We start from the raw sequence: 113,423 nt of genomic DNA on the forward strand, positions 1-113,423 counted from the left end.
GTTGCCACAGGTCCCGCTTGTCACCGGGCCATGATCGCCTTGAACAGCGCCGACTCCAGCCAGCCCTGCAGCCAGGCACGCAGTTGCGGGTAGGGCGCCTCGGCGAACCATTGCGGTTCGACCCCGGCGAACTGGCGCATCAACGGCAGCAAGGCGGCGTCGGCCAGGCTCGGGTGATCGGCGAACAGGTAACGGTGCTGCGCCAGCAATATTTCCAGTTCCGCCAGCCAGGGTTCGGCCTGCTGGCGGTAGGTTTCCCGTGAATACTCCGGATAACGTTCGGCGTACTTGTACAGGTTGACCTGGGTCTTGAAGTCGCGATCATTGCGCGCGATCAGGGCATCGGCCGACTGCGCCGCCAGCGGGTCGGCACGCAGCCGCCAGTCTTGCGGATCATGTCGGTCCAGGGCCCAGCGCATGATGTCCAGGCTTTCGTCGAGTACGGTGTCGCCGGCACTCAGTACCGGCACCGTGCCCTTGGGCGAGAGCGCCAGCAGTTCGGCCGGCTTGGCCTTGAGGCTGACCTCCTGGATCTCGACGGGGCACTCGGCATAGCGCAGGGCCAGGCGCGCGCATGGCCCAGGGGCAGCGGCGGAACGAGTAGAGAATCATCCGCTGACCTCCACGCTGCTCAGGCCGTTGCCCTGACGACGTACCTGGATCTGTACCGGGATGCGTTCGTGCATTTCCTGCACATGGGAAATCACCGCCACCTTGCGGCCCTGGGCCTGCAGGCCGTCGAGGGCGTCCATGGCCAGTTGCAGCGACTCAGGATCCAGGCTGCCGAAGCCTTCGTCGATGAACAGCGACTCGATGCGCAGGGTGCTCGAGGCCATGGAGGCCAGGCCCAGGGCCAGGGCCAGGGATACCAGGAAAGTCTCGCCGCCGGACAGCGAATGTACCGAACGCAGCTCGTCGCCCATCTCGGTGTCCAGCACCAGCAGGCCGAGCAGGCTGCCGCCGCGCTTGAGGCGATAGCGGCGGGCCAGTTGGCGCAACTGGGCATTGGCGTGGTGCACCAGCAGGTCGAGGTTGTAGCCCTGGGCGATCTTGCGGAAGGTGTCGCCGGTGGCCGAGCCGATCAGCGCATTGAGGCGGGCCCAGCGCTGCCATTCGCCGTAGGCCTGGGCAATTCGCTCGGCCAGGGCCTGGTTGGCCTGCTGGCGGCGCTGGTCATCGGCTTGTTCGGCGCGCAGTTCGGCGCACTGTTGCTCGCTGCTGGCGAGTTGACCTTGTAGGGCCTCAAGCGCCTGCTCCAGCGTGTCGGCCGGCAGCTCAAGGGTGGCCAGGGCCTGGTGCTGGTCCAGGCGCTGCTGGCGTTCGTTGAGCAGGACCTGTGCTTGTTCCAGGGCTTTTTCGCTGTCCAGCAGGCGTTGGCGCAGCTGGGCGACGGCATCGTCGTCCAGCGCCAGCAACTGCTCAAGACCGCTGTCATCCAGCTCAGGGTGAGCCTGACGCCACTGTTCGATCTGCGCGCGCACTTCGCCGTGTTCCTGTTCAAGCGCGTTCAAGCGCTCGTCCTTGGCCTTGAGGTCGGTGGCCAGTTCGATCAGTTGCGCCTGGGTGTCCTGCAACTGCCGGGCCGCCTGGGCTTCGTCCTGGCGGGCCTGTTCCACGGCCTGCTCCAGGTGCTGCTGCCACTGCTCGGCGCCGGCGTGCTCGCCGATCAGGCCGGTGAGGCTGGCCTGGCTGTGCTGTTGCTGGCGCTCGAGGTCGGCGAATTGCTGCTGCAACTCATGCTGCTTTTGCACCCGTGCCTGTTGCTGTAGCTGGACCTTGTCCAGGGTCTGCTGGCGTTCGCTGTGTTCGAGCTGTTCGTCCTTGTGCCGTTGCAACAGGTCCGTGCGTTGGGTCAGTTGCTGGTCCAGGCCCATGAAGGTGGCGGCCGGTTCGCGTCGCAGGTCGTCGAGCAGGTCGGCCGGCAGCAGGCTGGCGAAGCTTGCCAGGTCTTGCTCCAGGCGTTCTTCATCGCTGGCCAGGGCTTGTTGTTGCTGGCCCAGGTGCTGGTTGGCCTGCTGGCTGGCGTCGATCGCGGCCTGCAGTTGCTGCTGCAGGCGCGCGGCGTCCTTTTGCAGGGTCAGCAGGGCCTGCTGGCGCTGTTCGTCACGGCTGATGTCGTCGCCGAGGCGCCGTGCCTGGAGGTCGAGCCAGCCGGCTTGCTGGCTGTTGTCCTGGCCGACCAGTGACGGATAGAGCGGATGCGCCTGCAGGCTCGGTGCAAGGCCCTGCAGTTGCTCGCCCAGTTGCTCCTGCTGATGCAGGTACTCCTTGATCTGGCCGTTGACGCCACCCAGTTGCGTGCGCAGTTCGTCGAGCTGTTTTTTCAGCGCATCGACCTGCTCCTGGGCATTGCGCTCTTCGTCCTGGTCATGACGTCCCAGGCTCTGCAGCAAGGCTTCGGGTTGATGATAGGGATGCTCCTGGCTGCCGCAGACCGGGCAGGGCTGGTCATCCTGCAGTTGCGCGCGCAGTTCTTCGACACTCTGGCTGCGGGCCAGACGCTGGCGTTCGAGCAGTTGGCGGGTGACCGTGAGGGTCTGCTCGGCGGCCGTCAGCTGGGTCTTGCCGTTCATCCCTTCGCTGATCAGTTGTTCGCGCTGCTTGAGCGCCGTCTGCTGGCGTTCGCGCAGGGCCGTGAGGCGTTGCTCCAGGTCCTGGTGCTGGTGCCAGAGGCGGCTGAGTTCTTCCACCTGGCGTTGTTGCTGGCGATTGTTCTGCAGCAGCTCGCCGAGCAGGCCGATCTGTTCGGCCAGGGCGTCGGGCTCGGCCTGGGCTTCGTGGTAGAGCAGGGCGATAGTGGCGCGTTGTTCGTCCAGGGCGGCGCTTGCCTGGCGGGCACGTTCCTGCATTACCGGCAGTTCGGCACGGCCCTGATTGAGGCGGTTGCCCAGCTGCATCAGTTTTTGCAGGTTGTCGCGATGAATGTTCCAGGCATCGCCCAGGCCAGCAAGCGCTGCACTCTGGGTGAGCTGCTCGCTGATCTGGCCCAGACGCTCGTGGGTCAGGCGCTGTTGTTCAGTGAGGTTCGCCAGTTGCTGCTGGCCTTCGTTGCAGGCGTCTTGCGCCTGTTGCTTGAGCGATGTGCAGCTGGCCAGCTCCTGAGTCAGGCGCGTCAGGTTGTTCTGCTCGGCGAAGGCCTGGCGCAGCAGGGGAACGCTTTCGCTCTGGCGACCGAGGGCCTCGGCCAGCGCTTGCTGGGCCTGCTGTTGTGCGCTCTGCAGCTGCTGTTGCTGCGCCTGCAGGGCTTCATGCTGCTGGCGCTGGGCCGCGATGCTGGCGGCCAGTGGCGTGAGCTGGCTGCTCAAGGCCTGCTGGCGGGCGAATTGATGCCGCTGCGGCGCCAGTTGTTCCAGACGCACCAGGTTCAGGCGCTCGCCCTGCAGGCTGTCGCTGTGCTGCCGGGCACTGTGCAGCTGTTCGCTGCTGGTGCGGACTTGCGCCTGCAGCTGTTGCAGCTCCGTCAGCCAGGCGCGTTGCAGTTCCAGCTGGCGCACTTGCGCCTGTTCAGCCTTGAGCTGCTCCAGGGCCTGGTTGTAGCGTTGGTCGAGTTCGGCGCGGGCCTCCGTGGACAGCGGCATGACGCCGGCGGCCTGGTCCTGCAGCGCCTTGTGCGCTTCCTCGGCTTCCTTGCTCTTGCTGTAGGCGCGGCGCCCCAGTTGGCTGTAGATTGCCGTGTTGGTGAGCTTTTCCAGCAGCTCGCTGCGGTCCTTGTCATCGGCCTTGAGGAAGGCGCTGAATTCGCTCTGGGCCAGCAGCACGGCGCGGGTGAACTGCTCGAAGTTCAAGCCCAGCCGGGATTCGATCAGTTGCTTGTATTCGCCCTTGCTCTGGTTGCTCAGCAGTTGATCGCTGTCCAGGTCATGCAGGCTCTGGCGGCTGCCTTGCAGTTTGCCGTTGGCCTTGTCGCGGGCGCGGTTGGTTTCCCAGCGTGCCCGGTAGCGGCGGCCATCGATGCCGACGAAGTCGACCTCGGCAAAGCCACTGCCGGTGCCACGGCGCAACAGGGTGCGCGGGTCGCTGGTGAGGATGTCGCTGTCGACTTCCGGCAGTTTGGTTTCCCGGCCGATGTTGTTCAGCCGCGGTACTGCACCGAACAACGCCAGGCACAGGGCATCGAGCAGGGTGCTCTTGCCCGCGCCGGTGGGGCCGGTGATGGCGAACAGGCCGGCGCTGGCCAGGGGCTCGGCGCTGAAGTCGATCTCGAACGGGCCGGCCAGGGATGCCAGGTTCTTCAGGCGGATGGCGAGAATCTTCATGGCTGTTCCTCTTCCTGCTGGACGTCCTGCAACAGCAGGGCGAAATCGGCCAGGGTCTGTTCATCCACGGCACTGCCATAGGCCTGGGTCCAGGCGCGGCTGAACAACTCTTGCGGGGTCATCTGGCCCAGTTCGACCAGGGCGTTGTCATCCAGCGCTTCATCGCTGCGACTGCCCGCATATTCGGCGCCGATGCGCACCAGGCGCACGGCCTTGCCGTGCAGGGCACTTTCCAGTTGCTGGCGCAGGTCCGGCTGCGGCTCGTCCAGGCGCACCCGCACTTCCAGCCAGGGTTGGCGCTGGGGGTCTTCGAGCAAGTCGACCACCGGCAGGTCGGCCAGTTGTTCGAGAATCTCGGCCAGCGGTGCCGGGCCCAGGCGCTGCAGGGCCACGGCGCGGGGCACCAGGCGCGATTCGACGCTGGCCAGCTTGGCGCCGTCCAGTTCGATTTCGAGGATCTGGTGCGGGTAGCCGATCTCCGAGAACGACAGCGGAATCGGCGAGCCGCTGTAGCGGATACGCTCTTCGCGATTGACCCGCTGGGGTTTGTGCAGGTGACCCAGGGCCACGTAGCTGATGTCCTTGCTGAACAGGCTGGCGGGCAGGGCCTCGGCGTTGCCGATGATCAGGCTGCGCTCGGAGTCTTCCGAGACCGAGCCACCGGCCATGTGCGCGTGGCTGACGGCGATCAGCGCCTGGCCCGGCTTGCGCCGTTCGCGCGCGGCGTCGATGAGGCGCTCGTGCACCTGGCCGATGCCGCGCAGGTAATCGTCGCCCAGGTGCGGCCCGGTCACTTCTGCAGGGCGCAGGAAGGGCAGGGCCAGGCACCAGGCGCTGACCTTGCCGCGGGCGTTGGTCAGCGGGATCAGCAGGCGCTCGCTGTCCAGCACGCCTTCGTCGAGCCATTGCACCCGGCCCAGGGCGTGGGTGCGCAGGCGCCGCATCAGCGGTGCCGGCAGCTCGATGCGCGAGCCGGAGTCATGATTGCCGGCGATCATCACGATGTTCAGCTTGGGTTGCTGTTCGTGGGCCTGGACGATGAAGTCGTAGAGGCGCTCCTGGGCTTTGACCGGCGGGTTGACCGTGTCGAAGATGTCGCCGGCGATCAGCAGCGCGTCGGGCTGGCGCAGCTTGAGCTGGCCGAGCAGCCAGTCGAGGAAGCAGGCGTGTTCGAAGTCGCGTTCCTGGCCATGCAGGGTTTGTCCCAGGTGCCAGTCGGAGGTATGAAACAGACGCATGAAGGGTTCCGCAGATTGCCGGCGCAACGCCCGTGGCGTCACGCCTGAAGGTTATTTGGGGTACAGCGGTGGCAGGCTGCCGTTTTCGCCGGTGCTCGGCTGCACCTGTTCGGCCGCCGGGATGGTGCCGATGGCACGCCAGAGTTCATCACCCTGCCAATATTGCCCGGATTCGCTGTAGAGGGCACCGTTGAGACCGTCCAGTGCGTCGGACAACGGCACGAAGCGGGCGGCCATGTCGGCCAGGGTTTCCGGTTGCTGGCGGGCCCAGGCGTCCAGGGCCTGGCGGGTGGCCTGTGGATCGTTGGCCTGGCAGGCGCGCTTGAGGTCGTCCAGCAGGGTGCGCGGGCTCGGGCCGGCCTGAGCGGCACGCAACACGGCCGGCTGCGAACGGGCGCGCCACCACAGGGCGAAGCCCAGCACGGTGGTCAGGGCCAGCACCAGGGTGCTCAGTTGCCAGGGCCAGAGCGCACGGGTGTCGACATTCTGTGCATCGCTGCTGACCGGCTTGTCGGCGCTCAGGGCCGGGTTGTCCTGGATCTGCAGGCTGCGCGCCGGCAGGCTGCTGTGCTCCAGGTGGTCTTCGCGGGTGTTCCACCAGAAGACTTCCTGGGCGGGCAGTTCGAGGCGGCCACTGTGGGTCGGGACCAGGGCTTCACGTTCCTCGCGGATACCGAGCAGGCCTCGGTCGTTGACTTGGTTGCGCAGTTGCGGCTGGTCCGGATAGCGACGCAGGCCGTTGACTTCGGTGGCCGGCAACGGCGGCAACTGGGCGCTGGACAGCCCCTCGGCCTGGAGCACCACGGTGCGGGTCAGGGAATCGCCGATCTGCACTTGTTGCTGGGCGGGATCGGGGCTCCAGTGTTCTTCCAGGCTCAGGTTGCTGGTCGGCAGCCACGGCGCGTTGGCCGGGTAGTCGGCCGGGATGGGGTTGACTGTCAGCACCAGCGCAGTGGAGCTGACCCGTACCTGTTTGCCCACCCGCGGGGCATTGAGCTCCTGCTCGGCGTCGTTCTGGGCGGCGGTGGCGCTGAAGGTCAGGGCCGGGATGGTCAGGTCGCCACTGTTCTGCGGGTAGATCGCATAGCGCATTTCGATCACGCCATGGCGCACGCCATCGATCACTTTCTCGAAGGTCCGCGATTCGCCCAGCGGTTCGACCCTGGCGTTGCCGATCTGCAGCGGGCTCAGGCTGCTGTCGTCGTACAGCGGTACCGAATGGTAGATGCTCAGGGTCAGCACTGCCTGGGCCTGCACATAGACCTCGGGCTGGTCGAGGCTGGCGTCGATGAATACCGGGCCATGGTTCTCGCTGGCGGCTTGCTCGGCGAGGATCTGCAGGCTGATCGGCTCGCTGCGCGATTCGCCCAGTTGCAGCGGCGGAATCTCCACCGTGCCGCTCTGGCGCGGCAGCAGGGTAATGATCCAGCGGGTGCCGGCGACCGACGGGTCGCCCAGGGTGTTCAGGCTGTTGACCTGACGCGTTCCTTGCACTTCGAAGCTGGCCTCAAGCGGGCTCAGGTCCGGTTTGCCGAACTGGGTCACGTCCTCGGTCTGCAGGGTCAGCTCCAGGGTTTCACCGGCATTCAGGCGGGTGCGGTCGACACTGGCGAGCAGCGCGGCGGCCTGTACCTGCAGGCAAAGAAGGAGGCTGAAGACGAAGACGCAGAAGCGACTCATTGACGGGTTTCCTGATGTTGTTGCTGTTCATACCAGAATTTGCGCCGCAGCAGTTCCGACGGGTTGTCCGGGATCTGCCGCAGCCATTGTTCCAGCGCCTGGCGCTGTTCGGCATCCAGGGTGCTTTCAACCGGGCGTTGGGGCGGGTGGGTGATCGATTCGTCATCGTCATTGCCCGCCAGTTGCTGGGCCTGTTCACTGGCGTTGTTGTCGTCCTTGTCGCTATCGCTGGCGGGCTGCGCGGGCTTCTCGCTGGCCTGTTGCTGGGCCTGCTCGGCGCTGCTGGTGCTGTCGGTCTGGGTCTCGGGGTTGTTCTGCGGGTTGTCCTGGGCCGCCTGCTCGGCTTGCTCGGCCTGGCGTTGTTGCAGCAGTTGTTCGACCAGCGCTTTGTTGGCGAGTGCCGGTTGCAGCTCCGGCTGGCGCTCCAGGGCTTGTTCGTAGGCATCCAGCGCCGCTTCCAGCTCACCGCTGCGGGCCAGGGCATTGCCGCGATTGTAGTGGTCGGCAGCGCTGTTGCCCTGGGCGAACAGGCGTGCGGCGCCATTGTAGTCACCGGCCTGGTACAGGGCGATGGCTTTCCACTGGCGGTCCTGGAAGCGCTGTGCGGCTTCGGCGGGCAGCTGCCGTTCGAGCAGGCGCTGGCCCTGTTGATCGGGACGCAGCCACAAGTCATCGAGTTCGAAGGCCTGGCCCGGTTGCGGCAATACCAATAACAGCGGCAGGCAGAACAGCCAGCCACGCCGGCCGGCGCAGGCGGCCAGCAGCAACAGCGGCAGCAGCAACCAGTAACCCTCGTCGGCCCAGCTGTCCAGTTGCACCGCCTGGCCATCCTCGCGCAGGCTCCTGGGCAAGTCGAACAGGCGCAGGCCGCGCAGGTCCAGGTCGTCGATGCGGGCAGTGCGGTAGCGGCCACCGGTGCTGCCGATGAAGCTCCTGAGGCTGGCGCTGTCCAGGCGCGGCAGGAGAATGCCGCCCTGGTCATCCTTGAGGAATTCGCCATTGGCCTGCTTGACCGGTGCGCCCTCGGCACTGCCGATGCCCAGCATCAGCAGGCTCGGCCCCTGGCGTCCCAGGGCCTGCTTGATGCCCTCGCGCTCCTCGTTGCTCAGGGACGAACCGACCAGCAACAAGCGGCCCTGGCCGAGCCCGGCCTGGGCCAGCAGTGCCAGGCCCTTGCGCACGGCCAGGTCGGCGCGTTGGCCGGGCTGCGGCATGATCGACGGGGCCAGGGCTTCCAGCAGGTTGCGGCTGGTGGCCAGGTCGTCCGACAGTGGCACCAGGGTGTGGGCGCTGCCGGCATAGACGATGATCGCGGTCTGGCTGTCGCGGCGATGTTCGAGCAGGTCGAGGATCTTGCGCCGGGCCTGCTCCAGACGGTTGGGCGCGGTGTCCTCGGCGAGCATCTGCGGGGTGAGTTCGAGCAGGATCACCAGCGGGTCGGCCGGACGTTGACGAGTGTCTTCCAGGCGCTGCCAGCTGGGCCCGAGCAGGGCCAGCACGGTGAGCAGCCAGGCCAGGCCCAGGGCGATCCACGGCAGTTTGCTGTTGCGGCCACTGCCGCCGCCCAGCAGCACGGCGTGAAAGCTCGGTGGCAGGATCATCTGCCAGCGCCCGGCGCGTTTCTGCCGGTGCCAGAGTTTCCACAACAGCCAGGCCAGCGGCGGCAGGACGATCAGCCAGACCGGGCGCAGCCATTGCGGCCAGAGGTCGATCATCGACGTCTCCTCAGGCGCAGGCGCTTGAGCCGCTCGCGCCAGTCCGGATGGGGGGTGAGAAAGCTCGGCCGGCGCAGCAGGCGGCGCAACGGGTTGTCCGGCCACTGTTCCTGGATCACCAGCAGCACGCTCAACAGCAGCGCCAGGGCCAGGGGCCAGCTGTACAGGGCCTGGGCGGTGCGCGCCTGGGTCGGTTGCTGGGCCACCGGCTCCAGGCGGTCGAGGGCCTGATCGATAGCGCGCAGTTCCTCGCCGTCACGGGCACGGAAATAGGCGCCGCCGGTCTGTTCGGCGATCTCCTTGAGCGAGGCTTCGTCCAGGTCCAGGCTCGGGTTGAGCCCCAGCAGGCCGGCGGTGCCGGTTTGTTCCGGGTCGGCACCAATGCCGATGGTGTAGATCCGTACATTTTCCTGGGCGGCCAGGCGTGCAGCGGTCAGCGGGTGGATCTGCCCGCCGTTGTTGGCGCCGTCGGTCACCAGCACCAGCACCCGGCTCTGGGCCGGACGCTGGCGCAGGCGCTTGAGCGCCAGGCCAATGGCGTCGCCGATGGCGGTGTTCTTGCCGGCGATGCCGATCTGCGCTTCATCGAGGTAGGTGCGCACGGTGCGCCGGTCAAAGGTCAGCGGCGCCTGCAGGTAGGCCTGGCTGCCGAACAGGATCAGGCCGACACGGTCGCCCTGGCGAGCCTCGAGGAAATCGCCGAGCAGGGCCTTGACCAGGCTCAGGCGGCTGACTTCTTCGTCCTGCCACTGCATGTCGGGGAAGTCCATGGAGCCGGAGACATCCACGGCCACCAGCAGGTCACGGCCGCTGGCGGCCACCGGCAGCGGTTCGCCCAGCCATTGCGGGCGGGCGGTAGCGAACAGCAGCAACAGCCAGACCAGCGCGAACGGCGCCTGCTGGCGCCAGGTCGGCAGGTTCAGGCGCGCCCGGCGCCCGGCCAGGCCTTCGAGTTCGTCGAGGAAGCTGACCTTGAGCACCGGCTCGCCACTGTCGGCGGCCGGCAGCAGCAGGCGCGCCAGCCAGGGTAGCGGCAACAGGACGAACACCCAGGGCCAGGCCAGTTCAAACATGTTTGCGAATCCAGGTTTCGACCGCCTGGTTGAGCCCGGCGATGGCCTTGTCGTCGAGCTTGCACTCGGGCTTGTAGGCACCTTCTACCAGCACCATCCAGCGGGTCAGGCCGGCGGCCGGGCAGCGGTTGTCGAGAAAGGCCAGCCACTGGCGACCGTTGAGGGTATGGCTGTGGCTGCCGGGGTAATGGTTGCGGCACAGGCGCTTGAGCAGGGCGTTGATCTGCTGCAGCCAGGCGCCGGCCGGCTCGCCGTCGTAGGGCTTGTGCAGGCGTGCAAGTTCGGCCAGGGCCTCGAGGCGCACCGGGTCCAGGGGCAGTTCGGCGCGCACGATCGATTTCTTGCCTGGGCGCCAGTGCCGCATTCGCCACAGACCCCAGCCGAGCACCGGCAACAGGGCCAGCAGCACCCACCAGCCGGGTGCCAGCGGCCACCAGCCGATCGGTGGCGGGGTGATCAAGGGCTGCAATTGCTCCAGCGAGTTCACTGGATTTTCCCCGGTCGTTGCGTGTTCAGGTACTCGCGCAGTTGTTCGATCATTTCGCTCTGGGTGCTCAAGGGCATCAACACCACCCGCAGTTTTTGCGCCAGCAGTTCCCAGCGCTCGATGCGTGCATCGCTCTGTTGACGGTAGCTCTGGCGCAGGGTCGGGTCGAGGGTGTCGAGCTCCAGTTGCGCGCCGCGCTGGGCAAAGCGCAGCAGGCCGGCAGCGGGCAGGGCGTGGTCGAGCGGGTCGGACAGCGGCAGCAGGAGCAGGTCGCAATGGCGCGACAGCAGGCTCAGTTGCTGCTCCACGGCCGGGCTCAGGGCGCGCTCGTCGCAGATGATGATGGCCAGGCTGCCCGGACGCAGCACTTCACGGGCCCGGCGCAGGGCCAGGCCGAGGCTGTCGGCCTGGGGCTGGGCCTCGGTATGCAGCGACTGGTTGACCCGGGCCAGGCGGTTGAGCAGTTGCAGCAGGCTCTGCTTGCTGCGTCGCGGCTTGATTTCGTAGTGCTCGTTGTCACCGAATACCAGGCCGCCGATACGGTCGTTGTGGCCCAGGGCCGCCCAGCCGATCAGGGCGGCGGCCTGGGCGGCGAGCACCGATTTGAACATCAGCCCCGAGCCGAAGAACAGCCGTTGGCTCTGCTCGACGAGGATGAAGATCGGCCGCTCGCGCTCCTCATGGAAGAGCTTGGTATGAGGCTCCTGGGTACGGGCGGTCACCCGCCAGTCGATGTTGCGCACATCGTCGCCGGCCTGGTACACCCGCACCTGGTCGAAGTCCACGCCACGGCCGCGCAATTTCGAATGGTGCAGGCCGACCAGCGGGCTGCGCTGGCCGGGCCGGGAAAACAGCTGCACTTCGCGCACGCGGTGACGCATCTCGATCAGCTCGGCGAGGCTGATACGGATTCCGGGCGCGGTCAGCAAACGTTCAGGCATGGCGTCAGGCGACGGCGACGACGTCGAGGATGCGCTGGATCACCCGGTCCTGGTCGATCCCGGCGGCCTCGGCTTCGAAGGACAGGATGATGCGGTGGCGCAATACATCGAAGAGTACTGCCTGGATGTCTTCAGGGCTGACGAAGTCGCGCCCGGCCAGCCAGGCATGGGCCCGGGCGCAACGGTCCAGGGCAATGGAGCCGCGGGGGCTGGCGCCGTAGGCAATCCAGTCGGCCAGTTCCGGGTCGAATTTGGCCGCGGTGCGTGTGGCCATGACCAACTGCACCAGGTATTCCTCCACGGCGTCGGCCATGTACAGGCCGAGGATTTCCTTGCGCGCGGCGAAGATCGCCTGCTGGCTGACCCGACGCTCGGGCTTGGCCTCGCCATGCAGCGCCTCGCCACGAGCCTGCTGGAGAATGCGCCGCTCCACCGAGGCATCCGGGAAGCCGATCTTCACGTGCATGAGGAAGCGGTCGAGCTGGGCTTCGGGCAATGGGTAGGTGCCTTCCTGCTCGATCGGGTTCTGCGTGGCCATCACCAGGAACAGCGGCGACAGCTCGTAGGTGCTGCGCCCGACGCTGACCTGGCGTTCGGCCATGGCTTCGAGCAGGGCCGACTGGACCTTGGCCGGCGCTCGGTTGATTTCGTCGGCCAGCACCAGGTTGTGGAAGATCGGCCCCTGCTGGAACACGAAGCTACCGGTTTCCGGGCGATAGATCTCGGTGCCGGTGATGTCGGCCGGGAGCAGGTCGGGGGTGAACTGGATACGATGGAACTGCGCCTCGATCCCTTCGGCCAGTTCCTTGATGGCCTTGGTCTTGGCCAGCCCCGGCGCGCCTTCGACCAGCATGTGGCCGTCGGCCAGCAGCACGATGAGCAGGCGCTCGACGAGTTTTTCCTGGCCAAGGATCTGGGTTGAAAGAAAAGTGCGCAGCGCGATCAGCGCCTCACGGTGTTCCATCGTCGACTGTTCCTGGAAGAAAGCCCGGGCGATCTCCGTGAGGGGCCCGGGCAGGGGCTGTTACTTTAATGCATCCGGGCCTCTGGCTACTAATGGCGGCAGGTAATTTTGTGCAATTGGACAGCGCATCGCGGGGCAAGCCCGCTCCTACAGGTTGTAGGAGCGGGCTTGCCCCGCGAGCGATCTCAGGTCCACCAGTAACGCACCAGGTGAAAGAAGATCGGCGCGGCGAAACACACCGAGTCGAGCCGGTCGAGCATGCCGCCATGCCCTTCGATCATGTGCCCCCAGTCCTTCACCCCACGGTCACGCTTGATCGCCGACATCACGATGCCACCGGCAAAGCCCAGCAGGTTGATCAACAGGGCGATCAGAAACGACTGCCAGAGGTTGAACGGGGTGATCCACCACAGCGCGGCACCGATCAGCGAGGCCAGGAACAGGCCGCCGACGAAGCCTTCGATGGTTTTCGACGGCGACAGGTTGGGCGCAATCTTGTGCTTGCCGAACAGCTTGCCGCAAACGTACTGCAACACATCGGACAGCTGCACGACGATCACCAGGTAGGCGATCAGCAGCAGGTTGCGGTTTTCGAAGCCGGCGATGTCGAGGGTCAGCAGCGCTGGCACGAACGACACGCAGTACACCGCGATCATCAGCCCCCACTGGACCTTCGAGGCGCGTTCGAGAAAGTGCGCGCTGTCGCCGCCCAGGGAAGCGAGGATGGGCAGCAGCAAGAAGACATAGACCGGAATGAAGATCGAGAACAGGCCGTACCAGTCGGCGTAGATCAGCAGGTATTGCAGGGGCAGGGCCAGGTAGAACGCCGCTGCCAGTGCCGGATAGTCGCTGCGCCGGGTCGGAATCAGGCTGAGGAACTCCCGCAGGGCGTAGAACGAGACGGCATAGAACAGCAGGATCACCGCGCCGTTGCCCAGCCAGAAGGCAATGCCGATGACCAGCACCATCACCCACCAGGCGTTGATGCGGGCGTTGAGGTTGTCGATGACGGCATTCGGCGCGCCGCCACAGCGCCGTTTCAGCACGAAGCCGATCAGCGAGGCCAGCACCAGGATCGCGCCGATCCCGGCGAACAGCATCAGGGTCTGCTTGTCCATGTCAGCTGTGCTCCGGGGCCAGGGCCAGCAGCGCGGCGCGACTGCGTTCGAGAAACTGCGCCTTGCTTTCATCTTCCTGCAGGGCAAGGGCTGCGCCGAAACTGGTGGTGCACAGCAGCGGCAGCGGTAGCACCCGGCCCTTGGGCATCACCCGGTTGAGGTTGGCGATCCACACCGGGATCAGTTGCACCTGGGGGTGGGCCTTCGCCAGGTGGTAGAGCCCGCTTTTGAACGGTTGCACGCCGTCTTCCTGGTTGCGCGTGCCTTCGGGGAAGAGAATCAGCGAGTCGCCAGCCTCCAGGGCCTCGAGCATCGGCTGCAAGGGGTTGGCCTGTGGATCGTGGTGCTCGCGATCGATCAGCACACCATTGAATACCTGGTTGATGACGTAGCGGCGCAGCGCCCCGGTCTGCCAGTAGTCGGCACCGGCCACCGGGCGTGTGGTCTTGCGCAGCGGCGGTGGCAACGAGGCCCAGAGCAGCACGAAATCACCGTGGCTGGTGTGATTGGCGAAGTAGATTCGCTGCACCGGCTCCGGGCCGCAGCCAAGCCATAAACTGCGGGCGCCGGTGAGGGTGCGTGCTGCCGAGGTGATGAGGTGTGCGACCAGGGGTTCGAGCATGTGCGTCCTTATCCGGTTATGGCCCACCAAGGGCTCGTCAGCAGGCATCCCAGGATCAAGAGTAGTTGCGCCGCCAGCAGCAGGGCCTGACGGCGCAGCAGATTCAGGGCGCCACGGCTGCGATCACGCCAGGGGCGTTGCGTGCCGGTGGCGGGCTGCAGGCCAAGGGCGGCGAGGGCGTTGTCCAGCGCTCGGGTGTTTTCGTTCAGGGCTGATGGGCTGTCCGCTAGCCGCTGGAACAGGTCGGCATCGAAAGCCACCCGCAGCGCCCAGTATTTTTCTGCAAGGCCAAGCAGGAGCAGTGCGCAGGCCACGGTCAGTGCCCAGGGGTTGAATGCCCCTAGCCAGCAGGGGACCAGGCCCAGCACTACCCCGAGCAGGGTCAGCCCTGTGGACAACTGGTCCAGGCTGCGCCCGCGGCGCAACAGGCTGGCGACGCAATGCAGCTCCATGTCAGTGCTCATGGGCCGTCCCCGGATTGCCCGCCAATGGCTCGAGGGCCAGGCGGTGCGCGGCATGCAGGACAATCCCCGGGCGCGCCCGGCGGATGATCGCGACGGCGGCATCGACGCTTTTGGCGCGACCGCTGTACAGCAACCAGGCGGCCACTGCCGTGGCACTGCGCGAATAGCCCAGGGCGCAGCAGACCAGCAAGGGGCCCTGGTGACGCAGGTTTTCCAGCGCCTGGGCCAGCGCCAGGCATTGGCGGGTGGTCGGGGCGATCAGGTCGAGCACGGGCACACTGCGGTAGGCAATCCGGCAGGTGTGAAGTGGCAGCTCGGCGCACAGGTCGAGGACGGCGGTGAAGTGGGCGTGCGCCAGCTCCGTGGCGCCTGGGATACGTCCCAGCCAGACGTTATCCACAACCTCATCAGGTTGCGGGCGCTGGCGGGTCCACAGGCGTGAGTTGATCCAGGCGGACAGCAGATAGGGCGCCAATAGCCAGAGGGCAGCGCTGCTCAACCGGCCATCGGCGCCTTTCTGGAACCCTGCGGCATCGAACAGCGCATAGTTCAAGGCCACCAGCAGCAAGGCTACCGCCGGCCAGATCAGCCACAGCCAGCCACCCTTGAGGGTGAAGGCTGCAAGGGTGAACAGGGTGGCGCCGAGTGCGTAGCAGCACGCCAGGCGCCAGCGTTTGCGATCCCTTGCCGGGCGCAGCTGTTGCAGCATGGCGGGGCCTTCCAGCGGCCACAGCCAGACGCATAGCCAGCCCGCCAGGGCGCCCGTGGGCACGTCGATGAAGTGATGCTGGTAAGTGGTCAGCACGGAAATACCGATCACGCTGAACCAGCCATGCACCAGCCAGCGCCAAGGCCCCCGGCTGTGCTGGGCATAGCACACCCACAGGATCACCAGCAGGGCAATGTGCAGCGAGGGCGCCTGGTTGAAGGGTTTGTCGAAACCGGCCAGCACGGCGAACAGCCAGCCGAACAGGCCATCGATTTCCGGCCGCTCGAAGGTGAAGCGCAGTGGCCAGAGCAGGAAGCAACTGACGGCGATCACCTGCGCGCTGAGCAGGCGCAGGGCATGGCGCTTGAGGGCTTCGCGGCTGCGTGGCAGCAGCAGGGAGAGGCCATACAGCAGGTCTATGGACCAGTAGGGCACGATGGTCCAGGGCCAGAACGGCATGTGCGCTTCCCAGCCGAAGACCACGGCGCCGACATCAGCCCGTTGCGCGGTGACCCAGGTGGCGAAGCCATAGGTGCCGAAGAACACCGGCGCCAGCAGCAACAGCCAGAGCACCGCGGGTTTCAGCAGCCCGGGTTCGCGGGTGGCGGCAAGGGTCGTGCTGTTCATCATTGCACCCGTTGTGCAACCGACACGCTGAAGATCCCCCACTCATCCACCCGCTGGGTGATTTTTCCAAAGCCCGCCGCCTGTACCAGTTGATCCATCTCGGCCTGGCTGCGCCGGCGCATGACCCAGGCCTGGCCGTCACGGTGACTGGTGAGGGCGCGGGCGATCAGCTCCAGCTGCGGGTGCCAGGGTTGTCCGGTGTAGATCAGGAAACCGCCCGGTTCCACGGCGTCGGCCAGCCCGGCCAGGGAATCGGCGACCATTCGATTGTCGGCGAACAGCTCATACAGGCCGGACACCACCGCCAGGGTCGGCCTGGGCGTCAAGGTTGCCAGGCTCTGGCGATCGAAGGCGTTGCCTTTGACGAAGCGGGCGATGCCGGCCAGCCCCTTGTCGTTGATCAACGCATTGCCATCGCGGACGTTGATGTCGCTGTAGTCGCGCAGCAGGATCGATTCCGGCAGCGGGGTCACGCCCTGCATGGCTTCGAGGATGTAGCGGCCATGGCCGGCAGCGATATCGACGATACGCACTTCGCGTTGTTGCTCGCGCAGCCAGCCCATGGCCAGGCGCAGCAGCTCTTCGAGGTGCAGCTTGCGCTGGCGGATGCCACGCCAGCCGATGGAGTCGAGGTAGTTGCGGTCGATCATCCGGCCGATCGGCGACAGCCCGGTCGCCTGGTTGCGGTACACGTAATCCAGGGTGCTGCCCGAGTCGAAACCGCTGGCAAAGCCCAGCTTGACGCCCGCTGACAGCCTGCTGCCCAGGCCCAGGCTCGCCCGGGTCAGGCGCCAGTACAGGTCGCGCAGGGAATTGCGCGGTAGCGGCCTGGCCAGGGATTCGGCCTCGGCGCAGGTGGCGCCCAGGCGATCGGCATCGAGCAGGGAGGGGCGGTCCAGGGGCCGGGCAAAGTTGTGCAGGATGAAGCGGCGCATGCTGGCAACCGCCGGTGCCCGGTGCTGTTCCCCCAGGGTGTCGTGGAAGAAGCCCGGCAGGATGTGCTTTTCCTTGTGCACGCTGCCCAGGCGTTCGAAGAATTGCTCCTGGGGCTTGCGGTGCACCACGAAGTCGGCGCCGGAGATCAGCAACTGGGTCGGCACCTGGATGGCCTGGGCATCGGCGACCACGCGTTCGGCGGCTTCATAGAGCCCCAGCAGCACCGTCACCGAAATGCTTTTGGTGATCAACGGGTCCTGGTCATAGGACGCCACCCGCTGCGGGTCATGGCTGAGGAAACGCGCCTTGACGTAGCTGTTGACGAAAAAGTTGCCGCGCACCTTGCGCATCAGGGCAAGGCCCGGTCGGGCGAAGGGCACGTAGAGCTTGACCTTGAAGGCCGGGGAGGCGAGCACCAGCGAGCGGATGCGCGGGGCGTAGTCGTGGACCCAGGTGGCGACGATCACCGCGCCCACGCTTTGTGCCACCACGGCGATATTCTCTTCGTCGATGCCGTGGCTGGCCGCCAGGTGCTCGCAGAAGGTCTGCACGTCGCGGGCGCTGGTGGCGAAGCTCGGGCTGTCGCCGCGCGCACCCGGTGACTGGCCGTGGCCACGGGCGTCCCAGGCGAAGAAGTCGACCCCGGCCAGGTCCAGCTCATCCACCAGGTGGGCAATGCGCCCGGAGTGCTCGTGGCCGCGATGAAACAGCAGCACGGCCTTGCGTGGCTCACCGGGTGTGGCGTCGGTCGCGGGCCAGTGGCGGTAGAACAGGTCTACGCCGTCGTGGGTGGTGAAGGTCTGATCCTGGGCTTGGCGCATTGCAACTTCCCTATGCTGATGGAGCGTTTTCCGTGGCTTCTCTCAACCCCTGGCGCACCCGGTTGACCAGGGTGTACACCAGCAGTACGGCCATCGCCGCAAACACGCCGTTGATCCAGGCGGGGCCGAGCCAGCCCGGGGCGATGACCAGGGCCAGGGCGCCGAGCACGAAGGCACGATCGCTCTTGCCCATCGGTCCGTCGTAGCGCCGCGAGGCACCGATCATTGGCCCCAGCACGCCGGTGTACTCGCTGAACACCGCGAGCAGCGCGACCAGCACCACGGCGAACGGGCTGACGCCGGGAATCAGGGCGAACGGCAGGATCAGGGCGCTGTCGGCCACGATGTCGCAGAGTTCGTTGAGGTAGGCGCCCAGGTGCGATTGCTGGCCGAATTCCCGGGCGAGCATGCCGTCGATGGCGTTGAGCGCCATGCGCAGGATCATCCACAGGGGAATCAGGCCGAACAGCCACGCATGCTCGGCGAACAAGGCAATGACACCGCCCAGCAGCACGGAGCAGGCACCGGCCAGCAGGGTGACCTGGTTGGCCGTGATGCCACGCGCGTGCAGGTGCCTGACCAAGGGGCGCAGGAGATTCTGGAAGGCTGGCTTGAGTTGATAGATGGACACCATCGGCGCAGGTCTCGGTTCAGGTGAAGCCGGAAATGCGTCGATACGCCAGCCACACGTTGCTGTGTTGTTCACAGCAACTGTAGTGGAAATATGCCCGGTTACGCAGGCTGGAAAGTTCGGTAATCCGCGTAGGCTGAAGCTACGCGGATGGAGGGAGATGTCTCAGTTCTTGAAGCTGGAGTGCTTGCGACCCTGGTCGCACAGGGCAAAGACCACCACCAGCACCGCCGAGACCGCAAGAATGATCGCCACGCCGTCGGTGGAGTGGGTCGCCGAGCTGGCCACCAGGGCCAGGCCACCCAGCGGCGCCAGGCCGCCGGCCACCGCGGTGCCGATCTCGCGACCGGTGCCGAAGCCCGAGGAACGGGTCTGGGTCGGGAACTGGCGGCTGAGGAACGAGCCCTGGGGCGCGAACATCATCGGCGCCAGGATGCCGGTGCCGATACCGATGGCCAGGTAGATCATCATCGGCTCGCCGGTGTTGAGCAGGGTCAGGAACGGGAAGGCGAACAGCACCGAGAACAGGCCGCCGAGCATCAGCACGGTCTTGCTGCTCCACTTGTCGCACAGCCAGCCGAAGAACGGCACGGTGAAGATCGCCACCAGGCTGGCAATGGTCACCGACAGCGAGGTGACGTGGGCTTCGACGCCTTTGTACTGGGTCAGGTAGGCCAGGGAGAAGGTCTTGAAGATGTAGCTCAGGGCGTTGTAGCCGATGGCCACGAAGAACACCACGGCCAGGCCCTTGAGGTCGTTCTTGAACAGCAGCTTGAGCGGCGAGACCTGGGCCTTGGCCGGGGTCTTGTCGAGCTCCTTGAAGTCCGGGGTCTCGGGAATGCTCTTGCGCACCCACAGGCCGACGCCGACCAGCACGATGCTGCAGATGAACGGGATGCGCCAGCCGCCGGCCAGGAGGAACTCGTTGCCGTTCATGGTCAGCAGGTAAACGGTCAGCGACGACAGTAGCAGGCCCAGGTTCAGGCCCAGCGCCGGCCAGGCGCCCTGGCTGCCACGCTTGCCTTCGCTGGCGTGCTCGTAGGAGGTGACCGCCGCACCGGACAGCTCGGCACCCGCACCCAGGCCCTGGATGATGCGCACCAGCACCAGGATGATCGGCGCCCAGATGCCGATCGAGGCATAGCTCGGGATCAGGCCGATCAGGGTGGTGCACACGCCCATCATGCAGAAGGTGATGACCAGCACCTGCTTGCGCCCGAAGCGGTCGCCCAGGTAGCCGAACAGCACGCCGCCGAACGGCCGGGCAATGAAGCCGATGGCGAAGGTCGAGAAGGCGAGCAGCGAGGCCACGGCCGGGTTGCTGGCATCGAAGAAGATCTTCGAGAAGACGATCGCCGCCATGGTGGCGTACAGGTAGAAGTCATACCACTCCAGCATCGAGCCGAAGATGGTGGCCGCCGCGACCTTGCGCAGGCGCTTTTTTTTCTGTTCCGGGGTTTCTGTCGCGGCCGCGGCCGCCTCATGTACCGACATCGGAGGTTTCCTTGTTGTCTTTGTAGTTATGGGGGTGCAGCAGGGGTCAGCGGGTCTTGAGGATCCTGTCGGCGATCATCTGGCCGATCGGAATGGCCGAGGTGGCGGCCGGCGACGGTGCATTGCAGACATGCACCATGCGCGGCGTCTCGGCGAACAGGAAGTCGTGCACCAGGGTGCCGTCGCGCATCACCGCCTGGGCGCGAATACCGGCCTCGTAGGGCAGCAGGTCCTCGACGTTCAGCGACGGGCAGTACTTGCGGCATTGCTCCAGGTAGCCGCGCTTGAACAGCGAGTTCTTCATTTCGGTGGTGCCGGAACCGAGGTTGTTCCAGATGGTTTTCCAGAAACCGGGGAAGCGTGCGTATTCGGCGACATCGCGCCAGTTGATCGAGAACTTCCTGTAGTTCTCCCGGCCCAGACCCAGCACGGCGTTCGGGCCGACGGTGACGCTGCCGTCGATCATCCGCGTCAGGTGCACGCCGAGGAACGGCAGTTCGGGATCGGGGATCGGGTAGATCAGGTGGTTGACGATGTCGTTCTTGCTCGCCGGCAAGCGGAAGTACTCGCCGCGGAACGGGATGATCTGGTGGTCGATCTTGACCCCGGCCAGGGCCGCCAGGCGATCGGACTGCAGGCCGGCGCAGGCCACCAGCTGGCGGGCGTTCCAGACCTTGTCGTCGCTGCTGATGGTGACCTTGTCGCCGCTCTCGACGATGGCGCGCACCGTGGTCGACAGTTGCACCTCGCCGCCGGCGCGCTGGATGACCCGGGCCATCGCCTCGCAGACCTGCTTGTAGTCGACGATGCCGGTGGCATCGAGGAACAGCCCGCCCAGGCCGACGATGTTCGGCTCGCGACGTTGCAGTTCCCGGGCATCGAGCTGTTCGACCTTCAGGCCGTTCTGCTGCGAGCGCTCGTACAGGGCGTGCATGCGTTGGACTTCCAGCGGGGTGGAAGCCACCAGCAGCTTGCCGCAGACATCGAACTTGATCTTGTGCTCACTGCAGAAGTCCTTGGTGGCCTGGGCGCCGCGCTTGCACAGGTCGGCCTTGAGGCTGCCGGGGGCGTAGTAGATGCCGGCGTGGATCACGCCACTGTTATGACCGGTCTGGTGCCTGGCCAGGCTGCCTTCCTTTTCCAGGATCAGCAGCGAGGCGCCCGGTTGGCGTTCCAGCAGCGCCATGGCGGTGGCGAGGCCGACGATGCCGCCGCCGATGATGCAGTAGTCGTAGATCATGCAGGTGTCACCTTGGCTTGTTCTTATCAGAGAGTCTGCTTATCAGGTTGTCAGACTAAGTAGGTCAAACAAAAGGCGCTGACCGGCAGCGCCCGCTTATGTACGGTGGATCAAGGGTCAATCGATGCTGGGCAAGTCCAGTTTCAAGCGCTTGGCCGAGGCACGCAGGTGGGCTTCGGCGCAGGCGGCAGCGGCATGCCGATCGCCCTCGGCAATGGCCTGGTACAGGGCCTGGTGTTCACGGTTGGCATCGGCCGAGCCGCCCACCGAATGCGCTGCCGAGTTCTCCCAGGCGGTCTTGCGTGCGGCGGCCAGTTGGCCACGGAGAAAGTCGTGGAAGGCCACGAAGTAATCGTTCTTGCTGGCTTCGGCGATGGCGCGGTGGAACTCGACGTCGGCGGCCGCCGCGGCGGCGAAGTCGCTGCGTTTGTCGAGCATGTCCTGCAGGGCCTTGCCCATGCGCGCAAGGTCCGCTTCATCGCGGCGCTGGGCAGCGACGGAGGCGGCCTGGGTCTCGATCCACAGGCGCACTTCGAACATCTGCACCAGGTCCGGGCTGCGGCCCTGGCTTGACGGAAAGCGGAACACGGTGCCGGTGGGAGTCTGCGAAATGTACGAACCCAGGCCACGGCGGGCGATCAATACCCCATCGGCCTTGAGCTGGGCCACCGCCTCGCGCACCACCGAGCGGCTGACGTTCAGCTGTTCGGCCAGTTGCTGTTCGGTGGGCAGGCGCGATTCGGCCGCCAGGCGCCCGGAATCGATCTCTGCACGGATGGCGCCGACAACGCGTTCGACCAGCGTATCGGGGCGCTGAAGCTCAAGCATGGGGTATTGCTCATTGATCAGGTTGTCAGACAATGCCTTTTCCGACGGCTCCTTGTCAAGGAACCGAAGGGTGTTACAGCTCGCTGACGTAGGTGCCCGTGCCTTTGAGGATGTTCTGCAGGGTTTCTTCGATCTCGGCCAGGTCACTGGCATCGGCGGTGTGCAGGATCTCCAGGTGGTCTGCGCCACGCAGTGCGTCGGTATCCAGTGCAGACACCTCAACCAGCAGGCGATTGGCGCCGAGGGTTACCTTCAGGCCTTCAACCTGCGAGTACTCCTCTTCATTGCCCAGGGTGATGTCCACCCGGTCCTCGTCCGGGTACCGGCTCATGAGGAACAACTCGCCCTTGTCGCTGTGGCAGACCAGCGTCGCCAGGTTCTCTTCTTCGTCGTCACATGGTGTAGCCATGAGCAGCGCCGCGGTCAGTTGCATGGAAGTCTCGATATCAGATGTGAAACGTCAGTGTGCCAGTCTTCTTGCGTGGGATAAATCGCCGCCTGCCCCTCAATGACCGAATATGTCGCAGCCTTGCAAGCAGCGATGACCGGCCAGTCGTTAAGCTGCGTTGTCGAGGGATACCCGTAAAGACGCAGCCAGCCGGCAGTGGTCTTTGCAGCTGGCCCTCGGTTTTCCAGCCGTTCTGCCACGGGTTGGCTATCGTTGATCCGGGCACGGCGTACACGCGTGACGCTTCACTCAACAACAAAGCCAAGCGGAGTACCACAGATGGCGTTCTTCACCGCAGCCAGCAAAGCCGACTTCCAGCATCAACTGCAAGCGGCCCTGGCGCAGCACATCAGCGAACAGTCACTGCCACAAGTGGCGATGTTCGCCGAACAGTTCTTCGGAATCATCTCTCTGGACGAACTCACCCAGCGCCGCCTGTCGGACCTGGCCGGTTGCACCCTCTCTGCCTGGCGCATCATCGAGCGCTTCGACCCTGCCCAGCCGCAGGTTCGCGTCTACAACCCCGATTACGAGCGTCATGGCTGGCAGTCGACTCACACCGCTGTCGAAGTCCTGCACCATGACCTGCCGTTCCTGGTCGACTCGGTCCGTACCGAACTGAACCGCCGTGGCTACAGCATCCACACCCTGCAGACCACTGTGCTCAGCGTGCGCCGTGGCGACAAGGGCGAACTGCTGGAAATCCTGCCCAAGGGCACCCAGGGCGAAGGCGTGCGACAAGAGTCGCTGATGTACCTGGAAATCGACCGTTGTGCCAACACCGCCGAACTCAACCTGCTGACCCGCGAACTGGAGCAGGTACTGGCTGAAGTGCGTGTCGCCGTCGCCGACTTCGAACCGATGAAGGCCAAGCTGCGCCAGATCGTCGAACTGGTCGAGCAGACCCCTTACCCTGCCGTCCAGGGCGAGAAGTCCGAGGTCAAGGCCTTCCTGGAATGGCTGGTGGGCAACCACTTCACCTTCCTGGGCTATGAAGAGTTCGTCGTCCACGGTGACGCCCAGGGCGGCCAGCTGGTCTATGACGAGCAGTCCTTCCTCGGCCTGACCCGCCTGCTGCGCACCGGCCTGACCTCCGACGAGCTGCGCATCGAAGACTACGCCGTCAGCTACCTGCACGAGCCGCTGCTGCTGTCGTTCGCCAAGGCCGCACACCCGAGCCGCGTGCACCGTCCGGCGTACCCTGACTACGTGTCGATCCGCCAGCTGGACGCCGACGGCAAGGTCATCAAGGAATGCCGCTTCATGGGCCTGTACACCTCTTCGGTGTATGGCGAGAGCGTGCGGGCGATTCCGTACATTCGCGACAAGGTGGCCGAAGTCGAGCGCCGCTCGCATTTCGATCCCAAGGCGCACCTGGGCAAGGAACTGGCGCAGGTGCTGGAAGTGCTGCCGCGCGACGACCTGTTCCAGACCCCGGTCGACGAGCTGTTCAGCACCGTGATGTCGATCGTGCAGATCCAGGAGCGCAACAAGATCCGCGTGTTCCTGCGCAAGGACCCCTACGGCCGCTTCTGCTACTGCCTGGCCTATGTGCCGCGTGACATCTACTCCACCGAAGTGCGGCAGAAGATCCAGCAGGTGCTGATGGAGCGCCTGAAGGCCAGCGACTGCGAGTTCTGGACCTTCTTCTCCGAGTCGGTACTGGCCCGCGTGCAACTGATCCTGCGCGTCGATCCGAAGAACCGCATCGACATCGACCCGCAGCAGCTGGAAAACGAAGTGATCCAGGCCTGCCGTTCGTGGCAGGACGACTACTCGGCGCTGGTGGTGGAGAACTTCGGCGAAGCCCAGGGCACCAACATCCTGGCCGACTTCCCGAAAGGCTTCCCGGCCGGCTACCGCGAGCGCTTCGCCGCGCACTCGGCGGTGGTCGACATGCAGCACGTGCTGACCCTGTCCGAGCGCAAGCCGCTGGTCATGAGCTTCTACCAGCCGCTGACCCAGGCCGGCAAACAGCAGCTGCACTGCAAGCTGTACCACGCCGACACCCCGCTGGCGCTGTCGGATGTCTTGCCGATCCTGGAAAACCTCGGCCTGCGCGTGCTCGGCGAGTTCCCGTACCGCCTGCGCCATGCCAGCGGCCGTGAGTTCTGGATCCATGACTTCGCCTTCACCTACAGCGAAGGCCTGAACCTGGACATCCAGCAACTCAACGACACCCTGCAGGATGCCTTCGTCCACATCGTCAAGGGCGATGCGGAAAACGACGCCTTCAACCGCCTGGTGCTGACCGCCGGCCTGCCGTGGCGCGACGTGGCGCTGCTGCGTGCCTACGCCCGCTACCTCAAGCAGATCCGCCTGGGCTTCGACCTGGGCTACATCGCCAGCACCCTGAACAACCACACCGACATCGCTCGCGAGCTGACCCGGTTGTTCAAGACCCGCTTCTACCTGGCGCGCAAGCTCACCGTTGAAGACCTGGGTGACAAGCAGCAACGCCTGGAGCAGGCGATCCTCACCGCCCTGGACGAGGTCCAGGTGCTCAACGAAGACCGCATCCTGCGTCGCTACCTGGACCTGATCAAGGCCACCCTGCGTACCAACTACTACCAGACCGACGCCCAGGGCCAGAACAAGTCGTACTTCAGCTTCAAGTTCAACCCCAAGTTGATCCCCGAGCTGCCCAAGCCGGTGCCGAAGTTCGAGATCTTCGTCTATTCGCCGCGGGTCGAAGGCGTGCACCTGCGTTTTGGCAACGTCGCCCGTGGCGGCCTGCGCTGGTCGGATCGCGAGGAAGACTTCCGCACCGAAGTGCTGGGCCTGGTCAAAGCCCAGCAGGTGAAGAACTCGGTAATCGTGCCGGTCGGTGCCAAGGGTGGCTTCCTGCCGCGTCGCCTGCCCCTGGGCGGCAGCCGCGACGATATCCAGGCCGAAGGCATCGCCTGCTACCGGATCTTCATTTCCGGCCTGCTGGATATCACCGACAACCTCAAGGACGGCGCCCTGGTGCCGCCGGCCAACGTCGTGCGTCACGACGATGACGACCCCTACCTGGTGGTGGCGGCCGACAAGGGCACCGCGACCTTCTCCGACATCGCCAACGGCATTGCCATCGACTACGGCTTCTGGCTGGGCGATGCCTTCGCCTCCGGCGGTTCGGCCGGTTACGACCACAAGAAGATGGGCATCACCGCCCGTGGCGCCTGGGTCGGCGTGCAGCGCCACTTCCGCGAGCGCGGCATCAACGTCCAGGAAGACCCGATCACCGTGGTCGGTGTCGGCGACATGGCTGGCGACGTGTTCGGCAACGGCTTGCTGATGTCCGACAAGCTGCAACTGGTGGCGGCATTCAACCACCTGCACATCTTCATCGACCCGAACCCGGAGCCGGCCAGCAGCTTCGCCGAGCGCAAGCGCCTGTTCGACCTGCCGCGTTCGGCCTGGAGCGACTACGACACCAGCATCATGTCCGAAGGCGGCGGGATCTTCCCGCGCAGCGCCAAGAGCATCACCATCACCGAACAGATGAAAGCGCGCTTCGCCATCGAAGCCGACAAGCTGACCCCGACCGAGCTGCTCAACGCGCTGCTCAAGGCGCCGGTGGACCTGCTCTGGAACGGTGGTATCGGCACCTACGTCAAGTCCAGTGAAGAAAGCCATGCCGACGTCGGCGACAAGGCCAACGACGCCCTGCGGGTCGATGGCAACGAGCTGCGCTGCAAGGTGGTGGGCGAGGGCGGCAACCTGGGCATGACCCAGCTGGGCCGGGTCGAGTTCGGCCTCAATGGCGGCGCCACCAACACCGACTTCATCGACAACGCCGGTGGCGTGGACTGCTCCGACCACGAGGTCAACATCAAGATCCTGCTCAACGAAGTGGTGCAGGCCGGCGACATGACCGAGAAGCAGCGCAACCAGCTGCTGGGCAGCATGACCGACGAAGTGGCCGGCCTGGTGCTGGGCAACAACTACAAGCAGACCCAGGCGCTGTCCCTGGCTGCGCGTCGGGCCAAGGAACGCATCGCCGAGTACAAGCGGCTGATGGCCGACCTGGAAGCCCGTGGCAAGCTGGACCGGGCCATCGAGTTCCTGCCTACCGAAGAACAGCTGGCCGAGCGCCTGGCTGCCGGCCAGGGCCTGACTCGCGCCGAGCTGTCGGTGTTGATCTCCTACAGCAAGATCGACCTCAAGGAGCAACTGCTCAAGTCGCTGGTGCCGGACGACGACTACCTGACCCGCGACATGGACACTGCCTTCCCGCCGTCGCTGGTGAGCAAGTTCACCGAGGCCATGCGTCGCCATCGCCTCAAGCGTGAAATCGTCAGCACCCAGATCGCCAACGATCTGGTCAACAACATGGGCATTACCTTCGTCCAGCGCCTGAAGGAATCCACCGGCATGAGCCCGGCGAACGTCGCCGGCGCCTACGTGATCGTGCGTGACATCTTCCACCTGCCGCACTGGTTCCGTCAGATCGAGGCCCTGGACTACCAGGTGCCGGCTGAAATCCAGCTGACCCTGATGGACGAGCTGATGCGCCTGGGCCGTCGGGCGACCCGCTGGTTCCTGCGCAGCCGTCGCAACGAGCAGGATGCCGGGCGTGATGTGGCACACTTTGGGCCGAAAATCGCACAACTGGGGCTGAAACTCGACGAACTGCTGGAAGGGCCGACCCGCGAGCGCTGGATGACCCGCTACCAGGGCTTCGTCGAGGCCGGTGTACCGGAACTGCTGGCGCGCATGGTGGCCGGCACCACGCACCTGTACACCCTGTTGCCGATCATCGAGGCGTCCGACGTCACCGGCCAGGATCCGGCCGAAGTGGCCAAGGCCTTCTTCGCCGTCGGCAGTGCCCTGGACCTGACCTGGTACCTGCAGGAAATCAGCAATCTGAGCGTGGAAAACAACTGGCAGGCCCTGGCCCGCGAGTCGTTCCGCGACGACATCGACCTGCAGCAGCGGGCGATCACCATCTCCGTGCTGCAGATGGCCGACGCCCCTGAAGACATGGATGCGCGGGTGGCCCTGTGGCTGGAACAGCACCGCGTGATGGTCGAGCGCTGGCGCGCCATGCTCGACGAACTGCGGGCCGCGACCGGCACCGATTACGCCATGTACGCGGTGGCCAACCGCGAGCTGGTGGATCTGGCCATGAGCGGACAGGCGGCGGTGGTGCCGTCCTGAGTGTGAGCTGAAATGAAAAGCCCCGGCAATTGCCGGGGCTTTTTTTTGAGGGCGCGGTGAAGAGGTGCCGTGGCCTCTCGGTGGGAGCGGGCTTGCCCCGCGAATGCGATCCGTCGGTCATATCGCATCGCGGGGCAAGCCCGCTCCCACCGGGGGGTTACTTGAAGCGCCGTTCCACGCCTTTTTCCACGAGGATCTTCGCCGAAATCTCTTCCACCGAGAAATGCGTGGAGTTGATGTGCGGGATGTTCTCGCGGCGGAACAGGTTCTCCACCTCGCGCACCTCGAACTCGCACTGGGCAAAGCTGGCATAGCGGCTGTTGGGTTTGCGCTCGTGACGAATGGCAGTCAGGCGGTCCGGGTCGATGGTCAGGCCGAACAGCTTGTTCTGGTGTCTTTTCAAGGCCTGGGGCAGCTGCAGGCGCTCCATATCGTCTTCGGTCAGCGGGTAGTTGGCCGCGCGGATGCCGAATTGCATGGCCATGTACAGGCAGGTCGGGGTCTTGCCGCAACGCGACACGCCTACCAGGATCAAGTCGGCCTTGTCGTAGTAGTGGGTGCGAGCGCCATCGTCGTTGTCCAGGGCGAAGTTGACCGCTTCGATGCGCTCCATGTAGTTGGAGTTGCCACCGATGGAGTGGGATTTGCCCACCGAATAGGACGAATGGGCGGTCAGTTCCTGTTCCAGCGGGGCCAGGAAGGTCGAAAAGATGTCGATCATGAAGCCGTTGGAGGTGGCCAGCACCTCGCGGATATCCTGGTTGACGATGGTGTCGAAGATGATCGGGCGCATGCCATCGCGTTCAGCTGCGGCATTGATCTGTTGTACCATGGCCCGCGCCTTGTCCAGGCTGTCGATGTACGGACGGGTGAATTTATTGAACGGAATGCTATCGAATTGGGCCAGAAGGCTCTGTCCCAGCGTCTCGGCCGTGATGCCTGTGCCGTCGGAGATAAAGAAAGCAGTTCGTTTCATTTGCACCTTGGGCCTTAAGCTGGTGAGCATTCTTGGATATGATAGGTTCGGTTTGCCGAACATGATGTCCGGCATTCTCACTTATTTTCCAGGTCCAGGCCACAAGCGCCCGGCCAAGTCTCAGAGCAGGCAGGCGGGCGACCTGAGCTTTTCCAACACAGTTAGTGGAGAGATCACCTTGGTAGAGTACGTAGTTTCCCTCGATAAGCTCGGCGTCCATGATGTGGAGCATGTGGGGGGCAAGAACGCATCCCTGGGCGAGATGATCAGTAACCTCGCGGGTGCCGGTGTATCGGTTCCCGGCGGCTTTGCCACTACGGCTCAGGCGTACCGTGATTTTCTCGAGCAGAGTGGCCTGAACGCGCAGATCCATGACGCGCTGGACGCTCTGGATGTCGATGATGTCAACGCCCTGGCCCGTACCGGTGCACAGATCCGCCAGTGGATCATGGAAGCCGAGTTCCCCGAGCGTCTGAACAACGAAATCCGCACTGCCTTCGAGCAGATGTCCCAGGGCAACCCGAACATGGCCGTTGCCGTGCGTTCCTCGGCCACCGCCGAAGACCTGCCGGACGCCTCGTTCGCCGGCCAGCAGGAAACCTTCCTGAACATCCGCGGCGTCGACAACGTCATCCGCGCCGCCAAGGAAGTGTTCGCGTCCCTGTTCAACGATCGCGCCATCTCCTACCGCGTGCACCAGGGCTTCGACCACAAGCTGGTCGCCCTGTCGGCCGGCGTGCAGCGCATGGTGCGTTCGGAAACCGGCACCGCCGGCGTGATGTTCACCCTCGACACCGAGTCGGGCTTCCGTGACGTGGTGTTCATCACCGGCGCCTACGGCCTGGGTGAAACCGTCGTGCAAGGTGCGGTCAACCCCGACGAATTCTACGTCCACAAGGGCACCCTGCAAGCCGGTCGTCCGGCCATCCTGCGCCGCAACCTGGGCAGCAAGGCGATCAAGATGGTCTATGGCGAAGAAGCCAAGGCCGGTCGTTCGGTCAAGACCGTCGATGTCGACAAGGCCGACCGCACCCGTTTCTGCCTGAGCGACGCCGAAGTCAGCGAGCTGGCCAAGCAGGCGATGATCATCGAGAAGCACTACAAGTGCCCGATGGACATCGAGTGGGCCAAGGACGGTGACGACGGCAAGCTGTACATCGTCCAGGCTCGTCCTGAAACCGTGAAGAGCCGCGCCCAGGCCAACGTCATGGAGCGTTACCTGCTCAAGGAAACCGGCACCGTGCTGGTCGAAGGGCGTGCCATCGGCCAGCGCATCGGCGCCGGCAAGGTGCGGATCATCAAGGACGTGTCGGAAATGGACAAGGTCCAGGCCGGCGACGTGCTGGTCTCCGACATGACCGACCCGGACTGGGAACCGGTGATGAAGCGCGCCAGCGCCATCGTCACCAACCGCGGCGGCCGTACCTGCCACGCGGCGATCATCGCCCGTGAGCTGGGTATTCCGGCCGTGGTCGGTTGCGGCAACGCCACCCAGCTGCTCAAGGATGGCCAGGGCGTGACCGTTTCCTGCGCCGAAGGCGACACCGGTTTCATCTTCGAAGGCGAACTGGGCTTCGACGTCAAGCAGAACTCGGTGGACGCCATGCCTGAGCTGCCGTTCAAGATCATGATGAACGTCGGCAACCCGGACCGCGCGTTCGACTTCGCCCAGCTGCCCAACGCCGGTGTCGGCCTGGCGCGCCTGGAGTTCATCATCAACCGCATGATCGGCGTGCACCCCAAGGCGCTGCTCAACTACGCGGGCCTGCCGCCTGAGCTGAAGGAAAGCGTCGACAAGCGTGTCGCCGGTTACAACGATCCGGTGGGCTTCTACGTCGAGAAGCTGGTCGAAGGCATCAGCACCCTGGCCGCTGCGTTCTGGCCGAAGAAGGTCATCGTGCGCCTGTCGGACTTCAAGTCCAACGAATACGCCAACCTGATCGGCGGCAAGCTCTACGAACCGGAAGAAGAAAATCCGATGCTGGGCTTCCGCGGTGCTTCGCGTTATATCAGCGAATCCTTCCGCGACTGCTTCGAGCTGGAGTGCCGTGCACTCAAGCGCGTGCGCAACGAAATGGGCCTGACCAACGTCGAGATCATGGTGCCGTTCGTGCGCACCCTGGGCGAGGCCAGCCAGGTCGTCGACCTGCTCGCTGAAAACGGCCTTGCCCGCGGCGACAACGGCCTGCGCGTGATCATGATGTGCGAACTGCCGTCCAACGCCATCCTCGCCGAAGAGTTCCTCGAGTACTTCGATGGTTTCTCCATCGGTTCCAACGACCTGACCCAGCTGACCCTGGGCCTGGACCGCGACTCGGGGATCATCGCTCACCTGTTCGACGAGCGTAACCCTGCGGTCAAGAAGCTGCTGGCCAATGCCATCCAGGCCTGCAACAAGGCTGGCAAGTACATCGGCATCTGCGGCCAGGGACCATCGGACCACCCGGACCTGGCCAAGTGGCTGATGGAGCAAGGCATCGAAAGCGTTTCGCTGAACCCGGATTCGGTGCTCGAGACCTGGTTCTTCCTCGCCGAAGGCCAGGGCGCGATCTGATCCGCCAAACTGAAACCCCTGTCCGCCAAGCCTGGCGGGCAGGGGGTTCGTTGATATTCCGGGGCGTGTTCCAGCGATGGATCCCGCCCTTTTTTGTGCAAGTAGCCTATGCAAAGCAGCAGTAACCTTTTTCCCGTGGCCCTGCAGAGTGCCGAGCGCCGGGGTGATCTGTGCGAGGATGTCTACCGGATCAAGGCCGGTAACAGCCCGGATCGCACCGTCGAGCTGGCGATTACCCGCTTGGGGCTGGCCGACCAGTCCGACGTGCGTGGCACGCCGGTGATTCTGCTGCACGGCAGTTTTTCCAATCGGCGCTTCTGGTATTCGCCCCGGGGCATTGGCCTGGGCGCCTACCTGGCACGCGCCGGTTTCGATGTCTGGATGCCGGAGATGCGTGGCCACGGCCTGTCGCCGCGCAACCAGGATTACCGGCAAAACCGGGTGGCCGACTATGCCCGTTACGACCTGCCGGTGATCGGTGCCTTTGTCCGCGAACAGAGCGGCCGCGCCGCGCACTGGCTCGGTCATTCCCTGGGCGGCACCACCCTGGCCGCCGCCCTTGGCGGGCAGTACCTGGACGCCGAGCTTGTGGCCAGCGCCGCGTTCTTCGGCACCCAGGTCAGCCGCACCTATTGGCCCTTGAAGTTGCCGCCGGTGGAGTGGGGCGGGCGTCTGCTGCTCAAGCGCTTCGCGCAGATTTCCGGTTCGCGGCTCAAGCGTGGCCCGGAGGACGAGCCCATTGGCCTGGCCCTGGAAAGCATGCGCTGGTTCGGCCTGTTCGGTCGTTTCGGCGACCAGGACCGCGATTGGTGGGCCGGCCTTGCCGAGGTCGATGTGCCGCTGCTGGCGGTGGCTGCCGCCGGTGATCACCAGGACCCGGTATGGGCCTGCCGCAAGCTGTTCGAGCAAGTGGGCAGCGCGAACAAGCAGTTCGTGCGCCTGGGGCGCGAAGAGGGCTTCGACAACTTCGGCCACGTCGACATGCTGGTCAGCAAGCCGGCCCAGGTCCAGGTCTGGCCGCTGGTTGAACAATGGCTGCACAATCCCTTGAGTACGCTACCCACAGCCAGCACTTCGCTGGATTCGACCGTTCCCGGGTATGGCTAGCCTGTGACCTTTTGTGGTGTGATGGTCAGAGTGCGACATCCAATGCCTTGGCAATCGACAGGAGTTTCCCATGCATTACCTTACGCCCGATCTGTGTGACGCCTACCCTGAGCTGGTACAGGTGCTGGAGCCGATGTTCAGCAACTTCGGGGGGCGCGACTCCTTCGGAGGGCAGATCGTCACCATCAAGTGCTTCGAAGACAACTCGCTGGTCAAGGAACAGGTCGACCTGGACGGCAAGGGCAAGGTGCTGGTGGTCGATGGTGGTGGCTCGCTGCGCCGGGCGTTGCTGGGCGACATGCTCGCCGAAAAAGCCGCCAAGAATGGCTGGGAAGGCCTGGTGATCTACGGTTGTGTGCGCGATGTCGATGTCCTGGCGCAAACCGATGTGGGTGTCCAGGCCCTGGCCAGCCACCCGATGAAAACCGACAAGCGTGGCATTGGCGATCTCAACGTGGCAGTGACCTTCGCCGGGGTGACCTTCCGCCCGGGCGAGTACGTGTATGCCGACAATAATGGCGTGATCGTCTCGCCAAGTCCGCTGAAAATGCCGGAATAAGCCGTTAAACCGCTGATTGGAGCAGGAATGTTCGAGGAAGAAAACGCGCAATGGGGCCTGGTTCACGCCCTGGTGCTCGATGGTAAAGGCGGTGCGCGTACGATTGCCCGGACCGAGCTGGACGACCTTGAGCTTGCGCCGGAGCAAAGCCTCTGGCTGCACTGGGATCGCAGCCACCCGCAGACCCGGACCTGGCTGCGCCACGACAGTGGCCTGAACGAGTTCGCCTGCGACCTGCTCCTTGAAGAAAACACCCGTCCACGGCTGTTGCCCCTGCCTGACGAGCAGATGCTGCTGTTTCTGCGCGGGGTCAACCTCAATCCAGGTGCCGAGCCCGAAGACATGGTCTCGGTACGTATCTTCGCCCAGGCGCAGCGGGTGATTTCGCTGCGCCTGCGCCCCTTGCGCGCCAGTGACGAGTTGCTGCAGCAACTGGCCGAGGGGCGTGGTCCGAAAACCGCCTCCGAACTGTTGCTGAGCATGGCGCAACTGTTGACCGAGAAGGTTCAGGCGCTGGTCAGTGACCTGTCGGAAGTGGTCGATCTGGAAGAAGAGAAGCTCGAAGCCGACCAACGGTATGCGCCGGAGCAGGGCAGCCTGCAGCAGATCCGCCGCCGCGCCGCCGGGTTGCGCCGTTTTCTTGCACCGCAGCGGGAAATCTATGCGCAGCTGGCACGCAACAAGTGGAGCTGGTTCGCCGCAGACGACGCCGACTACTGGAACGAGCTGAACAACAGCCTGATCCGCTACCTCGAGGAGCTGGAGCTGACCCGCGAGCGGGCCGCCCTGGTGCTGGAAAGCGAGGACCGCCGGCGCGCCGAACGGATGAACCGGACCATGTACCGCTTCGGCATCATCACCTGTATCTTTCTGCCCATGAGCTTCGTCACCGGGCTTTTGGGGATCAACGTCGGCGGCATTCCCGGCGCCGACAGCCCCTACGGTTTTCTCTTCGCCAGCCTGCTGGTGCTGGGCCTGGCGCTGGGGCAGTGGTGGCTGTTCCGCCGCTTGCGCTGGGTGTGAACCGGTGCACAGCCTGAACATTCAGTCACAAACTGTCTGCCCGGTCCATGTGACCCATGTGCAGGCGACCTCGTCTTTGACAGATATTGCGCGAGGTGCCTATGCACGATCCGTTTGAAGAATCCCTGCGGGACCTGCTCAAGGCTTCGCCGTCCGGCCAGGACCGTGACGACGATGCCTGCCTTGGGCGCGTCCTGAAAACCGCCAACCGCCAGGTCGGCGCGGGCGATCTGTTCAGCCTGCTGGGCCGCTGGAGCCAGGCGCTGATGATCGCCGTGAACAATGGCTCGGCGCATGTCGCGCCGGTCCGTCGTAACGCTACCGCTCGTAAAGCTGATAAGGCCGATTGACTATGGAACTTGATCTCTGGACCCAGAGCCTGGTCACCGCGATGACCGCGCTGTGGACCAAAGTGGCGAACTTCATCCCCAATCTGTTCGGCGCACTGGTCGTGGTGCTGCTGGGCTTCGTCGTTGCCAAGCTGCTGGACACCCTGTTGTCCAAACTGCTGGCCAAACTGGGCCTGGACCGCCTGATGGCCGGCACCGGCCTGACCAAGATGCTCAGCCGGGTCGGCATCCAGGTGCCGATCTCGACCCTGATCGGCAAGATCGTCTACTGGTTCGTGCTGCTGATCTTCCTTGTCTCGGCCGCTGAATCCCTCGGTCTTGAGCGGGTTTCCGCCACCCTGGACATGCTTGCCCTGTACCTGCCCAAGGTCTTCGGTGCGGCCCTGGTGCTGCTGGCGGGCGTGCTGCTGGCGCAACTGGTCAATGGCCTGGTTCGCGGTGCCGCCGAAGGCATCGGCCTGGAATATGCCGCCGGTGTCGGTCGCATCGCCCAGGGCCTGGTCATTATCATCAGTATCTCGGTGGCAATTAGCCAGCTCGAGGTCAAAACCGACTTGCTCAACCATGTAATCGTCATTGGATTGATTACCGTTGGTCTGGCCGTTGCCTTGGCAATGGGGCTGGGAAGTCGCGAAATTGCCGGACAGATCCTGGCCGGAATCTACGTGCGCGAACTTTATCAAGTCGGCCAGCAGGTGCGAGTTGGAGAGGTTGAAGGGCAGATCGAAGAGATCGGTACGGTCAAGACGACACTGCTCACGGATGATGGCGAATTAGTGTCATTGTCCAACCGAATTCTGCTCGAGCAGCGAGTCAATAGCCGCTAACCGGCCAAATCCTGCTAATGTATGCCGCCGCAAAATTGCCCCGGGTAGGGGCAAGCGGCGACATTGACCTGACTGTCGGCCAGATTCGATTTGAATAAAGTTCACTCGCTGCCCATGCGTTACGACCCCCGCGAGCTCACCGATGAGGAGTTGGTGGCGCGTTCGCATGAGGAGCTGTTTCATGTTACTCGCGCGTATGAAGAGCTCATGCGCCGCTACCAGCGGACTCTTTTTAACGTTTGTGCGCGTTATCTGGGGAACGATCGGGACGCTGATGATGTCTGTCAGGAGGTCATGCTCAAGGTGCTCTATGGCCTGAAGAACTTCGAGGGTAAATCCAAGTTCAAGACGTGGCTCTACAGCATCACCTACAACGAATGCATCACCCAGTACCGCAAGGAGCGGCGCAAGCGTCGACTGATGGATGCCTTGAGTCTAGATCCACTCGAGGAAGCCTCGGAAGAGAAGGCGCCGAAACCGGAAGAGAAAGGCGGGCTGGATAAATGGCTAGTGCATGTGAATCCGATTGACCGTGAAATTCTGGTGCTACGATTTGTCGCAGAACTGGAATTTCAGGAGATCGCCGATATCATGCATATGGGCCTGAGCGCAACGAAAATGCGGTACAAACGTGCGCTAGACAAGCTACGTGAGAAATTTGCGGGCCTGGCTGAAACTTAGCCGTGCGCAAATATCTCTAACGTGTCGGCAAGTTCTGCTAGACTTGTCGTCGAGTTGTCCCCCGGATGTTGGTGGGACTGCTTAACTATCACCAGATGGGGATTTAACGGATGAAATTGAAAAACACCTTGGGCTTGGCCATTGGTTCTCTTGTAGCCGCAACTTCGCTCGGCGCTCTGGCACAAGGCCAAGGCGCGGTCGAGATTGAAGGCAACGTCACCAAGCAGTACTACGATAGCGAGCGCAACTTCAAGAACGACGGCACCAACCCTGGTGTTCGCCTCGGTTACTTCCTGACCGACGACCTGTCCCTGGATCTGGGCTACAACGAAACTCATAACGTTCGTGGCGATGTCTTCAACAAGGACATCAAAGGTTCCAAGGCCAAGCTGGACGCTACCTACCACTTCGGTACCGTCGGCGACGCGCTGCGTCCGTACGTTTCGGCCGGCTTCGCTCACGAGAGCCTGGGCCAGTCCTTCAACAACGGTCGTGACCACTCCACCTTCGCCAACCTGGGCGCTGGCGCCAAGTGGTACATCACCGACATGTTCTTCGCCCGTGCCGGCGTTGAAGCCATGTACAACATCGACAACGGCAACACCGAGTGGGGTCCGACCGTTGGTCTGGGTCTGAACTTCGGTGGCAGCGGTGGCAAGGTTGCTCCTGCTCCAGCTCCAGTTGCTGAAGTCTGCTCCGACAGCGACAACGACGGCGTTTGCGACAACGTCGACAAGTGCCCTGACACCCCAGCCAACGTTACCGTTGACGCTGATGGCTGCCCGGCTGTTGCCGAAGTCGTTCGCGTTGAGCTGGACGTCAAGTTCGACTTCGACAAGTCGGTCGTCAAGCCAAACAGCTACGGCGACATCAAGAACCTGGCTGACTTCATGAAGCAGTACCCACAGACCACCACCACTGTTGAAGGTCACACTGACTCCGTCGGTCCTGACGCTTACAACCAGAAACTGTCCGAGCGTCGTGCTAACGCCGTCAAGCAGGTTCTGACCAACCAGTACGGTGTTGAGTCGAGCCGCGTTGAGTCGGTTGGCTACGGTGAAACCCGTCCGGTTGCTGACAACGCCACCGACGCTGGTCGCGCTGTTAACCGTCGCGTAGAAGCTCAAGTAGAAGCCCAAGCCAAGTAATTGGTCTGAAGCCCTACTGAAAAGCCCGGCCTAGGCCGGGCTTTTCTTTGCCTGTGATTCAGGCCGTCAGTTGCACCAGCGCTGCACTTTCCTCTGCCACCACCTCACCGATCACCAAAATCGCCGGGCTGCACAGCTTGAAGCGGGCGGCTGCTTCGCACATTTGCGCCAGGCTGCTGCGCTGCTCGCGTTGCTGGGGCAGGGAGGCGTTCTCGATCATGGCCACCGGTGTGTCGGCTGCCAGTCCACCTTCCAGCAGGCCCTGTTGGACTTCATCCAGTTTGCTCACGCCCATATACACCACCAGGGTAGTGCCGCCTTGGGCAAGCGCCTGCCAGTTCAGCGGGCTGTCATCCTGGGTATGGGCGGTGACCAGGGTCACGCCACGGCTGACGCCGCGCAAGGTCAGGGAAATGCCGCACTGGGTGGCGCCGGCAAGACCGGCGGTGATGCCGTTGACCAGTTCGGCCTCGATACCATGGGCCTGTAGCCAGGCAGCTTCTTCACCGCCACGACCGAAGATGCACGGATCGCCACCCTTGAGCCGCGCCACGCAACGCCCCTGGCGGGCGTAGCGCAGCATCAGGCGCTGGATGAAGGCTTGCGGCGTGGAGCGGCAGCCGCCGCGCTTGCCGACGTGAATCACCCGTGCGCCGGGGCAGTGCGCAAGCACCAACGGGTTGACCAGATCGTCGATCAGGACCACTTCGGCCTCGCCCAGGGCGCGCACGGCCTTGAGGGTCAGCAGTTCCGGATCGCCAGGGCCTGCACCAATCAGCCAGACTTTTGCATTCATCGGGTGTTCCTCATCGGTTATCGAGTGCCGTCAGCCTTTGAGCAGGCAGATCAGCAGGATCAGGTTGAGCAGCAGGGACAGCAGCGCCAGGCCGCGCCAGACTTTCAGCGGTTCACGTTCGAGCAAGGGGCGCGGGCGTACGCTCAGGTGCTGGCGTTCGCCCTGTTCGAGCAGCAACAGCCATTGCTCGGCGGTTTCAAAGCGTTGTTGCGGGTCGCTGACCAGCGCCAGGCCCAGGTTGTGCTCCAGCCACTCGGGCAAGTCCGGGCGATAGCGCGCGGCACTGGCGGCCTGGTTGAAGCGGGGGCGTTGGAAGGCTTCGATTTCGCCGTAGGGGTAGTGTCCGGTCAGCAGGTAGAACAGCGTCACACCGACGCTGTAGAGGTCTTGCTGGGGGCTGGGCGGCGTACCCTCGAAGGCTTCCGGGGCGATGAACGACGGGGTGCCCGGCAGTTCGTGGGCGCGGTCTTCGGACAGGCCGGGGCAGAAGGCCAGGCCGAAATCCAGCAGGCGCAACTGGCCATCATCGCCCAGGTGCAGGTTCTCGGGCTTGATATCGCGGTGCAGGATATTGCGCCGGTGCAACAGGCCCACCGCCTGCAGCAGTTGCTGGGCGAGCGATTGCCACTGTGCGAGCGGCAAGGGCCCGCTTTCGGCAAACACTTGCGCCAGGGTTTTGCCGGGGTATTCGCGCATCACGTAGTACAGGTGCTGGCGCTGGCTGACCGGGTGTACTTCGGGGAAGTAGCGCCCGGCCACCCGGCGCAAGAACCATTCTTCGAGCAGCAAACCCTGCAAGGCGCCGGGTTCGTCCTTGCGTTCAACGGGCAGGGTTTTCAACAGCCAGGCCTGTTGCTGGTTGTCGCGCACGCGATACAGCAGCGATTGCCGGCTGTGGCCCAGCTGTTGCTCCAGCGTCCAGCCATCGAGCAGTTGGCCGCTGCGCAAGGGTGGGGGCAGCGGCCATTGCTGCAGTTGCGCCAGGGAGTCGCCAAGGTTGCTGGCGCCCAGCCGGTCGACCCTGACCAGCAGGGCGCTGGCGTTGTCCTGGCTGCCGCTGTGATGGGCGGAGCTGACCAGGGTCTGGGCGGCGTCCTGCAGGTCGATCTGTTCACGCAGCACGGCCCTGATCTGCGTCTCGCTGAGGCTGGCCCAGACGCCATCGCTGAGCAGGACGAAACATTCGCCTGCGTGCAGCTCGCCCTCCAGGTAGTCGACCTGCAGATGTTGATCCAGGCCCAGGGCGCGCTTGAGCACGTGCTGCATGCCCGGTTGGTCCCAGACATGGTCCTCGCTGATGCGTTGCAGCTGACCGGCAGCCCAGCGATAGATCCGGCAGTCGCCGACATGTGCCAGGGTGAAGCGGCGGCCACGCAGCACCAGGGCGCTGAGGGTGGTCAGCAGCGGCTGGCCGCCGCCGTTGGCGCGCAGCCAGCGGTTTTGTGCCAGCAGCAGCCGGTCCAGGGCCTGGGCCACGCCCCAGGTCGCGGGGGTGGCGTAGTAGTCCAGGGCCAGGGCCTGCAGGCTGGCCCGCGCCGCCAGCCCGCCATCGGCGCAGTGGCTGACGCCGTCGGCGAGGGCGAACAGATAGCCTTTGCTGGCGGCCAGCTCGGCATTGGGCGTGACCAGGCGCAGGGCGTCCTGGTTCTCGTCCCGGGGGCCGGTGGCGCTGGCCTGGGCGAAGCTCAGTTGCAGGCTCATGGCGATGCCTCAGACGCGCGCCGCGGTCACGGCGGCCGAGCCCCAGGTGGTGCGCCAGCGTTGCTTGACGCCATGCAGGCCGAACCAGGCCAGTACCCCCAGGCTGGCGAACAGCCAGAGGCCCAACTGGTAGTCGCCACTGTGCTGCTTGATCGCCCCCAGGCCTGCGGCCAGGAGGAAGCCGCCGATACCACCGGCCATGCCGATCAGGCCGGTCATTACCCCGATTTCCTGGCGAAAGCGCTGTGGCACCAACTGGAACACCGCGCCGTTGCCAGCCCCAAGGCCGAGCATGGCGCTGACGAACAGGGCCAGTGCCGCCATCGAACTGGGCAGGTTGAAGCCGACTGCGGCAATGCACACCGCCGCGACGGTGTACATCGCCAGCAAGGTGCGGATGCCGCCGAAGCGATCCGCCAGGGCGCCGCCCAGGGGGCGCATCAGGCTGCCGGCGAAGACGCAGGCGGCGGTGTAGTAGCCGGCGGTCACCGGGCTCAGGCCGTACTGGTCGTTGAAGTAGCCGGGCAGGGCGCTGGCCAGGCCGATGAAGCCGCCAAAGGTGACACTGTAGAAGAACATGAACCACCAGCTGTCGCGGTCACCCAGGGCCTTGAGGTAATCGGCCATGGCCTTGGGCTTGGGCCGCTGGGGGGCGTTGCGCGCGAGCAGGGCGAACAGGGCCAGGGTCAGCAGCAGCGGAATCACGGCAAGGCCGAACACGTTGTTCCAGCCGAAGCTGGCCGCGAGCACCGGCGCCAGCAAGGCGGCGAACACCGTGCCGGAGTTGCCGGCGCCGGCGATGCCCATGGCCTTGCCCTGGTGCTGGGCCGGGTACCACTGCGAGGCCAGCGGCAGGGACACGGCAAAGGAAGCACCGGCGACGCCGAGGAACACGCCCAGCAACAGGGCCTGCTCATAGCTGTGCACGCCCAGGTGCCAGGCACACGACAGCGCGACGATGACGATCACCTGGCCGATCAGCCCGGCGGCTTTCGGCGACAGGCGATCGACCAGCACGCCCATGACAAAGCGCAGGATGGCCCCGGCCAGGATCGGCGTAGCCACCATCAGGCCGCGTTGCTGGGTGGTCAGTTGCAGGTCGGTGGCGATCTGCACCGCCAGCGGGCCGAGCAGGTACCAGACCATGAAGCTCAGGTCGAAATACAGAAAGGCGGCGAACAGCGTGGGGACATGCCCGGACTTCCAGAAACTCGTATTCATCGAACACCTCGTTGAACAGGGGCTGAAACGAAAAAGACGTCGCCACCCGACCCGCGTGTGCGAGTGGGGGTGCGACGTCTTTGTCGTGAAGGGGCAACCGCCGTTGGCTACCGGTAGAAAAGATTTAGCAAGAGCCGGGCCAGAGTCGTCTCAGCCCAGCAAGTCACTCATGGCGATGATCTGTTCGGCCACCTGGATGAGCTTCTGTTGCTTGCTCATGGCCTGGCGGCGCATCAGGGTGTAGGCCTGCTCTTCGTTGCAGTCCTTCATTTTCATCAGCAGGCCCTTGGCCAGTTCGATGCGCTTGCGCTCGGCCAGTTGCTGGTCGCGGGCCTGTAGCTGGGCCTTGAGCGCCTGATCGCTTTCGAAGCGGGCCATGGCCACATCGAGGATCGGCTGCAGCCTGGCGGCATGGATGCCTTCGACGATATAGGCGCTGACCCCGGCCTGGATCGCCTGGCGCATCACCCCGGGATCGTGTTCGTCGGTGAACATGACGATGGGGCGTGGCCGGTCGCGGCTGACCAGCACCACTTGTTCCATGACATCACGGCCCGGTGACTCGGTATCGATCAGTACTACGTCCGGACGCACCGTTTCGACGCGTGCCGGCAGGTCGATGGTCAGCCCGGACTCTTCGATGACCTCGAAACCGGCCTCGACCAGTGCGGCCTTCAGGCGCCCGACTTTCTTCGCGGTGTCATCGATCAGCAGGATTCGCAGCATTGTGGCGTCTCCTTGTCAGCGGCGGGCGAGGGCGGCGGGCGTTTCGGCCAGCGCGTGCAGGGCAAAGCTGCGGGCATAGGCGACCGGATCGCTGCCGTCCCACCAAGTGCCGTCGATCAGCTGGCTGCGGCGCAGGTTGGCGTCGTCGCACGCTATACCGAGCGCGCTGGCGGCATCCCGGTACAGCGCCAGTTGCTGGACCTGGCGGGCTACCGCGAGGTAGTCGGGGTCTTCGCGCAGCAGGCCCCAGCGGCGGAACTGGGTCATGAACCACATGCCATCGGACAGGTAAGGCAGGTTGGCACGGCCCTGGTCATGCAGGCGCAAGGCGTGGGGGTCGTGCCAGTGATTGCCGAGACCGTCATGGTAGTCGCCGAGCAAGCGTGGCTCGATGCTGCTCAGCGGCGCGTCCAGATAGGCTTTGCCACTGAGTAGTTGCGCGGTGCTGCGGCGGTTCTCCGGGCTTTGCTCGATGAACCGGCTGGCCGCCAGGATTGCCTTGACCAGGGCCCGGGCGGTGTTGGGGTACTGCTCGACAAAGGCGCGGGTGCAGCCCAGGACCTTCTCTGGGTGGTCCGGCCAGATCGACTGGCTGGTGGCCAGGGTGAAACCCTGGCCCTGGTCGACGGCGCTCGCCGACCAGGGTTCGCCGACACAGAAGCCATCGATGCGCCCGGCCTGCAGGTGGGCAAGCATCTGCGCGGGCGGCACCACCACGCTGTTGACGTCATGCAGGGGGTGGATGCCCTGGCTGGCCAGCCAGTAATACAGCCACATGGCGTGGGTGCCTGTGGGAAAGGTCTGAGCAAAGGTCAGTTTTGACCTGCTTTGGTGCACGAAACGCTCCAGCGCCTCGGGACTGGTCACGCCCTGGTACTGCAATGCCGCCGACAGGTTAAGGCCCTGGCCGTTCTGGTTCAGGCCCATCAGCACTGCCATGTCAGTAGCGCCAGCGCCGCCGATGCCCAGTTGCAGCGCGTAGATCAGGCCATACAGGCTGTGGGCGGCGTCCAGTTCGCCACTCAACAGTTTGTCGCGCAGGCCGGCCCAGGAACTCTGGCGCTGCAGGTTCAGGCTCAGGCCGTAGGGTTGGGCAAAACCCTGGGTGGCGGCGACCACCAGTGGTGCGCAATCGGTAAGGGCCATGAAGCCCAGCGTGAGCAGCGGCTTTTCCGGTGCGTCGCTGCCATGGACCCAAGCCAGCGGATCGGCGCTCGGCATCTGTGAGGTTCTCCTGCGGGTGTGTGCGGGTACTGGAGCAAGGCTTGTGCCAGCGCTCATCAGTTTTCCATCAGGATTGCCGGGCAGGGTTGCTGCACGCTGGCCGCCTTTCCATTAGCCGACGCCCCAAGGAGGCCCTGGTGTCTCACCAGCTCCCCGACACTACACCGACCGAGTACCTTGCCGACGGGGTCTGGCATGTGACGGTTGGCAGTCGCCCGGCGCACGGGCGGCAGCTTGCAGCCTGGCTGAGCCTGCCGGCAGGTTGGCAAGGATTGCTGGCGATCACCGACCATCGTCAATTGAGGCGAATGCCGACGAATCTTCGTGCCGTTCGTTGCCCGTCACTGGTCAGGTTGCAGGTGTTCATTGACCAGGGCTGCGATGTGCCCAGGGAGCAGGGTGCCTGTCTCCCGGCGGCCTGCCTGGCGGTGCCGTTCGCCATGGCCTGTGATACGCAACTGCTGGAGCCCTGGTACATCCACCAGGCGCTGGGCGCCAGTGCCGACTACGAGCGGTTTGCCGTTGCCTTGCGCAGCAGCGAGGAATACTGGCTGGTCCATTACCTGCTCGAACAGGGTGGCCGGCAGGACAGCCTGCAAATGCTGGCGCGACGCTATGGGGTGTCGGTTTCGCATTTTCGCAGGCTCTGCCGTCAGGCGCTGGGCGGCGCGACCAAGCCGGCCCTGCGCGACTGGCGGGTGGCGCGGGCGCTACTGGAGGCCATCGGTGAAGGGCACTCCTTGACCGAGGTCGCACAAAACCAGGGTTATTGTTCTTCCTCGCACTTCTCGCGGGATGTGCGCGAACTCTTGGGTGTGGCGCCAAGCCAGCTGGGCAATATTGTCGGAGTCATGGGCTCATGATCGGCCTGGGGAAGCCCTTTGATCTGCGCAGGCTGATCTGCTGGTGCACCGTGTTGCTCTGCCTGTCGTATAGCGCCACGTCTGTGGCCGACAGCTACCGGGCGAGGGAAGAGAGCCTGCGCAGCTTTTTCGTGGCGCTGTCCGAGCCCCTGGGCAAGCCGATCATCGTCAGCAAGATGGCCGCCGGCAAGCGTATTTCCGGTGACTTTGCCATGACCTCGGCGCAGCAGGTGTTCGATCGGGTGGTACGGCAAATGGGCCTGATCTGGTACAGCGACGGCCAGGCGATCTATCTCTACGACAGTGCCGAACTCAAGAGCGCCGTGGTCTCGCTGCAGAACACCAGCGTCGACGGCCTGCGGGCGGTGCTGCGGCGCTCCGGCCTGCTTGACGCACGCTACCCGTTACGGGGCGATGGCCGGCGCACCTTCTATGTGTCCGGGCCGCCGATGTATGTCGATCTGGTGCAGCGCCTGGCCGCCATGGTCGATCAGGAACCGTCGCAGATCATGCTGGGCCGCCAGAAGGTCGGGGTCATTCGTCTGCTCAATACCTTCGTTGGAGACCGACGCTATGACCTGCGCGATCAGACCGTCAACATCCCAGGTATCGCCAGCGTTATCGAGGCGCTGCTGCAAGGCGAAAAAGCCCGGGTCGATCTGCGTAGCGAGCCGGGCCCGGACGATGCGGCGTCGGGAATACGGGTTTCGACCCTGGGCGACCACCTGATCGAAGACGCCTGGGAGGGCACACACCTGGCGCCGGAGCAGATGGCGGCGGCCAACATTCGAGTGATCGCCTATCCGGACACCAACAGCCTGCTGGTCAAGGGCCTGCCCGAGCAAGTGCGCTTTATCGAGAACCTGGTCGAGGCGCTGGATACGCCCAAGCGTCATGTCGAGCTGTCGCTGTGGATCGTCGACCTGCAGAAAGAGGCGCTGGAGCACCTGGGCATCGACTGGCAGGGCCAGGTCAACATTGGCAGCCAGTTTTCCATTGCGCTCAATGGTGGCTCGGCCACCACCCTCGATGGCTTGTCGTTCATCGCCCGGGTGTCGGCACTGTCTCGCAGCGACCTGGCCAATGTGGTGGCGCGGCCCGTGATCCTCACCCAGGAAAACGTTCCGGCGATTTTCGACAATAACCGCACCTTCTATGCGCCTTTGGTTGGCGAACGCAGCGTCGATCTGCAGCACGTCACCTATGGCACCCTGGTCAGCGTCTTGCCACGTTTTGCCCTGGGCGATGAAATCGAGATGTCGCTCAACATCGAAGACGGCAACGAGGTTGAGCCACGCAGCAGCGAGCATCCCTCGATATTGCCGACGGTCGGTCGCACCCGCATCAGCACGGTTGCCCGGGTCCCGCAGGGCAAGAGCCTGCTGGTCGGTGGCTTCAGCCGTGATGAGAGCGCCGAGCAGATCCGCAGGATCCCGGGGCTCGGTGCCTTGCCCTGGATCGGCCGCTTGTTCAGCTACCGGCAGGAGCGCTCGTCCAATACGGTGCGGGTGTTTCTCATCCAGCCGCGGGAAATCGGCGAACCCCTGGCCTTCGATCCGCAGAGCCTGAAGCAGGAACGCTTTGACGCCGAACAGCACGAACGCCTGCGCAAGGCCTTCATGCGTGCGGTGTCGCTGTGATTCCCGGGGGCGTCAGCCTGGGTGGGCGCGCCGCACAGGCACGCCTGAGCCGCGAACTGGCGGCTGAAAGCCAGGCGCCGGCGATTGACAACCCGGAAGACAGCCAGGACCCGGGCAGCAACCTGTTGCAGCATGCCGTACAGAGCAGCGACGATATGGCCCAGGTCATGGCGCAGTTTCGCCGTCGCCAGTTCGAGCTCAAGAGCGAGTCGGCCAGCGATCTGTTCGAGCGCGTCCTCGAAGACGACGCCCCGCCCAAGGCCCGTCAGCTCCTGGCCCTGGCAGCGGACCGACGATTGCCGCTGATGATGCTGTTGCAAGAGGCGTCGCAGTTGTTTGCCGATGACAGCGATCTGGCATTGATCCTCAGCCTGTTGTTGCGTCAACGCGACCTGCACAGTGAAACCCGCAAGCGCCTGCTGCAGCTTGAGCAGTCACTGCGCGAACGTGCCTGTCCCAAACGCCTGCACGCCGGCATCAACACCGCGCTCAAGGCCAGGCTGTATGGTCAGCGCATGGCCGTGCGCGCCAGCGCGTTGCGCGAGCACTACCGCGACTTCCTCGAATCCGAGGTCGACGCTGTCGAGCACTACGAACAGTGGATCGCGCTGTATGGTCCCGAGCACCGTCACAGCGTGCTGAGTTTTCTCGAAGAGAGCCTGCTCACCGACATCCAGGGCCAGGATCCCAGTTGCAGCCTGCATGAATTCGGTCCGTTGCTGATCCTGCTTGGGCAACTGAAACGGTTGCGTTCGGCCGACCGCTCGTTCGTTGGCCCTCTGGTCGGGCGATTCGATGTCAGTGAACTGGAGGGGCTGGTGCTGATGCTTGGGGTACTGCGTCATCCCCACGCACTGGACGAGCTCTTGCAGCAGGCGGTCGGCCCGATCCTGCTGCAGGTCGATGCCCGGGGGCGTGCCAGCCTGCTGCAGCGCTTGCGCCAGGCCTGCCTGGCGCTGCCGGAACAGCTGTTCGCCGAGGATCATGCGCTGCTGTACCTGGCAGAGCGTTTCAACCAGTTGGCCGACAGCAGTTTCGCCGCGGAGGTGCTGTTGCAGCGTCGCCAGAGCGGCCTGCACCAGGCGCAACGAGGATGATGCCATGCCCCTGCTGAATCTCTGGCTGGCCAGGTTCGCCGCGCGCCCGGAACTGGTGATCCTGGCATTGATGGTGATGATTATCGCCATGCTGGTCATTCCCTTGCCGACGGTGCTGGTGGATTTCCTGATCGGCCTGAACATCGTCCTGTCGTTGTTGATCTTCATGGGCTCGTTCTACATCGAGCGAATCCTCAGCTACTCGACGTTTCCGGCGTTGTTGCTGTTGACCACGCTGTTTCGTCTGGCGCTGTCGATCAGTACCAGCCGGCTGATCCTGACCCAGGCCGATGCCGGCGAGATCATTGCCTCGTTCGGTGAGTTTGTGATCGGCGAGAACCTGGTGGTGGGCTTCGTGATTTTCTCGATCGTCACCATTGTCCAGTTCATTGTCATTACCAAGGGCTCGGAGCGGGTGGCGGAAGTCGCCGCGCGGTTTTCCCTGGACGGCATGCCCGGCAAGCAGATGAGCATCGATGGCGACCTCAAGGCCGGGGCCATCGATGCCGCCCAGGCACGGGCCAAGCGCAGTGAGCTGGAGCGTGAGAGCCAACTCTATGGTTCATTCGATGGCGCCATGAAGTTCATCAAGGGCGATGCCATCGCCGGCATTGTGATCATCTTCGTCAACTTCGTGGGTGGCATGGCCGTTGGCGTCGGCCAGTTGGGCATGGATCTGTCCACGGCACTGTCGACCTTTACCCTGTTGACCATCGGCGACGGCCTGGTCGCGCAGATTCCCGCGCTGTTGATTGCCATTGGCGCAGGCTTCATCGTCACCCGGGTCAATGGCGACGAGCAGAACCTGGGACGCAACATGCTTAGCCAGGTCCTGGGCAACCCATTCGTGCTCGGGGTCAGCGCATTGCTGGCGCTGGGTGTGGGCTTGCTGCCGGGCTTTCCGTTGCTGGTGTTCGTGTTCATCGCCAGCGCCCTGGTTGCGCTGCTCTGGCGCCGACGGCGGCCGGTGCAGGCCGAGCGGGGAGAGGGCGCAAGTCTTCAGCCGGAGCATGAACAAGGGCCGTCGGAAAACCTGGTCGATATCGACAGCCTGAGCACCGAAACCTTGCCCCTGTTGCTGCTGGTACCCCCGAACCGGCTCGGCGAACTGCAGCAGGCACGCTTTGCCGAACGCCTGCGCAGTCAGTTCTTCATCGATTATGGCTTGCGCATTGCCCAGCCACACCTGCGTGCGGCCCAGACCTTGCCCGAGCACCAGGTCACGATCCTGATCAACGAGGTGCGTGCCGACCAGTTCGACCTGTTCTTCGAGCACCACCGGCTGCTCGATTTCGGCGAGCAGTTGCAGGACTCGGGAGTCGAGATCAGGCGCGGGCGCGACAGCAACAAGGTCGAGAGCCTGTGGGTCAGCGACAGTCAGAGCCAGGCCATCGCCGCGCTCGGCTATCCGCTGCGGGCGGCCCAGCAGGAGCTCTACCACAGCCTGGCGGTGGTGCTGGCGCGCAATATCCAGGAATTCTTCGGCGTGCAGGAAACCAAGACCCTGCTCGATGAGCTGGAACGGCAGTACCCCGACCTGCTCAAGGAAGTCTATCGCTATGTCACCGTGCAGAAGATCAGTGAAGTGCTGCAACGGCTGATAAGTGAACGCATCTCGGTGCGCAACATGAAACTGGTGATGGAAACCCTGGCGCACTGGGCGTCCCGGGAGAAGGACACGCTGGCCCTGGTCGAGCATGTGCGCGGTGCGCTCGCGCGCTACATCAGCAACAAGTTCGCCCGCCAGGACACGCTCAACGTGCTGTTGCTCGGTGCCGAGTTCGAGGAGGTGGTGCGTTCGGCCGTGCGCCAGACCTCGGCAGGCAACTTCGTCAACCTCGAAGCGGCCCGGGTCGAAGAGCTGCTCGATCACGTCGGCGCAGGCCTTGGCGACCTGTACATCCCGCACAAGGACCTGGTGCTGCTGTGTTCGGTGGATGTCCGGCGCTACATCAAGAAGTTGATCGATGGCCGCTTCAGGGAGCTGGACGTGATGTCCTTCGCCGAGGTCGCCGAGAACATTTCGGTCAACGTGATCAAGACCCTCTAGGAGCTTTGATGAACCTGATGCAGCTGACTCGCCAGGGGGCGCACCCGCGCCGTTCGCTCGGTCCGTTACTGGAGGTGCCGCTGGCTGGCGTGGCCATCGGTGAGCTGTGCGAGGTCTTCCAGCACTGGCGCGATCCCCGTCCGCAAGCCTGGGCGCAGGTCATTGGTTTTAACGCCGACGTGGCGCTGCTGAGCCTGTTGGGTGAGCCGCAGGGCTTGTCCCGGCAGTCGCTGGTGATGGCAACCGGTGCACCCCTGCGGCTGCACTGCAGCGATGACCTGCTCGGTGCGGTGCTCGATGCCCGTGGTCAGGTGGTCGAGCGTCTGGCGCCGGCCCATGGCCAGGCGAGCGTTGCCTACGGGCTGGACAACCCGCCGCCACACTACCGCCAGCGCCGGCCGGTCAGCCAGCGGCTCGACACCGCCATCCGTGCGGTCGACATCTTGCTGACCTGCGGCGTTGGCCAGCGGCTCGGTATTTTTGCCGCTGCCGGCACCGGTAAGACCTCGTTGCTCGACATGCTGGTGGAGCACGCCGAGGCGGATGTGTTCGTGATCGGCCTGATCGGTGAGCGGGGCCGCGAGGTGGCCGAGTTCATCGAGCGTCTGCGCGGTTCGCCGCGTAGTGCCCGCAGTGTGGTGGTGCAGGCCAGTTCCGACAGTCCGGCGGTGGATCGTTGCAACGCGGCGTTGGTCGCCACCAGCGTGGCCGAGTACTTTCGCGATCGAGGCCAGCGCGTGGTGTTGCTGATCGACTCCTTGAGCCGTTATGCCCGTGCGCGACGGGACCTGGCCCTGGCGGCGGGCGAAGCGCCGGCACGACGCGGTTACCCCGCTTCGGTGTTCGAGGCCTTGCCGCGCCTGCTGGAGCGTCCGGGGGCAACGGCCAGCGGCAGTATCACGGCGTTTTACACGGTGCTGCTGGAAACTGACGACGAACCTGACCCTTTGGCCGAAGAGATCCGCTCGATCCTCGATGGGCATATCTACCTGAGCCGCGATCTGGCTGGCAAAGGCCATTTCCCTGCCATCGATGTGTTGCGCAGTACCAGCCGAGTCGCCCACCAGGTGTGCAGCACGGCGAGCATTGCCCTGGCCACCCAGGCCCGTGAGCGTCTGGCCAGGCTTGAGGGCATGCGCCTGCTGCTGGAGCTGGGCGAATACCAGAGCGGTATCGATCCGCTCAACGATCAGGCCCTGGCGTGTCGCGATGCTTTGCACCAATGGCTGCGCCAGGGCACCGGGCAGGCCGTCACCGCCGAAGATGCCGAGCAGGCGCTGCATGCGTTGCTCGCCTGAGTGGCAGGCCTGGCTGCAGCTGGGCGAAGGGCGCCTGCAGGCGTTGCAGCAGCGCCTGGCGCACACCACCCGGCAGGTGCTGGCACTCAAGGAACGAGCGGGCGAGCTGCAGGAACAACAGGCAGCGCTGCACCGGTTACGGCAAGAGGAGGATGGGCAGCGACTCACCCACGGTCAACTGCTCGACCTGTTGCGTCGCCAGGCGATGCTTCGCCGCCAGGCCCAGGTGTGGAGCCTGGAACTGGAGCAGATCAGCCTCCAGCAGCAACAACTACAGCAGAACCAAGCGAGCCAACGGCAACAAATGAGCGCCTTGCAGCGCCGTCACGACAAGCATCAACGGCATCTGCAGCTGATGCGCCGGCAATGGCAGCTGCAGTGCCAACACCGTGAAGACAACGAACTGGACGAGCCGAGATTCAAGGGCAGGTTATGGAACGAATGACATTGTTGGTCGGGCAAGTCAGCGCTGTATCCCTGGATCAGCAGACACCGTCGCTGGATGAGCTATTGCCGCCACTTGAGGCCATGGAGTTGCCCCACGGCGTTTTACAGGCACTGGCGCCATTGATCCCGCAGCCGCAACTGAGCATTGGAAGGGGGCCGGCAGCACCTGCTGTCGACCTGTCGCAAGCACCTGCCGCAGCCCCGCATGCGGTCCAGGAGAGGGTCGCTGGCGATCAGCCACACGCATTGTCAGGCCTGCCTGAAATGGGTAGGAAGATACAGCTGCCAACGCTACCAGCTCTACCAGCTCTGCAAGCTCTACAAGCCCTGCCAGTCTTGCCGGGCCTGCGCGATGCGGTGGTATCGATACCGGCACCCAGTGCCGAGGGCCAGCTACCTGGGCCCTCGTTTCAACGGGCCGCTGGCGTGACCGGGTCCGACAGTGAGCACACTCCGGCAGAGGCCAGTCCCGTCATGCTGCGTGGGGAGTCCTCTCGGCCGGCACTGGCTGCTGCCGAGCTGGCGCCGATGCACAAGCCGGCCTTGCCTGCCAGCCTGCCGATGCCGATTGATTCAGCGCCAGCCAGCCAGCCCGGCGAGGGCTTGCGGGTGCCATTCGATAACGGACGGGTCCGCGGTACCTTGCTGGTCACTGGCAGTGAAAGTACCCAGGGTATGCTGGTGACTCCCGATAAAAGCGTGCTGCTTGAGCAACTGCGCGAGCCGTTCTCGCGCCTGGATCAACCCGCCTGGCGCCTGTCCGAGCGTGCCGACGATCGCGACCAGGGGCGTTGGCAAGCGCATGCCGACGAGCCTGAGGATGAGCAGGAGCCGCCGCATTGAGCCCGCTCACCCTGCGCCAGATACACCCGCAAGCAGCGTTGCAGCGACGCTTGCTGCGTCATGACGGGCAACTGCAGATGAGCATGCTGTCAGCGGATGTCGACTACCTGGCGTTTCGTGCCCGTTCCCCCTGGGGGCCATGGTCGGGCCTGGTTGCTGCCCATGGCTGGCTGGGCCATCGCCTGCCGCAGCTGTCCAGCCTGTTGCTGCGGCCACCTTGCGCAGAACATATCCGGCAATTGTTTGAGGTAATGCCGCAGCCAGTACCTGCCCCCTTGCCGGAGCTGGCGTACGAACAGCTGGAAGCGGTCGAGTGGGTGGCGGGCAGGGCGATTCCACCTTGGCCATTGCTCATGACCGACACCCGCGCCGGGCCCCTCTGGCTGACCGAACTGCCCGCTGCGCTGCCATTGCCCGAGCCGAAACCCGGGCGATGTTCAGCACTGTCGGCCGGCCTTGAGCTGCTGCTCGGCCTTAGTCAGTGGCGGCCACGGCTGCCGCCTGCTACGGGCGATCTGCTACGCATCCTCGACTTCACCCCGCATTGGCGTTTGAACGGTCGTTTTGCGGGTGCCTTCAGTTTCATCGAACAAGGGATACATATGACCACTGCCCCCTCCGTTAGCCCTGATCAGGCACTCGAACCCCCGATGCTGGCGGCATTGCCTGTGACCCTGGAGTTCTCTCTGCCCGCCGTCGACCTGAGCTTTGCCGAGCTTGCCGCCAGCCTGGAAGCCGGTCTGCTGACCCTCGATGCGCAGGCAATGCACCAGGTCCAGGTGCGCGCCAACGGACAGTGGCTGGGCTGTGGCGAGCTGGTGCGCATGGGGGAGCAACTGGCGCTTGAGCTGCATCAGGTCAGGGACATGCCCGGCGATGAATGATGTCTCGCTGATCGCCCTGCTGGCCTTTGCTTCGCTGTTGCCGTTCCTGGTGGCTGCCGGCACCTGTTACCTGAAGTTCTCCATCGTCTTCGTCATCGTGCGCAACGCGCTGGGCTTGCAGCAGGTGCCATCGAACATGAGCCTCAATGCGATCGCGCTGATGCTGGCGATCTTTGTCATGACCCCGGTGGCGCAGCAGGGTTACCTCTATTACAAGGAGCACCAGGTCGCGTTCGACGACATCGAGGCGGTGGTGGATTTTGCCGAGAATGGCCTGGGCAGCTACAAGCGTTATCTGCGCCAGTACACCGATCCTGAGCTTGCGCAGTTTTTCGAGCGAGCCCAGTACAGGGGGCAGGACGGTGCGCACGAATGGCACGACGAGGACGCAGAACCGTCGCTGTTCGCCCTGCTGCCAGCCTATGCCCTGAGCGAAATCAAGAGCGCATTCAAGATCGGCTTTTACCTGTACCTGCCGTTTGTGATCGTCGACCTGGTGATCTCCAGCCTGTTGCTGGCCTTGGGCATGATGATGATGAGCCCGGTGATCATCTCGGTGCCGATCAAGCTGGTGCTGTTCGTCGCCCTCGATGGCTGGGCCCTGCTGTCCACCGGGCTGGTCGAGCAGTACCTGGCCGTGGGCCGGCAGGTCGAGCATGGGTGAGCTGGTGTATGCGGGCAACAAGGCCCTGTACCTGATCCTGTTGCTGGTGGCCTGGCCGGTGGTGGTGGCCACGGTCGTGGGGTTGCTGGTGGGCCTGTTCCAGACCGTCACCCAACTGCAGGAGCAGACCTTGCCGTTTGGTTTCAAGTTGCTGGCGGTTGCGATCTGCCTGTTCCTGCTGTCCGGCTGGTACGGTGAGGTGTTGCTGAGCTTCAGTCGCGAAGTCATGCAACTGGCGTTACGTTGATGGGCGCCGGGCTGTTCTTTGAACTCCATGGCCTGATGGCGACGGCACTACTGGGCGTGGCACGGCTGGCGCCGCTGTTCTTCATGTTGCCCTTTCTCAACAGCGGCGTGCTGACCGGGGCACCGCGCCAGGCGGTGATGTTGCTGCTGGCCCTGGCGTTGTCGCCGCTGATCGGTGAGCAGTTGCCTGCGCTCGACAGCCTGGCGTTGCTCGGCCTGCTGCTACGCGAAGCGGGCATCGGTACGCTGCTGGGCTGCCTGTTGTGCTGGCCGTTCTGGGTCCTGCACGCCATGGGCAACCTGATCGACAACCAGCGCGGGGCCATGCTCAGCAATGTCATCGATCCGGCCAACGGCGTCGACAACTCGGAGCTGGCGACCTTCCTGCAGCTGTTTGCCGCGGTCATCTACCTGGAAGGTGGCGGGCTGTTGCTGATGCTCGACGCCATCGCCCTGAGTTACCAGCTCTGTGATCCGGGCAGGGCCTGCGGGTTTTCATTGTCGGCGATTGCCGCGCTGCTGGATGCCATCGTCGCCAAGACCCTGGCGCTCAGTGCGCCGGTGGTCGCAGCCTTGCTGCTCAGCGAGGCCCTGCTCGGGCTGTTGTCGCGCTATGCCCAGCAGATGAATGCGTTCTCGGTCTCGCTGACCATCAAGAGCCTGGTGGCCCTGGTGGTGCTGCTGTTGTACTTCGGCACGCACTTGCCCGAGGAAATCATGGGCATGACAGGCGCACCCCGGCACCTGCCGCAGTACCTGTCGGAACAGGCGCTGCACTGATGTCGTCCAGTGCTTCGAAAACCGAGAAACCCACCGCCAAGCGCCTGCGCGATGCCGCACGCAAAGGCCAGACCTTCAAGGCTCGTGACCTGCTGACCAGCTGCATGATGTTGCTGGGCCTGGCCTTCATGCTCAATGACGCCAGGCTGCTGGAAATCATGGAGGTGTACCGGCGTATCCTGGCCGGGGGGCTTGAGGATGATCTGGCGCGCTATTCGGCCAGCCTACTGCGCCTGGCCCTGGAACTGATCGTGCCCATGGTCGTGATCTGCATCCTCGGCAGCGCCGTGCCGGCCCTGCTGCAAAGCGGCTTTCGCCTGGCCAGCGAAGCCCTGAAGCTCAACCTCGGCGCCTTGAACCCGATCAACGGCTTCAAGAAACTGTTCAGTCTGCGAACCGTCAAGGACACGCTCAAAGCGGTGCTGTACCTGGGTTGCTTTGCCCTGGCCCTGTGCTTCGTCTGGTGGCAATACCGGCCTTTGCTGTTCGCCCAGTTGCATGCCTCGCCGCTGGCGTTGCTGGCGATCTGGGGTGAACTGCTGTTCGCCCTGTTCATGATCATTTTGGCCTGTGCCTTGCTGATCGTAGTGCTCGATGCCCTGGTCGAGTACTGGCTGTTCATGCGCGAGATGAAAATGGACCTGCATTCAGTCAAGCGCGAGCACAAGGAACAGGACGGCGATCCTCATATCAAGGGCAAGCGTCGCCAACTGCACCAGGAGCTGCTCAGTGAGCAGGTTCGTTCCGACATCCGCAACTCGCGGATGATCCTCGCCAATCCGACCCATATCGCCATCGGCATCTACTTTCGCCCGGAGGTCAGCCTGCTGCCGTTCATTTCGCTGATCGAGACCAACCAGCGGGCCCTGGCGGTGCGCACTTACGCCGAAGAAGTCGGGGTGCCGGTGATTACCGACATCAACCTGGCCCGGCGCATTTTCAAGACCCATCGGCGCTACAGCTTCCTGCAGGTGCAGGAGGTCGAGCAGGTGCTGCGCCTGCTGGTCTGGCTCGAACAGGTGGAGCAGGCCTGAGGCGGTGAAATGAGCGTTATCTGGCAGCGACCCTTGCTGCGTTCTGGCCCAATGCAAGGGTCAGGTTCGAGGAGGTTTCGATGAAAGGCGATAACACACTGGATGAGGCCACAGCTGTCGGTGTGGTGGAGGCGGTGATGGCTGGTGCCAGTCTCAAGGACCTGCATGGACTGGACGATGCGCAGATGGACAACCTCTACGCCTTTGCCTACCAGTTCTACGAGCAGGGGCGCCTTGACGATGCGCAGAGGTTCTTTCATTTCCTGTGCATCTACGACTTCTACAACCCGCAGTACTGGATGGGCCTGGCGGCGGTACACCAGCTCAAGCGCCATTACGACAAGGCCATCGATCTGTATGCCGTGGCCTTTGCCCAAGGCCGCAAGGACTACCGCCCGTTGTTTCACAGCGGCCAGTGCCAACTGGCCCTGGGCAAGCCGGGCAAGGCCCGGTTGTGTTTCGAGTATGTGCTCAAGGACAGCGACGACCCTCAATTGAAAATACAGGCGCAAGCCGGGCTCGAAGCGCTGGATGCCCTGCGTGCCACTGAAAAGGAGTAATACCGGTGAGCATAAATCCCTTGGCCCGCAGCGCACCGCAGCCTGCCGCCGATACCTCATCCGCCTATGCCACGGCTGCCAGTGCGGCGGCGCGTACGCTGGAATATGCCCATATTGCCGCCAAGGCCCTGGCTTCGGTCAGCCATGCCGGTAGCGGACAATCGATCGCCGGGCGTCCGCAGTTGACGCCACCGGCAGCGCAGCAATCGGGCAGCCAGGCGAACTTCATCGAACTGATGGCGGCGGTCAGCGAGTTGCTTGGCGAGGTCGAGAATCACAAGCTCAAGCAACGGTTGGAGCTACAGCTGAGCAAGTACAGTGCCGTTGCCCAAGGGCATAGCCAACTGTCCGCCGACTATGCGGCGGCTGTTGATGCGCTGCAAGCGGCTGAAGCCGATGTGCAGGTCAGCCAGCAACAGCTGGCCCAGGCCCATGAGCGCGTCGAGCACACCCGGCAGCAGCTGCAGGCCAGCGAGCAGCGACTGGCCGGGCTAGAACCGGGAACCCCTGAGCATGAGGCCGAGCTGGCACTGATGCAGTCGCTTCAGGGGCAGTTGCACGCGGAGCAGGGACGTTTGCAGAGCACCCTTGCGCAGCACCGCCAGTTGGTGGCGGTCGCGGACCAGGCGGCCCTCAGGGCCCAGGAGAAAACCGCCCAGGTGCAGCAGGCCGGCATCACGGGGGGGGCTGTCAAAGCCGCTGCCCAGCGCCTGCTCGACACGTCTGGCCAGGCATTGCTCATGCGTTTGCAGATCATCGAGCTGCTGGGTGAGGCCGCCGAGGAAATGGAGCGGTTCAGCCATGAGCTGTTCCAGCAGTTGCAGAAGCAGATCCAGGAGCACATGAAGCTTGAATCTGAAAAATACCTCGACGAGCTGCGCAAGGCCGAGGCCGCGGAAAAGACCGGCAGTTGCCTGAGCAAGTTGCTCGGCCCGCTGATCGCCGTCGTGGCCACCGTCGTCGGTGCGGTGGTGACCGCCGTTTCAGCCGGTGCCCTGGCCGGTGCCGCCGTCGCGCTGGTAGGCGTGGCCCTGATGGCCACCGACAAGCTGGTCGAGCACACCACCGGGGTATCGATCATGGGCGAGGTGAGCAAACCGCTGATGAAGGTCGTGCAAGAGGCGATCAAGCTGTTTACCCAGCTCTACGCCGAAGCGCTCAAAGGCTTGGGGGTGTTCAGCGAAAAGACGGCGCAGCGCATTGCCGAGATCGGCGGGATGATTGCCGGCATCGTCGCCACCATCGGTGCCGTGGCCCTGGCGGCGATGGGCGCTGGCGCGGTGCTGGGGCCGGTCATCTCCAAGGTCGCGGCGAAGATCGGCGAGATGATCAGCAAGATGCTGCCGACCCTGGTGCAGGCCCTGCAACAGACGGCCAGCGCTGCCAGCAGCAGCCTGACCCAGGCCATGGGCAAGTTGAGCCATGCGCTGGGCCTGAACCTGGACAAAGCCACGGTTTCGCTCTACGCCACGCGCGCCGAAATGCTGCTCGGCGCTGCGGAAGTCGGCAGTGTGGCTACGCAGTCGAGCTTGCAGATCAAGGGGGCGGTGCACCAGGAAAAGGCCGCCGACCGCCTGGCCGATGTCGAAGTATCCCGCAGTCTCAATGAGGCGATGGCCCAGTACATGGGCGAGATCATCGAGCGCTACGGCAAGGCCATGCAGGAACGTGCGCGGGCAGTGGAGCAGTTGTTCCAGGACCTGCAGCATCGCACCTCGATCAGTCAACAAATGGCCAGGAATATCTGAAGGAGCTTGCATGACCACTATCAACGTAGCGACACCTTCGCTCATCGTGTCGGCCGACGCATTCAAACCGGTCGCTAACCCGGCCGTCATCACCCAAGCCCCGGACCCGGCCAGGGTGGGGCAGGACCAGGTCCTGACCGCGCCAACCTTGCCCCTGGCCCTACCTGCTCTCGGGCAGATGCAGTCATTGATAAGTACCGAGGACTGGACCTCGCGCGAGAAGGAACTGACCGTCGAGGTGTTCAAACGCACCCTGGAAGAGCCAGAACGCGACAGACTGAGCTTTGACCCGGGGGCCTGGGAAAGCCATGTGGGCATTCTGCTCGCGGCGATCATTGCGATGAACGTAGCGCGCCTGGCCAATGCCCAGCTGCGTGGTCACTACACCATTGTCAGTGCCGAAGCGGCCAGGGCCCAGGGTCAAGCCATACGCGAGGCAGGTACCGCGCAACTCAATAGCGCCATCAGCGGTGCGGTGCTGGCCGGGGTGATGGCTGTCGGTGGCACCGCCCTCAACTTCAAAGGGTTGGCGGGCAAGCATGCGGATATCAGCATGCACAAGCGCACTGCCATGGATGCCGGCAATGTTGCCGGCGAGTTGCAGGGGCAGCGTGCACGCAGTGATTTCGAGCCAGGCGTGCCGACCCCGGTGCGGACCCTGGACGATGCCGGCAAGCCGGGCACCACCGACTTCACCCCCAAAGGACGTAGCGCCAGCCCGGAGGAACAGGCCTGGTTCGACAGCGAGATCCTCAAGGCGCAAAAGCAGGCCCGGCAATCGGAATGGCAGAGTCAGATGAACGAGAAGGGCTACCTCAAGCCACAGCTCTACGGACAGTTGCTCAGCTCATTGGCGATGACCGTCAGCAATGCCGTGTCGAGCATGGTCCGTCTTGGTGAATACGCTGCCCGTGAACGCGAGCTCTTGCAGCAGAGTGCCCAGATGGTGACCAAGGGCCTTGCCGAGGAAGTCGGGCAGAAGGATGCCGCCGATGCCAACCTGCTGAACAAGTTGATGGATATGGTCTTGCAGATCATGCAATCGCGCGCTGCGGCATCGGCTATTCGTTGAGTGGGAGGTCTTATGAGTATTTCGGTTGTCACAACATTACCCCCGACAATGTCGCTGTCATCGGCGGGAGTGATCGATCCACGACCTTCAAGCGCAACTACCATGGCAACGCTTGCGGCATTGGTCCAGGAACAATTTGAACGGACCAGCCAATCCCGCCCTGAGCGGATGGCGCCCGGCCCCGCCGAGCGCAGCCTGCCGGGTGTGCAGGCCGCCGACGAGTTCTTTGAAAAACTGATCGACCTGATCGGTTTGATCAAGGATGAGTACCTCAGTCCCTACACTCATATCCTCGACAGTTATCAGAAGTTCTTTGCAGCCTTCACCAGCAAGATCACCAGTGACATGCAGTGGTGGATCGGCAGCGCCGAGGAAGGCAAGAAAGTCACTATTGACGGTGCGGTGTTTCATCAGAAATTCGATGAGTTGATACGTGAGTTCACCTTGCCTAACTCCGCTGCCGTGCTGTTCCCCGAACCGGGCAGGCCTGCGGCGAGCCAGCAGGAAGCCGAGAAGTGGCAGGCTGCCCTGGGGCTGCCGGCCAGCTCGGTGAAGCGCCTGTCAACGGGTGGCTATGGTGTGGTCATGGACCTGTCACCGATCGACGTACTCAAGGCGGGTACACCGAACTTCCATGACACCTGGGACACTGCCAGGTTCCAGGCCTGGCAGTCCGGCTTCAACGCTCAGGAGGAGCGCATGAAGAACCAATTGCAGTCCTTCACCCAGAAGTTTTCCAACGCCAACAGCTACCACGACAACTTCAACAAGACCCTGTCGTCACACTTGAGCCAGTTCGCCGACATGCTCAAACACATGACCACCTTATGAGTACCGGCGTCGAGCAGCAGGTGATTACCGTGCTGGCCACCTGTCTGGGAACGGGCGGGCAGCACATCGCGCCCGGCGCCGACCTGGTGCATGACCTGGGCTGTGATTCGCTGAACATCGTCGAGCTGGCCGAGGCGCTCAATGAACGCTTCAACCTGCAGTTGGACCCGGAGGTGGTCAGGCACTGGCGCTGTGTCAGTGATGTGGTAAGAACGGTCGAGCAGGCACTGATGAGTTGTTCGCTCGAATAGTCCTACGTAGTCCTGCGGGCTTTTGTGGTTGGTCCGTAGGCTAACGCCTACATTTTCACCGGGAAGGAATGCTTACTGTTATCGGCCTGCAAGCCGTCCAAGGTGCGCTTGCACCGAATGCGACGAGCGATGACAGGCCCCAGCCCGATGACGGCATTTTCCAATCCCCCAGACACACTCACCTATGCCTTCGAGGGTTGGCGTCTGTGCCCTGATGGTGTGCTGTGGCACGCCGGTCGCGGCCAGCACCTGCCGCCCAAGGAGCGGCAGGTACTGCGTCTGCTGCTGGCCAATGCCGGTCGGCTGGTGTCCAAGGGCAGCTTGCTGGATGCGGTCTGGCCGGGCATGGATACCGCCGAAGAATCGCTGACCCGCTGCATCTGCGTGTTGCGCAAGCTGTTCAAGGGCCGGCGTCATCTGATCGTCACAGTCTACGGCAGGGGCTATCGCTTCAATGGCCAGGTGCAGCGCCTGGCCGGCCTGCTCGACAGCCCCCCGGGTTTGCCTACCTTGGCCATCCTGCCGTTGCGCGGGCAGTTACCGGTCGACATGCTGGTGCTCAACGAAACCATCAAGTGCGTAGTGCGCAAGGCCTTGAGGCAACGGGTCGAACTGTTGTCATTCTCGGTGGCCAGCCTGTGTGCCACGCCACTGGAGGCCATCGACCTGATCGAATGCCTGGCGCCCGACCATTACTTGAGTGGTTACTGCGTCGATACCGAAGGGTATTACCAATTGGCGGTCGAACTGGTCAGGGGACACGATCATCGAATCGTGGATTGCCGCCTGCTCGCCGGTTGCCGGCAACAGGTACTGGACCAGTTGCTCGGTTTTCTCGAAGCCTGCTTTCCCTTGCCGCCAGCGGCTGCCAGACAACCATCAGATTCTCATCAGGATCGCCAACGCCGGCTGCCCTAGGCTCTGCGCAGTTCGTGCTCGTTCACGCCTTCCAAGGGGGCCGGTATGCAAGAAACCTCGACAGATTCCTGTGTCATGCGTGTGTTCAATGGCCCAATGGCAGGATGCGAGTTTGTCCTGGCGGCGGGCTCGACCCAGGTCATGGTCGGACCGGCTGGCGAAATGGCGTCAGTCACCTTGCAGGGCGTGGCGCAGCAACAGGTGTTGTTCATTGCGCTGGATCAGGATGCGTGCAGTTTCGAAGTCATGGTCGACGCCCCGGGCGGGCAATCGATACGAGGCCGGTTGTTGCAAGCCTCGCCTGCGCCATGGCAGCACTGGCCCTTGCAGCAACAGCAGGTCATCGGTGGACTGCAGGTTGCCTTTCGCCTGAGCGCTCAAGCCTGGAACCTGCAGCCGGCACCAGCGCCATCGGTCCGCAGGGGCAGGTGGTACGGCTCGTTGCACAGGGGCGCTGGCGTGCTTGCGCTGTGCCTGTTGTTGACTTCGCTCGGTGTCTGGTCGCTACCTGATCGCACGGTCTCTGAACAACAGCGCAGCGTATCGGCATTGGTCAGCACTCATGCGCAGGTGCTGCAAGGGCGTGATCAGTTGATCTATGTGCTGGTCGATTCGCAGCGCGAGGCCAGCTGGATCCGTCAGGTACTGATGCGTCATCAGTTGCAGGGGGTTGCGCTGATTGTCACGGCCCAGGAGCAGCAACGGCTGGAACAGCAATTGCTGACGCTCGAGCCCGGGCTGGCGCTTCGGCTGCTTGATCTGAGCGAGCCGCAGCGCCCCTTGCTGGTGCTTGCCGGCGAGCCGCTGGAGCAAGGGCTCAAGGAGCGTCTCGAGCAGCAGTTGCTGCGGCTTGCGCCCTACGCCGAACATCTGGAATTCCGCCTGCAGGACGACCGGGCCAGTGTCGAACAGGCCATTGCTGGCCTGCGCCAGATTGGCGTGCCGTTCCGGCGCGAAGACCCGCCGGGCAGTGTTGCCCTGCGCATCGAAGGCAACCTGCAGGACAGCCAGCTGGAGGCCGTCCGGCGCTTCATCAGGCGCTTCGAACAGCAGTGGGGCACGGGTTTCGTGCACTTTTCCATCGTACTTCAGGACGACCGGCTCAAGGGCCTTTCGTATCAGGTTGGTGAGCAGGGCTACATCAAACCCTCGTCGACTTCCTGGCAATTTCAATCCACCCACACAGGTACTTGAGCCATGCGTAGCGTCGCAGATCCAGTTCAGTTTCATGATGATTTTCTCGGCCGTCAGGCGGATGCCTTCGAACAGGGGGCGCAGGGTTTGAAACAGGCCCTGGACAAAGCCCTGCAAGACTTGCAGGCCGATGCCTCGGATCCGACCTTGCTGGCGGCGTATCAGGCGGCGTTCTCCTCCTACACCGTGTTCCGCAATGCGCAGACCAACACGGTCAAGGGTTTCAAGGACATCGACATGGCCATCATCCAGGCGGCTCGCTGATTGTCCCGGTGAGTTGTCCCTTACTCAGGAGCGTTACATCCATGGCGATCGATTCCATTGCCGGCTTTGCCGCATCAGGCCCGGTCCGGGGGCTTCACGAAGGTGTCCACAGTGCACCGGTGTCCTTGCAGGACCGGCTGGTTCACGCCTTCGCCGAGTCGGCCCAGGCCAGCGAGCTGCGTGTCTCCGGCATCGAGCAACTGTTGCAGCGTGCGGACCTTACCAGCCCGCAGGTACTGGCGCAGTTGCAGGAGCAGACCGGGCAGTACAATGTCGATATCAACCTGCTCAACACCCTGGTACGCAAGGTCGTCGGCACCGCCGAAACCTTGTTGCGCCAGTCATGAGGGGGTGGATCGGGTTATTGCTTTGCCTGTGCCTGCTCGGCTGTCGCCAGCCCTTGCTGCTGCAGGGGCTGGACCAGCAGCAGGCCAATGAGGTGGTGGCCTTGCTGCAACGCAACAACATTGCGGTGCAGAAAGTCGACACCGGCAAGAGCGGCTACAACGTGCTGGTCGCACAGATGGATTTTCCGGCTGCCGTGGATCTGCTGACCCAGTACGGCCTGCCTTCAAGAGCCAGAATGCAGGTGGCCGAAATGTTTCCCGCCGATGCCCTGGTGGCCTCGCCCCGTGCGGAGAAGGCACGCTTGTACTCGGCCATCGAGCAACGCCTGGAGCAATCGGTAACGGCCATGCACGGTGTGGTCTCGGCACGGGTGCATGTCAGCTACGACCTGGCCGCCGGCGAGGGTGGACGCAGCAGCGCGCCGGTGCACCTGTCGGCACTGGTGGTGCATGAGCCCGACAGTGACGCGGACATCCTGATCGACGATCTCAAGCGCTTTCTCAAGAACAGCTTCAGTGATGTGGATTATGAGCGCATCTCTGTCGTCCTGACCCCGCGTGCAGCTATCCAGCACCATGCCCCCCAGGACATGCACGTCAGTGCCTTGCGTGGGCCTTTGCCATGGATGGTGCTGTTGCTCGTTGCCGGTCTTGCCGCTGGTGCGGGGTGGTTGTGGTACCAGCGACGGGAGGCGCGCAATGTCGTCGCAAGCTGAGTGGGTCGAACGGATTGCCCGCTACCCGTCGCGCTACCTCAGCGCCGAGCGTCTCGACCTGCCTGGCGACTGTCGCGACCCTGCCGTGTTGCGGGTGCTGGACGAGATGTTGCTGCAGGGGCTGGACTTGCCGCCCATGCCGCAGTGCTGGCCGGATGACCAGATGACCTTGCTGTGGCTCCAGCATTGGCTGTTGTTGCCCGAGGTAGCGCGTTTGCTCGGTGCCTATCGGCTGTGGCCGGCATTGGTTCGGGACGCCACAACCCGTGACCTGGCACCGGCACTGCGCGCCTTTGCCAGTTGTGCGCTGGGGCCTCGGCACGGGTTCGATGCGTTGCCGACCCTGGCGCTCAAACCGCGCCTCGAAGCCGTCGGGCTCAACGCCTTGCTGGCCTGGCAGGCACAGGTGCCTGGCGCCTTGCTGGCGCGTCTGGAGCTTCAGTTTTCCATCGAGGTGGTTGCCGGCCAGGCCCAGTTGCCGGCAGCGCAACCGGACAAGGATCTACTGCTGATGGCCATGCAACATGCTCGATTCATTGCGGCGTGAAGCCGAACTGCCGGGCCTTGACCCGGTGCATGTCCGCGCTGCCGAGCGCAGCGTGGCACGACGTTGCCAGGCCCTTGAGCATCAGGCCAGGCGGGTGGCGAAACAACAGGTCGCCGAGGCACGACTGCAGGCGCAGGCGATCCGTGAGCAGGCCAGGTGCCAGGGCTATGCCGAGGGCGTGTTGAATGCTGTGCAGGACCTTGCCGATGCCTTGTTGCACAGTCAGCGCCTGGCCGGGCAAGTGCGCCAGGCGCTGATCGAGACGGCGCGTGACACCCTGGGCGAGGTCCTCGGGCAGGTGCAGTGGATCGAGGCGCTGGTCGAGCAGTGGCCGGCAGCCAGCAACGACGCCCGTGTCCCCCTGCAGTTGCTCGCGCCGCTACGACACAAGGGAGAGCACGCTCGACTGGTGGCTGCGCTGCGCCGTCAGTGGCCGGGTGAGATCCAGGTCGAGTACCAGGCGCAGAGTCACTATCGCCTGCACCTGGGCGAGCTGGCCCTGGAGTTTCATCCACCGACGGTCCAGGCACAGTTGGCCGAGCAGGTCTTGAGGGGCAGCGATGGCCTGGCGCGGATTGACGCAGAGCTGGACCAGGCCGCGCGGGCGACCCTGGCTGACTGTCTCGAACGCTGGCTGGCAGCACCCGGGCAAGGCGAGGAGGCGAGTGAAGATGCGGATTGAAGGTAGTGCGCAGGGGGCACTGCCGGCAGCGGAGGCAGTGCAGTCCCTGGCGTCGCGAATGGGGCCGGTGACCCAGTCGTTCGACGACTTGTACCGGCAGTTGCGCAGCATGAGCGGGCAGGGCGCAGCGGCCTTGTACCAGTGCATCCGCGACTGGCCGGACGGGCAGGGCGGCGGGCCTGCCTACCGTACCGTGGCCGCACAGCTGGCGGTGGTCTTGCAGGTCGTGCAACAGCTCAAGGCCGACGGGCTTGAAGAGGATCCGCTTTATCGGGAGATGCGCGCTGTTCACACCCGGGTGTTCGGGCTCGAGTTGCAGATGAAGGCGTATGTGCAACAGGCGATGAACCCGCAGTGGGATGAGGACAGTCGCGAAGAGGTTGAGTGGTAAGCGGGTATCCCCTAAAAAGAGAGAGGTAATGTCAGTGCTCAATTCAATCAGCAATACTAGTCTCCACCGCGATGTGCCTGTCGAGACTCCCGAGCGGTCGATGGCATCACCGCATGTTGTCATTGATATGCCGGTGGATTTTGACCCACCCGAGTTGTTGGCCTCGCAAGCGCCCCTGAGTCCTGTAAGTCAAAATGTCTGCATCGATATCATCGAGACTCTTCAATCCTTCGAGCAGCAAATCAACTTCTCCCAGGAAGATGCCCGGGCAGTGCGATCCTTCGTAGAGGACGGCGTTGTTTCTCAAGGTGGCGTATTGACTGGACTGTTCGCCGGCCTGCAGGGGCTGTCTTTGGACACCGTTGCGCAACGCATCGGTGTCGTCGTGCAATATTTGCACGCCCAACTGCGCGAGACGCTGGACAACCTGCCGCGACCGGTCAACAACCTGCTGCTCTCCAGCGCATTCAACCTGCCATCGGTCTGTGCTCTGACCATGGCCCGTAGTGCTCTCAGCGCCGCCGTGGCAGGCAGCGTTTCCGGCTCTGCAGCGGTCATCACCGGCGCTGCCTGCTCGGCGCTACCCCTGCTGCTGACCCTCGCCGCTGCCGGGCATCACCTTTACAACGGCACTGCGACACCTGCATACCTGGTCTCACAAGGGGCGTTTCTTGCCGTCTCGGCATTGATCCTCGGCGCCGCCTTGGCGAGCGGGCCGGCGACGGTTTTCGCCGGGCTGGCCGGTTCGGCACCGGCGGTTGCCTTGTATTGCCTCAGTCGTGACCTTTTGCAGCCGTTTCACGGGCTTGGCAGCGATACGGGCCTGAGCCTGCCCGTCAACCTGGTGGATGGTGCCATTTATGGCACCTTGCAGTTCGCAGCAGGGGCTGCGGCACTGTGGACCGATTCGGGGCTGGTGGGGGCCTTGATCAATGGTTTGATCGAATCTGTGGAGCCGGCGATCAATGAAGAGCTTTGCGCCTGGTGGCGCGGGCGTGATGAGACGGGCATTGAAGAGTCTTTCCGGTTGAACTACGCAGTGCAGGTGCCAGGCTGGGAACAGATCGTCTCCCGCCTGGAAAACACAGGTATCCCGCGGATGATGGCCTTTACCATAATCTCCACTGGGGTGGCCACGGCCCAGCATATTGGTGCGATGGGCTTGAATGACAGCCACAACTACTGGCTGGCCAATGGGGTAGGTGCGCTACTGGCCGCCTATATCCTTGTTCCGTTCTACCAAAGCCATGCCCTGCAATCTGCCGAACTCGCCCAAGTGGTGGTCGATTAGCTATAATCGCCGCCCCATCGCTGCCACCCGAGTTCACGCCGCCCATGTATACCCTGGCCCGCCAGCTGCTGTTCAAGCTCTCTCCGGAGACTTCCCATGACCTGTCCCTGGACCTGATCGGCGCCGGTGGCCGCCTGGGCCTGAACGGGCTGCTGACCAAGGCCCCGGCGTCGCTGCCGGTGACGGTCATGGGCCTGGAGTTCGCCAACCCGGTGGGGCTGGCGGCAGGGCTGGACAAGAACGGCGCGGCCATCGACGGCTTCGCCCAGCTGGGTTTCGGTTTTGTCGAGATCGGCACCGTCACCCCGCGTCCGCAACCGGGCAACCCCAAGCCGCGCCTGTTCCGCCTGCCGGAAGCCCAGGCGATCATCAACCGCATGGGCTTCAACAACCTGGGCGTCGACAACCTGCTCAACCGGGTGCGTGCGGCCAAATACCGCGGCGTGCTGGGCATCAACATCGGCAAGAACTTCGACACCCCGGTCGAGCGCGCGGTGGATGACTACCTGATCTGCCTGGAGAAGGTCTACGACCAGGCCAGCTATATCACTGTCAACGTCAGCTCGCCGAATACCCCGGGCCTGCGCAGCCTGCAGTTCGGCGATTCGCTCAAGCAACTGCTCGATGCCCTGGCCGAGCGCCGTGGGCAATTGGCCGCCCAGCACGGCAAGCATGTGCCGCTGGCGATCAAGATCGCCCCGGACATGAGCGACGAGGAAACTGCGCTGGTGGCTTCAGCGCTGATCGAGTCAGGCATGGACGCAGTGATCGCCACCAACACCACCTTGGGCCGCGAAGGGGTCGAAGGCCTGCAGCATGGTGATGAGGCCGGTGGCCTGTCCGGTGCACCGGTGCTGGAAAAGAGCACCCACATCGTCAAGGTGCTGTCTGCCGAGCTGGGCGGCAAGCTGCCGATCATCGCAGCCGGCGGGATCACCGAGGGCAAGCACGCGGCGCAGAAGATCGCTGCCGGTGCCAGCCTGGTACAGATTTACTCGGGGTTCATCTACAAGGGGCCTGCGCTGATTCGCGAGGCCGTGGACGCCATCGCTGCCATGCCGCGCTGAGGCGCAGGCATAAAAAAGGGCCCCTTGAAGGGGCCCCTGGGCCTTAGCCCGCCGCCCGGATGGGGCGCGCATGGTAAATGAATTCAGTTCCTCGCTCAGCCAACGGCGTGAAGTTCGTTGAGTCTATGAATACCCGCAGTGCCGGTCATACCGTCCCAGTTGTCGCCGCGTCCTTCGCGCCAGCCATTGATCCATGCCTGGCGTACAGACGGTAGAGTAAAGGGGCAAAGCTCGCGGGATTTGCCGGTGACCCCATATTGGTAGCCACGTGAAAATGCTCGTTCCAACGGATCACGCTTAAGTCTTCTCATAGGGTGTTGCCCTCACTTGTTGACTGTAATGTCCCGTCGGCCTCCAGGAGGCCGGGCAGAATCGTTCTGCCGGTTTGCGCTCGCTGCCGGCGTCGCGAGCGAAAGTGTTGCCCCGTTGCGGTGACAACCTGAGATGAGTTCTAACCAATGCACGACACAGTGTGAATGATCGTTTTGTCATAAGGGCGTAACCTTTCTGAGGGTCACAGGATAAGTAAATAAATGCGTCTGAAGGGGATGTGACGCAAAGCCCGCTATGATCAGGGTTTGATCGGAGAAGAAGTCACTTGGCCATGGCCAGGTAAAAAGTTGTAACAAGGCAGTCAATACGACGAAGGGTCGTTTTTCACCCTGATAATCGTGAATTTTTCATTCTGCCCGGTGATCAAAGGTTTTCTGCCCCAGGCAAAAGGCCGGATTACCGGGTGGCCCGGCACTCACCGCAGTGCCATTCGAGCGCTCGCTGGAAAGGCGTTCGATTAAACATCGGCAGGGCAATGCGTTTGCCCTCCACTTATTGCTCAAGGCACTGGATACCTCATGTCGGACCGTTTCGAACTCTACCTCACCTGCCCCAAAGGCCTTGAAGGCCTGCTTGCCGAAGAAGCCCGCGGCCTTGGCCTTGAAGAGGTGCGTGAACACACCTCGGCCATCCGCGGCTCGGCCGACATGGAAACCGCCTACCGCCTGTGCCTCTGGTCGCGCCTGGGCAACCGCGTGCTGCTGGTGCTCAAGCGCTTTGCCATGAAGAATGCCGACGAACTGTACGACGGCGTCCACGAGGTCGAGTGGCAGGACCACCTGGAACCTGCCGGCACGCTGGCGGTGGAGTTCAGTGGCCATGGCTCGGGCATCGACAACACCCACTTCGGTGCCCTGAAGGTCAAGGATGCCATTGTCGACAAACTGCGCACCCGCGACGGCGAGCGCCCGTCGGTGGACAAGCTCAATCCGGACCTGCGCGTGCACCTGCGCCTGGAGCGCGGCGAAGCGATCCTGTCCCTGGACCTGTCCGGACACAGCCTGCACCAGCGTGGTTATCGCCTGCAGCAGGGTGCCGCCCCGCTCAAGGAAAACCTGGCCGCTGCGGTGTTGATCCGTGCCGGCTGGCCGCGCATTGCCGCCGAGGGCGGCGCCCTGGCCGACCCGATGTGTGGCGTGGGTACCTTCCTGGTCGAGGCGGCGATGATCGCCGCCGACATCGCACCCAACCTCAAGCGCGAGCGCTGGGGGTTCAGTGCCTGGCTCGGTCATGTGCCGGCACTGTGGCGCAAGCTGCATGACGAGGCCCTGGCCCGTGCCCAGGCCGGCCTTGCCCGTCCACCCCTGTGGATCCGTGGCTACGAGGCCGATCCGCGCCTTATCCAGCCGGGGCGCAACAACGTCGAGCGCGCGGGCCTGAGCGACTGGGTGAAGATCTACCAGGGCGAGGTGGGCACCTTCGAACCGCGTCCGGACCAGAACCAGAAAGGCCTGGTGATCTGCAACCCACCCTACGGCGAGCGCCTGGGTGACGAAGCCAGCCTGCTGTACCTCTACCAGAACCTTGGCGAGCGCCTGCGCCAGGCCTGCCTGAACTGGGAGGCGGCGGTGTTCACCGGTGCGCCGGACCTGGGCAAGCGCATGGGTATCCGCAGTCACAAGCAGTACGCGTTCTGGAACGGCGCGCTGCCGTGCAAGCTGCTGTTGATCAAGGTTCAACCCGACCAGTTCGTCACCGGCGAGCGTCGCCAGCCCGAACGTGACAGCAACGGCAACGATGGCCAGCGCTCGCCTGTGGCCGTGGCCAGCGAACCGGCACGCCTGAGTGAAGGCGGGCAGATGTTCGCCAACCGCCTGCAGAAGAACCTCAAGCAACTAAGCAAATGGGCCAAGCGCGAGCAGGTCGGTTGCTATCGCCTGTATGACGCCGACATGCCCGAGTATGCCCTGGCCATCGACCTGTACCAGGACTGGGTGCACGTGCAGGAATACGCCGCGCCGCGCTCGGTTGACCCGGAAAAGGCCCAGGCTCGCCTGTTCGATGCCCTGGCCGCCATTCCCCAGGCCCTGGGCATCGACCAGAGCCGTGTGGTGGTCAAGCGTCGCGAGCGCCAGAGCGGCACGCGCCAGTACGAGCGGCAGAACACCCAGGGGCAGTTCATGGAAGTCCGTGAAGGCGGGGTGAAGCTGCTGGTCAACCTGACCGACTACCTGGATACCGGGCTGTTCCTCGACCACCGCCCGATGCGCATGCGTATCCAGCGCGAGGCGGCCGGCAAGCGCTTCCTCAACCTGTTCTGCTACACCGCTACGGCCAGTGTGCATGCGGCCAAGGGCGGTGCACGCAGCACCACCAGCGTCGACCTGTCGCGCACTTACCTGGACTGGGCACGGCGCAACCTGTCGCTCAACGGTTTCTCGGAAAAGAACCGCCTGGAGCAGGGTGATGTCATGGCCTGGCTGCAGGCGTGCCGCGACGAATTCGACCTGATCTTCATCGATCCGCCGACCTTCTCCAACTCCAAGCGCATGGAAGGCGTGTTCGACGTCCAGCGCGACCACGTCGAACTGCTCGACCTGGCCGTGGCGCGTCTGGCGCCGGGCGGCGTGCTGTATTTCTCCAACAACTTCCGCAAGTTCCAGCTCGACGAGCGTCTGGCCGAGCGTTACGCGGTGGAGGAGATCAGTGCCCAGACCCTGGACCCGGACTTCGCCCGCAACAGCAAGATCCACCGGGCCTGGCGCATTCAGGCGCGCTGAGCAATTTCTCCGGGCCTGTAATTGCTTCATTAGTGGCTAATGGCTATAACTGAAGCAGGGCCCGGGAAACGCTGCATGCTGGCGTTATGAGTGTTATCTATGTCGAAGCATGGCGTTCGTCCAAAGATGCTCGGCTTTGTCAGCGAAGAAGTGTCCGCCTGGCTGGTGGCCCTTGTGGCCCTGGTGGCGGGCGGACTGTTGACTGCGATACTGGCGCTGGCAACTCACGAGTTGTACCAGCAGCAGTTGCGCCAACGCTTCGAGTTGCTGGCCAGTGAGCGCTACAGTCGTATCGAAGAACGCTTCGAGGATCAGGTGCAGCGGCTGGATGGCTTGCGCCGCTTCTTCGTCTTCGCCACCGAAATCACCCTTGATGAATTCAATGGTTATGCGCGGCCGTTGTTGCAGCGCACCCAGGCCTATTCCTGGGCGCCGCGGGTGCCGGGATCGGCGCGTAGTGATTTCGAACAGCGCGCCAGCCAGACGCTGCAGTTCGCCTATCGGATTCGTCAGCTGACCGATAGCGGCACCCTGGAACCGGCGCCCGAGCGTCAGTTGTACTACCCGGTACTGTTCACCCAGGCGTTGAGCCTCAAGGACCAGCCGTACGGCCTGGACCTGCTGTCCCAGGCGTTGCGCCAGGACACCCTGGAGCGCGCCTCGAAGCCCGGCAGCATGGCGGTTTCGGCGCCCCTGAACCTCACCGATGTCGACCCCCTGTACGCCCGCGGGGTGCTGATGGCGGCGCCGGTGTTCTCGCCGCGCAATGTCGAAGCCCATCCCAAGGGTTATGTCATGGCGGTGATCAGCATGCGCCAGCTGATGGCCGAGGGCTTGCCCAGCACCGAGCAGGACAATCTGGTCGTGCGTATCCGCGACCTGTCCGGCCAGGACAACCAGCACGAGTTGCTGTTCCAGTCGGACAATCAGGGCACCACCTCGTCGTTGGCGGCCAGCCACCTGCTGCACCTGGCCGATCATGACTACCAGCTGGATATCCGCCCGAGCCTGGCCTTCATGCGCGCCAACCGCTCTTCGGCTGTGAATGCCGTGGTGTTGCTGGGCGGGCTGCTGAGCCTGATGCTCAGCGCCTTGTTGTTCAGCCTGTTCAGCCAGCGTCAGCGTGCCCTGACCCTGGTCGAGCAACGCACCGGCGAGTTGCGCGTCAGCGAGCAGTCCTTGCGCGACACGCACAACCAGCTGCGCAGCGTGCTGGATGCTGCGACCCAGGTGGCGATCATCGCCACCAACCTGCGCGGGGTGATCAGTACCTTCAATGCCGGCGCCGAACGCATGCTCGGCTACAGCAGCGCCGAAGCAGTGGGCAGCCTGACCCTCGAAGCGCTGGTCTCGCCCGAGGAACTGCACCAGCGGGCGCGGGCCCTGAGCCTGCGTTACGGTCGCGAGGTGAGCATGGCCCAGGCGATGTTCGCCGAAACCATCCAGGAGGGCGGCAGCGTGCCTGGCGAGTGGACGTTGCAGCGCAAGGATGGCAGCCACCTGCTGGCCAACATGCTGGTGACCGCAGTGCTCGATGAGCATGGGTTGTGGGTCGGGCACCTGGCCATCTGCATCGATGTCACTGAACGCAAGCGCATCCATGAGGCGCTGGCAGCCCGCGACCGTCTGCTGGACAAGCTCAGCGCCGAGGTACCCGGCGGTATCTATCAGTTTTGCCTGCGCCCGGACGGCACCTCCTGCTTCAGCTATGCCAGTGAGGGACTGCGCGAGATCTACGAGATCGACCCGGAGCTGTTGCGCCAGGATGCCACGGCGGTGTTCGAGCGTATTCACCCCGATGACCTGGGCCGGGTGCGCACCTCGATTCGCTATTCGGCCGAGCACCTGACGGCCTGGCGTGAAGAGTACCGGGTGCTGCTGCCGCAGGCCGGCCTGCGCTGGGTGAGGGGCGAGGCCACGCCGGAGCCGATGGACGATGGCGGCACGCTCTGGCATGGCTACTTGACCGATATCTCCGACCTCAAACGGGTCGAGGAAGAGCTGCGCGCCCTGTCGGTGACCGATGCGCTGACCGGCATCCACAACCGGCGCTATTTCCAGGAGCGCCTGAAAGCCGAGCTGGAGCGTGTGCAACGCGAGCAGCAGGACCTGGCGGTGATCATGCTGGACATCGACCATTTCAAGAAGATCAACGATCAGTACGGTCACGCCATGGGCGACCATGTGCTGCGCAGCATCTGCCAGCGCATCAATAACCGTCTGCGGCGCACGGATGTGTTTTGTCGCCTGGGGGGCGAGGAGTTCATGGTGCTGTGTCCGGGCAGCAACGCCGATCAGGCGTATTTGCTGGCCATGGAGCTATGGCAGGGGGTGCGCAGCATACCGGTCGAAGGTGTCGGTCAGGTCACCGCCAGTTTTGGTGTGGCGGGCTGGCGCCCGGGGGAGGGCGCCGATGCCTTGCTGTTGCGTGCCGACTCGGGGGTCTATGCGGCCAAGCAGGCCGGCCGCGACCGGGTCGAGGCCGAGCTGCCCTGAAGCCTCAGGGTTGTACCGCGGCGGTGCTGTTGACCAGTTTCGGCTGGCGGTAGAGGTCCAGCAGCACCTGGTCGAGGATCGCCGAGGCGCCCCAGGGTTTCGGGTCGTTGAGGATCGCCGCGACCGCCCAGGTGTTGCCGTTGCTGTCACGGCTGTAGCCGGCGATGGCTCGCACGGTGTTCAGGGTGCCGGTCTTGATATGGGCCTCACCGGACATGGCGGTGCGCTTGAGGCGCTTGCGCATGGTGCCGTCCATGCCGACCAGCGGCATGGAACTGATGAATTCGGCGGCATAAGGGCTCTTCCAGGCGGCTTGCAGCATGGCGGCCATTTCCCGGGTGCTGACCCGTTCGGCGCGGGACAGCCCGGAGCCGTTCTCCATGATCAGGTGCGGCGCGGTGATGCCTTTCTTCGCCAGCCACTGGCGCACCACGCGTTGTGCGGCGCGGGCGTCGTCGCCATCGGCATCGGTGCGGAACTGCGCGCCCAGGCTCAGGAACAGCTGCTGGGCCATGGTGTTGTTACTGTATTTGTTGATGTCGCGAATGATCTCGACCAGGTCCGGGGAGAAGGCGCGTGCCAGCAGGCGGGCGCTTTTCGGTACGCTGTCGATGCGGTCACGGCCCTGGATGGTACCGCCCAGTTCGCTCCAGATCGCCCGCACCGCGCCGGCGGCGTAGGTCGGGTGGTCGAGCAGCGACAGGTAGGTCTGCGAGTTGCAGCCATCGCCCAGCTGGCCGGTGACCGTCACGCTGACACCGTCAGCCTGGGGAACCGGGTTGTAGCGCACATCGCCGGTGCACTGCTTGCTGTTCACCGCCTTGACCTGGTTGTCGATGCGGATGTTGGCAATCGGCGGCTCGACCGATACCAGCACCTTGCCGCCGTCGTTGCGGGCGACGAAGCGCAGGGCCTTGAGGTTGATCAGCAAGGAGTCGGGCTTGACCAGGAAGGGCTTGTTCTCGTCGCCGCCGTCATCGTTGAACTGCGGCAGCACGGGCTGGACGAAGTGGCTGCGATCGAGCACCAGGTCACCGCTGATGGTCTGCACGCCGTTGGCGCGCAGGTCGCGCATCAGCAGCCAGAGCTTTTCCATGTTCAGCTTCGGGTCGCCGCCACCCTTGAGGTAGAGGTTGCCCTGCAAGGTGCCGTTGCGCAGCGGGCCGTCGGTGTAGAACTCGGTTTTCCACTGGTGGGTCGGGCCGAGCAGCTCCAGGGCTGCATAGGTGGTGACCAGCTTCATGGTCGAGGCCGGGTTGACCGAGACGTCGGCATTGTAGACGGTCGGCGTGCCCGGGCCATTGAGCGGCAGCATCACCAGCGACAGGGCCGATTCCTGCAGTTTGCTGGCCTTGAGCGCCTGCTGGACCTTGGGCGACAGGGTGGTGTTGACGGCTGCGGCCTGGGCGGTGAGTGCTGCGGGCAGGAGCAGGCCGGCAAGCAGGAGAGGGCGGAAAGATTTGATCATGTGCAATAAAACCCTGCGAGCGAGGGGTGAAAAAAACGGAGCGAGAAAAGGTGAAGGCCCCGGCAAGAAAAATTTAATGTGCATTATGCCCCAAGGCGCAGGCCGATGGGGGAGTGTGAAAGGTCGCCTTATCGGCTTTTATTCCGGCAACCTTGTGGCGAAACTGGTAAAGTGCCGCGCGTTATTACTCAAGAGGATTGTTTCATGGCCACTAACCGTTCCCGCCGTCTGCGCAAAAAGCTCTGCGTGGATGAATTCCAGGAGCTGGGTTTTGAGCTGAACCTGGAGTTCAAGGAAGACCTGTCCGACGAAGCCATTGACGCCTTCCTCGATGCGTTCCTCGACGAAGCCATGGATGCCAATGGCCTGGACTATGTTGGCGGCGACGACTTCGGTCTGGTTTGCTCGGCCAAGCGTGGCTCGGTCAGCGAAGAGCAACGTGCCACCGTTGAAGGCTGGCTCAAGGCCCGCAGCGAACTGACCAAGATCGAAGTCAGCCCGTTGCTGGACGCCTGGTATCCGGAAAAGCCGATCAATCCGGCTTCCTGATGCGTTAAGAAACGGCGGCCCCAGTGGCCGCCGTTTTGTTTTCAGCCTGTGTAGGCCGTGGCGCCCGCTGCGTCCGAATGCTGCAGGTGCGCTTCAAGTGCCCGCTCCACGGCAGTCATGGCTGCCATCAGCTGATGTTGCTGGCGTTCGAGCGTGGACGCTGATGCCTGCCTGATGCAACCGGCTTCCAGTTGTTCACAGGCATCGATCAGCGCGCGGGCCTGAATGATTCGTGCCGCCCCCAGGATGCGATGGGCTTCGTCCTTCAATTGCTCGGGTTGATGGGCCGGATCGAGCGCCTCGAGGGACAGCCGGTCCCTGGCCAGGCTCTGTTGCAGCTGTTCGAGCAGTTTGTGCCAGTCGGCCCCGTCATTGCCCACCACCGGCTCCAGGCCCTGCAGGTCGAAGAGCGCCGAGGCTGCCGCCGTGGCGCGCGGGGGCAAGGGTCTTATTTCCGCCAGGCGTTTGCCCAGGGTCTTGAGGCTGATGGGCTTGAGCAGGCAGTCATCCATGCCGGCCTGACGGCAGCGCTCACGAACCTCCGGCTGGGCGTTGGCGGTGTAGCCCAGGATGGTGCTGGGCGGCCGTTGCTCCTTGGCTTCCCGGGCGCGCACGGCCTGGGTGAACTGGTAGCCATTCATCCGCGGCATGTTGCAATCGACGATCAGTACGTCGAACGCCTCGCTTCGGCACAGGTCCAGGCCCGCCGGGCCATTGTCGACACTACGATGATGCACCCCCAGGTAGGTCAGTTGCTGGGTCATCAGCAGCAGGTTGGCCGGATGGTCATCGACCACCAGCACCTTCAGCGCGCCGACGACCGCGCAAGGCTCCGAGCTGGGGGCAGGCGCTGCGGGAAGGCTGGCCAGGACCTGCAGGGGCATGCTGATATGTACCCGGGTGCCTTGGCCGAGCTCGCTGTGCAAGGTCAGGCTGCCGCCCATGAGCTGGCACAGGTCGCGACTGATCGCCAGGCCCAGGCCGGTGCCGCTGCGCGCCAGCGGGCTGTCGGGGTTGGCCTGGGCGAAGGGCAGGAAAATCCGCTGCTGGTCTTCCTGGCGAATTCCAATACCGCTGTCCTGGACGCTCAATTGGAGGTTGGCCAGGCCCGGCTCGGCTGCGGGCGCCAGGCTCAGGTCGAGGATGACGTGACCCTGTTCTGTGAACTTCAGCGCATTGCTGACCAGGTTCGACAGGATCTGTTTGAAACGCAGCGGGTCGAGCATGACATCGCAGTGTGCGGCCGGCGCGATCCGCACCAGCAGGCGCAGGTTCTTCTGCCGGGCCAGGCCATCGAACACCCGTCCGACCGACTCCACCAGCGCCGCCAGGCTGACCCGTTCCGGCGCCAGGCTCAGGTGCCCGGACTCGATCCGGGCGATGTCGAGGATGTCGCCGATCAGGGCCAGCAGGTCCTTGGCCGAGTTGTAGGCGACTTCCACCGCCGGACGATCCAGTTGCCCCTGGTGGGCTTTTTCCAGGGTCAGTTCGAGCATGCCGAGGATGGCGTTCATCGGTGTGCGGATTTCGTGGCTGATGGTGGCCAGAAAAGTGCTTTTGGCCCGGTTGGCGTCGTCGGCCTGCTGTTTGGCCAGGCTCAGGTCCTGGATCAGCTGACGCCGTTCGCTGATATCGATCCAGCCGCCGATGATGCCCTGGACCTCGCCCAGCGAGTCACGGTAGGGCAGGATCCAGTGGTAGATGGTCATCGCCTTGTCGTTGAGCAGCAGCGGGCGGTCGACGATCAGTGGCAGGCCCTCGCGCATCACCTGCTGGTAGTCGGCCTGGATCTGGCTGGCATGGCAGCTGTCCCCCAGGGCGCAGTGCTGGATACCCTTGCCGAGGACTTCATCGAGCGTCAGTTGCAGCGCCTCCAGGTAGCTGTCGTTGCAGCTCTGCAAGAGCCCCTGGCGGTCACGGACGTACATTGGATGAGGTGTGCCGTTGAGCAGTGCGCGCATGAACTCGAGCTGGTCGCCCAGGGCACGCTCGGCAGCCTCGCGTTGTTTGATCTGGTGGCGCATCCAGGCGTTCCAGGCCAGTGACAACAGCAGCAGCAAACTGGTACCCAGGATGATCTGCAGGATCAGGTGCTGGTACTTTCGCCAGTAGGCATCGGTTTCGGTGCTGTAGCCACGCCAGCGGCTGTTGATGATGCCCAGTTCCTCGGGCGCGATGCTCAGCAGTGCCTTGTCCAGGATCGAGGCCAGCTCCTGTGCGCCCCGTGCGGTCGCCATCGAGAAGGTTGCAGGCTCCGCACCCACCGAAGTACGGATGGTCAGGTCGCTCTGCGAGGCCAGGCTGAAATTGGCGTTGATCAGTGCGGTGATGGCCGCATCGACATGACCGCTGGCGAGCAGTGAGGTAGAGAAGTAGGTGCTTTCGGTTTCTACCAGCTGGATACCGGGCACGCGCTTGCGCAGGTCGTCGACCAGGGGGCTGTCGCGGGTCAGGGCCACCCGGCGTCCCTGCAACTGCTCCAGGGACATGGGCTGATCCGCACCCTGACGGGTCAGCAGTACATAGGAGTTCTCCAGGTACGGGCGGCTGATCGCCAGGGTGCTTGCCCGCCGCAGGCTGGGGGAAATGGCAGCAATCACATCGGCCTGGCCGTGGTTCAGGCGAGCGATCATGTCGCTGATGCCGCTGGCGCGTTGCACTTGAAAGCGCAGGCCGGTGCGCAGGCGAATCAGCTCGAGCAGGTCGGCGGCAATCCCGCGAAAGTTACCGGCACTGTCAAAGAACGTCAGCGGTGCGGCGGTTTCGTTGACCACTACCCGTACCACCGGGTGCTCTGCCAGCCAGCGCTCCTCGCGCTGGGAGAGCTGTAGCTTGCGGTCGGTCAGCAACACATCGCTGCCAGCGCTCCAGCGCTTGAAAATGTCTTCGCGCACGCTGCTGGGAATGTTGTCGAGGGTGTTGTTGATCAGCTGCAACAAGACCCGATTGCTCTGCTGCACGGCAAAGCTGAAACCCACCGGCTCGTGCTTGCCGAAATTGGCCATCTTGACGTTCTGCAAGTGGCCCTGGTTGATCAGGTAGTGGGTGGAAATGGTATCGCCGAGAAAGACATCGGCCTGATCGAAAGCCACGGCATTGAGGGCATTCTGGTAGGAGGGGTAGGACTGGATGGTGGCCTTGGGGTAACTGCTGCGAACCTCTTCCAGGGGCAGGTAGTGATAGACCATGCTCAGGCGCAGGCCAGCCATCCCGGTGTCCAGGGGGCGGCTTTCGTTCTCGCGGGTGACCAGCACCGGTTGATCCACCGCGTAAGGCCTGGAAAGCACCACCCCCGGGGTGGCGGCCTCGAAGCCATTGGCACTGCCGAGCAGGTCGATCCGTCCCTGGGTCAGCGCCTTGACCGCCTCCTGGCGGCTGGCAAAGCGCCGCACCTGGATCTGCATGCCCAACGCGCGTCCCAGGATGCCGGCAAAGTCTGCTGTCATGCCTTCGTAGTCACGGCCACTGGCCGTCATGTCGAATGGCGGGTAGTCCGGTGCCGAGGTACCGAGCACCAATTGCCCTTTGCGTTCGATCCAGTGCCGTTGCGATGCGCTCAGGGGCAGGGTCACACTTGTCGCTCCTGAGCGGCTGAGCAACTGGTACTGGCCTGCCGGGGCCTCTTCGGCCTGTGCCGGCAATCCCGAAAACAGCCCGGCAACGACACTGAGCAGGCACAGCAACACCAGGTTGCGGCTAGGCATTGGCTGCCTCAAACCAGTGCATTGCGTTTGGCCACTTCAATCAGTTCGACAAGGGAGCCGGCCTTGAGCTTTTGCATCAGGCGCTTCTTGTAGGTACTGACGGTCTTGTTGCTGAGAAACATGCCCTGGGCTATTTCCTTGTTGCTTCGACCCTGGGCAAATAATTGTAATACCATGAGTTCCCGGTCGTTGACCTGCTTGAACAGTTCCAGTTCGCCGGGCGATTCATCAGGAAGATGTGGGTGGGTGATTGCCTGGCTTGGGAAGTAGTTGTAACCGGACAATACCGCTTTTATTGCACTGAGCAATTCGCTCAGGTCTTCCTGCTTGCACACATAGCCGGCGGCACCGGAATGCATGCAACGTATGGCGAACAATGCCGGTGACTGCGCGGTCAATACCAGGATTTTCAGAGGGATGGCCATGCTATGGAAACGCGACAGCACCTCAAGGCCGTCGAGCCGGGGAATGCTGATGTCGAGGATGATCAGGTCCGGCATGCATTCACGAACCATCTGCATGGCATCCACGCCGTTGTCCGACTCTCCGATCACGCGATAGCCTTCATTCTCCAGAAGCATGCGCACTGCCAGGCGAATGACCGGGTGATCGTCGATAATGAATACAGAATGCATGGTGAACTTTCCAGGTAAGGTGCAAAGATGAATCAGCACCTTAGCGCAGATAGAACGGGTCGGACATTGAGGTGGGGGTGGGTAAGTGTTATATGGGAAAATTCCTACTTTAAATAAAGGGAATATTTACAAGTGATAGTGTGATTTAAAGTTGTCAATAGTGTTATTGGTAACGGGGGGTTTCCAAATATTCAGCATGTTTAACCTGTTAAGCGTGTTGTAGTCATAGTTCATTGGCAGGCGCATGCAAGAAATGGCCAGGTCGACACCTGTTGCTGGCAGGTGGCCCCGGCCTTTCATCGGTTACACCGGACTCGAACGGCCGGTCATCTCGCGGGCCATTTCGCTGGCATAGCTATCGGTCATCCCGGCAATGAAATCGATCATGCGCAGGAACGACGTGTGCAAAGAGGCCGAAGGGCTGGGGGCATTGTTGCCGAGCAGGTCGAGAATTCGCCGGCTCTTGAACGAAGGCGTACGCCCTCCATATTGTTCCAGCGCCGCGCCGCAGAAGGAGTTGAGCAGGATCTCGAGGGTGGTGTAGGCGCCGATCTCGTGCAGGGTCTTGCGCTTGTCCTGGAAGATTTTCTTGCGCGCAATGTCCTTGGCCTGCAGGACGCAACGCTTGGCCGGGCCGTGCATATGCTCGACCAGGTCGCCCTGCAGTTGCCCTGCCAGCAAGGCATCCTGTTGCTCGACAAAGGCGCGGGCGGCGGCGTTGGTCAGGTGCTCGATGGCCTTGCCGCGCAGGATCGCCAGCTTGCGCCGACGCGAATCGCCAGGGCCCAGCTGGCGATAGGTTTCCGGCAGGTCGTCACCGACCAGGCTGAGCAGCAGCGACTCCACTTCCGGGTAGTCGAGCAGGTCCATTTCCAGGCCATCCTCGAGGTCGATCAGAGCGTAGCAGATGTCGTCGGCGGCCTCCATCAGGTACACCAGCGGATGGCGCGCCCAGCGGTTTTCTTCCAATTGCGGCAGGTCCAGTTTGCGGGCGATCTGTTCGAGCAGCGGCAGCTCGCTCTGGTAGCAGCCGAACTTGTGCTTCTTGTAGCCGAGGGCGTCGGCGTGGCGGGCTGTCCAGGGGTACTTGAGGTAGGTGCCAAGGGTTGCGTAGGTCAGGCGCATGCCGCCATCGAACTGGTGGTACTCCAGTTGGGTAAGGACGCGAAAGCCCTGGGCGTTGCCTTCGAAATTGAGAAAGTCGGCGCGTTCGGCCTCGCTCATGGCGTCCAGCCAGCCGCGTCCTGCGGCCTGCTGGAACCAGTGGCGAATGGCATCTTCGCCGGAGTGGCCGAAGGGTGGGTTGCCGATGTCGTGCGCCAGGCAAGCCGATTGCACGACCATGCCCAGGTCGCTCGGCTCGCACCACTGGGGCAGTTGCTCGCGCAGGGTTTCACCCACGCGCATGCCCAGTGAGCGGCCGACGCAGCTGACTTCCAGGGAGTGGGTCAGGCGGGTGTGGATGTGGTCGTTGCTCGATACCGGGTGTACCTGGGTCTTGCGGCCCAGGCGGCGGAAGGCGCCGGAGAAGATGATCCGGTCGTGGTCCTTGTGGAAGGGGCTGCGGCCCAGTTCTTCAGGGCTGTGCAGGGGCTTGCCGAGTCGCTCGCGGGTGAGCAGGGTGTGCCAGTCCAAGGCCAGTTCTCCGATACAGGGGCAGGGGGATAGCTTCCCGTGTCGGCGGCATGGCTGCAAGTCGCTTTTTGGTGCTGGGGTTGTGCACCGGCGCTCCCATCGATCGTAGCCTGGCAGCAGCGGCCACACCTTCAGGCAATCAAGACAGTTGCTCCCACAAAGGTTCCCGGCATGCCTCGGACTCTGTGGGAGCTGCCGCCAGGCTGCGATCGGGCGCGAAGCGGCCGTACACCAGACCGCCTCAGTACATCTGCCCCAATGAGGTGGCCGGATTGCGACTGCTTTGCAGTCGATCGCAGGCTTCGCCTGCTCCCACAAGGGCTGTGCAGACCGGTCCGGCGGTTACTTGGTTTCGCTCTTCATGAACAGCTTGATCAGCGGAACAAGGCTGCTGCCCAGGCGAATAATCCGGCTCAGGCTGCCATTCTTCGCACCTCTGCCGGTCAGAAACCCCAACACCACCACCGCACCGATCCCCCACAAGGGCGCATGCTTGATCCCCAATCCACCCTGCAAGCTGTCACCCATTGCCCGCAAGCGCGTCAGCGGATTGAGCAGTTGCCCGGACTCATGACGGATCTCCTGCCGATGCATCTCCAGGCGCAGGCGCACCAGCGCCTTGCGCAGTTCGCGCCGGTCATTGGTTTTCGCAAGTTCAGGCAGGCTCATGGCAACAGGCGCTCCCGGTCCTTGGCCAGTTCTTCCAGGGTCGAACTGAACGGCGACGATTCATCGTGCACGGCAGCCTTCAGGCGCAAGGCGCAGAACAGTGCCGCTACACCATAGAAGACGCACAGTCCGATTACCCCGGCCAGGCGATAGCTGTCCCACAACAGCACCAGCACCAGCGCCGACAGGGCGATCAGCAACAGCAGGGCGAACACCAGGGCAAGGCCGGCGAACAGCAACAGGCTCAGGGTTCGTGCTTTCTGCTCCTGCAACTCGATGCCGAACAGCTCGACATGACCATGCAACAGCCCGAGCACCGCAGCGCCCAGGCGTTTGCTCGACGCACCGCTGGCGCCGATCGATTCACTTTCCATCGCCAGGACCTCAGCGCCGATTGGCCAGCAGGCCGATCAGAAAACCGACCCCGGCGGCGATCCCGATCGATTGCCAGGGGTTGCTCTGTACGTAGTCTTCGGTAGCGGTCAAGGCCGCCTGGCCACGCTCACGCATCGAGTCCTGGGTCAGTTGCAGGGTTTCCCGGGCACGCAGCAAGCTGTCGTGGATCTGGCTGCGCATTTCGTCAGCCTGGTCACCTGCCAGGGTGGCGGTGTGCTCGAGCAGCTTTTCGGTATCGCGTACCAGGGTCTGGAAGTCAGCCATCAAAATTTCTTGAGCAGTCTTTGCCGATTTGCTGGCCATGGGGCTCTCCCTACGGGTGTGTGGTTAATTCGAGTTGCAGGCGCTGGCGAAGGTTCAGTGCAAATCGCTGGTACAGCTTTTGCTTTTCCCTGGTGCGCCGGGGTCGGTGCCTGCGCCGAATATGGGCGCGCGCGTTTGCTGGCCCTGTAAACCTTAACCCAATCCACGACAAACCCAAGGAAAAACTCCAGATATCAGCAGGATCGGCCAGGGAGGTGGCATGACGATGATCCAGGCTGGTGCAAAAAGGAGTACCTGTGCGCTGTCCTGGTGCTATTTCGAAAGGCCTGCCGACTCCATGGATAATCTGCAAAGTGCGGTGGACACTCTGGTCCACGGCTCCAATACGCTGTTCATTCTGCTGGGCGCGGTCATGGTCCTGGCCATGCATGCCGGCTTCGCGTTCCTCGAAGTCGGTACCGTGCGCCACAAGAACCAGGTCAATGCCCTGTGCAAGATCCTCAGTGACTTTGCCGTCTCGACCCTGGCCTACTTCTTCGTCGGCTACTGGATCTCCTACGGCGTGAGTTTCCTGCAGCCGGCAGCGGTGCTGGGCAGCGACCATGGCTACAGCCTGGTGAAGTTCTTTTTCCTGCTGACCTTCGCTGCCGCGATTCCGGCGATCATTTCCGGCGGGATCGCCGAACGGGCACGCTTTGCCCCGCAACTGTGCGCCACGGTACTGATCGTGGCGTTTGTCTATCCCTTCTTCGAAGGCATTGTCTGGAACGGCAACCTGGGGCTCCAAGCCTGGCTGCAGGCGCGGTTCGGTGCCAGCTTCCATGACTTTGCCGGCTCTGTGGTGGTGCACGCCATGGGCGGCTGGCTGGCCCTGGCGGCGGTGCTGTTGCTCGGTCCGCGCAATGGCCGCTACCGCGACGGCAAGCTGGTGGCGTTCGCCCCGTCCAACATCCCGTTCCTGGCCCTGGGGTCGTGGATCCTGATCGTCGGCTGGTTCGGCTTCAACGTCATGAGTGCCCAGACCCTGCAAGGGGTCAGCGGCCTGGTGGCAGTCAACTCGCTGATGGCCATGGTCGGCGGCACGGTAGCGGCCTTGCTGGTCGGTCGCAACGACCCGGGCTTTGTCCATAACGGCCCGCTGGCCGGGCTGGTGGCGGTGTGTGCAGGTTCCGACCTGATGCACCCGGTCGGCGCCCTGGCCACCGGGGCCATCGCCGGCGCCTTGTTCGTCTGGTGTTTTACCGCGGCGCAAAACGCCTGGAAGATCGATGACGTGCTGGGTGTCTGGCCCTTGCATGGCTTGTGTGGCGTATGGGGTGGCATTGCCTGCGGGATCTTCGGCCAGACCGCGTTGGGCGGGCTGGGCGGTGTCAGCCTGATCGTACAGCTGATCGGCAGCCTGGCGGGGGTGACGGTGGCATTGATCGGCGGCTTTGCCGTGTACGGCACGATCAAGGCGCTGCATGGCCTGCGCCTGAGCCAGGAGCAGGAGTATTACGGCGCCGACCTGTCGATTCACAAGATCGGCGCCACCAGCCAGGACTGACAGCCGTGCTCAGCGTCCGCCGACCAGGCGTGCTTCACAGGCGCTCAGGGCTGACACCGGACCGCTGAGCAACACCGCGTCGCCGGCATGCAGGCAGGTGTCGGCGCTGACGTCCAGCTCGGCACCGTCGCGTTGCACAGCCTGCAGTTCGACCCCCAGTGCTTCCAGGTCCAGGTCGGCCAGGGAGCGTCCGCAGGCGAAGGCTCCGGCGCCGAGGTTGACGGCATGCATCATCGCCTTGGGCTGGCCTTCGCTGTCTACCGGGCTGGTCTCGGCGCCCTGGTAGAAGGCGTGCAGCATGCGGTAGCGGGTCTGGCGCACCTCGTCGATGCGTTGCTGCACCAGGTTCATGGGCAGGCCCAGCATCACCAGGGCATGGGAGGCGAGCATCAGGCTCGATTCCAGCAGCTCCGGTACCACGGCGGTGGCACCGGCTGCGCGCAGCCCTTCGCGCTGGCTGTCGTCGCGGGTGCGGACCAGGATCTGAATCTGGGCATGGCGCTCGCGCGCGGCCTTGAGCACCTCCAGGGCGATGTCGGTGCCGTCCACGGCAATCACCAGCAGGCGCGCACGCTCAAGGCCGACGGCGCTGAGCAACTCGCCCCGGCGCGAGTCGCCGTAATGCACGCAGCTTTCGCCGGCGGCGGCTTCCTGGACACGCACGGGGTCATCGTCCAGGGCAACGAACGGAATTTCCTCGCGGCGCAGGAAACGCCCGATCGACTGGCCCACCCGGCCATAGCCACAGATCACCACGTGACCATCGAGCGAGGCGCTCTGGGCTTCGATGGCTTGCAACTGGACTTCCTGGTTGGGCTTGCGGTGCAGGCGCAGGGCGATGCCGGGGGCGGCACGCAGCAGCAGCGGGGTGACCAGCATCGAGCAGAAGGTGGCGGCCAGCAAGAGGTTGCCGATGGCCTCGGGCAACAACTGGGTCTGTTGCATCTGGGCCATCAGGGCAAAACAGAACTCGCCCCCCTGGGCCAGGGCCAGGCCGCTGCGCCAGGCCGTCTCGGCGTCGCTGCCACGTACCCGGACCAGGGCCGCGACAACACAACCCTTGACCACCAGCAGGCCCAGGGTGAGGGCAAGGATTTCCAGGCCATGGCTGGCGAACAGTTGCAGGTCGATGAGCATGCCGATACTGACAAAGAACAGGCCCAGCAGGATGTCGCGAAACGGACGGATATCCGCCTCGATCTGGTGACGGTAATTGCTTTCACCCAGCAGCATGCCGGCCAGGAACGCCCCCAGTGCCGGCGACAGGCCCAGCAGGTGGGTCAACCAGGCGGTCAGCAGGACGATCACCAGCGCCAGCAACACGAACAGCTCCGCCGAGTGGGAACTGGCCACCTCGTGGAACAGGCGTGGCAGCAGCCAGCGGCTGGCCAGCAGCAGGCCGACGAAGAGGATCACGGTCTTGCCCAGGGTCAGCGGCAGGGCCCAGTACCAGGCCTGGCCGCTTTCGCCGGCAAACACCGGGACCAGGGTCAGCAACAGGACGGCGACCACGTCCTGGAACAGCAATACGCCAATGGCGTTCTGGCCATGGCTGCTGAAGATCTCACCCAGGCTGGTCAGTTCCTTGCTGACGATCGCCGTGGACGACAGCGCCAGCCCCGCGCCGAGCAGCAGGGCAGCGTTGGCCGGCATGCCCAGCAGGGCCAACAGCCCGGCCAGCAGGATCGCCGAACAGATCACCTGCAGGCTGCCCAGGCCGAACACCACATTGCGCAGGGCGAGCATCTTCGACAGGGAGAATTCCAGTCCCAGGGAAAACAGCAAGAAGACCACACCCATTTCCGCAAGGTCCGGTAGCTCTTCGCTTTCATTGACCCAGTTGAGGGCCGTCGGCCCGACAAACAGACCGACACACAGATAGCCCAGTACCGGCGGCAACTTCAGGCGCCGGAAAAAGGCGATGACGACCAGCGACGAGGCCAGGATGATCAGCAAGTTGGCAAACACAAGGGACTCCCTGTTGGAAAACTGCAAAAAACCAGCAAGTTTGAACGATAGCTACTGTGCGCGTGCTGACCAGGGTCAGTAGTCGTGCAACAGTGGATAACTTTCCCGCCCGCGCTCGACGGCCCCCGGCGGCAGACCTAGAATAATGATCCCCTGTGACTGTTGCCGGAACCCGTCAATGCTTCCTGAATGCCAATTGTTCGGCACCCTGGGTTGCCACCTGTGTGAAGTGGCCGAAGCCCTGTTGATGCCCTTTGTCGAGCATGGCCTGCTGGTCGAGCTGGTCGATATCGCCGATAGCGAGGAACACTTCCAGCGCTATGGTTTGCTGATTCCCGTACTGCGTCGCTGTGACACCGGCGCAGAATTGAACTGGCCGTTCGATGCCGAGCAGGTGGTGATGTTCCTGCGCTGAGTGGCCAGGCTTGCGGATGATTTCCTGATGTCTGCGGCAGCCCCTGGGCGTGGACAATCCCTGGTTTCTGTATTCATGCCAAGGATGAACCATGTACCTCACCGAACACTTCACCCTGCCCGAAATGACCATGTCGGAGAGCGCCGCACGCCTGGGCATCGACAACACGCCGGATGCCGCCGCCCTGGTCAACCTTCACCGCCTGTGCACCTTTCTCGAAACGGTGCGTCAGTTGGTCGACAAACCGGTACTGGTCAGCAGTGGCTATCGCAGCCGCGCCTTGAACAGCGCCATCGGCGGTTCGCCCAACAGTGCCCATATCCAGGGCCTGGCGGCGGACATCAACGTGCCGGGATTGACCGCCGCCGCCCTGGCGCAGCGTGTGGCCGACAGCCCGCTGATGTTCGACCAGTTGATTCTCGAATATGACCAATGGGTGCACCTGGGCCTGTCCTTGAGCGGGGAGCGGCGGCAATTGCTGACCATCCGCAAGGGCACGGGCTACCTTCCCGGGCTGGTCTGATTGCGCTGTCCGATTGACGTGTCCGACCAGTCTGAATATGCTGTATATAAATACAGTATTGGGGGCAGGGTTTGCCTCAAGGGTGCGGAACATGGTCAACGTCGAACAACTGAAGTACAGCGTCAATCGAATGTCCACCGACAGGGTGAGCGAGGCGGTGCTCGAGTTGCGTCTCGATGGCCTGGTGCTGGAGGGCAAGACGCCGTTCAGCAAGCTGCACTTCAACACCTGTTTTGCCGAGATCGAAGCCTTGTTCCAGCGCGCCGGTTATCACCGGCCGCTGGATGTGGTGGGTTATCAGGGGCTGATCTATGCCCTGTACGATCCCGGTCGCTGGGAGGCTGTGGACGTATTGCGCTGGCTCAAGGAGTTCAGCGAAGCCGCCGCAAGCCAGGCTGGCTGAGGCACGGGGCTTGGGGGATAATGCCGGGTTTATTCCTCAGAGTGTTCCCATGGCCAATGCCCCTTTCAACCCGGCCCAGCATCAAGCCAGTACCGTTTGCCTGCCGCACGGCGACTGGGCGACCGTGCTCGACTGTTTGAGCGAGCATTTCAAGGCCATCGGGCGTGAGCAGTGGCTTGACCGGATCATCCGCGGGCGGGTGCTGGATGCCCAGGGCCAGCCGATCAGTGCGACGCTGGCCTACAAGCCGGGGTTGCGCATCCACTATTTTCGAGAAGTCCCCAACGAGAAGCCGATTCCGTTCCAGGAGCAGGTCCTGCATGTCGACGAGCACCTGGTGGTGGCCGACAAGCCGCACTTCTTGCCGGTCACCCCAACGGGGGAGTATGTCGAGCACACCTTGCTGCGCCGGCTGATTCGCCGCCTCGACAACCCGCATCTGGTCCCCCTGCATCGCATCGATCGGCACACCGCCGGGCTGGTGCTGTTTTCCGCCAACCCCAAGAGCCGCTCGGCCTATCAGTCGCTGTTTCCCAACCGACAGATCGACAAGCGTTACCAGGCCATTGCCCGGGCTTTACCGCAGCTCGAGTTTCCATTGGTGCACAAGAGCCGCATGGTCCATGGCGAGCCGTTCTTTCGCATGCATGAAGTGGAAGGGGCGAGCAACAGCGAAACCCTGGCCGAGGTGCTGGAGAGAAACGGCGAGTTCTGGCGCTATGGTCTGTCGCCGGTCACCGGTAAGACCCACCAGTTGCGGGTGCACATGACCGCGTTGGGCGCGAGCATTTGCAACGATCCCTTCTACCCGCAGGTGGTCGAGGACGCGGATGACTACAGCAAACCCTTGAAACTGCTGGCGCAGAGCTTGCGCTTCAAGGATCCGTTCACTGGTGAAGAGCGCTACTTCGAAAGCGGCTTGACCCTCGACTGGTAGCCGGCGGGCGCGACTGTCTCGGGTGGGAACAACTGCCTTTGTAGGAGCGGGCTTGCCCCGCGATTGCGGTGTGTCAGTCACATCGCTTCGCGGGGCAAGCCCGCTCCTACAAAGGACAGTTGCTTGCGCATGTTTCAGCGGTTGAAGCGCTCAACCAGCGAGTACTGGCTGGTCGCGGTGCGGGTCAGTTCTTCACTGAGCAGCGCCGAGTGCTGGGCCTGTTCGGAGGTCTGGTCGGCCAGCTGGGCAATGGTGCTGATGTTGCGGCTGATCTCGTCGGCCACTGCAGTCTGCTCCTCGGTCGCCGCCGCGATCTGGGTCGCCATGTCGGTGATGTTGGCCACCGCTTCGCTGATGCCGACCAGTGCCTGGTCCGCTTCCATTACCCGTGCCACACCCTCTTCAGCCTGGCGGTGACCGGCCTCCATGGTCTGCACGGCATTGCTGGCGGTCTGCTGCAGCTTGGCGATCAGGCCATGGATCTGCCCGGTCGATTCGCTGGTGCGCTGGGCCAGCTGGCGAACTTCGTCGGCCACCACGGCAAAACCTCGGCCCATTTCGCCGGCACGCGCCGCTTCAATGGCGGCGTTGAGGGCCAACAGGTTGGTCTGGTCGGCGATGCCTTTGATCACATCGACCACGCCGCCGATTTCATCGCTGTCGCGGGCCAGTTGGGTGACGGTCAGCCCGGTTTCGCCCACGGCTGCCGACAGGCGCTGGATGGCCTCGCGGGTCTCGCCGGCGATATCGCGGCCACGGCCGGTCAGGCGGTTGGCTTCCTGGGTGGCGTCGGCGGTGCGCTGGACGTGATTGGCTACTTCCTGGGTGGTGGCGGCCATCTGGTTGACCGCGGCGGCGACCTGTTCGGTCTCGACACGCTGGCGCTCCAGCCCCGAGGAGCTGTTGTGGGCCAGGGTGTCGGACTGCCGGGCCTGCTCGTTGAGGTGTTCGGCAGTGTCCTGCAGGCGGGTCAGGCAGGTCTTCATCCGTGCGTCCTGGCTGAGCATGGCCATTTCCAGGCGCGCCTGGACACCACGGCTGTCGGTGTACATCTGCGCGATCAGCGGATCGGAGGTGCTTTGCTCGGCCAGGCGCAGCAGGCGCTTGAGGCCGCGTTGTTGCCAGCTCAGGCCGAGCAGCCCCAGTGGCACCGACAGGCCCGCCGCCAGGGCGAAGCCCCAGGAGTGACCGAGCCAGTTGCCGATCAAAAAGCCGATCTGGCTGACCAGGATGAACGGCAGCCAGTCCTGCACCACCGGCAGCCACTTGTCGCGCCGCGGAATGGCCGACTTGCCCTGGTTGATGCGCTGGTACAGCGCTTCGGCCCTGCGGATCTGCTCGGCGGTCGGCTTGACCCGCACCGATTCGAAGCCCACCACCTGGTTGTTCTCGAACACCGGCGTGACATAGGCGTTGACCCAGTAATGATCACCGCTCTTGCAACGGTTCTTGACGATCCCCATCCATGGCAGGCCCTGCTTGAGCGTGGCCCACATGTGCGCAAACACCGCGGGTGGTACATCCGGGTGGCGCACCAGGTTGTGCGGGGCGCGCATCAGCTCCTCGCGGGAAAAGCCGCTGATTTCGACGAAGGCATCATTGCAATAGGTGATGACACCCTTGGTATCGGTGGTCGAGATCAAACGTTGTTGGGCAGGAAAAGTCCGTTCGCGCTGGGTAATCGGCTGGTTATTACGCATGAGCTGTTCAATCCGCAAGGCTTTGAAGGGTTATCGGCAGCATGGGGTTTTTGTTGAACGAATATTTAACGACTGATTACCCCGGGACGAGCATGGGGTAGGTAAATCCAGTGAAGTGGGCCAGGTTCAGGGCAAAATGACACAACACGGCAGCGAACAAGCCGCCAAAACGATAGGCCAGCCCGTAACCGAGACCGGCCAGGGTCGCCAGTGCGAACCACTGCCATCCCGCTCCCAGGTGCGCAAGGCCGAACAGGGCGGCCGCCAGCAGCAGGGCCAGGTGGCGGTTATGGGTCAGACGTTCGAGCCCACCCTGGATATAACCGCGAAACAGCAACTCTTCGGTGAGGCTGACCAGCAGCAGGTTGTTCAGCGCCCAGAGCCAGGCCTGCTCCGGCCACTTGGGGGCCCAGGTGATCATCCCCATCAGCCAGGCGCCGCCCAGGCAGGCGGCAATGACGCCTGGCAAGGTCAAGGCCAGGCTTGCAACCAGGCGTTTGCCACTCAGCGCCAGCACCCAGGGGCAGGCCAGCAGTAGCCAGAAGCCGATCAAGGGCTTGTCCAGGTTCAGGTACAGGGAAAAGGGCAGGGCGCCGGCGCTGAGGACGGCCTTGTCGATCACCCGGGTGCTATGGAAGCCTGGCAGCCAGTGCAGCGCCAGGGCCAGGGCCAGCAGCACGAACAGCCCGTGGCCGCAGCCTTGCTGCCAGCGGCCGGGGCGATTGACCAACAGCCCTGCGCAGAGCAGGGCAATCAGGCTGGGCAGCACCAGCAGGCCAAGGCTGCCATGGACGAGCGCAACGCTGTAGCCAAGGCCCAGCAGGGCCAGTCCAATCCGTTGGGACACCAACATGGAACATCCTTCAGCAGTGAAAACCTGAAGCCTACGACAGTCCAGGCGGTGTCCGGGACACGCGGATGGCTCAGGCTGCGATCATTTGCCGCAACACATAATGCAGGATGCCTCCCGACTTGAAGTACTCCACTTCATTGAGGGTGTCGATCCGGCACAGCACTTCGATCTGTTCCTGGCTGCCATCCTGGCGGCTGATCCTGAGCGTCAATGGCATGTGCGGGGTGATCCGCACCTGGCTCAGGCCAAGGATGTCGATGCGCTCGCTGCCGTCCAGGGCCAGGGTCTTGCGGGTCTGCCCGCCGGTGAACTGCAACGGCAGCACGCCCATGCCCACCAGGTTGGAACGGTGGATTCGTTCGAAACTCTCCGCCAGCACCGCCTTGATGCCCAGCAGGTTGGTGCCCTTGGCCGCCCAGTCGCGGCTGGAGCCGGTGCCGTATTCCTGGCCGGCGATCACCACCAGTGGCGTGCTGTCGGCCTGGTAGCGCATGGCCGCATCGTAGATCGCCATCTTTTCGCCGGTGGGTACATACAAGGTGTTGCCGCCTTCCTCGCCACCGAGCATTTCGTTGCGGATGCGGATGTTGGCGAAGGTGCCGCGCATCATCACCTCATGGTTGCCCCGCCGCGAGCCGTAGGAGTTGAAGTCTCGCGGTTCCACGCCCTTGTCGCGCAAGTAACGGCCGGCCGGGCTGTCGGCCTTGATGTTGCCGGCCGGGGAGATGTGGTCGGTGGTCACCGAGTCACCGAGCAGGGCCAGCACCCGGGCACCCTGGATGTCGTCGATGACCGGCAGCGGGCCGGTGATGTCGTCGAAGAAGGGCGGGTGCTGGATGTAGGTGGAATCGTCCTGCCAGACATACGTGGCCGCCTGAGGCACTTCGATCGCCTGCCACTGGGCGTCACCGGCGAAAACCTCGGCGTACTCCTTGTGGAACATCGCGGTGTCGACGCTGGCCACGGCCGCGGCGATTTCCTGCTGGCTCGGCCAGATGTCGCGCAGGTACACCGGCTGGCCGTCGTTGCCGGTGCCCAGTGGCTCGCTGGCCAGGTCCAGGCGCACGCTGCCGGCCAGGGCATAGGCCACCACCAGCGGCGGCGAAGCCAGCCAGTTGGTTTTCACCAGCGGGTGCACCCGGCCTTCGAAGTTACGGTTGCCCGACAATACCGAGGCGACCGTCAGGTCGGCACCGGTAATGGCTTTCTCGATGGCGTCGTCCAGCGGCCCGGAGTTGCCGATGCAGGTGGTGCAGCCGTAGCCGACCAGGTCGAAGCCCAAGTCGTTCAGGTAAGGGGTCAGGCCCGCTGCCTTGTAGTAATCGGTCACCACCTTGGAGCCGGGCGCCAGCGAGCTCTTGACCCAGGGTTTGCGCTTGAGGCCCTTTTCCACGGCCTTTTTCGCTACCAGGCCGGCGGCCATCATCACGCTGGGGTTGGAGGTGTTGGTGCAGGAGGTGATGGCGGCAATCACCACGGCGCCGTCGCGCAGCAGGTGCTGCTGGCCCTCATGCTCGTAGCTGACCTCGCCGGCCTGATCGGGATTGCCCACCGCGACCCCGCCACCGCCCTCGCTCTCCAGGCGACCGACTTCCTTGCTTGAAGCGCGCAGTTGCAGGCCGAGGAAGGTATCGAAGGCCTGGCTGACCTGGGACAGGGCGACCCGGTCCTGCGGGCGCTTGGGGCCGGCCAGGCTGGCTTCGACTTCATGCATGTCCAGCGCCAGGGTGTCGGTGAAGATCGGCTCCTGGCCGGGCAGGCGCCACAGTCCCTGTGCCTTGCAATAGGCTTCGACCAGTTGGACGGTCGCTTCCGGTCGGCCCGACAGGCGCAGGTAGTCCAGGGTCACCTGGTCGACCGGGAAGAAGCCGCAAGTGGCGCCGTATTCCGGGGCCATGTTGGCGATGGTCGCGCGGTCGGCCAGGGGCAAGTCGGCCAGGCCGTCGCCGTAGAACTCGACAAACTTGCCCACCACGCCTTTCTTGCGCAGCATCTGGGTGACCGTCAGCACCAGGTCGGTGGCGGTGATGCCTTCGCGCAGCTTGCCGGTCAGCTTGAAGCCGATGACTTCCGGTATCAGCATCGACACCGGCTGGCCGAGCATGGCCGCTTCCGCCTCGATGCCGCCAACGCCCCAGCCGAGCACGCCCAGGCCGTTGATCATGGTGGTGTGCGAGTCGGTGCCCACCAGGGTGTCGGGGAAGGCATAGGTGCGGCCGTCTTCGTCGCGGGTCCAGACCGTGCGACCGAGGTATTCCAGGTTGACCTGGTGGCAGATGCCGGTGCCCGGCGGCACCACGCTGAAATTGTCGAAGGCGCTCTGGCCCCAGCGCAGGAAGGCGTAGCGCTCGCCGTTACGCTGCATCTCGATGTCGACGTTCTGGGCGAACGCCTGCGGGTTGGCATAGCGGTCGACCATCACCGAGTGGTCGATCACCAGGTCCACCGGCGACAGGGGGTTGATCCGCTGCGGATCGCCGCCAGCCCTGGCCATGGCCGCGCGCATGGCGGCCAGGTCGACCACCGCCGGCACGCCGGTGAAGTCCTGCATCAGCACCCGCGCCGGGCGGTACTGGATCTCGCGCTCGGAGCTGCGCGTCTTCAGCCAGTCGGCCAGGGCGGCGAGGTCGGCGCGGGTGACGGTCTTGTCGTCCTCCCAGCGCAGCAGGTTTTCCAGCAGCACCTTCAGCGACATCGGCAGGCGCTGCAGATCGCCAAGGCTCTGGGCGGCTTCGCCGAGGCTGAAGTAGTGATAGGAACGGTCGGCGACCGTCAGAGTCTTGAGGGTGTTCAGGCTGTCGAGCGAGGGCATACCAACTCCTTCTGCGCCGGTGAACGGCAATCTTCCTTGCTGTCGCCGGTTCACCGCCTCTGTGACGGTCCGCACGGCACGGACCCTGGCTGAATGGTCAGGTTAGTCCCGATTGGCGCACCTGACCAAGAACTGGACCGGCGGGGCATGTCACCGGTTCCGAACTTCCTTTATCATTCGCCGATTTACCGGCGCAGTGCATTGCGCCCGGTCAGGGTCGGCGTGATTGGCCGCCCACCCTCCTGGAGTGAAGATGAATACCCTGTTTATGCATTGCCGGCCCGGTTTCGAGAGCGAAGTCTGTGCCGAAATCGCCGAGCATGCCGCCCGCCTGAATGTCCCCGGCTACGCCAAGGCCAAGCCGCAGAGCGCTTGCGCCGAGTTCATCTGCAACGATGCCGAAGGCGCCGAGCGGCTGATGCGCGAACTGCGCTTTGCCCAGTTGATATTCCCGCGCCAGTGGGCGCGCGGCAGTTTCATCGAGTTGCCGGAAACCGACCGCATCAGCGTGCTGCTTGAGCACCTGGCCGATTACCCGGTGTGTGGCAGCCTGTGGCTGGAAGTGATGGACACCAACGAGGGCAAGGAGCTTTCGACCTTCTGCCGCAAGTTCGAGGTCCCGTTGCGCAAGGCGCTGGGCAAGGCCGGGCGGCTGGTCGAGGATGCCGGCAAGCCGCGTCTGCTGCTGACCTTCGTCAGCGGCCGGCGGGTGTTTGCAGGCCTGGCCGATGCCGACAACTCGGCGATGTGGCCCATGGGCATCCCGCGCCTGAAGTTCCCCCGCGAAGCGCCAAGCCGCTCGACCCTGAAGCTGGAAGAGGCCTGGCACCATTTCATTCCCCGCGACCAGTGGGATGCGCGGCTGTCCGACGACATGACCGGCGTCGACCTGGGTGCTGCGCCCGGGGGCTGGACTTACCAGTTGGTCAAGCGCGGGATGCTGGTCACCGCCATCGACAATGGCCCCATGGCCGAGAGCCTGATGGACACCGGGCTGGTCCAGCACCTGATGGCCGACGGTTTTACCTACAAACCCCGGCAGACGGTGGACTGGATGGTCTGCGATATCGTCGAGAAGCCGGCGCGCAGTGCCGCCTTGCTGGAAACCTGGCTGGGCGAGGGGCTGTGCCGCGAGGCGGTGGTCAACCTCAAGCTGCCGATGAAGCAGCGCTATGCCGAGGTGCGGCGCTTGCTCGATCGTATCGAAGAGGGGTTCAAGGCACGCAAGGTCAAGGTGTCGATCGGCTGCAAGCAGCTGTATCACGATCGTGAAGAGGTGACCTGCCACCTGCGGCGCCTGGACCTGAAACCGCGTTGAATTGATCGCCGGCTCTGCCGGCTCCCACAGGGACAGAAATTCCCACAGGGATGGGGCTGACACTTGTGGGAGCTGGCGTAGCCGGCGATGAGGTCCTCAAGGATGACGCGAAGGCCCCCTTGCGCGACAATAGCTGATTGTTTCCGGAGTTCTACATGACCGATTTCACCCCAGACGCCATCCTCGACGCCACCGGCCTGAACTGCCCGGAGCCGGTGATGATGCTGCACCAGCACGTGCGCGACCTGGCCGCCGGCGGCCTGCTCAAGGTGATTGCCACCGACCCGTCGACGCGTCGCGATATCCCCAAGTTCTGCGTGTTCCTCGGCCATGAGCTGGTCCAGCAACAGGAAGATGCCGGCACCTACCTGTACTGGATCCGCAAGAAAGTCGACTAGGCGCGCCCAGCCCGGCGAATGTGCCGGGCGCTGCTGCGTGCCAGGCGGATCGACAGCATCAGCGCCGCGCAGGTCAGGCCGGCAATCAGGCCTTCCCACAGGCCGTTTGGCCCGCTGGCCGGGCCGAAGTGGTCGGTCAGGCCGAGCAGGTAGCCCACCGGCAGGCCGATACCCCAGTAAGCGAACAGGGTCAGGATCATGGTTACCCGTGTGTCCTGGTAGCCGCGCAGCGCGCCTGCGGCAATCACCTGGATGGCATCGGAGAACTGGTACAGCGCGGCATACACGATCAGCATGGCGGCAATCTGGATCACCGCGGTGTCCGGGGTGTAGATCGAGGCGATCGGTTCGCGCAGCAGCAGGATGAACGCTGCCGAGAAACAGGCGAACACCAGTGCCGCACCCAGGCCGACCAGGGCGGCGAAGCGGGCCTGGCGCGGCTGGCCGGCGCCGACCGCCTGGCCGACCCGCACGGTCACGGCCATCCCCAGCGAATAAGGAATCATGAACAGCAGCGAGCTGATGTTCAGGGCGATCTGGTGCCCGGCCACCACGGTCGGGCCAAGGCTGCCGATCAGCAGGGCGATCACCGCAAAGATGCTCGACTCGGCGAATACCGCGATACCGATGGGCAGGCCGACGCCTACCAGGCGCTTGATCACTGCCCACTGCGGACGCTCGAAACGCACCAGTACCCGACTGCCCTCATAGGCCGGGGCCCAGCGGGTCCAGGCGGCCATGCCCAGGGCCATGAACCACATGACAATGCCACTGGCCCAGCCACAACCGACGCCACCCAGGGCCGGCAGGCCGAAGTGGCCGTAGATCAGCACGTAGTTCAGCGGGATGTTCAGCAACAGGCCTAGCAGGCCGATGACCATGCTTGGCCGGGTGCGGCCCAGGCCATCGCTGTAGCAGCGCAGCACATAGTAGAGGGCGATGCCGGGAAAGCCGAAGGCGATGCCTTGCAGGTAGCCCATGCTCGGCGCGACCAGTTGCGCATCGACCTTCATCACCTGCAGCACCGGCTCGGCGCTGAGCAGCAGGGCGCTGCCGATCAGGCCGACGGCCAGCGCCAGCCACAGGGCCTGGCGCACCAGCGGGCCGATCTCGGCGTGCTGGCCGGCGCCGAAGCGCTGGGCGACCTTGGGCGTGGTGGCCAGCAGGATGCCGGTCATCAGCAGGAACAGCGGGATCCAGATCGAGTTGCCCAGGGCCACGGCCGCCAGGTCACGCGGGCTGACCCGCCCGGCCATCACGGCATCGACGAAGCCCATGGCGGTGGTGGCCAGCTGCGCGATGATGATGGGCGTGGCCAGCCACAACAGACTGCGCAACTCGGTGCGAATACGGGCAGGGCGGGAGAGGGGGGCAGAGAGGGTGTCGGCGGTCATCGGTGTCACAAGGCAGGCGTCCCCAGGAAAAGTGCGCGGAACACACCAGTATACGCCTTGACGCATTGGTCAGGAAACTCGCCAGGTGCCAGCGCGCCTCGCTGGATTCGCCTCCGGCAAGGGCCTACACTGCGATCCCCCGATAGGAGAGCGCCATGCTGATTGTTGCCGACGAGAATATTCCGCTGCTCGATGCCTTCTTTGCCGGATTCGGCGAGATCCGCCGCTATCCCGGGCGCGCCATCGACGCGGACTGTGTCAGGGATGCCGATGTGCTTCTGGTGCGCTCGGTGACCCGGGTCGACCGGGCACTGCTTGAAGGCAGCAAGGTGCGCTTCGTCGGCACTTGCACCATTGGTACCGATCACCTGGCCCTGGACTACTTCGCCGAAGCCGGGATCCAGTGGTCAAGTGCGCCAGGCTGCAACGCGCGCGGCGTGGTCGATTATGTGCTGGGCAGCCTGCTGACCCTGGCCGAGCTGGATGGCGCCGAACTGTCCGGGCGTACCTATGGCGTGGTTGGCGCCGGCGAAGTCGGCGGGCGCCTGGTCGAGGTGCTGCGTGGCCTGGGCTGGAACGTGCTGGTCTGCGATCCACCGCGCCAGGCCCGTGAAGGCGGTGACTATGTCAGCCTGGAGCGGATTCTCGATACGTGCGACGTGATCAGCCTGCACACCCCGTTGAGCCGCGAAGGCCAGCATGCCACCTGGCATTTGCTCGCTGCCGCGGAACTGGCACGCCTGCGCCCGGGGGCGTGGCTGATCAACGCCAGCCGTGGTCCGGTGATCGACAATGTGGCGCTGCGCGAGTTGCTGCTCGAGCGCGAGGATGTCCTGGCGGTGCTGGATGTCTGGGAAGCCGAGCCGCAGGTGGATCTGGAGCTGGCCGACCTCTGCGTGCTGGCCACTCCACACATCGCCGGCTACAGCCTGGACGGCAAGCAGCGCGGCACGGCGCAGATCTACCAGGCGTTCTGTGCCTGGCGTGGCGAGCCGGCAGCGGTGCAATTGGCCGACCTGTTGCCGCAACCCTGGCTGGCCGAAATCGGCCTGCAGGCTGAAACCGACCCGGCCTGGGCCCTGGCGACCCTGTGCCGCGCCGTCTACGATCCGCGCCGCGACGATGCCGATTTCCGCCGCAGCTTGAGCAGTGACGTGCAGGAACAGAAGGCGGCCTTCGATGCCTTGCGCAAGCACTATCCGTCACGTCGCGAGATCGAGGGGCTGCTCGTGCGCCTGCACGGCGACGCGCCGCAATTGGCACAGATGGTCAGGGCGCTGGGTGGTGTGCTGGTGTGATGCGGGCAATAAAAACCCGGCGTTGATGCCGGGTTGAGAAATTCGGGGGTCAGGGATTCTTCTGGGCGCGCTCTTCACGGCTTTTTTCCAGCTTCTCGCACGCTTGCTGGATCATGTCCTCGGTGATCTCGACCTCTTGCCCGTCAGGGCCGATGATCGAGCCGCACACCGGCACCTTCGGCGCCTCGGCTTTTGGCGCGGTTGCTTGCTCTGTTTTCCCTTGCTGCAAGCTCATTTCCTGTCTCCTCATCAGGTTACCAGCTAAGACTAGGCGCGTTGGGTGACTGGCGTGTGACAGCGCGGGGCCGGTCACTCCACGACCTTGGTCAAGTCCAACAGAAAGCAAGGTAAAGCTCCAGTGGTACTTTAGACCAAAACGGTCTATCAGCCATTGGAGCGGGCCTTAAAGGGTGTAGGCTGAATCAAAACCACGGAGCTTCGGTCCTTCCATGTTCAAGCGTTTTTCCGAGCGCCAACGCCAGGCCCTGCGCCTGGGCTGGCGCTTTATCCGGCCATACCGCAAACAGGTGGTGCTGGCGTTGCTGGCGCTGGTGCTGACCGCCGGCATCACCCTGTCCATGGGCCAGGGTATTCGCATGCTGGTCGACCAGGGCTTCATGACCGGCTCGCCGCACTTGCTCAACCAGTCCATCGGCGTGTTCCTGGCGTTGGTCGTGGCGCTGGCGATCGGCACTTTCAGCCGCTTCTACCTGGTGTCATGGATCGGCGAGCGCTGCGTGGCCGATATCCGCCAGCAGGTGTTCGATCACCTGATCTACCTGCACCCGGGTTTTTTCGAGAGCAACCGCAGCTCGGAGATCCAGTCGCGCCTGACCGCCGATACCACCTTGCTGCAGTCGGTGATCGGCTCGTCGCTGTCGATGTTCCTGCGCAACGTGCTGATGGTGCTGGGCGGCATCGTGCTGTTGTTCGTCACAAACCCCAAGCTCACCAGTATCGTGGTGCTGGCCCTGCCGCTGGTGGTTGCGCCGATCCTGATCTTCGGCCGGCGGGTGCGCAGCCTGTCGCGCCAGAGCCAGGATCGCATCGCCGACGTCGGCAGCTATGTGGCCGAGACCCTCGGGCAGATCAAGACCGTGCAGGCCTACAACCACCAGGGCAGCGACCAGCAACGCTTCGCCGACACGGTGGAGGCGGCGTTCAGCGTCGCCCGCAAACGCATTCGCCAGCGTGCCTGGCTGATCACCCTGGTGATCGTGCTGGTGCTCGGCGCCGTGGGCGTAATGCTCTGGGTCGGTGGCATGGACGTGATCGCCGGGCGGATTTCCGCCGGTGAACTGGCCGCCTTTGTGTTCTACAGCCTGATCGTCGGCAGTGCCTTCGGCACCGTCAGCGAGGTGATCGGTGAGTTGCAGCGGGCTGCCGGCGCGGCGGAGCGGATCGCCGAGTTGCTGGCTGCGCGCAGCGAGATCAGCGCGCCGGCCCAGGGGCTGGAACGTTCGGCGCCGCGGGCCAGGGGGCGGATCGAGTTGCAGGCGGTGCGCTTTGCCTACCCCTCGCGCCCCGAGCCCGCCGCCATCGATGGCTTGAGCCTGACCGTCGAGCCGGGTGAAACCCTGGCCCTGGTCGGGCCGTCGGGGGCAGGCAAGTCGACCCTGTTCGACCTGCTGCTGCGCTTCTACGATCCCCAGCAAGGCCGCATTCTGCTTGACGGTCAAGCTATCGACTGCCTCGATCCCCTGGACCTGCGCCGGCACTTCGCCCTGGTGGCGCAGAATCCGGCGCTGTTCTTCGGCACGGTGGAGGAGAACATTCGCTATGGCCGGGCCGCTGCGAGCATGGCCCAGGTCGAAGCCGCCGCGCGCAGCGCCCACGCCCATGACTTCATCCTGCAATTGCCCCAGGGCTACCAGACCCACCTTGGCGATGCCGGCCTGGGCCTGTCGGGCGGCCAGCGGCAGCGCTTGGCGATCGCCCGGGCCTTGCTGGTGGATGCGCCGATCCTGCTGCTGGACGAAGCCACCAGCGCCCTCGATGCCCACAGCGAGCACCTGATCCAGCAGGCGCTGCCGACCCTGATGAGCGGGCGTACCACCCTGGTGATCGCCCATCGGCTGGCCACGGTGCAACACGCCGATCGCATCGCGGTGATCGACCAGGGGCGCCTGGTGGCGATTGGCACTCACCGTCAACTGCTGGTCGAGAGCCCGTTGTATGCACGCCTGGCGGCATTGCAGTTCAACACCGTTACGGATTTGTGACAGCGTTCCGCCGGCTGTCACATTTCTGTAGCAATCCCCTGAGACTATCTAGTCCAGCTGTTGCGTAACGCTCGAACCTGGCTGCTATCACTCGATGGCAGCTTTTTTTTGGCTCCCATTCCTTGTTTCTGGATTCCTTCCGATGTTGCGTAAATCCCTGAGAATGCAAATTCTCGCGCTGCTGGCTGGCAGTCTGTCGGCCATGCTGATCATCGCGCTTGTGTGCTTTCAACTGCTGTCGTCCAGTGTTCGTGGTTACGGGCAGTTGATCGACGGGCCGTTGCAGGCCTCGCAGTTGATCGACGAAGCCAACCTGCAGTTCAAGGTCCAGGTCCAGGAGTGGAAGAACGTGCTGTTGCGCGGCAAGCAGCCGGCTGAGCTGGACAAGTACTGGCAGCAATTTCTTGCCCGTGAACAGCAGGTGCAGGGCATTCTCGAACAGTTGATCGAGCACAGCGAGGCGCCGCTCAAGGCGCGCGCCGAACAGCTCAAGGAAAGCCACCGCCAGTTGGGTCGGGCCTATGCCCAGGGTCGCCAGGCGTTCCTCGCAGCAGGCGGCGATCCGGTAGTGGGGGACCAGGCGGTCAAAGGTGTGGATCGCGCCGCCAGCGAGCAGATGAGCGCGCTGGTCAGCCAGTTGCGCGCCGACGCCCAGGCCCGCGCCGAGGCGATCAACCAGTCGGCGCAGCGCACCGTGTGGCTGGGCCTGCTGGTGATGTTCGGTTCGGCGCTGCTGGTCGGCCTGCTCAGCCTGTGGCTGGTCAATCGCAGCCTGATCGAGCCGATCCGTGGCCTGATCGACTACGTCGCGCAACTGAGCCAGGGCCGCTTCGAGGCACGGGTGCCCAGCGATCGCCAGGATGAGCTCGGCCGCCTGGCCGTGGCGGCCAATACCTTGCGCGACTTTCTCGCCGATACTGTCAGCCGCCTGCAGCGCAATGCCGGCGAGTTGGAAACCGCCAGCGGCGAGTTGCGTAGCATCGCCGGCAGCATGGCGGTGGGCACCGACGATCAGTTCCAGCGCACCGATCAGGTGGCCACGGCCATGCACGAGATGTCCGCCACTGCCCAGGAAGTCGCCCGCCATGCCGCCGAAGCGGCGCGGGCGGCCGATGATGCCGACCACAGTGCCCAGGCGGGCGAGCAGGTCATGCAGGCCACCATCGACACCATTGCCACGGTCAACCAGGAGATCGCCGGTACGGCCGCGGTAATTCGCGATCTGGAGGCCGACAGCGCGCGCATCGGCAAGGTGCTGGAAGTGATCCGCGGAATCGCCGAGCAGACCAACCTGCTGGCGCTCAATGCCGCCATCGAGGCGGCGCGGGCAGGGGAGGCCGGGCGCGGCTTCGCCGTGGTCGCCGACGAGGTGCGCAGCCTGGCCCAGCGCACGGCGGCGTCGATCGCCGAGATCAACCAGATCATCAGCGCCGTGCAGTCCGGCGCCGTGGATGCGGTCAGGGCCATCGAAAGCGGCCAGCAGCGCAGTGAAGAGGGGGCCGAGCAGGTCCAGCGCGCCGGGCAGATGCTGCAGCGCATCACCCAGGCGGTGGAAGCGATCCGCGACATGAACCGGCAGATCGCCACGGCCGCCGAAGAGCAGACCAGCGTGGCCGAGGACATTTCCCGCAACCTGGTGGAAATCACGCGTATCGCCACCGCCAACCAGCAGGCGGTGCAGCACACCGAGCAGGCCGGTCATCGCCTGCACGGGCTGTCGGGGCAGCTTGGCGAAGTCACGGCGCGGCTGAGCGCCTGACCCGCGACGGGGGAAATCCGCCACATGCCGGCAAAAGTGGCGATCAATGTGGCGGATTGTCGCCAGAAAAACCGCTAAAGATGGGGTGCGACGACGCGTCCCGGGTATTAGCCCTTGGTCTTGAGAGAGTTGGCCCGCTTTGTGCTTAAAGGCGGGCAGGCCTAGGCCTCGCAAGCACCCGGTGTGTTGTCAGACGCCCGGGTGACCGTTTCCCGATCCATCGAACAACCCCAGCCGCCAACCATCGCGCGCGCGTCCAGGCCGATTGCCTGAGTATCGTGCTCAGCTAAGCTTTGGTCTGCGCGAGCAACAACAAGAATCCGGGCGTGCACTACGGGACCAGCGGTCATTGCCAATTACTTCACCCCAATTGGATTGAACTATGAAAAAAATCCTGCTGACGCTCCTGTGCCTGAGTGTCATCGGCTGCTCCAAGCCCAGTGAGCCCGAAAAGAGCGTAGACGTGCTGCTGATCGGCGGCGGCATCATGAGTGCAAGTCTGGGCACCTACCTCAACGAGCTGGAGCCGGGCTGGTCGATCGACATCTACGAGCGCCTGGACAAGGTCGCCGAAGAAAGCTCCAACGCCTGGAACAACGCCGGTACCGGCCACTCGGCCTTCTGCGAGCTGAACTACACCAGCGAAGGCGCCGACGGCAAGATCGACATCAGCAAGGCGGTCGGGGTCAACGAGCAGTTCGAGATCTCCAAGCAGTTCTGGGCCTACCAGGTCGAACAGGGCGTGCTGAGCAACCCGACCTCGTTCATCAACAACGTGCCGCACATGAGTTTCGTCTGGGGCGACAAGAACGTCGAGTTCCTCAAGAAGCGCCATGAAGCCCTGCAGCACAGCTCGCTGTTCCGTGGCATGGAGTACTCCGAAGACCACGCGCAGATCCAGAAGTGGGTACCGATCGTGATGGAAGGCCGTGCTGCCGACCAGAAGATCGCCGCCACCCGCATGAACATCGGTACCGACGTCAACTTCGGCGAGATCACCCGCCAGCTGATCGCCTCGCTGACCAAGCGCGACAACGTCAAGCTGCACGTGCAGCACGAAGTGCGCGACATCGTGCGCAACGCCGACAACACCTGGACCGTGGTGGTTGCCGACCTCGCCAACAAGGGCGCCGAGCGTAGCGTCAAGGCCAAGTTCGTGTTCATCGGTGCCGGTGGTGGTGCCCTGAAACTGCTGCAGAAGTCCGGTATCCCTGAAGCTGACGGCTATGCCGGCTTCCCGGTCGGTGGCCAGTTCCTGATGACCGACAACCAGGCCATCGTTGCCCGTCACAAGGCCAAGCTGTACGGCAAGGCTTCGGTGGGCGCGCCGCCGATGTCCGTTCCGCACCTGGACACCCGCGTGATCGATGGCAAGGAAGTGCTGCTGTTCGGCCCGTTCGCGACCTTCTCCACCAAGTTCCTGAAGAACGGTTCGCTGCTCGACATGTTCGCTGCGCTGACCACCCACAACATCATGCCGATGACCCACGCTGGCATCGACAACATCGACCTGAGCACCTACCTGATGGGTCAGCTGATGCTCAGCTTCGATGACCGCATGGATGCCCTGCGCGAGTACTTCCCGAACGCCAAGAACGAAGACTGGAAACTGCTGCAGGCCGGTCAACGGGTCCAGGTGATCAAGAAGGATCCGGTGCACGGTGGCGTTCTGCAGTTCGGTACCGAAGTGGTTGCCGCCCAGGATGGCAGCATCGCTGCGCTGCTGGGTGCCTCGCCAGGTGCTTCGACCGCCGCGCCAATCATGCTGAGCGTGCTGGAGAAGACCTTCAAGGATCGCATCAAGACCCCTGAATGGCAGGCCAAGCTGAAGGAAATCGTGCCGACCTACGGCCAGAAGCTCAACAACAACCTTGAGCTGACCAACAAGACCCGTGAGTGGAGCAGCTCGCGTCTGGGCCTGCTGTACGTTCCGGTGCTGCCGGAAGCGGCCCCTGTGGTACAGGCTGAGCCTGCGCTGTAAGTCGTGAAACGCTAGAAACGAAACAGCCCCCTATTCAGGGGGCTGTTTTGTTTTCGGGGCTGGAAAGCATCGCGGGGCATGTGGGAGCGGGCTTGCCCCGCGAAAAGACCCTGAAACCAGGTGCAATCAGTGACGCTTCTTGTCCGCCACGTGGTTGCCCAGGGCACCGCCTGCAGCGCCACCCAGGCCCGCGCCGATGGCCGAACCGGTGCTGCCGCCGAGCGAGCCGCCGATCAGCGAACCGCCGGCCGAGCCCAGGCCGCCGCCGATGGCTGCCTTGGTCTTGTTGCCGTTCTTGGCTGCCATGGCACTGCCTGCTGCGCCGCCGACGCCAGCGCCGATTGCGGCACCGGTGCGACCGCCGAGCTGTTGCCCGACCACGTTACCCAGTACACCACCCAGGCCACCGCCCAGGGCGGTCTGGCCATCACCGGCCACGGCGCCTTGTGCGCACAGCAGGCCCAGGGTCAGGGCGGCAAGAGTCTTACGCATGAGAATCAACCTCCAGGTTCGAAAGGCGCGCATTCTCCTGTTACCGCTACAACTGCGCAATGCTGGCCATTCATGCATGACGCTATTCCGGTAGGCGCGGCGGTGCGACGATTCGACTTGCCCCGCGATGCGATTGTCCTGATAGAACGCAATCGCGGGGCAAGCCCGCTCCCACAGGCATGAAAAAGCCCGCTCAAGGGCGGGCTTTTTGCTTTGGATGTGGTCGGAGAGACAGGATTCGAACCTGCGGCCTTCTCGTCCCGAACGAGACGCGCTACCTGGCTGCGCTACACTCCGATGGAGAAAATATTACTCAAAAATGTCTCCCCGACAAGCCCCCTTCACAAGGCTTGTTGCACACGTCAGAGATCCTTGACGGTGCGTACCTGGTCCTTGTTGATGCGGGTGCGCTTGCCATCCAGTTGCTCGAACTCGTAGAAGCCGGTTTCGTCGTCGTACTCCGGCGTGTCGACTGCCTGGATTTCGCGGCCATCGTTGAGGGTGATGACGGTAGGCGATGCGCAACCTGCCAGGGTGCCAAGACCGACGGCGAGCAGGAGGGCGGGGAGGGTCCGTTGAATCATCGTGTTTCTCCGGTAATGGATAGTGCGTAATGTTCCTCAGACGCAGGGGGGCTGTGCAAGTTCCTTGCACTTACCAGCATAGCGGTTGCGCACCTTCATTGACGGGCGACAATCCCTTTCAGGGTAGCGGGCGCGAGCCGGGCAGGGCTGTGATATAACACCGTCCATCCTCCCTCTATCAATGGATCAAGGTCCCATGAAAGCCAAGGCAGATGTACCTTTCGTGCCGCTGAACATTGCGGTGTTGACGGTCAGTGATACCCGTACCCTGGAAACCGACACCTCCGGCCAGGTCTTTGTCGATCGCCTGACCGAGGCGGGCCACGGCCTGGCTGCACGGGTGCTGCTCAAGGATGACCTGTACAAGATCCGCGCCCAGGTCGCCACCTGGATCGCCGATGAACAGGTGCAGGTGGTGCTGATTACCGGCGGCACCGGTTTTACCGGTCGCGACAGCACCCCCGAGGCCGTCGCCTGCCTGCTCGACAAGCAGGTCGATGGGTTTGGCGAGCTGTTCCGTCATATTTCCATGGCCGACATCGGCACCTCCACCGTGCAGTCCCGTGCCCTGGCCGGGCTGGCCAACGGCACCCTGGTCTGCTGCCTGCCAGGCTCGACCAACGCCGTGCGCACCGGTTGGGACGGCATCCTCGCCGAGCAGCTGGATGCCCGTCACCGTCCGTGCAATTTCGTCACCCACCTCAAGCAGGCCGAACCCTGCGCCAGTCGTGGTTGAAGCGTCCATGAGCAGCTCGTTGATGGCGGTCGAGGACGCACTGGCGCGTTTGCTGGCACTGGCCGAGGCGGCGCCGATCGTCGAGACCGAACAGGTGGCCCTGGCCGAGGCGCAAGGTCGGGTGCTGGCCCGGGAGCTGGTTGCCAGCCTCGACCTGCCGCCCTGGCCGAACAGCGCCATGGACGGCTACGCCTTGCGCCTGGCCGACTGGCAGGGCGAGGCGTTGCCGGTCAGCCAGCGGATCTTTGCCGGCCACGCGCCCGAGCCGCTGCAACCGGGTACCTGCGCGCGGATCTTCACCGGTGCGCCGCTGCCCGCCGGTGCCGATTGTGTCGAGATGCAGGAGAACGCCGAGGTGCTGGATGACCAGCGGGTGCGTTTCACCGAGCCGCTGCACGTCGGTCAGAACGTTCGTCCGCAAGGTCAGGAAACCCGTGCGGGCGAATCGGTGCTGGCCGCTGGCACGCGCCTGGGGCCGATCGAGCTGGGGCTGGCTGCGACCCTGGGCTGCGCCGAGCTCACGGTGGTGCGCAAGGTCAAGGTAGCGGTGCTCTCCACTGGCGACGAGCTGGTCGAGCCCGGCCTGCCGCTGGGCCCCGGGCAGATCTACAACAGTAATCGCCGCCTGCTGGTCAGCTGGTTGCAGCGCCTGGGCTGCGAAGTGATCGATGCGGGCATCCTTGCCGATGACCTGCAAAAGACCCGCGACTGCCTGGCGGGCCTGAACCAGGTCGACCTGATCCTGTCGACCGGCGGTGTCTCGGTGGGTGAGGCCGACTACCTGGGGCTGGCCCTGCGTGAAGCCGGCGAGCTGGCGTTGTGGAAGCTGGCGATCAAGCCCGGCAAGCCATTGACCTTCGGCCACTACAAGGGCGTGCCGGTGATTGGCCTGCCCGGTAACCCGGCCTCGACCTTGGTGACCTTCGGCCTGTTGACCCGTCCGTACCTGCTGCGCCGCCAGGGGGTCGCCGAGGTTACGCCGTTGCAGTTCCCGGTGCCGGCCGGTTTCGACTGGCCCAAGGCGGGCAATCGCCGCGAGTACCTGCGGGCCCGGCTGGAGCAGGGCCAGGCGCTGATCTACAAGAACCAGAGCTCCGGTGTCCTGCGCAGCGCCGCCTGGGCCGAAGGCCTGGTGGAAGTGCGCGAGGGCACCACGCCGGCCAAAGGCGATACCGTGCAGTTCATTCCCTTGAGCGAACTACTCGGCTGAACGGCTGAGCAGGCCGTTGCCCTCGAGGTTCGCCAGGGCCGGCGCGCGCTGGCTCAGGCGGGCGTGTACGGTTTCCAGCTGGGCGGCGGCGATGCTCCAGTCGTGGTGTTCGGTGACGAACTGGCGCGCTGCCTCCGACAGCTGGCGCATGCGCCAGGGCTGGTTGAGCAACTGGTTGATCAGCAGGGCCAACTGGTCGCTGTCGTCGCTGCTCAGATAGTGCTCGCCCTGAGTCACCTGCAGGCCGGACATGCCTTTGGTGGTGGTGACCACCGGCAAGCCGGCGGCCATGGCTTCCAGTACCTTGATCTTCGAGCCGCCGCCATAGCGCAGTGGCGCGAAGAAAATCGCCGAATGCCGTTGCAGCTCGCGCAAGTCCGGCAGGTAACCCACCCATTCGATGCGCGGATCGGTCCAGCGCGACTTCCAGCTGTCCGGCAGGGCGTGGCCGACCACGGCAAAGCGCACCGCCGGGTTGCTTTGCCAGATCTGCGGCAGGATGTCTTCCAGTGCCCACTCGATGGCTTCGAGGCTCGCGCCATATTCGAAGTTGCCCACGAACAGCAGCCGCTGGCTGTGCATCGCCGGCTGGATGTTGCGGTAGTGGGCGCAATCCACGCCGTTGATCACCAGGGTGGCGGGGTAGCCGGTCAGGTGGGTGATGTGTTCGGCATCGCTGGGGCTGACCGCCACCACTTCGTGGGCCTGGCTCAGCACCCGGTTTTCCCAGCGGCGATAGCGCCAGCGATCGAACGCGTTGAAGGGACGCAGCCACAGGGGCAGGCGGTCATGGCAGGCGGCACCGGCCACCGACTCGATGGTGTGCTCGCTGACCAGGAAGGGCAGGCCCCGTTCCTGCAGGGCTTTTTCGAAGGGCTGGAAACTGTAGCTGTGCTCGATCTGGATTACATCCCAGCGCTCGTTGAGCAATTGCTCGAAGCAATGCCGCAGGTGCGGCGCCAGGCCATTGACGCTGGCGCGCATCGGGTAGCCGGCATACACCGCGGCCAGCAGGTTCAACGGGCTGTGCAAGGGGCGCCTGGGTAGCACGATCAAGCGTTCGAGCAACGGCTCCAGTGCCGCTCGCGCCGCCTCGCAGGGCGGGGTCTTGGATTGCACCAGCAAGGTGATCTGGTGGCCGCGCTGCGCCAGGCTGCGCAGCAGGTGATACTGTCGGGTTTTGCCGCCACTGGTGGTTGGCCAGGGCAGGTAAGGCAGTGTCCAGAGTACGCGCATGACCCCTTTCCTCTTCACCAGGCGGGCTACGGCATGCAGATATGAAAGGACGCGCCCGGGGTCAGTCGCTGGCTGGCTCCGGGGCGCGTCCATAGCTATCAGTAAAGCGCACGATGTCGTCTTCGCCCAAGTATTCGCCACTTTGTACTTCGATCATGATCAAGTCGATCACGCCGGGATTGGTCAGGCGATGTACCCGCCCCGGTTTGATAAAGGTCGATTCGTTGCTGCCGAGCAGGAATTCGTCGTCACCCTGGGTTACGCGGGCCATGCCGCTGACCACGATCCAGTGCTCGCTGCGATGGTGATGCAGCTGCAGTGACAGCGATGCCTGCGGGCGGACCATCAGGCGCTTGATCTTGAAGCGCGGGCCTTCCTCCAGCACCGTGTAGGTTCCCCAGGGGCGGTTGACCGTACGGTGCAGGCGACAGGCGTCGTGGCCCTGGCGCTTGAGCTGCTGGGCGATCAACTTGACCTCCTGGCTGCGCGAGGCGTCGGCGATCAGCAGGGCGTCGGGGGTGTCGATGATGATCAGGTTGTCCAGGCCCACGGCGCCGACCAGCCGGCGTGGCGAGTCGATGTAGCAATTGGACACGTCATGCAGCACGGTCTCGCCCGTGCAGCGGTTGCCGCTAGCGTCGGCTTGCTGCAGTTCGCGCACGGCCTGCCAGCAACCGATATCGCTCCAGCCCAGTTCGGCGGGCAGGACGGCGACCCGGCTGGAGACTTCCATGACCGCGTAGTCGATGGAAATGTCCGGCACCGGTGCGAACGACCCCGGGTCGAGCTCCAGTTGCAGTTCACCCTGGCCCTGTTTGCTCGGGCTCAGTTGCAGGCAGTGGTTGACGGCGCAAAGCAGCTCGGGGGCATGCTGTTGCAGCTCGGCCAGAATCGCGTCCACGCGCATGCAGAACATCCCGGCATTCCACAGGTGCCGGCCGCCTGCGAGAAACTGCCGGGCGGTCGGGGCGTCCGGCTTTTCGACGAAGCGGGCAACCTGGTAACCGTGCTCGCCCAGGGCCGGGCCTTGCTCGATGTAGCCAAAGCCGGTTTCCGCGCGATCGGGCACCAGGCCGAAGGTGGTCAGCCAACCTTGCTGTGCCAGCACGCGGGCATCCCTGACGGCGTTTGCGAAGGCTGCAAGCTCGGTGATCAGGTGGTCGGCCGGCAATACCAGCAGCTGTGCATCCTCGCCGTACAGGCGGGCACTGTGCAGGGCAGCGGCAGCAATGGCGGGGGCGGTGCCGCGACCGAAGGGTTCGAGGATGAAGTCCAGGGCCATGCCCTGATGATTGACCTGGCGGTATTCGTCCTGGGTGCTGAAATACACTTCGCGGTTGGTGACGGTCAGTACGCGGTCGACGTCCGGCAGGCCGCAGGCGCGGATGAAGGTCTTTTGCAGCAGGCTCTGGCCATCGGGCAGGCGCATGAAGGGTTTGGGCTGGGTTTCGCGAGAAACCGGCCATAGGCGGGTGCCGGCGCCGCCGGCGATGATGCAGGGAATCAGCGCGCTCATTTCACAGCCTTGAGTTGCAAAGCGTCAATAAAATGTCTTTTATTTTTTCCTTGCTGCGTAAAGCCAAATATTTGTCGAATGATGCGCTCGGGTGCGGGCGCTTTCAATGGTTTCGTATCGGCGGAATCGGTTTTTTCGTGATCGTCGCGACCAAAGGTGAAACAAGGGGCTTGGTCGTGTGGTCGAGATAGTCGGGATCTATTGCAAGGGGCGGCATGATGGCACATCACAAGGCATTGGTGATCCTGCATGGCAAGCAAGCCATGAACGAGCAGGTGCGATCGGCGGTCGGCGGCATGCGCGAGCGTGGCTGGCAGCTCGATGTGCGCCTGACCTGGGAGCCCGGTGACGCCGCCCGGCTGGTGGCCGAGGCCCTGGCGGCCGGCTATGGGCAACTGGTGGCCGGCGGCGGGGATGGTACCTTGCGTGACGTCGCCGAAGCCATGGTCAGGGCCAAGGGGCAGGCCAGCCTGGTGTTGATGCCACTGGGCACGGCCAATGACTTTGCCCGCGCCGCCGGCGTGCCGCTGGAGCCTGGGCCGGCATTGGCCCTGCTGGAGGCGCCCGCACGGGCCATTGATGTGGGGCGGGTGGGCGAGCAGGTGTTTCTCAACATGGCCACGGGCGGATTCGGCAGCCAGGTGACGGCCAATACCTCCGAAGACCTGAAGAAAGTCCTGGGTGGCGCGGCCTATCTGTTCACCGGCCTTACCCGTTTCAGTGAGCTCAGTACCGCGTCGGCCCGGCTGCAAGGGCCAGACTTCGACTGGCAAGGCGACCTGCTGGCCCTGGGCATTGGCAACGGTCGCCAGGCCGGGGGCGGTCATGTGCTGTGTCCGCAGGCGCAGGTCGATGACGGCTTGCTCGACGTCAGTATCCTGCCGGCACCCCAGGAGGTGGTAGGCACCTTGCGCAGCCTGCTCAGCGACGGTCTTGGCCTGGATAACCTGTTCGTGCGGGCGCGCCTGCCCTGGATCGAGATCCACAGTTCCCAGGGCCTGGACATCAACCTCGATGGCGAGCCCCTGCAGGCCGACAGCCTGCGCTTCGAGGCGCTGGCGGGGGCCTTGCGTGTGCACCTGCCGGAGGACTCGGCGCTGCTCAGTCGTCGAGGCTGATGATCTGCTCGCGCACGGCGAACAGCACCAGGCCGGCGACATCGTAGATCTGCAGGCGCTTCATGATCTGCGAGCGGTGGGTTTCCACGGTCTTGATGCTCAGGCCCAGGCCGTGGGCAATCTCGCGGGTGGATTTGCCACGCACGATCAGGCGCAGGATTTCCAGCTGGCGCGCCGTCAGGTTGTGGTTTTCCGCTGCCGGTGGCTTGCTGGCCTGGGCGCGTAGCAGGGCCTGGTTGATCACGGTGTGGGCGATCGCCGGGCTCAGGTAGCGCTCGCCGCTGCGCAGCGCCGCCAGTGCCTGTTCCAGCTCGGTGGCGGTGGTGTCCTTGAGCAGGTAGCCATGGGCGCCGCTTTCCAGTGCCTGCATGATCAGCTCGGGATCGGTGTGCATCGACAGGATCAGCACCTTGCTGCGACAGCCGCTGGCGCGCAGGTGGGTCAGGGCCTGCAGGCCGCTGGTCGAGCGCATGGAGATGTCCAGCAGGACGATGTCCGGGTCCAGCTGTTGCACCAGCTCGGCCACCTGGTTGCCGTCATCGCCCTCACCGATGACGGTGTAGCCGGGAATGTCGGACACCAGGGCACGAACGCCGGCGCGGATCAGTGAGTGGTCATCCACCAGCAGCAATGTACAGGTCATGGGGCGTTACTTGTCTTGGCGCGTTCGAGGGTGCGGGGAGGCCAGGGAAACAGGGCGTCGATGCGCGTGCCTTTGCCTGGCTGGCTACTGACGGACAGGGTGCCGTCGAGCAGGGCGGCGCGCTCGAGCATGCCGGCCATGCCGCGCTGACCCTGCTCGCCCGGGTTGCTGGCCGGCATGAAGCCCTGGCCGTCATCGCAGATGGACAACGACAGGCCTTCGGGCAGGCGCTCGATGCGCACCACCAGGTTGCGCGCACCGGCATGGCGGAGAATGTTGGTGACCGCTTCCTGGGTGATGCGAAAGGCCGCGATGGCCATGTCGTCGGCAATGCCGCCCAGGCGCTGGCGGCATTCCAGGCTCCAGTTCAGGTTGGTGTTTTCCAGGGTGCGCAACAGATGTGCGCGCAAGCTGGCCTCCAGGCCCAGGCTGGACAGCTGGCGCGGGTTGAGGATCGCGGTGACGTCACGCACGTTGGCCAGGGTGTCGTCCAGGGTGTTGCGCAGGGTGCTGCAGTGTTCCTGCAGCTCCTGCGGTACGCGACGCTGAAGCCAGTCGGCCTGGAGCTTGGCAGCCGTCAGCAATTGACCGATATCGTCATGCAACTCGCGACTCAGGCGCTGGCGTTCGCTTTCCTGGACCTTGAGCAGGCGATTGGCAAGTTCGGCCGGGCGCATGGCGATCGAGCGCGCCCAGTGGCGCAGGTGCCAGCCGATGCTCAACATCGCCACCAGGTGCAGGACCAGTATGCTGGCCGGCATCGCCTGGGCCCGCAGGAACAGCATCAGGTTGGCAATGATCGAGGCCAGGCACAGCAGCGCAGTAAACCCGCGCAATAGAGCGGCCCCGGGACGCCAGTGCGTTAAAGTCTTGAGGCTTGGATGCATAGAAAATGAAGCCACTGAAATATCGCTGTAGAAAGCCTTGTAAAGGTCAAAACAGGGGCGTTGTCGTATTGCCTTCACTATCAGTTGAAACTCGCTACTCGGAGCAGTGATGAGCTACCGTTAGCTTGATAATGAATCATCGAGAACGTGATCGGCCAGGCTGTGGCAAACCTCTATCGGCGTGCATGGTATCACTTCAAGTTCAATTGGTCGCGGGCTCTGATAACTGCCTGAATCGTCAGTTTTTACGGGCTGTAACGGGGGTTCTGTCGAGGGCGGATGTCTAGCATTTTGCCATCACCTGGTGGTGGCAAAACATGCGCAAGATGAATAAATCTGCAAGTGGCTAAAACATGTGCAGATGTCATCGGCAGGTCGGCAAAGTTGACACTTAAAGTCCGCAGCGCAGAGCGCTGCGAACAGTCAGTGGACACTTTGCCAATTACGCCTTAGTTGCCCGCAGTTGAGCCTGCAGTTGCGCTGTGCGGTCCGTGCGCAGGGTGCACACAGGGCGTCATGGTCGAGGTGCAGGACGCGCAGGTCGACGTCGGGTTGAGGGCCGTCGCCAGGTTGTCGAGCAGCGCCACCTGTTCTTCGGTGTCCAGGCCCAGGTCGCCGGTGTGCGGGTCGATCAGTTCCAGTTGCCAGGCCAGCAGGGTCAGGCAGCCTTTGAGCGCCGGCAGGGCGCTGCCTGGCAGGCTCTTGGTGCTTCGAGCCGTTTCCAGCAGGTGCTGGAGTTGCTGGCTGTAGCTGGCCACTTCCATCAGCCCCAGGGTCCGGGCGCGTGCAACCAGGGTCGCCAGGGTATCGTTGAGGCAGTGGCAGGCATCCGGATCGTTGTCGATCAGGGCCAGATGCTGCAGGCATTCTTCAGCTTGGCTCAGCAGGACCTGGGCGTTCGCCAGGAAATCCTGCAGGACGATGCTGTTCAGTGAGTCGTTGGCCATCAGTTGGCTCCAGCGCAAAGGGCTGGAGCAGGGGTTGGCCACTTTGAGGCGATCGCTGACAAAAGCCTGACTCCGTTCATGCAATGAGAATGGCGTCACATTAATGGCTAATGGATATTGCGAACATCAGGTCGCACCCGATTGCGACTAGGGGTTTCCCTGATGGGCTGGTTTATTTGCGACCCTTTGCGGGTGTTAGCGACAGGAAGGCGATGAGCGCAGTAAAGCATGATGGTAAAATGACATCAATCGTTGCCGCGGTATTTTCTTCGGTGGGTCAAGCTGCGCGTCAACTGGCCGATACAGGGCCATCGGATTCATTTATTGGAACAAACCTGGGGGTTCTTCAATGGCTGGCATTCTCGACACGGTAGACCAAAGAACGCAGCTGGTGGGTGAGAACCGCCTGGAAATCCTGATGTTCCGCCTGGCCGGCCGACAGTTGTTCGCCATCAACGTGTTCAAGGTCCAGGAAGTGCTGCAGATGCCCAAGCTGACCTTGATGCCGCAACGGCATGCCTTCGTCTGCGGGGTGGTCAACCTGCGCGGGCAGACCCTGCCGGTGATCGACCTGTCCCAGGCCATCGGCATGCGTCCGCTGACGCCCGGGCCAGGCAGCACCATCATCGTCACCGAATACAACCGCTCGGTGCAGGCGTTCCTGGTCGGCGGTGTCGACCGCATCGTCAACATGAACTGGGAAGCCATCATGCCGCCGCCCAGCAGCGCCGGTCGCCAGCACTACCTGACGGCGATCAGCAAGGTCGACGAACAGTTGGTGGAAATCATCGACGTGGAGAAAGTGCTGGCCGAAATCGTGCCGTACAGCGCCAAGGTCTCGCGCGACAAGCTCGAGGACCCGGTACTGGCCCGTGCCCGTGGCCGTGAAGTGCTGCTGGTGGATGACTCCACCGTGGCCCTGGCCCAGTTGCGCGACACCCTGTCGCAACTGGGGGTGAAGATGCATGTGGCCAGTGACGGCCTCAAGGCCCTGCGCCTGCTCAAGGGTTGGGCCGATGCCGGGGAAGATGTCTGCGAGAAACTGCTGATGGTGTTCACCGATGCCGAGATGCCGGAAATGGACGGTTATCGCCTGACCACCGAAATTCGCCACGATCCGCGCTTGCGCTCGTTGCATGTGGTGTTGCACACCTCGTTGTCCGGCAGCTTCAACGAGTCGATGGTGAAGAAGGTCGGTTGCGACAACTTCCTCTCCAAGTTCCAGCCCGACAAGCTGGTCGATGTAGTGCGCCAACGCCTGATGCTGGATGAAGTGGCGGTCTGAGTCGGTATAAGCTAGCGCTTCGACTCACAAGGAAGGTTGACCGCCATGCGTCTGAGTGCCCTGTACCGTTACCCGCTCAAATCCGCCCGCGCCCAGGCGCTGGAAACGTCCTGCGTGGGCCTGCTGGGCTTGAGCGGCGATCGCCGCTGGATGCTGGTAGAACGTGACAATGGGCGCTTCCTGACCCAGCGCGCCTACCCGCAGATGAGCCAGTTGTCGGCGCTCTACCGCGAGGACGGCAGCCTGGTCCTCGGCGCCAGCGGGCGCAAGTCGCTGACGGTGCCGGTGCCCGATGCCGACAGCAACCTGCGCGGTGTG

General features: G+C 64.0%; 100 protein-coding genes, 1 tRNA gene and 2 pseudogenes (1 of these 103 running past the window's edge). 56 read left to right on the forward strand and 47 right to left on the reverse strand.

What is annotated here, in order from left to right:
* Positions 1–20: 20 nt before the first annotated feature.
* The 19 genes and pseudogenes from M2D63_RS08415 to M2D63_RS08505 form a co-directional block, all read right to left on the reverse strand.
* Positions 21–612, reverse strand: a pseudogene (locus tag M2D63_RS08415) (glutathione S-transferase).
* Complete coding sequence (locus M2D63_RS08420; protein WP_285862403.1) at positions 609–4,256, reverse strand: AAA family ATPase; 3,648 nt, start codon at positions 4,254–4,256, stop codon at positions 609–611. Before M2D63_RS08420 ends, M2D63_RS08415 begins: the two are co-directional and overlap by 4 nt.
* A complete protein-coding gene (locus M2D63_RS08425; RefSeq protein ID WP_285862404.1) occupies positions 4,253–5,494 on the reverse strand; it encodes an exonuclease SbcCD subunit D C-terminal domain-containing protein in 1,242 nt (413 codons plus the stop codon). The genes M2D63_RS08420 and M2D63_RS08425 overlap by 4 nt, the downstream gene beginning before the upstream one ends.
* Before the next feature lie 51 nt (positions 5,495–5,545).
* The gene (locus tag M2D63_RS08430) at positions 5,546–7,174 is read right to left on the reverse strand and encodes a BatD family protein (protein ID WP_285862405.1); all 1,629 of its coding nucleotides are present in this window, start codon (positions 7,172–7,174) and stop codon (positions 5,546–5,548) included.
* Positions 7,171–8,889 carry a VWA domain-containing protein gene (locus tag M2D63_RS08435; RefSeq protein ID WP_285862406.1) on the reverse strand — a complete coding sequence of 573 codons (1,719 nt, stop codon included), beginning with the start codon at positions 8,887–8,889 and terminating at the stop codon, positions 7,171–7,173. Before M2D63_RS08435 ends, M2D63_RS08430 begins: the two co-directional genes overlap by 4 nt.
* Complete coding sequence (locus M2D63_RS08440) at positions 8,886–9,962, reverse strand: VWA domain-containing protein (RefSeq protein ID WP_285862407.1); 1,077 nt, start codon at positions 9,960–9,962, stop codon at positions 8,886–8,888. The genes M2D63_RS08435 and M2D63_RS08440 overlap by 4 nt, the downstream gene beginning before the upstream one ends.
* Entirely contained in the window at positions 9,955–10,449 is a 495-nt protein-coding gene (locus M2D63_RS08445) for a DUF4381 domain-containing protein (RefSeq protein ID WP_285862408.1), read from the reverse strand. Before M2D63_RS08445 ends, M2D63_RS08440 begins: the two co-directional genes overlap by 8 nt.
* The gene (locus M2D63_RS08450; protein WP_285862409.1) at positions 10,446–11,390 is read right to left on the reverse strand and encodes a DUF58 domain-containing protein; all 945 of its coding nucleotides are present in this window, start codon (positions 11,388–11,390) and stop codon (positions 10,446–10,448) included. Before M2D63_RS08450 ends, M2D63_RS08445 begins: the two co-directional genes overlap by 4 nt.
* A gap of 4 nt (positions 11,391–11,394) precedes the next feature.
* A complete protein-coding gene (locus M2D63_RS08455; RefSeq protein ID WP_285862410.1) occupies positions 11,395–12,354 on the reverse strand; it encodes a MoxR family ATPase in 960 nt (319 codons plus the stop codon).
* Positions 12,355–12,539: 185 nt separating this feature from the next.
* Positions 12,540–13,472 carry a phosphatidate cytidylyltransferase gene (locus M2D63_RS08460; RefSeq protein WP_285862411.1) on the reverse strand — a complete coding sequence of 311 codons (933 nt, stop codon included), beginning with the start codon at positions 13,470–13,472 and terminating at the stop codon, positions 12,540–12,542.
* 1 nt (position 13,473) lies between these two features.
* Positions 13,474–14,094, reverse strand: a complete 621-nt coding sequence (locus tag M2D63_RS08465; RefSeq protein WP_285862412.1) for a 1-acyl-sn-glycerol-3-phosphate acyltransferase — start codon at positions 14,092–14,094, stop codon at positions 13,474–13,476.
* 8 nt (positions 14,095–14,102) lie between these two features.
* Positions 14,103–14,558: a hypothetical protein gene (locus M2D63_RS08470; protein WP_285862413.1), complete on the reverse strand. Its 456-nt coding sequence runs from the start codon at positions 14,556–14,558 to the stop codon at positions 14,103–14,105.
* Positions 14,548–15,897, reverse strand: coding sequence for a phosphatase PAP2/dual specificity phosphatase family protein (locus M2D63_RS08475; RefSeq protein ID WP_285862414.1), 1,350 nt, complete (start codon positions 15,895–15,897; stop codon positions 14,548–14,550). The genes M2D63_RS08470 and M2D63_RS08475 overlap by 11 nt, the downstream gene beginning before the upstream one ends.
* Entirely contained in the window at positions 15,894–17,651 is a 1,758-nt protein-coding gene (locus M2D63_RS08480) for a bifunctional alpha/beta hydrolase/class I SAM-dependent methyltransferase (protein ID WP_285862416.1), read from the reverse strand. Before M2D63_RS08480 ends, M2D63_RS08475 begins: the two co-directional genes overlap by 4 nt.
* A gap of 10 nt (positions 17,652–17,661) precedes the next feature.
* Positions 17,662–18,285: a CDP-alcohol phosphatidyltransferase family protein gene (locus tag M2D63_RS08485; RefSeq protein WP_285862417.1), complete on the reverse strand. Its 624-nt coding sequence runs from the start codon at positions 18,283–18,285 to the stop codon at positions 17,662–17,664.
* Positions 18,286–18,447: 162 nt separating this feature from the next.
* Entirely contained in the window at positions 18,448–19,776 is a 1,329-nt protein-coding gene (locus M2D63_RS08490; protein WP_285862418.1) for an MFS transporter, read from the reverse strand.
* A gap of 46 nt (positions 19,777–19,822) precedes the next feature.
* Positions 19,823–21,016 (reverse strand): L-2-hydroxyglutarate oxidase, encoded by a 1,194-nt coding sequence (lhgO, locus tag M2D63_RS08495; RefSeq protein ID WP_285862419.1) that lies wholly within the window; start codon positions 21,014–21,016, stop codon positions 19,823–19,825.
* Positions 21,017–21,133: 117 nt separating this feature from the next.
* Positions 21,134–21,844: a FadR/GntR family transcriptional regulator gene (locus M2D63_RS08500; RefSeq protein ID WP_285862420.1), complete on the reverse strand. Its 711-nt coding sequence runs from the start codon at positions 21,842–21,844 to the stop codon at positions 21,134–21,136.
* A gap of 73 nt (positions 21,845–21,917) precedes the next feature.
* Complete coding sequence (locus M2D63_RS08505; RefSeq protein ID WP_285862421.1) at positions 21,918–22,277, reverse strand: hypothetical protein; 360 nt, start codon at positions 22,275–22,277, stop codon at positions 21,918–21,920.
* A 294-nt stretch (positions 22,278–22,571) separates the two neighbouring features.
* Here M2D63_RS08505 and M2D63_RS08510 point away from each other — a divergent pair, with 294 nt between their 5' ends.
* Positions 22,572–27,437: an NAD-glutamate dehydrogenase gene (locus M2D63_RS08510; RefSeq protein WP_285862422.1), complete on the forward strand. Its 4,866-nt coding sequence runs from the start codon at positions 22,572–22,574 to the stop codon at positions 27,435–27,437.
* A 157-nt stretch (positions 27,438–27,594) separates the two neighbouring features.
* Here the strand turns inward: M2D63_RS08510 and M2D63_RS08515 are convergent, their stop codons facing one another.
* Positions 27,595–28,413, reverse strand: coding sequence for a pyruvate, water dikinase regulatory protein (locus M2D63_RS08515; RefSeq protein ID WP_285862423.1), 819 nt, complete (start codon positions 28,411–28,413; stop codon positions 27,595–27,597).
* Positions 28,414–28,591: 178 nt separating this feature from the next.
* On the opposite strand from M2D63_RS08515, the gene ppsA reads away from it, so the two are divergent.
* The 8 genes from ppsA (at position 28,592) to M2D63_RS08555 (ending at position 36,662) form a co-directional block, all read left to right on the forward strand.
* A complete protein-coding gene (gene ppsA / locus M2D63_RS08520) occupies positions 28,592–30,967 on the forward strand; it encodes a phosphoenolpyruvate synthase (RefSeq protein WP_285862424.1) in 2,376 nt (791 codons plus the stop codon).
* Between the two features lie 108 nt (positions 30,968–31,075).
* Positions 31,076–32,074, forward strand: a complete 999-nt coding sequence (locus M2D63_RS08525; RefSeq protein ID WP_285862425.1) for an alpha/beta fold hydrolase — start codon at positions 31,076–31,078, stop codon at positions 32,072–32,074.
* A 70-nt stretch (positions 32,075–32,144) separates the two neighbouring features.
* Complete coding sequence (gene rraA / locus M2D63_RS08530; RefSeq protein WP_285862426.1) at positions 32,145–32,633, forward strand: ribonuclease E activity regulator RraA; 489 nt, start codon at positions 32,145–32,147, stop codon at positions 32,631–32,633.
* 27 nt (positions 32,634–32,660) lie between these two features.
* Positions 32,661–33,656 (forward strand): zinc transporter ZntB, encoded by a 996-nt coding sequence (locus M2D63_RS08535; RefSeq protein ID WP_285862427.1) that lies wholly within the window; start codon positions 32,661–32,663, stop codon positions 33,654–33,656.
* Between the two features lie 95 nt (positions 33,657–33,751).
* Complete coding sequence (locus tag M2D63_RS08540; RefSeq protein ID WP_371128640.1) at positions 33,752–34,006, forward strand: CrfX protein; 255 nt, start codon at positions 33,752–33,754, stop codon at positions 34,004–34,006.
* 2 nt (positions 34,007–34,008) lie between these two features.
* Positions 34,009–34,833: a mechanosensitive ion channel family protein gene (locus tag M2D63_RS08545; RefSeq protein ID WP_285862428.1), complete on the forward strand. Its 825-nt coding sequence runs from the start codon at positions 34,009–34,011 to the stop codon at positions 34,831–34,833.
* A 114-nt stretch (positions 34,834–34,947) separates the two neighbouring features.
* Positions 34,948–35,514: an RNA polymerase sigma factor SigX gene (gene sigX / locus M2D63_RS08550; RefSeq protein WP_036990388.1), complete on the forward strand. Its 567-nt coding sequence runs from the start codon at positions 34,948–34,950 to the stop codon at positions 35,512–35,514.
* Positions 35,515–35,624: 110 nt separating this feature from the next.
* Entirely contained in the window at positions 35,625–36,662 is a 1,038-nt protein-coding gene (locus tag M2D63_RS08555) for an OmpA family protein (protein ID WP_285862429.1), read from the forward strand.
* A 58-nt stretch (positions 36,663–36,720) separates the two neighbouring features.
* On the opposite strand, the gene cobA is transcribed toward M2D63_RS08555, so the two are convergent.
* From cobA to M2D63_RS08580, 5 genes are all read right to left on the reverse strand, one after another.
* Positions 36,721–37,458 carry a uroporphyrinogen-III C-methyltransferase gene (cobA, locus tag M2D63_RS08560; RefSeq protein WP_285862430.1) on the reverse strand — a complete coding sequence of 246 codons (738 nt, stop codon included), beginning with the start codon at positions 37,456–37,458 and terminating at the stop codon, positions 36,721–36,723.
* A 30-nt stretch (positions 37,459–37,488) separates the two neighbouring features.
* A complete protein-coding gene (locus tag M2D63_RS08565; protein WP_285862431.1) occupies positions 37,489–39,159 on the reverse strand; it encodes a bifunctional protein-serine/threonine kinase/phosphatase in 1,671 nt (556 codons plus the stop codon).
* A 9-nt stretch (positions 39,160–39,168) separates the two neighbouring features.
* Positions 39,169–40,380, reverse strand: a complete 1,212-nt coding sequence (locus tag M2D63_RS08570) for a NarK/NasA family nitrate transporter (protein WP_285862432.1) — start codon at positions 40,378–40,380, stop codon at positions 39,169–39,171.
* 150 nt (positions 40,381–40,530) lie between these two features.
* On the reverse strand, positions 40,531–41,106 hold the full coding sequence (locus M2D63_RS08575) for an ANTAR domain-containing response regulator (RefSeq protein WP_285862433.1): 576 nt from the start codon (positions 41,104–41,106) through the stop codon (positions 40,531–40,533).
* 15 nt (positions 41,107–41,121) lie between these two features.
* Entirely contained in the window at positions 41,122–42,327 is a 1,206-nt protein-coding gene (locus tag M2D63_RS08580; protein ID WP_285862434.1) for a CmpA/NrtA family ABC transporter substrate-binding protein, read from the reverse strand.
* A gap of 140 nt (positions 42,328–42,467) precedes the next feature.
* On the opposite strand from M2D63_RS08580, the gene M2D63_RS08585 reads away from it, so the two are divergent.
* The 27 genes from M2D63_RS08585 to M2D63_RS08715 all read left to right on the forward strand — a co-directional run bounded on the left by M2D63_RS08585 (position 42,468) and on the right by M2D63_RS08715 (position 66,055).
* Positions 42,468–43,193 carry a helix-turn-helix domain-containing protein gene (locus M2D63_RS08585; protein WP_285862435.1) on the forward strand — a complete coding sequence of 242 codons (726 nt, stop codon included), beginning with the start codon at positions 42,468–42,470 and terminating at the stop codon, positions 43,191–43,193.
* A complete protein-coding gene (gene sctC, locus M2D63_RS08590) occupies positions 43,190–44,833 on the forward strand; it encodes a type III secretion system outer membrane ring subunit SctC (RefSeq protein ID WP_285862436.1) in 1,644 nt (547 codons plus the stop codon). Before M2D63_RS08585 ends, sctC begins: the two co-directional genes overlap by 4 nt.
* The gene (sctW, locus tag M2D63_RS08595; RefSeq protein WP_285862437.1) at positions 44,830–45,930 is read left to right on the forward strand and encodes a type III secretion system gatekeeper subunit SctW; all 1,101 of its coding nucleotides are present in this window, start codon (positions 44,830–44,832) and stop codon (positions 45,928–45,930) included. The genes sctC and sctW overlap by 4 nt, the downstream gene beginning before the upstream one ends.
* A gap of 4 nt (positions 45,931–45,934) precedes the next feature.
* Entirely contained in the window at positions 45,935–47,980 is a 2,046-nt protein-coding gene (locus M2D63_RS08600) for an EscV/YscV/HrcV family type III secretion system export apparatus protein (RefSeq protein ID WP_405309479.1), read from the forward strand.
* Between the two features lie 8 nt (positions 47,981–47,988).
* The gene (sctN, locus tag M2D63_RS08605) at positions 47,989–49,278 is read left to right on the forward strand and encodes a type III secretion system ATPase SctN (protein ID WP_285862438.1); all 1,290 of its coding nucleotides are present in this window, start codon (positions 47,989–47,991) and stop codon (positions 49,276–49,278) included.
* Positions 49,262–49,723, forward strand: a complete 462-nt coding sequence (locus M2D63_RS08610; RefSeq protein WP_285862439.1) for a hypothetical protein — start codon at positions 49,262–49,264, stop codon at positions 49,721–49,723. The genes sctN and M2D63_RS08610 overlap by 17 nt, the downstream gene beginning before the upstream one ends.
* Before the next feature lie 428 nt (positions 49,724–50,151).
* Entirely contained in the window at positions 50,152–50,568 is a 417-nt protein-coding gene (locus M2D63_RS08615; protein WP_285862440.1) for a hypothetical protein, read from the forward strand.
* Positions 50,565–51,452, forward strand: a complete 888-nt coding sequence (locus M2D63_RS08620; RefSeq protein ID WP_285862441.1) for a FliM/FliN family flagellar motor switch protein — start codon at positions 50,565–50,567, stop codon at positions 51,450–51,452. Before M2D63_RS08615 ends, M2D63_RS08620 begins: the two co-directional genes overlap by 4 nt.
* Entirely contained in the window at positions 51,445–52,116 is a 672-nt protein-coding gene (locus tag M2D63_RS08625) for an EscR/YscR/HrcR family type III secretion system export apparatus protein (protein WP_285862442.1), read from the forward strand. The genes M2D63_RS08620 and M2D63_RS08625 overlap by 8 nt, the downstream gene beginning before the upstream one ends.
* Entirely contained in the window at positions 52,109–52,363 is a 255-nt protein-coding gene (locus M2D63_RS08630; protein WP_285862443.1) for an EscS/YscS/HrcS family type III secretion system export apparatus protein, read from the forward strand. Before M2D63_RS08625 ends, M2D63_RS08630 begins: the two co-directional genes overlap by 8 nt.
* The gene (gene sctT, locus M2D63_RS08635; protein ID WP_285862444.1) at positions 52,363–53,142 is read left to right on the forward strand and encodes a type III secretion system export apparatus subunit SctT; all 780 of its coding nucleotides are present in this window, start codon (positions 52,363–52,365) and stop codon (positions 53,140–53,142) included. Before M2D63_RS08630 ends, sctT begins: the two co-directional genes overlap by 1 nt.
* Positions 53,142–54,176 carry an EscU/YscU/HrcU family type III secretion system export apparatus switch protein gene (locus M2D63_RS08640; RefSeq protein ID WP_285862445.1) on the forward strand — a complete coding sequence of 345 codons (1,035 nt, stop codon included), beginning with the start codon at positions 53,142–53,144 and terminating at the stop codon, positions 54,174–54,176. Before sctT ends, M2D63_RS08640 begins: the two co-directional genes overlap by 1 nt.
* An 80-nt stretch (positions 54,177–54,256) precedes the next feature.
* Positions 54,257–54,736, forward strand: a complete 480-nt coding sequence (sicA, locus tag M2D63_RS08645) for a type III secretion system translocator chaperone SicA (RefSeq protein WP_285862446.1) — start codon at positions 54,257–54,259, stop codon at positions 54,734–54,736.
* A 5-nt stretch (positions 54,737–54,741) separates the two neighbouring features.
* A complete protein-coding gene (gene sctE, locus M2D63_RS08650) occupies positions 54,742–56,484 on the forward strand; it encodes a type III secretion system translocon subunit SctE (protein ID WP_285862447.1) in 1,743 nt (580 codons plus the stop codon).
* 10 nt (positions 56,485–56,494) lie between these two features.
* Positions 56,495–57,556: an IpaC/SipC family type III secretion system effector gene (locus M2D63_RS08655; RefSeq protein WP_285862448.1), complete on the forward strand. Its 1,062-nt coding sequence runs from the start codon at positions 56,495–56,497 to the stop codon at positions 57,554–57,556.
* Between the two features lie 102 nt (positions 57,557–57,658).
* A complete protein-coding gene (locus tag M2D63_RS08660) occupies positions 57,659–58,387 on the forward strand; it encodes an IpaD/SipD/SspD family type III secretion system needle tip protein (RefSeq protein WP_285862449.1) in 729 nt (242 codons plus the stop codon).
* Complete coding sequence (locus tag M2D63_RS08665) at positions 58,384–58,638, forward strand: acyl carrier protein (RefSeq protein WP_285862450.1); 255 nt, start codon at positions 58,384–58,386, stop codon at positions 58,636–58,638. Before M2D63_RS08660 ends, M2D63_RS08665 begins: the two co-directional genes overlap by 4 nt.
* Before the next feature lie 147 nt (positions 58,639–58,785).
* Positions 58,786–59,556, forward strand: coding sequence for a winged helix-turn-helix domain-containing protein (locus M2D63_RS08670; protein WP_285862451.1), 771 nt, complete (start codon positions 58,786–58,788; stop codon positions 59,554–59,556).
* Between the two features lie 96 nt (positions 59,557–59,652).
* Complete coding sequence (locus tag M2D63_RS08675; protein ID WP_285862521.1) at positions 59,653–60,750, forward strand: PrgH/EprH family type III secretion apparatus protein; 1,098 nt, start codon at positions 59,653–59,655, stop codon at positions 60,748–60,750.
* A gap of 3 nt (positions 60,751–60,753) precedes the next feature.
* Positions 60,754–61,014 (forward strand): type III secretion system needle filament subunit SctF, encoded by a 261-nt coding sequence (gene sctF / locus M2D63_RS08680; RefSeq protein WP_285862452.1) that lies wholly within the window; start codon positions 60,754–60,756, stop codon positions 61,012–61,014.
* Positions 61,015–61,055: 41 nt separating this feature from the next.
* The gene (gene sctI / locus M2D63_RS08685; protein WP_285862453.1) at positions 61,056–61,361 is read left to right on the forward strand and encodes a type III secretion system inner rod subunit SctI; all 306 of its coding nucleotides are present in this window, start codon (positions 61,056–61,058) and stop codon (positions 61,359–61,361) included.
* Positions 61,358–62,077, forward strand: a complete 720-nt coding sequence (locus tag M2D63_RS08690; RefSeq protein WP_285862454.1) for an EscJ/YscJ/HrcJ family type III secretion inner membrane ring protein — start codon at positions 61,358–61,360, stop codon at positions 62,075–62,077. The genes sctI and M2D63_RS08690 overlap by 4 nt, the downstream gene beginning before the upstream one ends.
* A complete protein-coding gene (locus tag M2D63_RS08695; RefSeq protein ID WP_285862455.1) occupies positions 62,061–62,624 on the forward strand; it encodes a protein OrgA in 564 nt (187 codons plus the stop codon). The genes M2D63_RS08690 and M2D63_RS08695 overlap by 17 nt, the downstream gene beginning before the upstream one ends.
* Positions 62,602–63,306: a hypothetical protein gene (locus M2D63_RS08700; protein ID WP_285862456.1), complete on the forward strand. Its 705-nt coding sequence runs from the start codon at positions 62,602–62,604 to the stop codon at positions 63,304–63,306. Before M2D63_RS08695 ends, M2D63_RS08700 begins: the two co-directional genes overlap by 23 nt.
* Complete coding sequence (locus M2D63_RS08705; RefSeq protein WP_285862457.1) at positions 63,296–63,697, forward strand: hypothetical protein; 402 nt, start codon at positions 63,296–63,298, stop codon at positions 63,695–63,697. Before M2D63_RS08700 ends, M2D63_RS08705 begins: the two co-directional genes overlap by 11 nt.
* 28 nt (positions 63,698–63,725) lie before the next feature.
* Positions 63,726–64,988: a hypothetical protein gene (locus M2D63_RS08710; RefSeq protein WP_285862458.1), complete on the forward strand. Its 1,263-nt coding sequence runs from the start codon at positions 63,726–63,728 to the stop codon at positions 64,986–64,988.
* 44 nt (positions 64,989–65,032) lie between these two features.
* Positions 65,033–66,055 (forward strand): quinone-dependent dihydroorotate dehydrogenase, encoded by a 1,023-nt coding sequence (locus M2D63_RS08715; RefSeq protein ID WP_285862459.1) that lies wholly within the window; start codon positions 65,033–65,035, stop codon positions 66,053–66,055.
* 95 nt (positions 66,056–66,150) lie between these two features.
* On the opposite strand, the gene rmf is transcribed toward M2D63_RS08715, so the two are convergent.
* Complete coding sequence (rmf, locus tag M2D63_RS08720; RefSeq protein WP_010223328.1) at positions 66,151–66,366, reverse strand: ribosome modulation factor; 216 nt, start codon at positions 66,364–66,366, stop codon at positions 66,151–66,153.
* 540 nt (positions 66,367–66,906) lie between these two features.
* Here rmf and rlmKL point away from each other — a divergent pair.
* Positions 66,907–69,108 (forward strand): bifunctional 23S rRNA (guanine(2069)-N(7))-methyltransferase RlmK/23S rRNA (guanine(2445)-N(2))-methyltransferase RlmL, encoded by a 2,202-nt coding sequence (gene rlmKL, locus M2D63_RS08725; protein WP_285862460.1) that lies wholly within the window; start codon positions 66,907–66,909, stop codon positions 69,106–69,108.
* A gap of 99 nt (positions 69,109–69,207) precedes the next feature.
* Positions 69,208–71,604, forward strand: coding sequence for a diguanylate cyclase (locus tag M2D63_RS08730; protein ID WP_285862461.1), 2,397 nt, complete (start codon positions 69,208–69,210; stop codon positions 71,602–71,604).
* Between the two features lie 4 nt (positions 71,605–71,608).
* On the opposite strand, the gene dacB is transcribed toward M2D63_RS08730, so the two are convergent.
* The gene (gene dacB, locus M2D63_RS08735; protein WP_285862463.1) at positions 71,609–73,072 is read right to left on the reverse strand and encodes a D-alanyl-D-alanine carboxypeptidase/D-alanyl-D-alanine-endopeptidase; all 1,464 of its coding nucleotides are present in this window, start codon (positions 73,070–73,072) and stop codon (positions 71,609–71,611) included.
* Positions 73,073–73,276: 204 nt separating this feature from the next.
* On the opposite strand from dacB, the gene M2D63_RS08740 reads away from it, so the two are divergent.
* A complete protein-coding gene (locus tag M2D63_RS08740; protein ID WP_285862464.1) occupies positions 73,277–73,621 on the forward strand; it encodes a YggL family protein in 345 nt (114 codons plus the stop codon).
* A 41-nt stretch (positions 73,622–73,662) separates the two neighbouring features.
* Here M2D63_RS08740 and M2D63_RS08745 read toward each other — a convergent pair whose 3' ends face one another.
* The 6 genes from M2D63_RS08745 to M2D63_RS08770 form a co-directional block, all read right to left on the reverse strand.
* Positions 73,663–77,325 carry a transporter substrate-binding domain-containing protein gene (locus M2D63_RS08745; protein ID WP_285862466.1) on the reverse strand — a complete coding sequence of 1,221 codons (3,663 nt, stop codon included), beginning with the start codon at positions 77,323–77,325 and terminating at the stop codon, positions 73,663–73,665.
* A gap of 8 nt (positions 77,326–77,333) precedes the next feature.
* Positions 77,334–77,960 (reverse strand): response regulator transcription factor, encoded by a 627-nt coding sequence (locus tag M2D63_RS08750; RefSeq protein WP_285862468.1) that lies wholly within the window; start codon positions 77,958–77,960, stop codon positions 77,334–77,336.
* A gap of 303 nt (positions 77,961–78,263) precedes the next feature.
* The gene (locus M2D63_RS08755; RefSeq protein WP_285862470.1) at positions 78,264–79,595 is read right to left on the reverse strand and encodes a deoxyguanosinetriphosphate triphosphohydrolase; all 1,332 of its coding nucleotides are present in this window, start codon (positions 79,593–79,595) and stop codon (positions 78,264–78,266) included.
* 342 nt (positions 79,596–79,937) lie between these two features.
* The gene (locus M2D63_RS08760; protein WP_285862471.1) at positions 79,938–80,264 is read right to left on the reverse strand and encodes a hypothetical protein; all 327 of its coding nucleotides are present in this window, start codon (positions 80,262–80,264) and stop codon (positions 79,938–79,940) included.
* Positions 80,261–80,638, reverse strand: a complete 378-nt coding sequence (locus M2D63_RS08765; RefSeq protein ID WP_285862473.1) for a phage holin family protein — start codon at positions 80,636–80,638, stop codon at positions 80,261–80,263. Before M2D63_RS08765 ends, M2D63_RS08760 begins: the two co-directional genes overlap by 4 nt.
* Before the next feature lie 10 nt (positions 80,639–80,648).
* The gene (locus M2D63_RS08770; protein WP_285862474.1) at positions 80,649–80,963 is read right to left on the reverse strand and encodes a YqjD family protein; all 315 of its coding nucleotides are present in this window, start codon (positions 80,961–80,963) and stop codon (positions 80,649–80,651) included.
* Positions 80,964–81,261: 298 nt separating this feature from the next.
* Between M2D63_RS08770 and M2D63_RS08775 the strand changes: the two genes are divergently transcribed.
* On the forward strand, positions 81,262–82,470 hold the full coding sequence (locus tag M2D63_RS08775; protein WP_285862475.1) for an ammonium transporter: 1,209 nt from the start codon (positions 81,262–81,264) through the stop codon (positions 82,468–82,470).
* 9 nt (positions 82,471–82,479) lie between these two features.
* Here M2D63_RS08775 and M2D63_RS08780 read toward each other — a convergent pair whose 3' ends face one another.
* Positions 82,480–84,438, reverse strand: a complete 1,959-nt coding sequence (locus M2D63_RS08780) for a monovalent cation:proton antiporter family protein (protein WP_285862476.1) — start codon at positions 84,436–84,438, stop codon at positions 82,480–82,482.
* A gap of 178 nt (positions 84,439–84,616) precedes the next feature.
* Here M2D63_RS08780 and M2D63_RS08785 point away from each other — a divergent pair, with 178 nt between their 5' ends.
* The 4 genes from M2D63_RS08785 to M2D63_RS08800 all read left to right on the forward strand — a co-directional run bounded on the left by M2D63_RS08785 (position 84,617) and on the right by M2D63_RS08800 (position 86,716).
* Entirely contained in the window at positions 84,617–84,853 is a 237-nt protein-coding gene (locus M2D63_RS08785) for a glutaredoxin family protein (RefSeq protein ID WP_285862477.1), read from the forward strand.
* Positions 84,854–84,944: 91 nt separating this feature from the next.
* A complete protein-coding gene (locus M2D63_RS08790) occupies positions 84,945–85,376 on the forward strand; it encodes a D-Ala-D-Ala carboxypeptidase family metallohydrolase (RefSeq protein ID WP_285862478.1) in 432 nt (143 codons plus the stop codon).
* 91 nt (positions 85,377–85,467) lie between these two features.
* Positions 85,468–85,779: a transcriptional regulator gene (locus M2D63_RS08795; RefSeq protein WP_285862479.1), complete on the forward strand. Its 312-nt coding sequence runs from the start codon at positions 85,468–85,470 to the stop codon at positions 85,777–85,779.
* Positions 85,780–85,828: 49 nt separating this feature from the next.
* Entirely contained in the window at positions 85,829–86,716 is an 888-nt protein-coding gene (locus M2D63_RS08800) for a pseudouridine synthase (RefSeq protein WP_285862480.1), read from the forward strand.
* A gap of 134 nt (positions 86,717–86,850) precedes the next feature.
* On the opposite strand, the gene M2D63_RS08805 is transcribed toward M2D63_RS08800, so the two are convergent.
* The 3 genes from M2D63_RS08805 to acnA all read right to left on the reverse strand — a co-directional run bounded on the left by M2D63_RS08805 (position 86,851) and on the right by acnA (position 92,081).
* On the reverse strand, positions 86,851–88,416 hold the full coding sequence (locus M2D63_RS08805) for a PAS domain-containing methyl-accepting chemotaxis protein (RefSeq protein ID WP_285862481.1): 1,566 nt from the start codon (positions 88,414–88,416) through the stop codon (positions 86,851–86,853).
* A 76-nt stretch (positions 88,417–88,492) separates the two neighbouring features.
* Positions 88,493–89,269 (reverse strand): CPBP family intramembrane glutamic endopeptidase, encoded by a 777-nt coding sequence (locus tag M2D63_RS08810; protein ID WP_285862482.1) that lies wholly within the window; start codon positions 89,267–89,269, stop codon positions 88,493–88,495.
* 70 nt (positions 89,270–89,339) lie between these two features.
* On the reverse strand, positions 89,340–92,081 hold the full coding sequence (acnA, locus tag M2D63_RS08815) for an aconitate hydratase AcnA (RefSeq protein WP_285862483.1): 2,742 nt from the start codon (positions 92,079–92,081) through the stop codon (positions 89,340–89,342).
* A gap of 253 nt (positions 92,082–92,334) precedes the next feature.
* On the opposite strand from acnA, the gene rlmM reads away from it, so the two are divergent.
* On the forward strand, positions 92,335–93,399 hold the full coding sequence (rlmM, locus tag M2D63_RS08820; RefSeq protein ID WP_285862484.1) for a 23S rRNA (cytidine(2498)-2'-O)-methyltransferase RlmM: 1,065 nt from the start codon (positions 92,335–92,337) through the stop codon (positions 93,397–93,399).
* Positions 93,400–93,554: 155 nt separating this feature from the next.
* Positions 93,555–93,797, forward strand: a complete 243-nt coding sequence (tusA, locus tag M2D63_RS08825; RefSeq protein WP_285862485.1) for a sulfurtransferase TusA — start codon at positions 93,555–93,557, stop codon at positions 93,795–93,797.
* Here the strand turns inward: tusA and M2D63_RS08830 are convergent.
* Entirely contained in the window at positions 93,794–95,191 is a 1,398-nt protein-coding gene (locus tag M2D63_RS08830) for an MATE family efflux transporter (RefSeq protein WP_285862486.1), read from the reverse strand. The two genes, tusA and M2D63_RS08830, sit on opposite strands and share 4 nt — an antisense overlap.
* A gap of 155 nt (positions 95,192–95,346) precedes the next feature.
* On the opposite strand from M2D63_RS08830, the gene pdxB reads away from it, so the two are divergent.
* A complete protein-coding gene (gene pdxB, locus M2D63_RS08835; protein ID WP_285862487.1) occupies positions 95,347–96,489 on the forward strand; it encodes a 4-phosphoerythronate dehydrogenase PdxB in 1,143 nt (380 codons plus the stop codon).
* A gap of 49 nt (positions 96,490–96,538) precedes the next feature.
* Here pdxB and M2D63_RS08840 read toward each other — a convergent pair whose 3' ends face one another.
* On the reverse strand, positions 96,539–96,724 hold the full coding sequence (locus M2D63_RS08840; protein ID WP_285862488.1) for a PA1571 family protein: 186 nt from the start codon (positions 96,722–96,724) through the stop codon (positions 96,539–96,541).
* A 214-nt stretch (positions 96,725–96,938) separates the two neighbouring features.
* Between M2D63_RS08840 and M2D63_RS08845 the strand changes: the two genes are divergently transcribed.
* The 4 genes and pseudogenes from M2D63_RS08845 (at position 96,939) to mqo (ending at position 102,451) form a co-directional block, all read left to right on the forward strand.
* Complete coding sequence (locus M2D63_RS08845; protein ID WP_285862489.1) at positions 96,939–98,711, forward strand: ABC transporter transmembrane domain-containing protein; 1,773 nt, start codon at positions 96,939–96,941, stop codon at positions 98,709–98,711.
* 715 nt (positions 98,712–99,426) lie between these two features.
* Positions 99,427–99,537, forward strand: a pseudogene (locus M2D63_RS08850) (hypothetical protein); the annotation flags it as partial.
* A 228-nt stretch (positions 99,538–99,765) separates the two neighbouring features.
* Positions 99,766–100,470, forward strand: a complete 705-nt coding sequence (locus M2D63_RS08855) for a methyl-accepting chemotaxis protein (protein WP_405309526.1) — start codon at positions 99,766–99,768, stop codon at positions 100,468–100,470.
* 382 nt (positions 100,471–100,852) lie between these two features.
* Positions 100,853–102,451 carry a malate dehydrogenase (quinone) gene (gene mqo / locus M2D63_RS08860; protein ID WP_285862491.1) on the forward strand — a complete coding sequence of 533 codons (1,599 nt, stop codon included), beginning with the start codon at positions 100,853–100,855 and terminating at the stop codon, positions 102,449–102,451.
* Between the two features lie 126 nt (positions 102,452–102,577).
* Here mqo and M2D63_RS08865 read toward each other — a convergent pair whose 3' ends face one another.
* The 3 genes from M2D63_RS08865 to M2D63_RS08875 form a co-directional block, all read right to left on the reverse strand.
* Positions 102,578–102,943: a glycine zipper domain-containing protein gene (locus M2D63_RS08865; RefSeq protein WP_285862492.1), complete on the reverse strand. Its 366-nt coding sequence runs from the start codon at positions 102,941–102,943 to the stop codon at positions 102,578–102,580.
* Between the two features lie 220 nt (positions 102,944–103,163).
* Positions 103,164–103,240 (reverse strand) — tRNA-Pro (locus M2D63_RS08870).
* Positions 103,241–103,305: 65 nt separating this feature from the next.
* A complete protein-coding gene (locus tag M2D63_RS08875; RefSeq protein ID WP_285862493.1) occupies positions 103,306–103,527 on the reverse strand; it encodes a YgdI/YgdR family lipoprotein in 222 nt (73 codons plus the stop codon).
* 196 nt (positions 103,528–103,723) lie between these two features.
* Here M2D63_RS08875 and moaB point away from each other — a divergent pair, with 196 nt between their 5' ends.
* Positions 103,724–104,263 (forward strand): molybdenum cofactor biosynthesis protein B, encoded by a 540-nt coding sequence (gene moaB / locus M2D63_RS08880; RefSeq protein ID WP_285862494.1) that lies wholly within the window; start codon positions 103,724–103,726, stop codon positions 104,261–104,263.
* Positions 104,264–104,270: 7 nt separating this feature from the next.
* Positions 104,271–105,473: a gephyrin-like molybdotransferase Glp gene (glp, locus tag M2D63_RS08885; RefSeq protein ID WP_285862495.1), complete on the forward strand. Its 1,203-nt coding sequence runs from the start codon at positions 104,271–104,273 to the stop codon at positions 105,471–105,473.
* Here glp and M2D63_RS08890 read toward each other — a convergent pair.
* Positions 105,462–106,709, reverse strand: a complete 1,248-nt coding sequence (locus M2D63_RS08890; protein ID WP_285862496.1) for a glycosyltransferase family 4 protein — start codon at positions 106,707–106,709, stop codon at positions 105,462–105,464. The genes glp and M2D63_RS08890 overlap by 12 nt on opposite strands.
* Before the next feature lie 61 nt (positions 106,710–106,770).
* Positions 106,771–108,225 (reverse strand): mannose-1-phosphate guanylyltransferase/mannose-6-phosphate isomerase, encoded by a 1,455-nt coding sequence (locus M2D63_RS08895; RefSeq protein ID WP_285862497.1) that lies wholly within the window; start codon positions 108,223–108,225, stop codon positions 106,771–106,773.
* Between the two features lie 218 nt (positions 108,226–108,443).
* Between M2D63_RS08895 and yegS the strand changes: the two genes are divergently transcribed.
* Positions 108,444–109,343: a lipid kinase YegS gene (yegS, locus tag M2D63_RS08900; protein ID WP_285862522.1), complete on the forward strand. Its 900-nt coding sequence runs from the start codon at positions 108,444–108,446 to the stop codon at positions 109,341–109,343.
* On the opposite strand, the gene M2D63_RS08905 is transcribed toward yegS, so the two are convergent.
* The 3 genes from M2D63_RS08905 to M2D63_RS08915 form a co-directional block, all read right to left on the reverse strand.
* The gene (locus M2D63_RS08905; protein WP_285862498.1) at positions 109,327–109,986 is read right to left on the reverse strand and encodes a response regulator transcription factor; all 660 of its coding nucleotides are present in this window, start codon (positions 109,984–109,986) and stop codon (positions 109,327–109,329) included. The genes yegS and M2D63_RS08905 overlap by 17 nt on opposite strands.
* A complete protein-coding gene (locus M2D63_RS08910) occupies positions 109,983–110,873 on the reverse strand; it encodes a sensor histidine kinase (RefSeq protein ID WP_285862523.1) in 891 nt (296 codons plus the stop codon). Before M2D63_RS08910 ends, M2D63_RS08905 begins: the two co-directional genes overlap by 4 nt.
* A gap of 449 nt (positions 110,874–111,322) precedes the next feature.
* Positions 111,323–111,820 (reverse strand): histidine kinase, encoded by a 498-nt coding sequence (locus M2D63_RS08915; RefSeq protein WP_285862499.1) that lies wholly within the window; start codon positions 111,818–111,820, stop codon positions 111,323–111,325.
* Positions 111,821–112,169: 349 nt separating this feature from the next.
* Here M2D63_RS08915 and M2D63_RS08920 point away from each other — a divergent pair, with 349 nt between their 5' ends.
* Both M2D63_RS08920 and M2D63_RS08925 read left to right on the forward strand, forming a co-directional pair.
* A complete protein-coding gene (locus M2D63_RS08920; RefSeq protein WP_285862500.1) occupies positions 112,170–113,105 on the forward strand; it encodes a chemotaxis protein CheV in 936 nt (311 codons plus the stop codon).
* Positions 113,106–113,150: 45 nt separating this feature from the next.
* Positions 113,151–113,423 carry the 5' portion of an MOSC domain-containing protein gene (locus tag M2D63_RS08925; RefSeq protein ID WP_285862501.1) on the forward strand. Its footprint extends 531 nt past the window's final position, so 273 of the gene's 804 nt are visible here — the first part of the coding sequence; it begins with the start codon at positions 113,151–113,153; its stop codon lies off the right edge, out of view.

Origin of the sequence: Pseudomonas sp. BJa5 (assembly GCF_030272875.2) — a bacterium.
In the GTDB taxonomy this organism is placed as follows: Bacteria; Pseudomonadota; Gammaproteobacteria; order Pseudomonadales; family Pseudomonadaceae; genus Aquipseudomonas.

What these genes read in the sequence shown, in the direction of transcription:
- M2D63_RS08455 (WP_285862410.1), bottom strand. Translation starts at nt 12,354, where the DNA reads ATGGAACACCGTGAGGCGCTGATCGCGCTGCGCACTTTTCTTTCAACC.
- M2D63_RS08485 (WP_285862417.1), bottom strand. Translation starts at nt 18,285, where the DNA reads ATGGTGTCCATCTATCAACTCAAGCCAGCCTTCCAGAATCTCCTGCGC.
- dacB (WP_285862463.1), bottom strand. Translation starts at nt 73,072, where the DNA reads ATGATCAAATCTTTCCGCCCTCTCCTGCTTGCCGGCCTGCTCCTGCCC.
- M2D63_RS08660 (WP_285862449.1), top strand. Translation starts at nt 57,659, where the DNA reads ATGGCAACGCTTGCGGCATTGGTCCAGGAACAATTTGAACGGACCAGC.
- sicA (WP_285862446.1), top strand. Translation starts at nt 54,257, where the DNA reads ATGAAAGGCGATAACACACTGGATGAGGCCACAGCTGTCGGTGTGGTG.
- M2D63_RS08625 (WP_285862442.1), top strand. Translation starts at nt 51,445, where the DNA reads ATGAATGATGTCTCGCTGATCGCCCTGCTGGCCTTTGCTTCGCTGTTG.
- M2D63_RS08730 (WP_285862461.1), top strand. Translation starts at nt 69,208, where the DNA reads ATGTCGAAGCATGGCGTTCGTCCAAAGATGCTCGGCTTTGTCAGCGAA.
- M2D63_RS08500 (WP_285862420.1), bottom strand. Translation starts at nt 21,844, where the DNA reads ATGCTTGAGCTTCAGCGCCCCGATACGCTGGTCGAACGCGTTGTCGGC.
- moaB (WP_285862494.1), top strand. Translation starts at nt 103,724, where the DNA reads ATGAAAGCCAAGGCAGATGTACCTTTCGTGCCGCTGAACATTGCGGTG.
- M2D63_RS08750 (WP_285862468.1), bottom strand. Translation starts at nt 77,960, where the DNA reads ATGCATTCTGTATTCATTATCGACGATCACCCGGTCATTCGCCTGGCA.
- M2D63_RS08845 (WP_285862489.1), top strand. Translation starts at nt 96,939, where the DNA reads ATGTTCAAGCGTTTTTCCGAGCGCCAACGCCAGGCCCTGCGCCTGGGC.
- M2D63_RS08830 (WP_285862486.1), bottom strand. Translation starts at nt 95,191, where the DNA reads ATGACCGCCGACACCCTCTCTGCCCCCCTCTCCCGCCCTGCCCGTATT.
- lhgO (WP_285862419.1), bottom strand. Translation starts at nt 21,016, where the DNA reads ATGATCTACGACTACTGCATCATCGGCGGCGGCATCGTCGGCCTCGCC.
- glp (WP_285862495.1), top strand. Translation starts at nt 104,271, where the DNA reads ATGAGCAGCTCGTTGATGGCGGTCGAGGACGCACTGGCGCGTTTGCTG.
- M2D63_RS08785 (WP_285862477.1), top strand. Translation starts at nt 84,617, where the DNA reads ATGCTTCCTGAATGCCAATTGTTCGGCACCCTGGGTTGCCACCTGTGT.
- sctT (WP_285862444.1), top strand. Translation starts at nt 52,363, where the DNA reads ATGGGCGCCGGGCTGTTCTTTGAACTCCATGGCCTGATGGCGACGGCA.
- M2D63_RS08655 (WP_285862448.1), top strand. Translation starts at nt 56,495, where the DNA reads ATGACCACTATCAACGTAGCGACACCTTCGCTCATCGTGTCGGCCGAC.
- M2D63_RS08895 (WP_285862497.1), bottom strand. Translation starts at nt 108,225, where the DNA reads ATGAGCGCGCTGATTCCCTGCATCATCGCCGGCGGCGCCGGCACCCGC.
- mqo (WP_285862491.1), top strand. Translation starts at nt 100,853, where the DNA reads ATGAAAAAAATCCTGCTGACGCTCCTGTGCCTGAGTGTCATCGGCTGC.
- M2D63_RS08525 (WP_285862425.1), top strand. Translation starts at nt 31,076, where the DNA reads ATGCAAAGCAGCAGTAACCTTTTTCCCGTGGCCCTGCAGAGTGCCGAG.
- cobA (WP_285862430.1), bottom strand. Translation starts at nt 37,458, where the DNA reads ATGAATGCAAAAGTCTGGCTGATTGGTGCAGGCCCTGGCGATCCGGAA.
- M2D63_RS08740 (WP_285862464.1), top strand. Translation starts at nt 73,277, where the DNA reads ATGGCCACTAACCGTTCCCGCCGTCTGCGCAAAAAGCTCTGCGTGGAT.
- rlmM (WP_285862484.1), top strand. Translation starts at nt 92,335, where the DNA reads ATGAATACCCTGTTTATGCATTGCCGGCCCGGTTTCGAGAGCGAAGTC.
- M2D63_RS08840 (WP_285862488.1), bottom strand. Translation starts at nt 96,724, where the DNA reads ATGAGCTTGCAGCAAGGGAAAACAGAGCAAGCAACCGCGCCAAAAGCC.
- M2D63_RS08545 (WP_285862428.1), top strand. Translation starts at nt 34,009, where the DNA reads ATGGAACTTGATCTCTGGACCCAGAGCCTGGTCACCGCGATGACCGCG.
- M2D63_RS08675 (WP_285862521.1), top strand. Translation starts at nt 59,653, where the DNA reads ATGGCAGGATGCGAGTTTGTCCTGGCGGCGGGCTCGACCCAGGTCATG.
- M2D63_RS08665 (WP_285862450.1), top strand. Translation starts at nt 58,384, where the DNA reads ATGAGTACCGGCGTCGAGCAGCAGGTGATTACCGTGCTGGCCACCTGT.
- M2D63_RS08465 (WP_285862412.1), bottom strand. Translation starts at nt 14,094, where the DNA reads ATGCTCGAACCCCTGGTCGCACACCTCATCACCTCGGCAGCACGCACC.
- M2D63_RS08890 (WP_285862496.1), bottom strand. Translation starts at nt 106,709, where the DNA reads ATGCGCGTACTCTGGACACTGCCTTACCTGCCCTGGCCAACCACCAGT.
- M2D63_RS08575 (WP_285862433.1), bottom strand. Translation starts at nt 41,106, where the DNA reads ATGCTGCGAATCCTGCTGATCGATGACACCGCGAAGAAAGTCGGGCGC.
- M2D63_RS08420 (WP_285862403.1), bottom strand. Translation starts at nt 4,256, where the DNA reads ATGAAGATTCTCGCCATCCGCCTGAAGAACCTGGCATCCCTGGCCGGC.
- M2D63_RS08770 (WP_285862474.1), bottom strand. Translation starts at nt 80,963, where the DNA reads ATGGCCAGCAAATCGGCAAAGACTGCTCAAGAAATTTTGATGGCTGAC.
- M2D63_RS08535 (WP_285862427.1), top strand. Translation starts at nt 32,661, where the DNA reads ATGTTCGAGGAAGAAAACGCGCAATGGGGCCTGGTTCACGCCCTGGTG.
- M2D63_RS08425 (WP_285862404.1), bottom strand. Translation starts at nt 5,494, where the DNA reads ATGCGTCTGTTTCATACCTCCGACTGGCACCTGGGACAAACCCTGCAT.
- M2D63_RS08565 (WP_285862431.1), bottom strand. Translation starts at nt 39,159, where the DNA reads ATGAGCCTGCAACTGAGCTTCGCCCAGGCCAGCGCCACCGGCCCCCGG.
- M2D63_RS08745 (WP_285862466.1), bottom strand. Translation starts at nt 77,325, where the DNA reads ATGCCTAGCCGCAACCTGGTGTTGCTGTGCCTGCTCAGTGTCGTTGCC.
- M2D63_RS08905 (WP_285862498.1), bottom strand. Translation starts at nt 109,986, where the DNA reads ATGACCTGTACATTGCTGCTGGTGGATGACCACTCACTGATCCGCGCC.
- M2D63_RS08910 (WP_285862523.1), bottom strand. Translation starts at nt 110,873, where the DNA reads ATGCATCCAAGCCTCAAGACTTTAACGCACTGGCGTCCCGGGGCCGCT.
- M2D63_RS08580 (WP_285862434.1), bottom strand. Translation starts at nt 42,327, where the DNA reads ATGCCGAGCGCCGATCCGCTGGCTTGGGTCCATGGCAGCGACGCACCG.
- M2D63_RS08600 (WP_405309479.1), top strand. Translation starts at nt 45,935, where the DNA reads ATGCCCCTGCTGAATCTCTGGCTGGCCAGGTTCGCCGCGCGCCCGGAA.
- sctI (WP_285862453.1), top strand. Translation starts at nt 61,056, where the DNA reads ATGGCGATCGATTCCATTGCCGGCTTTGCCGCATCAGGCCCGGTCCGG.
- M2D63_RS08430 (WP_285862405.1), bottom strand. Translation starts at nt 7,174, where the DNA reads ATGAGTCGCTTCTGCGTCTTCGTCTTCAGCCTCCTTCTTTGCCTGCAG.
- rraA (WP_285862426.1), top strand. Translation starts at nt 32,145, where the DNA reads ATGCATTACCTTACGCCCGATCTGTGTGACGCCTACCCTGAGCTGGTA.
- M2D63_RS08480 (WP_285862416.1), bottom strand. Translation starts at nt 17,651, where the DNA reads ATGCGCCAAGCCCAGGATCAGACCTTCACCACCCACGACGGCGTAGAC.
- M2D63_RS08510 (WP_285862422.1), top strand. Translation starts at nt 22,572, where the DNA reads ATGGCGTTCTTCACCGCAGCCAGCAAAGCCGACTTCCAGCATCAACTG.
- M2D63_RS08490 (WP_285862418.1), bottom strand. Translation starts at nt 19,776, where the DNA reads ATGTCGGTACATGAGGCGGCCGCGGCCGCGACAGAAACCCCGGAACAG.
- pdxB (WP_285862487.1), top strand. Translation starts at nt 95,347, where the DNA reads ATGCTGATTGTTGCCGACGAGAATATTCCGCTGCTCGATGCCTTCTTT.
- M2D63_RS08460 (WP_285862411.1), bottom strand. Translation starts at nt 13,472, where the DNA reads ATGGACAAGCAGACCCTGATGCTGTTCGCCGGGATCGGCGCGATCCTG.
- M2D63_RS08760 (WP_285862471.1), bottom strand. Translation starts at nt 80,264, where the DNA reads ATGAGCCTGCCTGAACTTGCGAAAACCAATGACCGGCGCGAACTGCGC.
- M2D63_RS08640 (WP_285862445.1), top strand. Translation starts at nt 53,142, where the DNA reads ATGTCGTCCAGTGCTTCGAAAACCGAGAAACCCACCGCCAAGCGCCTG.
- tusA (WP_285862485.1), top strand. Translation starts at nt 93,555, where the DNA reads ATGACCGATTTCACCCCAGACGCCATCCTCGACGCCACCGGCCTGAAC.
- M2D63_RS08695 (WP_285862455.1), top strand. Translation starts at nt 62,061, where the DNA reads ATGTCGTCGCAAGCTGAGTGGGTCGAACGGATTGCCCGCTACCCGTCG.
- M2D63_RS08800 (WP_285862480.1), top strand. Translation starts at nt 85,829, where the DNA reads ATGGCCAATGCCCCTTTCAACCCGGCCCAGCATCAAGCCAGTACCGTT.
- M2D63_RS08715 (WP_285862459.1), top strand. Translation starts at nt 65,033, where the DNA reads ATGTATACCCTGGCCCGCCAGCTGCTGTTCAAGCTCTCTCCGGAGACT.
- M2D63_RS08865 (WP_285862492.1), bottom strand. Translation starts at nt 102,943, where the DNA reads ATGCGTAAGACTCTTGCCGCCCTGACCCTGGGCCTGCTGTGCGCACAA.
- sctF (WP_285862452.1), top strand. Translation starts at nt 60,754, where the DNA reads ATGCGTAGCGTCGCAGATCCAGTTCAGTTTCATGATGATTTTCTCGGC.
- M2D63_RS08855 (WP_405309526.1), top strand. Translation starts at nt 99,766, where the DNA reads ATGTCCGCCACTGCCCAGGAAGTCGCCCGCCATGCCGCCGAAGCGGCG.
- M2D63_RS08470 (WP_285862413.1), bottom strand. Translation starts at nt 14,558, where the DNA reads ATGAGCACTGACATGGAGCTGCATTGCGTCGCCAGCCTGTTGCGCCGC.
- sctN (WP_285862438.1), top strand. Translation starts at nt 47,989, where the DNA reads ATGAACCTGATGCAGCTGACTCGCCAGGGGGCGCACCCGCGCCGTTCG.
- M2D63_RS08795 (WP_285862479.1), top strand. Translation starts at nt 85,468, where the DNA reads ATGGTCAACGTCGAACAACTGAAGTACAGCGTCAATCGAATGTCCACC.
- M2D63_RS08705 (WP_285862457.1), top strand. Translation starts at nt 63,296, where the DNA reads ATGCGGATTGAAGGTAGTGCGCAGGGGGCACTGCCGGCAGCGGAGGCA.
- M2D63_RS08475 (WP_285862414.1), bottom strand. Translation starts at nt 15,897, where the DNA reads ATGATGAACAGCACGACCCTTGCCGCCACCCGCGAACCCGGGCTGCTG.
- M2D63_RS08810 (WP_285862482.1), bottom strand. Translation starts at nt 89,269, where the DNA reads ATGTTGGTGTCCCAACGGATTGGACTGGCCCTGCTGGGCCTTGGCTAC.
- sigX (WP_036990388.1), top strand. Translation starts at nt 34,948, where the DNA reads ATGCGTTACGACCCCCGCGAGCTCACCGATGAGGAGTTGGTGGCGCGT.
- rmf (WP_010223328.1), bottom strand. Translation starts at nt 66,366, where the DNA reads ATGAGAAGACTTAAGCGTGATCCGTTGGAACGAGCATTTTCACGTGGC.
- M2D63_RS08790 (WP_285862478.1), top strand. Translation starts at nt 84,945, where the DNA reads ATGTACCTCACCGAACACTTCACCCTGCCCGAAATGACCATGTCGGAG.
- M2D63_RS08805 (WP_285862481.1), bottom strand. Translation starts at nt 88,416, where the DNA reads ATGCGTAATAACCAGCCGATTACCCAGCGCGAACGGACTTTTCCTGCC.
- M2D63_RS08775 (WP_285862475.1), top strand. Translation starts at nt 81,262, where the DNA reads ATGGATAATCTGCAAAGTGCGGTGGACACTCTGGTCCACGGCTCCAAT.
- M2D63_RS08435 (WP_285862406.1), bottom strand. Translation starts at nt 8,889, where the DNA reads ATGATCGACCTCTGGCCGCAATGGCTGCGCCCGGTCTGGCTGATCGTC.
- M2D63_RS08570 (WP_285862432.1), bottom strand. Translation starts at nt 40,380, where the DNA reads ATGAATACGAGTTTCTGGAAGTCCGGGCATGTCCCCACGCTGTTCGCC.
- M2D63_RS08630 (WP_285862443.1), top strand. Translation starts at nt 52,109, where the DNA reads ATGGGTGAGCTGGTGTATGCGGGCAACAAGGCCCTGTACCTGATCCTG.
- rlmKL (WP_285862460.1), top strand. Translation starts at nt 66,907, where the DNA reads ATGTCGGACCGTTTCGAACTCTACCTCACCTGCCCCAAAGGCCTTGAA.
- yegS (WP_285862522.1), top strand. Translation starts at nt 108,444, where the DNA reads ATGGCACATCACAAGGCATTGGTGATCCTGCATGGCAAGCAAGCCATG.
- M2D63_RS08920 (WP_285862500.1), top strand. Translation starts at nt 112,170, where the DNA reads ATGGCTGGCATTCTCGACACGGTAGACCAAAGAACGCAGCTGGTGGGT.
- acnA (WP_285862483.1), bottom strand. Translation starts at nt 92,081, where the DNA reads ATGCCCTCGCTCGACAGCCTGAACACCCTCAAGACTCTGACGGTCGCC.
- M2D63_RS08690 (WP_285862454.1), top strand. Translation starts at nt 61,358, where the DNA reads ATGAGGGGGTGGATCGGGTTATTGCTTTGCCTGTGCCTGCTCGGCTGT.
- M2D63_RS08670 (WP_285862451.1), top strand. Translation starts at nt 58,786, where the DNA reads ATGACGGCATTTTCCAATCCCCCAGACACACTCACCTATGCCTTCGAG.
- M2D63_RS08710 (WP_285862458.1), top strand. Translation starts at nt 63,726, where the DNA reads ATGTCAGTGCTCAATTCAATCAGCAATACTAGTCTCCACCGCGATGTG.
- M2D63_RS08450 (WP_285862409.1), bottom strand. Translation starts at nt 11,390, where the DNA reads ATGCCTGAACGTTTGCTGACCGCGCCCGGAATCCGTATCAGCCTCGCC.
- M2D63_RS08505 (WP_285862421.1), bottom strand. Translation starts at nt 22,277, where the DNA reads ATGCAACTGACCGCGGCGCTGCTCATGGCTACACCATGTGACGACGAA.
- M2D63_RS08765 (WP_285862473.1), bottom strand. Translation starts at nt 80,638, where the DNA reads ATGGAAAGTGAATCGATCGGCGCCAGCGGTGCGTCGAGCAAACGCCTG.
- sctC (WP_285862436.1), top strand. Translation starts at nt 43,190, where the DNA reads ATGATCGGCCTGGGGAAGCCCTTTGATCTGCGCAGGCTGATCTGCTGG.
- M2D63_RS08440 (WP_285862407.1), bottom strand. Translation starts at nt 9,962, where the DNA reads ATGTTTGAACTGGCCTGGCCCTGGGTGTTCGTCCTGTTGCCGCTACCC.
- M2D63_RS08515 (WP_285862423.1), bottom strand. Translation starts at nt 28,413, where the DNA reads ATGAAACGAACTGCTTTCTTTATCTCCGACGGCACAGGCATCACGGCC.
- M2D63_RS08555 (WP_285862429.1), top strand. Translation starts at nt 35,625, where the DNA reads ATGAAATTGAAAAACACCTTGGGCTTGGCCATTGGTTCTCTTGTAGCC.
- M2D63_RS08610 (WP_285862439.1), top strand. Translation starts at nt 49,262, where the DNA reads ATGCGTTGCTCGCCTGAGTGGCAGGCCTGGCTGCAGCTGGGCGAAGGG.
- M2D63_RS08915 (WP_285862499.1), bottom strand. Translation starts at nt 111,820, where the DNA reads ATGGCCAACGACTCACTGAACAGCATCGTCCTGCAGGATTTCCTGGCG.
- M2D63_RS08700 (WP_285862456.1), top strand. Translation starts at nt 62,602, where the DNA reads ATGCTCGATTCATTGCGGCGTGAAGCCGAACTGCCGGGCCTTGACCCG.
- M2D63_RS08875 (WP_285862493.1), bottom strand. Translation starts at nt 103,527, where the DNA reads ATGATTCAACGGACCCTCCCCGCCCTCCTGCTCGCCGTCGGTCTTGGC.